This is a genomic window from Amycolatopsis pittospori (genome assembly GCF_013870525.1).
Taxonomy (GTDB): Bacteria; Actinomycetota; Actinomycetes; order Mycobacteriales; family Pseudonocardiaceae; genus Amycolatopsis; species Amycolatopsis pittospori.
The window spans coordinates 1-113,002 of sequence record NZ_JACBXD010000005.1 but is presented as its reverse complement, the minus strand read 5'-3'; the positions used below and the strand labels follow the sequence as shown (position 1 = coordinate 113,002).

109 protein-coding genes, 1 tRNA gene and 1 pseudogene (1 of these 111 cut by a window edge) are annotated in these 113,002 nt (G+C 69.3%); 43 read left to right on the top strand and 68 right to left on the bottom strand.

What is annotated here, in order from left to right; all coding sequences use genetic code 11:
- A protein-coding gene (locus H5J31_RS04425; RefSeq protein WP_181771141.1) for a hypothetical protein crosses the window boundary here: on the top strand, positions 1-177 show its 3' portion. Its footprint begins 339 nt before the window's first position; 177 of the gene's 516 nt are visible here — the last part of the coding sequence; its start codon lies beyond the left edge, outside the window; it ends in the stop codon at positions 175-177.
- Here the strand turns inward: H5J31_RS04425 and H5J31_RS04420 are convergent, their stop codons facing one another.
- The 13 genes from H5J31_RS04420 to H5J31_RS04360 all read right to left on the bottom strand — a co-directional run bounded on the left by H5J31_RS04420 (position 178) and on the right by H5J31_RS04360 (position 12,150).
- A complete protein-coding gene (locus H5J31_RS04420; RefSeq protein WP_181771140.1) occupies positions 178-672 on the bottom strand; it encodes a hypothetical protein in 495 nt (164 codons plus the stop codon).
- Entirely contained in the window at positions 669-1,157 is a 489-nt protein-coding gene (locus H5J31_RS04415) for a hypothetical protein (RefSeq protein WP_181771139.1), read from the bottom strand. The genes H5J31_RS04420 and H5J31_RS04415 overlap by 4 nt, the downstream gene beginning before the upstream one ends.
- Entirely contained in the window at positions 1,157-2,392 is a 1,236-nt protein-coding gene (locus H5J31_RS04410; RefSeq protein WP_181771138.1) for an MCE family protein, read from the bottom strand. Before H5J31_RS04410 ends, H5J31_RS04415 begins: the two co-directional genes overlap by 1 nt.
- Positions 2,389-3,606: an MCE family protein gene (locus H5J31_RS04405; protein ID WP_181771137.1), complete on the bottom strand. Its 1,218-nt coding sequence runs from the start codon at positions 3,604-3,606 to the stop codon at positions 2,389-2,391. Before H5J31_RS04405 ends, H5J31_RS04410 begins: the two co-directional genes overlap by 4 nt.
- Positions 3,603-4,793 carry an MCE family protein gene (locus tag H5J31_RS04400; protein ID WP_181771136.1) on the bottom strand — a complete coding sequence of 397 codons (1,191 nt, stop codon included), beginning with the start codon at positions 4,791-4,793 and terminating at the stop codon, positions 3,603-3,605. The genes H5J31_RS04405 and H5J31_RS04400 overlap by 4 nt, the downstream gene beginning before the upstream one ends.
- On the bottom strand, positions 4,790-5,821 hold the full coding sequence (locus tag H5J31_RS04395; RefSeq protein WP_181771135.1) for an MCE family protein: 1,032 nt from the start codon (positions 5,819-5,821) through the stop codon (positions 4,790-4,792). The genes H5J31_RS04400 and H5J31_RS04395 overlap by 4 nt, the downstream gene beginning before the upstream one ends.
- Positions 5,818-6,855, bottom strand: coding sequence for an MCE family protein (locus tag H5J31_RS04390; protein WP_181771134.1), 1,038 nt, complete (start codon positions 6,853-6,855; stop codon positions 5,818-5,820). Before H5J31_RS04390 ends, H5J31_RS04395 begins: the two co-directional genes overlap by 4 nt.
- A gap of 259 nt (positions 6,856-7,114) precedes the next feature.
- Positions 7,115-8,449: an MCE family protein gene (locus H5J31_RS04385; RefSeq protein ID WP_181771133.1), complete on the bottom strand. Its 1,335-nt coding sequence runs from the start codon at positions 8,447-8,449 to the stop codon at positions 7,115-7,117.
- Positions 8,446-9,294, bottom strand: a complete 849-nt coding sequence (locus H5J31_RS04380) for an MlaE family ABC transporter permease (RefSeq protein WP_181771132.1) — start codon at positions 9,292-9,294, stop codon at positions 8,446-8,448. Before H5J31_RS04380 ends, H5J31_RS04385 begins: the two co-directional genes overlap by 4 nt.
- 1 nt (position 9,295) lies before the next feature.
- Positions 9,296-10,081 (bottom strand): MlaE family ABC transporter permease, encoded by a 786-nt coding sequence (locus H5J31_RS04375; RefSeq protein WP_181771131.1) that lies wholly within the window; start codon positions 10,079-10,081, stop codon positions 9,296-9,298.
- Between the two features lie 144 nt (positions 10,082-10,225).
- Entirely contained in the window at positions 10,226-10,987 is a 762-nt protein-coding gene (locus tag H5J31_RS04370; protein ID WP_181771130.1) for a glucose 1-dehydrogenase, read from the bottom strand.
- Positions 10,988-11,003: 16 nt separating this feature from the next.
- Entirely contained in the window at positions 11,004-11,888 is an 885-nt protein-coding gene (locus H5J31_RS04365) for a 3-oxoacyl-ACP reductase (protein ID WP_181771129.1), read from the bottom strand.
- A 70-nt stretch (positions 11,889-11,958) separates the two neighbouring features.
- Entirely contained in the window at positions 11,959-12,150 is a 192-nt protein-coding gene (locus H5J31_RS04360; protein WP_181771128.1) for a ferredoxin, read from the bottom strand.
- 103 nt (positions 12,151-12,253) lie between these two features.
- Between H5J31_RS04360 and H5J31_RS04355 the strand changes: the two genes are divergently transcribed.
- The 4 genes from H5J31_RS04355 to H5J31_RS04340 all read left to right on the top strand — a co-directional run bounded on the left by H5J31_RS04355 (position 12,254) and on the right by H5J31_RS04340 (position 17,297).
- Positions 12,254-13,435 (top strand): acyl-CoA dehydrogenase family protein, encoded by a 1,182-nt coding sequence (locus H5J31_RS04355; protein ID WP_181771127.1) that lies wholly within the window; start codon positions 12,254-12,256, stop codon positions 13,433-13,435.
- A 9-nt stretch (positions 13,436-13,444) separates the two neighbouring features.
- The gene (locus tag H5J31_RS04350) at positions 13,445-14,518 is read left to right on the top strand and encodes an acyl-CoA dehydrogenase family protein (RefSeq protein WP_181771126.1); all 1,074 of its coding nucleotides are present in this window, start codon (positions 13,445-13,447) and stop codon (positions 14,516-14,518) included.
- A complete protein-coding gene (locus H5J31_RS04345; protein ID WP_181771125.1) occupies positions 14,515-16,020 on the top strand; it encodes a long-chain-fatty-acid--CoA ligase in 1,506 nt (501 codons plus the stop codon). The genes H5J31_RS04350 and H5J31_RS04345 overlap by 4 nt, the downstream gene beginning before the upstream one ends.
- 164 nt (positions 16,021-16,184) lie before the next feature.
- Complete coding sequence (locus tag H5J31_RS04340; RefSeq protein ID WP_181771124.1) at positions 16,185-17,297, top strand: alpha/beta hydrolase family protein; 1,113 nt, start codon at positions 16,185-16,187, stop codon at positions 17,295-17,297.
- Here the strand turns inward: H5J31_RS04340 and H5J31_RS04335 are convergent.
- Positions 17,249-17,854, bottom strand: coding sequence for a TetR/AcrR family transcriptional regulator (locus H5J31_RS04335; RefSeq protein WP_181771123.1), 606 nt, complete (start codon positions 17,852-17,854; stop codon positions 17,249-17,251). The two genes, H5J31_RS04340 and H5J31_RS04335, sit on opposite strands and share 49 nt — an antisense overlap.
- Positions 17,855-17,920: 66 nt before the next feature.
- Between H5J31_RS04335 and H5J31_RS04330 the strand changes: the two genes are divergently transcribed.
- Both H5J31_RS04330 and H5J31_RS04325 read left to right on the top strand, forming a co-directional pair.
- Positions 17,921-18,346, top strand: a complete 426-nt coding sequence (locus tag H5J31_RS04330) for an SgcJ/EcaC family oxidoreductase (protein ID WP_181771122.1) — start codon at positions 17,921-17,923, stop codon at positions 18,344-18,346.
- A 28-nt stretch (positions 18,347-18,374) separates the two neighbouring features.
- Positions 18,375-19,292, top strand: a complete 918-nt coding sequence (locus tag H5J31_RS04325) for a hypothetical protein (RefSeq protein WP_181771121.1) — start codon at positions 18,375-18,377, stop codon at positions 19,290-19,292.
- On the opposite strand, the gene H5J31_RS04320 is transcribed toward H5J31_RS04325, so the two are convergent.
- The 3 genes from H5J31_RS04320 to H5J31_RS04310 are packed head-to-tail and all read right to left on the bottom strand — an operon-like array spanning position 19,285 to position 24,060.
- The gene (locus H5J31_RS04320; protein WP_181771120.1) at positions 19,285-21,981 is read right to left on the bottom strand and encodes a bifunctional acetate--CoA ligase family protein/GNAT family N-acetyltransferase; all 2,697 of its coding nucleotides are present in this window, start codon (positions 21,979-21,981) and stop codon (positions 19,285-19,287) included. The genes H5J31_RS04325 and H5J31_RS04320 overlap by 8 nt on opposite strands.
- Before the next feature lies 1 nt (position 21,982).
- Complete coding sequence (locus H5J31_RS04315; RefSeq protein ID WP_181771119.1) at positions 21,983-23,155, bottom strand: acetoin utilization protein AcuC; 1,173 nt, start codon at positions 23,153-23,155, stop codon at positions 21,983-21,985.
- 56 nt (positions 23,156-23,211) lie between these two features.
- Positions 23,212-24,060 (bottom strand): sulfurtransferase, encoded by an 849-nt coding sequence (locus H5J31_RS04310; RefSeq protein ID WP_181771118.1) that lies wholly within the window; start codon positions 24,058-24,060, stop codon positions 23,212-23,214.
- 108 nt (positions 24,061-24,168) lie between these two features.
- On the opposite strand from H5J31_RS04310, the gene H5J31_RS04305 reads away from it, so the two are divergent.
- The 3 genes from H5J31_RS04305 (at position 24,169) to galE (ending at position 27,194) form a co-directional block, all read left to right on the top strand.
- Entirely contained in the window at positions 24,169-24,888 is a 720-nt protein-coding gene (locus tag H5J31_RS04305) for a metal-dependent transcriptional regulator (RefSeq protein ID WP_207897405.1), read from the top strand.
- On the top strand, positions 24,885-26,066 hold the full coding sequence (galK, locus tag H5J31_RS04300; protein ID WP_181771116.1) for a galactokinase: 1,182 nt from the start codon (positions 24,885-24,887) through the stop codon (positions 26,064-26,066). Before H5J31_RS04305 ends, galK begins: the two co-directional genes overlap by 4 nt.
- 168 nt (positions 26,067-26,234) lie before the next feature.
- Positions 26,235-27,194, top strand: coding sequence for a UDP-glucose 4-epimerase GalE (gene galE, locus H5J31_RS04295; protein WP_207897426.1), 960 nt, complete (start codon positions 26,235-26,237; stop codon positions 27,192-27,194).
- Here galE and H5J31_RS04290 read toward each other — a convergent pair.
- Positions 27,163-28,227 (bottom strand): DUF4192 domain-containing protein, encoded by a 1,065-nt coding sequence (locus H5J31_RS04290; RefSeq protein ID WP_181771114.1) that lies wholly within the window; start codon positions 28,225-28,227, stop codon positions 27,163-27,165. The genes galE and H5J31_RS04290 overlap by 32 nt on opposite strands.
- Positions 28,228-28,377: 150 nt before the next feature.
- Positions 28,378-29,232: a M23 family metallopeptidase gene (locus H5J31_RS04285; RefSeq protein ID WP_181771113.1), complete on the bottom strand. Its 855-nt coding sequence runs from the start codon at positions 29,230-29,232 to the stop codon at positions 28,378-28,380.
- Between the two features lie 297 nt (positions 29,233-29,529).
- Here H5J31_RS04285 and H5J31_RS04280 point away from each other — a divergent pair, with 297 nt between their 5' ends.
- Positions 29,530-30,213, top strand: a complete 684-nt coding sequence (locus tag H5J31_RS04280) for an RNA ligase family protein (RefSeq protein ID WP_181771112.1) — start codon at positions 29,530-29,532, stop codon at positions 30,211-30,213.
- Positions 30,214-30,441: 228 nt separating this feature from the next.
- Here H5J31_RS04280 and H5J31_RS04275 read toward each other — a convergent pair whose 3' ends face one another.
- A complete protein-coding gene (locus tag H5J31_RS04275) occupies positions 30,442-32,253 on the bottom strand; it encodes a Xaa-Pro dipeptidyl-peptidase (RefSeq protein WP_181771111.1) in 1,812 nt (603 codons plus the stop codon).
- 83 nt (positions 32,254-32,336) lie between these two features.
- Here H5J31_RS04275 and H5J31_RS04270 point away from each other — a divergent pair, with 83 nt between their 5' ends.
- Entirely contained in the window at positions 32,337-33,911 is a 1,575-nt protein-coding gene (locus H5J31_RS04270; protein WP_181771110.1) for a DUF4139 domain-containing protein, read from the top strand.
- Between the two features lie 36 nt (positions 33,912-33,947).
- Here H5J31_RS04270 and H5J31_RS04265 read toward each other — a convergent pair whose 3' ends face one another.
- Together H5J31_RS04265 and H5J31_RS04260 are read right to left on the bottom strand one after the other, a co-directional pair.
- On the bottom strand, positions 33,948-36,593 hold the full coding sequence (locus H5J31_RS04265) for a LuxR C-terminal-related transcriptional regulator (RefSeq protein ID WP_181771109.1): 2,646 nt from the start codon (positions 36,591-36,593) through the stop codon (positions 33,948-33,950).
- Positions 36,578-36,790 (bottom strand): hypothetical protein, encoded by a 213-nt coding sequence (locus H5J31_RS04260; RefSeq protein ID WP_181771108.1) that lies wholly within the window; start codon positions 36,788-36,790, stop codon positions 36,578-36,580. The genes H5J31_RS04265 and H5J31_RS04260 overlap by 16 nt, the downstream gene beginning before the upstream one ends.
- Before the next feature lie 352 nt (positions 36,791-37,142).
- Here H5J31_RS04260 and H5J31_RS04255 point away from each other — a divergent pair.
- A pseudogene (locus tag H5J31_RS04255) lies at positions 37,143-37,706 on the top strand (GAP family protein); the annotation flags it as partial.
- On the opposite strand, the gene H5J31_RS39770 reads toward H5J31_RS04255, so the two are convergent.
- From H5J31_RS39770 to H5J31_RS04245, 3 genes are read right to left on the bottom strand one after another with little or no spacing between them, the layout of a single operon-like run.
- Complete coding sequence (locus H5J31_RS39770; protein ID WP_328701374.1) at positions 37,649-38,827, bottom strand: AI-2E family transporter; 1,179 nt, start codon at positions 38,825-38,827, stop codon at positions 37,649-37,651. The pseudogene H5J31_RS04255 and the gene H5J31_RS39770 overlap by 58 nt on opposite strands.
- Positions 38,821-39,261, bottom strand: a complete 441-nt coding sequence (locus tag H5J31_RS04250; RefSeq protein ID WP_181771106.1) for a DUF7144 family membrane protein — start codon at positions 39,259-39,261, stop codon at positions 38,821-38,823. Before H5J31_RS04250 ends, H5J31_RS39770 begins: the two co-directional genes overlap by 7 nt.
- Entirely contained in the window at positions 39,258-39,791 is a 534-nt protein-coding gene (locus H5J31_RS04245) for a DUF1269 domain-containing protein (RefSeq protein WP_181771105.1), read from the bottom strand. Before H5J31_RS04245 ends, H5J31_RS04250 begins: the two co-directional genes overlap by 4 nt.
- A gap of 196 nt (positions 39,792-39,987) precedes the next feature.
- Here H5J31_RS04245 and H5J31_RS04240 point away from each other — a divergent pair, with 196 nt between their 5' ends.
- Positions 39,988-41,793 carry a glycoside hydrolase family 15 protein gene (locus H5J31_RS04240; RefSeq protein ID WP_181771104.1) on the top strand — a complete coding sequence of 602 codons (1,806 nt, stop codon included), beginning with the start codon at positions 39,988-39,990 and terminating at the stop codon, positions 41,791-41,793.
- Positions 41,794-41,857: 64 nt separating this feature from the next.
- On the opposite strand, the gene H5J31_RS04235 is transcribed toward H5J31_RS04240, so the two are convergent.
- The 3 genes from H5J31_RS04235 to H5J31_RS04225 are packed head-to-tail and all read right to left on the bottom strand — an operon-like array spanning position 41,858 to position 43,748.
- A complete protein-coding gene (locus H5J31_RS04235; RefSeq protein ID WP_181771103.1) occupies positions 41,858-42,289 on the bottom strand; it encodes a CBS domain-containing protein in 432 nt (143 codons plus the stop codon).
- A 29-nt stretch (positions 42,290-42,318) separates the two neighbouring features.
- Complete coding sequence (locus H5J31_RS04230; protein WP_181771102.1) at positions 42,319-42,819, bottom strand: hypothetical protein; 501 nt, start codon at positions 42,817-42,819, stop codon at positions 42,319-42,321.
- On the bottom strand, positions 42,816-43,748 hold the full coding sequence (locus H5J31_RS04225; RefSeq protein WP_181771101.1) for a neutral zinc metallopeptidase: 933 nt from the start codon (positions 43,746-43,748) through the stop codon (positions 42,816-42,818). The genes H5J31_RS04230 and H5J31_RS04225 overlap by 4 nt, the downstream gene beginning before the upstream one ends.
- A gap of 117 nt (positions 43,749-43,865) precedes the next feature.
- Between H5J31_RS04225 and H5J31_RS04220 the strand changes: the two genes are divergently transcribed.
- Positions 43,866-45,875, top strand: coding sequence for a prolyl oligopeptidase family serine peptidase (locus H5J31_RS04220; RefSeq protein ID WP_181771100.1), 2,010 nt, complete (start codon positions 43,866-43,868; stop codon positions 45,873-45,875).
- Between the two features lie 73 nt (positions 45,876-45,948).
- Here the strand turns inward: H5J31_RS04220 and H5J31_RS04215 are convergent, their stop codons facing one another.
- Positions 45,949-46,263 (bottom strand): DMT family transporter, encoded by a 315-nt coding sequence (locus H5J31_RS04215; RefSeq protein ID WP_181771099.1) that lies wholly within the window; start codon positions 46,261-46,263, stop codon positions 45,949-45,951.
- Positions 46,263-46,919 carry an FMN-dependent NADH-azoreductase gene (locus tag H5J31_RS04210; protein ID WP_181771098.1) on the bottom strand — a complete coding sequence of 219 codons (657 nt, stop codon included), beginning with the start codon at positions 46,917-46,919 and terminating at the stop codon, positions 46,263-46,265. The genes H5J31_RS04215 and H5J31_RS04210 overlap by 1 nt, the downstream gene beginning before the upstream one ends.
- Before the next feature lie 92 nt (positions 46,920-47,011).
- Here H5J31_RS04210 and H5J31_RS04205 point away from each other — a divergent pair, with 92 nt between their 5' ends.
- Positions 47,012-47,599, top strand: a complete 588-nt coding sequence (locus H5J31_RS04205) for a TetR/AcrR family transcriptional regulator (RefSeq protein WP_181771097.1) — start codon at positions 47,012-47,014, stop codon at positions 47,597-47,599.
- 15 nt (positions 47,600-47,614) lie between these two features.
- Here the strand turns inward: H5J31_RS04205 and H5J31_RS04200 are convergent, their stop codons facing one another.
- Complete coding sequence (locus H5J31_RS04200) at positions 47,615-48,013, bottom strand: SRPBCC domain-containing protein (RefSeq protein ID WP_181771096.1); 399 nt, start codon at positions 48,011-48,013, stop codon at positions 47,615-47,617.
- 55 nt (positions 48,014-48,068) lie between these two features.
- Here H5J31_RS04200 and H5J31_RS04195 point away from each other — a divergent pair, with 55 nt between their 5' ends.
- The 3 genes from H5J31_RS04195 to H5J31_RS04185 are packed head-to-tail and all read left to right on the top strand — an operon-like array spanning position 48,069 to position 50,137.
- Complete coding sequence (locus H5J31_RS04195) at positions 48,069-48,668, top strand: CGNR zinc finger domain-containing protein (protein ID WP_181771095.1); 600 nt, start codon at positions 48,069-48,071, stop codon at positions 48,666-48,668.
- Between the two features lie 18 nt (positions 48,669-48,686).
- Positions 48,687-49,736, top strand: coding sequence for a DUF2293 domain-containing protein (locus H5J31_RS04190; RefSeq protein WP_181771094.1), 1,050 nt, complete (start codon positions 48,687-48,689; stop codon positions 49,734-49,736).
- 38 nt (positions 49,737-49,774) lie between these two features.
- Positions 49,775-50,137 (top strand): DoxX family protein, encoded by a 363-nt coding sequence (locus H5J31_RS04185; protein WP_181771093.1) that lies wholly within the window; start codon positions 49,775-49,777, stop codon positions 50,135-50,137.
- On the opposite strand, the gene H5J31_RS04180 is transcribed toward H5J31_RS04185, so the two are convergent.
- The 4 genes from H5J31_RS04180 to H5J31_RS39765 all read right to left on the bottom strand — a co-directional run bounded on the left by H5J31_RS04180 (position 50,119) and on the right by H5J31_RS39765 (position 56,070).
- The gene (locus H5J31_RS04180) at positions 50,119-50,787 is read right to left on the bottom strand and encodes a hypothetical protein (RefSeq protein ID WP_181771092.1); all 669 of its coding nucleotides are present in this window, start codon (positions 50,785-50,787) and stop codon (positions 50,119-50,121) included. The genes H5J31_RS04185 and H5J31_RS04180 overlap by 19 nt on opposite strands.
- Before the next feature lie 80 nt (positions 50,788-50,867).
- On the bottom strand, positions 50,868-54,752 hold the full coding sequence (locus tag H5J31_RS04175) for a vitamin B12-dependent ribonucleotide reductase (protein ID WP_181771091.1): 3,885 nt from the start codon (positions 54,750-54,752) through the stop codon (positions 50,868-50,870).
- Between the two features lie 33 nt (positions 54,753-54,785).
- Positions 54,786-55,274 carry a transcriptional regulator NrdR gene (gene nrdR / locus H5J31_RS04170; RefSeq protein ID WP_037304189.1) on the bottom strand — a complete coding sequence of 163 codons (489 nt, stop codon included), beginning with the start codon at positions 55,272-55,274 and terminating at the stop codon, positions 54,786-54,788.
- Between the two features lie 301 nt (positions 55,275-55,575).
- Positions 55,576-56,070 (bottom strand): LysM peptidoglycan-binding domain-containing protein, encoded by a 495-nt coding sequence (locus H5J31_RS39765; RefSeq protein WP_236004679.1) that lies wholly within the window; start codon positions 56,068-56,070, stop codon positions 55,576-55,578.
- A 325-nt stretch (positions 56,071-56,395) separates the two neighbouring features.
- Between H5J31_RS39765 and lexA the strand changes: the two genes are divergently transcribed.
- A complete protein-coding gene (gene lexA, locus H5J31_RS04160; RefSeq protein ID WP_407925038.1) occupies positions 56,396-57,112 on the top strand; it encodes a transcriptional repressor LexA in 717 nt (238 codons plus the stop codon).
- 97 nt (positions 57,113-57,209) lie between these two features.
- Here the strand turns inward: lexA and H5J31_RS04155 are convergent, their stop codons facing one another.
- From H5J31_RS04155 to H5J31_RS04145, 3 genes are all read right to left on the bottom strand, one after another.
- Entirely contained in the window at positions 57,210-58,223 is a 1,014-nt protein-coding gene (locus H5J31_RS04155) for an SdiA-regulated/phytase-like domain-containing protein (RefSeq protein WP_181771090.1), read from the bottom strand.
- 277 nt (positions 58,224-58,500) lie between these two features.
- Entirely contained in the window at positions 58,501-59,949 is a 1,449-nt protein-coding gene (gene hflX, locus H5J31_RS04150) for a GTPase HflX (protein WP_181771089.1), read from the bottom strand.
- Positions 59,950-59,992: 43 nt separating this feature from the next.
- Positions 59,993-60,490, bottom strand: a complete 498-nt coding sequence (locus H5J31_RS04145) for an ArsR/SmtB family transcription factor (protein WP_181771088.1) — start codon at positions 60,488-60,490, stop codon at positions 59,993-59,995.
- 60 nt (positions 60,491-60,550) lie between these two features.
- On the opposite strand from H5J31_RS04145, the gene H5J31_RS04140 reads away from it, so the two are divergent.
- The gene (locus H5J31_RS04140; RefSeq protein WP_181771087.1) at positions 60,551-61,801 is read left to right on the top strand and encodes an MFS transporter; all 1,251 of its coding nucleotides are present in this window, start codon (positions 60,551-60,553) and stop codon (positions 61,799-61,801) included.
- Here H5J31_RS04140 and dapF read toward each other — a convergent pair.
- Genes dapF through H5J31_RS04125 form a run of 3 tightly spaced genes read right to left on the bottom strand, consistent with a single transcriptional unit; the run spans position 61,798 to position 64,233 of the window.
- Positions 61,798-62,634: a diaminopimelate epimerase gene (gene dapF, locus H5J31_RS04135; RefSeq protein ID WP_181771086.1), complete on the bottom strand. Its 837-nt coding sequence runs from the start codon at positions 62,632-62,634 to the stop codon at positions 61,798-61,800. The genes H5J31_RS04140 and dapF overlap by 4 nt on opposite strands.
- Before the next feature lie 10 nt (positions 62,635-62,644).
- Positions 62,645-63,547 (bottom strand): tRNA (adenosine(37)-N6)-dimethylallyltransferase MiaA, encoded by a 903-nt coding sequence (miaA, locus tag H5J31_RS04130; RefSeq protein WP_181771085.1) that lies wholly within the window; start codon positions 63,545-63,547, stop codon positions 62,645-62,647.
- The gene (locus H5J31_RS04125) at positions 63,544-64,233 is read right to left on the bottom strand and encodes a class III extradiol dioxygenase subunit B-like domain-containing protein (RefSeq protein ID WP_181771084.1); all 690 of its coding nucleotides are present in this window, start codon (positions 64,231-64,233) and stop codon (positions 63,544-63,546) included. Before H5J31_RS04125 ends, miaA begins: the two co-directional genes overlap by 4 nt.
- A gap of 236 nt (positions 64,234-64,469) precedes the next feature.
- Here H5J31_RS04125 and H5J31_RS04120 point away from each other — a divergent pair, with 236 nt between their 5' ends.
- Positions 64,470-65,783: a DUF349 domain-containing protein gene (locus H5J31_RS04120; protein WP_181771083.1), complete on the top strand. Its 1,314-nt coding sequence runs from the start codon at positions 64,470-64,472 to the stop codon at positions 65,781-65,783.
- Between the two features lie 184 nt (positions 65,784-65,967).
- Positions 65,968-66,417 (top strand): hypothetical protein, encoded by a 450-nt coding sequence (locus H5J31_RS04115; RefSeq protein ID WP_181771082.1) that lies wholly within the window; start codon positions 65,968-65,970, stop codon positions 66,415-66,417.
- Here H5J31_RS04115 and H5J31_RS04110 read toward each other — a convergent pair.
- Both H5J31_RS04110 and miaB read right to left on the bottom strand, forming a co-directional pair.
- Positions 66,414-66,875, bottom strand: a complete 462-nt coding sequence (locus tag H5J31_RS04110) for an Rv2732c family membrane protein (protein ID WP_181771081.1) — start codon at positions 66,873-66,875, stop codon at positions 66,414-66,416. The two genes, H5J31_RS04115 and H5J31_RS04110, sit on opposite strands and share 4 nt — an antisense overlap.
- The gene (gene miaB / locus H5J31_RS04105; RefSeq protein ID WP_181771196.1) at positions 66,872-68,386 is read right to left on the bottom strand and encodes a tRNA (N6-isopentenyl adenosine(37)-C2)-methylthiotransferase MiaB; all 1,515 of its coding nucleotides are present in this window, start codon (positions 68,384-68,386) and stop codon (positions 66,872-66,874) included. The genes H5J31_RS04110 and miaB overlap by 4 nt, the downstream gene beginning before the upstream one ends.
- A 16-nt stretch (positions 68,387-68,402) precedes the next feature.
- Here miaB and H5J31_RS04100 point away from each other — a divergent pair, with 16 nt between their 5' ends.
- Complete coding sequence (locus H5J31_RS04100) at positions 68,403-69,314, top strand: TAXI family TRAP transporter solute-binding subunit (RefSeq protein ID WP_181771080.1); 912 nt, start codon at positions 68,403-68,405, stop codon at positions 69,312-69,314.
- Positions 69,315-69,368: 54 nt separating this feature from the next.
- Here H5J31_RS04100 and H5J31_RS04095 read toward each other — a convergent pair whose 3' ends face one another.
- On the bottom strand, positions 69,369-70,775 hold the full coding sequence (locus H5J31_RS04095; protein ID WP_181771079.1) for a sensor histidine kinase: 1,407 nt from the start codon (positions 70,773-70,775) through the stop codon (positions 69,369-69,371).
- A 4-nt stretch (positions 70,776-70,779) separates the two neighbouring features.
- A complete protein-coding gene (locus H5J31_RS04090; protein ID WP_181771078.1) occupies positions 70,780-71,469 on the bottom strand; it encodes a response regulator transcription factor in 690 nt (229 codons plus the stop codon).
- Between the two features lie 395 nt (positions 71,470-71,864).
- Between H5J31_RS04090 and H5J31_RS04085 the strand changes: the two genes are divergently transcribed.
- From H5J31_RS04085 to H5J31_RS04065, 5 genes are all read left to right on the top strand, one after another.
- A complete protein-coding gene (locus H5J31_RS04085; protein WP_181771195.1) occupies positions 71,865-72,593 on the top strand; it encodes an amino acid ABC transporter ATP-binding protein in 729 nt (242 codons plus the stop codon).
- Positions 72,594-72,648: 55 nt separating this feature from the next.
- Entirely contained in the window at positions 72,649-73,506 is an 858-nt protein-coding gene (locus tag H5J31_RS04080) for a glutamate ABC transporter substrate-binding protein (protein ID WP_181771077.1), read from the top strand.
- An 85-nt stretch (positions 73,507-73,591) separates the two neighbouring features.
- The gene (locus H5J31_RS04075; RefSeq protein WP_207897401.1) at positions 73,592-74,287 is read left to right on the top strand and encodes an amino acid ABC transporter permease; all 696 of its coding nucleotides are present in this window, start codon (positions 73,592-73,594) and stop codon (positions 74,285-74,287) included.
- Positions 74,284-75,189, top strand: coding sequence for an amino acid ABC transporter permease (locus H5J31_RS04070; protein WP_181771076.1), 906 nt, complete (start codon positions 74,284-74,286; stop codon positions 75,187-75,189). Before H5J31_RS04075 ends, H5J31_RS04070 begins: the two co-directional genes overlap by 4 nt.
- 126 nt (positions 75,190-75,315) lie before the next feature.
- On the top strand, positions 75,316-75,759 hold the full coding sequence (locus H5J31_RS04065) for a class I SAM-dependent methyltransferase (RefSeq protein ID WP_181771075.1): 444 nt from the start codon (positions 75,316-75,318) through the stop codon (positions 75,757-75,759).
- A 146-nt stretch (positions 75,760-75,905) separates the two neighbouring features.
- Here H5J31_RS04065 and H5J31_RS04060 read toward each other — a convergent pair.
- From H5J31_RS04060 to H5J31_RS04040, 5 genes are all read right to left on the bottom strand, one after another.
- A tRNA-Glu gene (locus H5J31_RS04060) sits at positions 75,906-75,977 on the bottom strand.
- Positions 75,978-76,304: 327 nt separating this feature from the next.
- A complete protein-coding gene (locus H5J31_RS04055; protein WP_181771074.1) occupies positions 76,305-77,057 on the bottom strand; it encodes a succinate dehydrogenase/fumarate reductase iron-sulfur subunit in 753 nt (250 codons plus the stop codon).
- Entirely contained in the window at positions 77,054-78,970 is a 1,917-nt protein-coding gene (locus tag H5J31_RS04050) for a fumarate reductase/succinate dehydrogenase flavoprotein subunit (protein ID WP_181771073.1), read from the bottom strand. Before H5J31_RS04050 ends, H5J31_RS04055 begins: the two co-directional genes overlap by 4 nt.
- A gap of 51 nt (positions 78,971-79,021) precedes the next feature.
- Positions 79,022-79,852 carry a hypothetical protein gene (locus H5J31_RS04045; protein WP_181771072.1) on the bottom strand — a complete coding sequence of 277 codons (831 nt, stop codon included), beginning with the start codon at positions 79,850-79,852 and terminating at the stop codon, positions 79,022-79,024.
- Positions 79,849-80,136: a hypothetical protein gene (locus H5J31_RS04040; protein WP_005164726.1), complete on the bottom strand. Its 288-nt coding sequence runs from the start codon at positions 80,134-80,136 to the stop codon at positions 79,849-79,851. Before H5J31_RS04040 ends, H5J31_RS04045 begins: the two co-directional genes overlap by 4 nt.
- Positions 80,137-80,399: 263 nt before the next feature.
- Between H5J31_RS04040 and edd the strand changes: the two genes are divergently transcribed.
- Positions 80,400-82,289 (top strand): phosphogluconate dehydratase, encoded by a 1,890-nt coding sequence (gene edd, locus H5J31_RS04035; RefSeq protein WP_181771071.1) that lies wholly within the window; start codon positions 80,400-80,402, stop codon positions 82,287-82,289.
- Positions 82,286-82,906: a bifunctional 4-hydroxy-2-oxoglutarate aldolase/2-dehydro-3-deoxy-phosphogluconate aldolase gene (gene eda / locus H5J31_RS04030; protein ID WP_181771070.1), complete on the top strand. Its 621-nt coding sequence runs from the start codon at positions 82,286-82,288 to the stop codon at positions 82,904-82,906. The genes edd and eda overlap by 4 nt, the downstream gene beginning before the upstream one ends.
- Positions 82,907-82,952: 46 nt before the next feature.
- On the opposite strand, the gene H5J31_RS04025 is transcribed toward eda, so the two are convergent.
- From H5J31_RS04025 to H5J31_RS03995, 7 genes are all read right to left on the bottom strand, one after another.
- Positions 82,953-83,390, bottom strand: coding sequence for a GNAT family N-acetyltransferase (locus tag H5J31_RS04025; RefSeq protein ID WP_181771069.1), 438 nt, complete (start codon positions 83,388-83,390; stop codon positions 82,953-82,955).
- A gap of 235 nt (positions 83,391-83,625) precedes the next feature.
- Positions 83,626-84,069: an iron chaperone gene (locus H5J31_RS04020; protein ID WP_181771068.1), complete on the bottom strand. Its 444-nt coding sequence runs from the start codon at positions 84,067-84,069 to the stop codon at positions 83,626-83,628.
- A 50-nt stretch (positions 84,070-84,119) separates the two neighbouring features.
- Positions 84,120-84,746 carry a VOC family protein gene (locus H5J31_RS04015; RefSeq protein ID WP_181771067.1) on the bottom strand — a complete coding sequence of 209 codons (627 nt, stop codon included), beginning with the start codon at positions 84,744-84,746 and terminating at the stop codon, positions 84,120-84,122.
- A gap of 182 nt (positions 84,747-84,928) precedes the next feature.
- The gene (locus H5J31_RS04010) at positions 84,929-85,456 is read right to left on the bottom strand and encodes a regulatory protein RecX (protein WP_181771193.1); all 528 of its coding nucleotides are present in this window, start codon (positions 85,454-85,456) and stop codon (positions 84,929-84,931) included.
- A gap of 26 nt (positions 85,457-85,482) precedes the next feature.
- On the bottom strand, positions 85,483-86,523 hold the full coding sequence (gene recA, locus H5J31_RS04005; RefSeq protein WP_181771066.1) for a recombinase RecA: 1,041 nt from the start codon (positions 86,521-86,523) through the stop codon (positions 85,483-85,485).
- 206 nt (positions 86,524-86,729) lie between these two features.
- Entirely contained in the window at positions 86,730-86,924 is a 195-nt protein-coding gene (locus H5J31_RS04000) for a DUF3046 domain-containing protein (RefSeq protein ID WP_181771065.1), read from the bottom strand.
- A 129-nt stretch (positions 86,925-87,053) separates the two neighbouring features.
- Complete coding sequence (locus tag H5J31_RS03995; protein WP_181771064.1) at positions 87,054-88,967, bottom strand: Hsp70 family protein; 1,914 nt, start codon at positions 88,965-88,967, stop codon at positions 87,054-87,056.
- A gap of 178 nt (positions 88,968-89,145) precedes the next feature.
- Between H5J31_RS03995 and H5J31_RS03990 the strand changes: the two genes are divergently transcribed.
- A complete protein-coding gene (locus H5J31_RS03990) occupies positions 89,146-93,768 on the top strand; it encodes an ATP-dependent helicase (protein ID WP_181771063.1) in 4,623 nt (1,540 codons plus the stop codon).
- Positions 93,769-93,805: 37 nt separating this feature from the next.
- On the top strand, positions 93,806-94,306 hold the full coding sequence (gene def / locus H5J31_RS03985; RefSeq protein WP_181771062.1) for a peptide deformylase: 501 nt from the start codon (positions 93,806-93,808) through the stop codon (positions 94,304-94,306).
- A gap of 74 nt (positions 94,307-94,380) precedes the next feature.
- On the opposite strand, the gene H5J31_RS03980 is transcribed toward def, so the two are convergent.
- The 4 genes from H5J31_RS03980 to H5J31_RS03965 form a co-directional block, all read right to left on the bottom strand.
- Entirely contained in the window at positions 94,381-95,466 is a 1,086-nt protein-coding gene (locus H5J31_RS03980) for a GNAT family N-acetyltransferase (protein ID WP_181771061.1), read from the bottom strand.
- A 95-nt stretch (positions 95,467-95,561) separates the two neighbouring features.
- Entirely contained in the window at positions 95,562-96,230 is a 669-nt protein-coding gene (locus H5J31_RS03975; protein WP_181771060.1) for a VOC family protein, read from the bottom strand.
- A 53-nt stretch (positions 96,231-96,283) separates the two neighbouring features.
- Positions 96,284-97,048, bottom strand: coding sequence for a maleylpyruvate isomerase family mycothiol-dependent enzyme (locus H5J31_RS03970; RefSeq protein ID WP_181771059.1), 765 nt, complete (start codon positions 97,046-97,048; stop codon positions 96,284-96,286).
- A gap of 24 nt (positions 97,049-97,072) precedes the next feature.
- Positions 97,073-97,555, bottom strand: a complete 483-nt coding sequence (locus tag H5J31_RS03965; RefSeq protein ID WP_181771058.1) for an SAV_6107 family HEPN domain-containing protein — start codon at positions 97,553-97,555, stop codon at positions 97,073-97,075.
- A 237-nt stretch (positions 97,556-97,792) separates the two neighbouring features.
- Between H5J31_RS03965 and H5J31_RS03960 the strand changes: the two genes are divergently transcribed.
- Both H5J31_RS03960 and H5J31_RS03955 read left to right on the top strand, forming a co-directional pair.
- On the top strand, positions 97,793-98,323 hold the full coding sequence (locus H5J31_RS03960) for a YbaK/EbsC family protein (protein ID WP_181771057.1): 531 nt from the start codon (positions 97,793-97,795) through the stop codon (positions 98,321-98,323).
- Positions 98,320-98,883 carry a GNAT family N-acetyltransferase gene (locus H5J31_RS03955; RefSeq protein WP_181771056.1) on the top strand — a complete coding sequence of 188 codons (564 nt, stop codon included), beginning with the start codon at positions 98,320-98,322 and terminating at the stop codon, positions 98,881-98,883. The genes H5J31_RS03960 and H5J31_RS03955 overlap by 4 nt, the downstream gene beginning before the upstream one ends.
- Here H5J31_RS03955 and H5J31_RS03950 read toward each other — a convergent pair.
- The 3 genes from H5J31_RS03950 to metF form a co-directional block, all read right to left on the bottom strand.
- Positions 98,880-99,779, bottom strand: a complete 900-nt coding sequence (locus H5J31_RS03950) for a DMT family transporter (protein WP_181771055.1) — start codon at positions 99,777-99,779, stop codon at positions 98,880-98,882. The genes H5J31_RS03955 and H5J31_RS03950 overlap by 4 nt on opposite strands.
- A 309-nt stretch (positions 99,780-100,088) precedes the next feature.
- Positions 100,089-101,774: a DUF885 domain-containing protein gene (locus H5J31_RS03945; protein WP_181771054.1), complete on the bottom strand. Its 1,686-nt coding sequence runs from the start codon at positions 101,772-101,774 to the stop codon at positions 100,089-100,091.
- Between the two features lie 42 nt (positions 101,775-101,816).
- Entirely contained in the window at positions 101,817-102,701 is an 885-nt protein-coding gene (gene metF, locus H5J31_RS03940; RefSeq protein ID WP_181771053.1) for a methylenetetrahydrofolate reductase [NAD(P)H], read from the bottom strand.
- 151 nt (positions 102,702-102,852) lie between these two features.
- Between metF and merB the strand changes: the two genes are divergently transcribed.
- Positions 102,853-103,530: an organomercurial lyase gene (gene merB, locus H5J31_RS03935; RefSeq protein WP_181771052.1), complete on the top strand. Its 678-nt coding sequence runs from the start codon at positions 102,853-102,855 to the stop codon at positions 103,528-103,530.
- Between the two features lie 161 nt (positions 103,531-103,691).
- Here merB and H5J31_RS03930 read toward each other — a convergent pair whose 3' ends face one another.
- The gene (locus tag H5J31_RS03930; RefSeq protein WP_181771051.1) at positions 103,692-104,012 is read right to left on the bottom strand and encodes an AzlD domain-containing protein; all 321 of its coding nucleotides are present in this window, start codon (positions 104,010-104,012) and stop codon (positions 103,692-103,694) included.
- On the bottom strand, positions 104,009-104,677 hold the full coding sequence (locus tag H5J31_RS03925) for an AzlC family ABC transporter permease (protein ID WP_181771050.1): 669 nt from the start codon (positions 104,675-104,677) through the stop codon (positions 104,009-104,011). Before H5J31_RS03925 ends, H5J31_RS03930 begins: the two co-directional genes overlap by 4 nt.
- 48 nt (positions 104,678-104,725) lie before the next feature.
- On the opposite strand from H5J31_RS03925, the gene H5J31_RS03920 reads away from it, so the two are divergent.
- The 5 genes from H5J31_RS03920 (at position 104,726) to H5J31_RS03900 (ending at position 109,699) form a co-directional block, all read left to right on the top strand.
- The gene (locus tag H5J31_RS03920; RefSeq protein ID WP_181771049.1) at positions 104,726-105,274 is read left to right on the top strand and encodes a CGNR zinc finger domain-containing protein; all 549 of its coding nucleotides are present in this window, start codon (positions 104,726-104,728) and stop codon (positions 105,272-105,274) included.
- Between the two features lie 150 nt (positions 105,275-105,424).
- On the top strand, positions 105,425-106,516 hold the full coding sequence (locus H5J31_RS03915; protein ID WP_181771048.1) for a polyprenyl synthetase family protein: 1,092 nt from the start codon (positions 105,425-105,427) through the stop codon (positions 106,514-106,516).
- Positions 106,516-107,991, top strand: coding sequence for a phytoene desaturase family protein (gene crtI / locus H5J31_RS03910; RefSeq protein ID WP_181771047.1), 1,476 nt, complete (start codon positions 106,516-106,518; stop codon positions 107,989-107,991). Before H5J31_RS03915 ends, crtI begins: the two co-directional genes overlap by 1 nt.
- Positions 107,988-108,917, top strand: coding sequence for a phytoene/squalene synthase family protein (locus tag H5J31_RS03905; protein ID WP_181771046.1), 930 nt, complete (start codon positions 107,988-107,990; stop codon positions 108,915-108,917). The genes crtI and H5J31_RS03905 overlap by 4 nt, the downstream gene beginning before the upstream one ends.
- Positions 108,914-109,699, top strand: coding sequence for an LLM class F420-dependent oxidoreductase (locus H5J31_RS03900; protein WP_181771045.1), 786 nt, complete (start codon positions 108,914-108,916; stop codon positions 109,697-109,699). The genes H5J31_RS03905 and H5J31_RS03900 overlap by 4 nt, the downstream gene beginning before the upstream one ends.
- An 87-nt stretch (positions 109,700-109,786) precedes the next feature.
- Here the strand turns inward: H5J31_RS03900 and H5J31_RS03895 are convergent, their stop codons facing one another.
- Entirely contained in the window at positions 109,787-110,329 is a 543-nt protein-coding gene (locus tag H5J31_RS03895; RefSeq protein WP_181771044.1) for a CGNR zinc finger domain-containing protein, read from the bottom strand.
- A 23-nt stretch (positions 110,330-110,352) separates the two neighbouring features.
- Between H5J31_RS03895 and H5J31_RS03890 the strand changes: the two genes are divergently transcribed.
- Positions 110,353-111,531, top strand: a complete 1,179-nt coding sequence (locus tag H5J31_RS03890; RefSeq protein ID WP_181771043.1) for an MFS transporter — start codon at positions 110,353-110,355, stop codon at positions 111,529-111,531.
- Here the strand turns inward: H5J31_RS03890 and H5J31_RS03885 are convergent.
- On the bottom strand, positions 111,500-111,868 hold the full coding sequence (locus tag H5J31_RS03885; RefSeq protein WP_181771042.1) for a helix-turn-helix domain-containing protein: 369 nt from the start codon (positions 111,866-111,868) through the stop codon (positions 111,500-111,502). The genes H5J31_RS03890 and H5J31_RS03885 overlap by 32 nt on opposite strands.
- Before the next feature lie 206 nt (positions 111,869-112,074).
- Between H5J31_RS03885 and H5J31_RS03880 the strand changes: the two genes are divergently transcribed.
- Positions 112,075-113,002 (top strand): protein kinase domain-containing protein (locus H5J31_RS03880; RefSeq protein WP_181771041.1); only part of this gene is annotated, 928 nt, incomplete at its 3' end.

Below are 113,002 nucleotides of genomic sequence, written 5' to 3'. Positions count from 1 at the left end.
GCCAAGGGATACGCGACGACTTCCTGGGTCGCTCTCACCGTGACGAGCGTGAGAGGGAACACGGTGTACGTCGATCTTTCGGCCCGGCAGACCGATGGTTCGCTGCGCACTTTCTCCGGCTCCTACACCGTTTCCGGCGGGGCCATCAGCTCGGCGAACATGAAACGGCTCTCGTGATCACAAGGCGGTGAGTCGCGAGATCTTCCAGCGGCCGTCGATTCGCTGCGCGGTGACCGAAAGCTGGGAGACCGACGACTGCGGCGCGCCGCCGCCCGCGGTGAGCGTCTGCTGGTCGAGGAACAACAGCACCTCGGCCTGTTCCCCGCGCAACGACCGGACGCCGAGCGAGCGGACGGTCGTCGTGCGGACCAGTTTCTGCTCCTCGGCCCGCTTCCGCGCCGAAGCGAACTGATCCCGGTACTGCCCGGTGGCCTCGCCGACGAGGACGTCGGCCGCGGCCCGTTCGGTCCGCGCGAGGTTGCTGTAGTCGTAGGAGAAGACCGCCTTCACCCCGGCGCCGACCTGGTCGGCGACCTCGGCGGTGGCGGACTGGTCCACCATGGCCGCGTTGCCGTCCGAACCCAGCGACGCCGCCTCCAGCCCGAACCACACCGCGCAGCCGACGGCCAGGACGATGATCGCGGTCAGGATCCGCGGTGTCCGCGCGTTCACGAGCCCGCCGCCTGCACCGCGCTGACCTTCCAGCCGTCCTCGACGCGCTGGTAGTCCACGGTCAGCCTGCTCACCTTGGGCGTAGCCGACCCGCCGCCGGTGCTGACCTTCACGTCCAGCACCGCCATCAGCCGTGCTGTCCCGGCGACGGCGTCGAGTTCGGTGACGGCGGCCTGCTTCAGCTTCGCCGTCGCGACCGTCTTGCTCGTGTTCGCCCGGTCGATCTGGACCTTCCGGTCGCCGGCGAGGTCCTTGCCGAGCCTTCCGGTGGTGACGCCGAGCCAGCGGTCGACGTCCTGGGCGCCGCTGCGGTAGTCGATCGTGTTGAGCATTTCGAGCTGCCCGGACGCGGCCGCGAGGACGGCTTCCCGCTCACGGCCGCGGGCCAGGCCGTCGTCCCCCGCGGCACTCCACCACGACCAGCCGGACCAGGCGGCCGCGAGGACCGCCACGGCGGCGAAAACAGCGAGAGCACGGGTGAGCACTACTTGCCGCCCAGCAACGCGCCCAGTCCACCAGGCCCGGATCCGGTGAGCAGGCTCAGTACCCCGGGCAGCTGCGCGGATTCCGCCGCCTGCGGGGTCTGCTTCGGCCGCTCCGGGACCGTCGGCGGCTTCCCGGCGTACGGGGCGTTCTGGGAGCCTCGCACGCCTGTGGGGCTTCCTGGCGGCTCGGCGCAGTACGCCTGCATGTTCACCGGCGCTTCGGTGAGGTCGTTCGCGGGACGCTGTTTCGTGCCCTCGTAGCCCTTGGTGCACGAGACCGGGTCGAAGAAGTTGAACACGACGCCGAGGTGGCCCGTGCCGTCCGGCGACGTCGACCGCGAGAACGCCGAGATGATCGGGTACGCGACGAGCAGTTCCTCGATCGCGTCCGTCCGGGCCGAAGTGATCTGGGCGGTGGTGAGCGTGTTCGCGAACAGCACACCGAGGTCGGTCCCCGACACCGCGAGCACGTCGCTGATCTGGCGGCTCAGCTTCGGCGCCTCGTCGATCACGCGCCGCAGATCCGGATCGGACGTCTTCAGCTGCGCGGCGATCGTCTTGAGCCCGCTGGAGAACCTGGTGATGTTGTCCGCCTGCCGCTGCTGCGTGTCCAGCACCGTCCGCGAACTGGCCAGCAGTCCTTGGGTGTCGGGCAGGTACTGCGTCGCCGTCGCGGTGAGGGAACCGGTGCTGTCGAGCAGTTGCCGCAGATCCGGGCCGGCGTTCGCGAAGGCCTCGTAGGTCTCGTCGACGACGGTCTTCAGCGACTCCGGCCGCACACTCGACACCAGGGAGTCCAGATTGGACAGGACGGTGTCCGGCGCGAGCGGGATCGAGGTCTTGTCGCGTTCGATGACCGACCCCTCCGCCAGGTACGGCCCGTTTTCGTGCATGGGCAGCAGATCGACGTACTGCTCCCCCACCGCCGACCGGTTCGCGACCGCGGCCTTGGTGTCCGCCGGGATCTTCGGCGCGCCCGAATCGATGTCCAGGCCGAGGTCGACGCCCTGGTCGGTGAGCGTCATCGACTTGACCTTGCCGACCGCGACCCCGCGATAGGACACCTCGGCGTTGACGAAGATCCCGCCCGAGTCCACGAGTTGGGCGGTGACGAGGTAGCCACGGGTGCCGAAAAGGCGGTCCAGCCCGGCGTATTTGCCGCCCGCGTAGACGACCGACACCACCGCGATGACGAGGAACACCGCCATCTGGATCTTGGTCTTGCGCGTGATCACCGGCCACCTCCCAGGATCGGCCCGAGGATCCCGCCGAGCACGCCACCGAGGACGTCGCCGCTCTGCCCCTGCGGGGCCTGGGGTGCCTGCGGGAGATCACCGGTGGGCAGCGGCAGCACCGGCGGCGCGGCGCCGCCGGAGAACGGGATCGCGCCCGGCGCGCCGGTCCCGTTCGCGCCGGGCAGCTGGATGATCGGCTGCGAGGAGTTGTTCATGTTCTCCAGGAGCGTGTCCAGGTTCAGGTCGATCTTGGCTTCCACGTTGGCGTAGTCACCCTTGATCACGTTGCCCGCGTAGTCCGGGAAGGGGTACGTGAGCAGGATCCGCAGCGCCGTCGGCAGGTCCTGGCCCGCCTCGGTCAGCTTCTTCAGCGTCGGCTGCAGCGCGCGGAGGTTCGCGACCAGGCTTTCCCGGCTGGCGTCGATGGTGTCGGTCGCGACCCCGGACAGCGTGTTCAGCGCCTGCAGCATGCCGACGAGCTGATCCCGTTGTTCGGTCACGACCTTGAGCCCCGGCGAGAGGTGGTCGAGCGCGTTCGTCAGGTTCTGCGTCTGCCCGACCAGGGTTTTGGACAGCTTGTCGAGACCGTCGATGGCCCGCAGGATCTCACCCTTGTGCCCGTCGAGTTCGGTGGCGAGCTTGTCCACATTGGACAACAGGGCACGGACCTCGGTCTCGTTGCCGGTGAGCGCGTCGTTGAGTTCGTGGCTGATCTTCTGGATCTGCTCGACGCCGCCACCGTTGAGCAGCAGGGAAAGCGCGCCGAGGACCTCTTCGACCTCGGGATTGCGGTTCGTCCGGTCCAGCGGGATCTTCGCCCCCTCGGCGAGGGTCCCTTCGGGCTTGCCGTCGGACGGCGCGTGCAGGTCGACGAACTTCTCCCCCAGCAGGCTCGACTGGCGTAGTTCGGCGCGCGCGTTCGCGGGGAGCGCGATGTCGCCGTTGACGACCATGGCGACCCATGCGGAGCGCGTGTCCGAAGCGAGGTCGATCTTCTCGACCCGGCCGACCGGGACGTCGTTGACCTTCACACTCGCCTGCGGCACGAGGTCGAGGACGTCGGAGAACTGCGCCGTGAGCCGGAACGGGTGATCACCGAGACCCGCTCCACCCGGCAGCGGGGTGTTGTACAGCCCGGAAAACCCGCCGTCACTGCACCCGGCCAGCACGAGGACGCCCGCCATCACTCCCGCGATCTTCTGCCGCTGCCTCATTTCGGGACTCCCTTGGTGAGGACGTCGACCAGCGGGAGCGGCAGCGGCGGCAGTTCGCCGCTCTGCAGTGAGGCCAGCACCTGCGGTATCGACGGCAGCTTCAGCGTGCCGTCGAGGACGGGCGCGAGTTTCTTGCAGATGCCGCCCAGCGTGTCCGGGATCGGCTTCGGCGTGCCCGCGCTGATCAGCCGGCAGACGGTCAGGATCGGCGGATGGGTCAGCTCGTTCAGGTTGTCCCGTACCGCGATCGTGCCGGACGCCGCGTCGTAGGAGTTGATGAAGTTCGTCGCCCCGGTCGGCGCGATGTCGATCACCTCGGCGAGCGAGGCGCGCTGGTCCACGAGCACCTTGGTCAGCCCGGCCAGCTTGTCCACATTGGACGAGAGCAGGTCCTTGTTCTCCGCGACGAACTTCTCGACGTCGCCCATCGCCGTCGCGAGTGAACTCAGCGCGGCGCCGACGTCGGCGGAATCGGCGGCCAGGAACCCGCTGACGTCGGCGGCCCGCCGGTAGAACTCGTTGAGCTGCTTGTCGCTGTCGGCCAGCGCGGAGGTGAAGGAGTTCAGGTTCTGCACCGTGCTGAACAGATCGTCCTTGGAGCCGTCCAGCGTCTTGGCCAGTTCGGACAGCCGGGTCACGGTGGTGTTGAGGTTCTTCCCGTTCCCGTCGAGGTTCGCCGCGGCCGTGTCGAGTACGTCGGACAGTGCGCCGTTCTTGTTGGCGCCGTTGGGTCCTAGGCTCGTCGAGAGCTTGTCGAGACTCGTGTAGAGATCGTCGAGTTCGGCCGGGGTCGCCGTCTTCTCCTTGGCGATCACCGCGTCCGTGGCCATCTCGGGACCACTCTCGTAGGCCGGGGTCAGCTGCACATACCGGTCACTGACCAGGCTCGGCGAGACGACGACGGCGCCCGCGTCCGCCGGGATCGGCGTGTCGTCGTCGATCCGCATGTCGACCCGGACCGCCTCACCCTGCGGCGTGACGCCGGTGATCTCGCCGACCTTCACCCCGAGCACCCGCACCGAGGAGCCGGCGTAGAGCCCGACGGTCTTGCCGAAGTACGCGCTGATCCGCGTCCCGCCGGGTTCTTTGAACACCAGCCAGAGGCCCGCGGTCAGGATCAGCACGAGGACGCAGGCGAACGCGACCCACGTGTAGACCGTGCGGCCGGTGCGTGTGTGGATGGTCATCGTCCCCCCACTCCCTGGTTCGGCGCGGCGATCGGCGGCGTGCAGCCCTCCGGGTTGACCTGGAAGGCGCCCGCGATGATCGTCGGCGGCAGCAGCCCGCACAGGTAACCCTCGAACCAGCGCCCGTTCCCGGTCGCGTTCGCGCCGACCCGGGCGAACGGCGCCATCAGCTGAAGGCTGCGGCTGAGGTTGTCCTGGTTGCGCTGCAGCACATCGGTGACCTTGCCGAGCTTCTCCAGCGTCGGTTTCATCGTCTGCCGGTTGTCGGCGACCAGTCCGGACAACTGCGCCGAAACCTGCTGGGTGCCCTTGAGCAAGGCGCTGATCGCGTCCTTCCGGTTCTGCAGTTCGGCGAGCAGCAGATTGCCGTCGTCGAGGATCCGTTTCAGCTGGGCGTTGCGGTCGGACAGCGTCTTGGACACCTTGCTCGTGTTGGACAGCAACGTCTTCAGGTCGCCGTCACGCGAGGAAACCGTCTTGGACAAGGAAGAAAGGCCGCTGAGCGCGTCCTTCAGGTACTGCGGGCTGTCCTTGAGCGCGTCGGACAGCACGGTGAAACTCGTCGCCAGCTGCGCGGTGTCGATGTCGCCGACCGTCCCGGACAGCTGCTGGAAGGCGTCCTGCAGTTCGAACGGCGTCCGCGTGCGGTCCAGCCCGATGGTGGCGTTCGGGTCCTGGCTCGCCTTGCCTTTCGGCGTCAGCGCCAGGAACTTCTCCCCCAGCAGCGTCTTGATCTCGATCGACGCCGCGGTGGCGTCGCCGACCCGGACGTCCTTCACCCGGAACTTCACCAGTACCTTCTTGCCCGCCAGCTCGACCGAGCTGACCTGGCCGACCTTGACCCCGGCGATCTGGACCTCGTTGTCCGGAGCCAAGCCGGCCGATTCGCCGAAGTACGCCGAGTACGTCGTCCCGCTGCCGAAGAGCGGGATCTTGTCGGAGAAGTACGTCGTCGCCGTGATCAGGACGATGAGGATGAGCGTCACCCCGCCCACCGCGGCCTGGTTGCGTTGCTTGAGCGGCTTCACGGCCCGCACCTCTCCGGTCGCTGCGTGCCGGGCAGCGGCGTGATCGGCAGTTCGATGTTGAGCGATTTGATGCCGATGCTGCCGGAGATCCCGCACAGGTAGTAGTTGAACCAGCTGCCGTAGCTCAGGGTTCTGGTGAACTTCTGCAGGTTGCCCGGCAGCACCTGCAGGAGATGGTCGATCAGCTGTTCCGAATCGCCGAGGTTCTGCGACAGCGCGCCGAGCTGCACGACGTCGTCCTTGAGCGCGGGCCGCGCGTCCGCGAGCAGCCCCGTCGTGGCGACCGTGAGATCGCCCAGCGCCTGGACCGCCTCCCCGATCGGCCGCCGCTGCTCGGACAACCCGGTGACCAGCCGCTGGGTCTGGTCGATCAGCTCGCCCAGCTGCGGCGAACGCTTCTCGACCGTGCCGAGCACGGTGTTGAGGTTCGCGATGACGTCGCCGATGATCTTGTCCTTGCCCGCGATCGCCGACGTGACCGACGCGGTGTGCGCGAGCAGGCTGGTGATCGTGCCGCCCTCGCCCTGGAACACCTGGATGATCTCGTAGGACAGTTTGTTGACGTCCTCGGGATTCAGCGCGCGGAACAGCGGTTTGAAACCGTTGAAGAGCACCGTCAGGTTCAGCGCCGGTTTGGTGCGCTCCGGGGGGATGATCCCGCCCTGCGGCAACGACTTCTCGTCACCGATGTCCGTGCCGAGCGAGAGATACCGTTGCCCGACCAGGTTGCGGTACTTGATGGTCGCGGTCACCGACGCCGGCAGCCGGTGCGTGGTCTGGACGTCGAAGTGGACCTGGGCGAAGTTCCGTTCGCCCTCCTCGACCTCGATCCGGCCGACCTGCCCGACCTTCACGCCGACGATGCGGACGTCATCGCCCTCCTTGAGCCCGGACGCGTCGGTGAACTTGGCGACGTAGCCGGACGTCTCGCCGAAGTTCGTGTTCGCGATGGTGGCGCCCAGGACCGCCGTCAGGAGGACGGTGACGACGGCGAAGATGAGGATCTTGACCAGATCCGGGACGAAGGACCTCACCTGAGCCCCACCTCGCTCGCCGATCCAGCGACTCCGGCTGCTCCAGCGCCGAGCCGAGCGTGTTGCGAAAGCCACTTTCGCAACGTTGAAGGTTGCGAAAGTGGCTTTCGCAACGTCGGCCCCGCGGTCGAGCGGCCTGAGGCGTCGGTACAGGGGGTCGTGAGTGGCGATTCGGGTTCTAACCCGAATCGCCACTCACGACCAACCCGACCCACACGTGTCCGCAGGTTCGCCGCCCGCCGCACTTTCCGCTCCCAGCTCATCGGAGTTCCACCTCCGCGCCGCGGTACAGCGGCCCGACCAGCAGGCTGCCCCAGTTCGGCACCTGGTCCGGGGTCGTGCCCAGGGCCGGCGACACGAGCAGGTCGATCAGCCGCTGTTCGTCCGGCGTGTTCACCACCGAGCCGCCCGCACTCCCGCCCGAGGGCACGGTCCCCTTCGAAGGCAGCGTGCCGTCGGGATCACGCGGCGGCGCGGGTTTCGAAGAGCCGTCGTCGATCGCGCCGTCGGGCGGGTATTGCGGCCAGCGGCCGGGTGGCGGCACCTCGGGGTAACACCGGGGGCCGCGTTTGTCGTTGTACTTCGGCTCATCGACGCCGGGGAGGTACTTGCCGCGGCTCGGCGTGAACTCGATCGTCACACGGCTGACCTCGGGATGCGCGGTGCCCTTTCCGAACGCGAGTTCCGCGCGCGGCACCGAACCGGCCAGTTGCTTGAGCAGGCACGGGTACTCGGGCGCGTACTTCGCCAGCACGTCGAGCGTGGGCCGCAGGTTGGTGGTGAGGCGGATCAGGTTGTCCTGATTCACCTTCAGGAAACTCGTCAGGTCGATCGAGGCCGCGGTCACCGTCGAGTAGACGTCGGCGAGACCGCGCTGGCTCTCCACCAGTGTCCTGCTCGTGGTGGTCAGATCCGACAACGCCGCCAGCAGATCCGGCGCGGCCTTGTCGTAGATCGCGGCGGCGTTCGCCACCCCGGAGATGTCGGCCTTGAGGTCGGGCAGTGACGGGTTCACTTTCCCCAGATAGTCCGAAAGCCCCGCCAGTGTCGAGCCGAGTTCCTTGCCCTGACCATCCAAAGCGGACGCGACCGCGTTCAGGGTGCTCGCCATCTTCTCCGGCTGCACGGCCTGCAGCAGCGGCATCACGTTGCCGAGCACGGTTTCCAGCTCGATCGCGCTGCTGCTGCGGTCCTGCGGGATGACGTCGCCTTCACCGATGTGCCGCTCCGGCTTCTCCGGGATCTGCAAAGCGACATAGCGTTCGCCGAACAACGTCTTCGGCAGCAGCCGCGCGGACACGTTGGACGGGATGACCTTGGTCTTGTCCGGCTGCAGCGCGAGTTCCATCGTCGCGTGGTCGCCGTGGGCCTGGATTCCCCGTACCTCGCCGACGACCATCCCGCGCACCTTGACGTCCGCGCCCTCGCGCATCTGGTTGCCGATGCGGTCGGTCTCCAGCTTCACCAGGGTCACCGAGGTGAACACCTTCTCGTAGAAGGCGATCGTGGTGACGAAGAACAGCACGACGACCACGAGGAAGATCAGGCCCAGCACCTGGTGCCGGAGCCGCTGCAGCAGTATCCCCCTGTTCAACCGGAAATCCTCACCGTCGTCGTGGCGCCCCAGATCGCGAGGCTCAGGAAGAAGTCGAGCACCGAGATGAGCACGATCGCCGTCCGCACGGCACGGCCGACGGCGACGCCGACCCCGGCGGGCCCGCCGCTGGCGGTGTAGCCGTAATAGCAATGGGAAAGGATGACGAGCACGCTGAAGATGATCACCTTGAGGAACGACCACAGCACGTCTTCGGGCGGCAGGAACAGCGTGAAGTAATGGTCGTAGGTGCCGGCGGACTGGCCGTAGAGCCAGATGGTGATCTGCCGTGAGGCCAGGTAGGACGAGAGCAGGCCGACGGCGTAGAGCGGGATGACCGCGGTGACGCCGGCGATCACCCGCGTCGTCACGAGGTACGGCATGCTCGGCACGCCCATCACTTCGAGCGCGTCGATCTCCTCCGAGATCCGCATGGCGCCCAGTTGCGCGGTGAACCCGCAGCCGACGGTGGCCGAGAGCGCGAGCCCGGCCGAAAGCGGCGCGACCTCGCGGGTGTTGAAGTAGGCGGAGATGAACCCGGTCAGCGCGGCGGTGCCGAGCTGGTTGAGCGCGGAATAGCCCTGCAGGCCGACGATGAGCCCGGTGAACAGCGTCATCCCGATCATCACGCCGAGCGTCCCGCCGATCACCGCGAGCGCGCCGGTGCCGAAGCTGACTTCGGTCAGCAGGCGGAAGACCTCCCGGCCGTAGCGCCGGATCGTGCGCGGAGTCCAGGCCAGCGCCCGGAAGTAGAAGGACAGCTGCCGCCCGAATCCCTCCAGCATCGCGCCGGGGCGCGCGATGATCTCGAGAGTCCGGTCCGTGACAGCGGGTTCGGCGGCCATTTCACATCGCCTTCGGTGGCACGATCCGCAGGTAGATCGCGGTCAGCACGACGTTGATCAGGAACAGCAGCAGGAACGTGATGACCACGGCCTGGTTCACCGCGTCGCCGACGCCCTTCGGCCCGCCCGCCGGGTTCAGCCCGCGGAACGCCGCGACCACCCCGGCGACGAAGCCGTAGAGGAGCGCCTTGATCTCGCTGATCCACAGGTCCGGCACCTGCGCGAGCGCGTTGAAGCTGGCGAGGTACGCGCCCGGGGTCCCGCCCTGCATGACGACGTTGAAGAAGTAGCCGCCGAGCACACCGACGACGCTGACCAAACCGTTCAGCAGCACCGAAACCACGATCGCGGCGAGTACGCGGGGCACGATCAGGCGCTGGATCGGGTTGACCCCGAGCACCTCCATCGCGTCGATCTCTTCGCGGATCTTGCGGGCGCCGATGTCGGCGCAGACCGCGCTGCCGCCCGCGCCCGCCACCAGCAACGCGGTGATCAGCGGGCTCGCCTGCTGCACGATCGCGAGCGCGCTGGCCGCGCCGGTGAACGACTGCGCGCCGATCTGCTGGGTCAGCGAACCCAGTTGCAGTGCGATGACCGCGCCGAACGGGATCGCGACCAATGCCGTCGGCAGGATGGTGACGCTGGCGAAGAACCAGCACTGCTGGATCCATTCGCGGAATTGGAACGGACGCTTGAAGATCGCGCGCAGGACCTCCCACGACAAGGTCGCGAGCCTGCCGACCTGTGTGAGCGCACCGATTCCCGGGGCAGACGCCGTCGCTCCCACAGAACCTCCCAGTCCTTTGCCCCGAGTCTTACTCCACCCGCCGACGCCCCATTGCGTTAGCGGTGTTCACTCTGCTCTCGGCACCTCCGCCTCAATCCATCCATGCCCCCGCCGCCACCCTCAACGGAGGCGCTTCGCGCCCGATCAAAACTTGAGTGCGTGCGTCGCGGTGGCGCCGCCGTCGGCGACGAACTCCGCGCCCGTGCAGTACGAACTCTCGTCACTGGCCAGGAACAACACGAGTTTGGCGATGTCCTCCGGCTGCCCGACCCGGCCCAGGGCGACCTTCTTGCCGACCCACGACATGTCGACTTTCTGCCCGCCCGCCGCGGCGGCGACCATCGGCGTGTCGATCGCGCCGGGATGGACCGAATTGACCCGGATGTTCTTCGCGCCGAGTTCGAGCGCCGCGACCTTGGTCATGCCGCGGATCGCGAACTTGCTCGCGGTGTAGGCGACGAGGAAAGGCATCCCGGCGAGTCCTTCCACAGAGGACACGTTCACGACCGAGCCGCCTCCGGCCCCGGTCATCGGTTCAACGACCGAACGCATCCCGAGAAACGTCCCGATCTGATTGACCCGGATGACGCGTTCGTAGTCGGCCAGCGTCGTCTTGCCCAGTTCCGAGAAATGCAGGATGCCGGCGTTGTTGACCAGCACGGTCGGCGGTCCGAACTCGCTCTGGGCGCGTTCGATCGCGGCATCCCATTCGGCCTCGTCACCGACGTCGAGATGCTGGTAGACGGCCGATTCGCCGAGGTCGGCGGCGAGTTTCTTGCCGTCGAGGTCGTTGATGTCGGCGATCACCACACGCGCGCCCTCGGCGACGAACAGCCGAGCGGCCGCCTCACCCTGACCCCGGGCACCGCCGGTGATCAGGGCGACCTTGCCATCGAGCCTGCCCACTACATCATCTCCTCGGTCATGGCAGCGACATGATTTCGGACGCGGAGAACATGCGTTCCGGGTCGCGGTCGGCGAAGTAGCCGCCCACGCATCCGACGAGTTCGTCGGTGGTCCAGGTGCCGTTGACGGTGTCGAACCGCTGTTCCACCGACGGCGGCCGCATGAGCGCGACCATCCCGCCGTAGACGAGGAACACCTGGCCGTTGATCCGGTCGGACTCGGGTCCGCAGAGGAAGGACACGAACGGCGCGACATGGTCGACCGAGAGCGGGTCGAGCCCCTCCGGTGCGTCGGCTCCGAAGACGGCCTCGGTCATCGCGGTGCGGGCGCGTGGGCAGATCGCGTTGGCGCGGACGCCGTAGCGGGAAAGGCCGCGCGCGGTGGAGACGGTCAGCGCGGCGATCCCGGCCTTGGCCGCACCGTAGTTCGGCTGACCGGGGGCGCCGAGCAGGAACGACTCCGACGCGGTGTTGACCACGCGGCCGTACACCGGCACGCCGTCTACTTTGGACTTGTCGCGCCAGTACGCCCCGGCGTTGCGGGAAAGCAGGAAATGCCCGCGCAGGTGGACGCCGAGCACGGTGTCCCAGTCGTCGTCGGACATCGAGAACAGCATCCGGTCGCGCAGGACGCCCGCGTTGTTGACCACGATGTGCAGGCCGCCGAAATGGTCGACGGCGGCGGTGAGCAGCGCGTCCGCCGTCGCGGATTCCGACACGTCACCGGTGACCGCGAAGGCCTTGCCACCTTCGGCCTCGATCTCGTCGGCCACGGTCCGAGCCGCGGCCGAGACGTCGTTGACCACCACCGAGGCACCCGCCGCGGCCAGCGCCAGCGCCTCCGCCCGGCCGAGTCCCGCCCCGGCTCCGGTCACGATGGCCGTCTTGCCGTCCAAACTCACTCCGGGCCTCCTTGCCTCTCGGACACACTAGAATCTGTTCTCGCTACACGCAAGGCCCAGATGAACACCGCTAACCACGTATGAGCAGCGCATTCTTCGGGCAACTCGCGACAGCTTGAGAAACACGTTCTACTTGATTCTGAGGAACCTCGGCCGACGCGAGGACCAGCTCTTCCTCGTCGTCGAGATCGAAGACCTCGGGCGCGAAGCCGACACAGATCGCGTTCGCCTCGCAGAGCGAGCGGTCGACGTCGATCTCCATATTCCCTCCTCGCCGCCACACCTGGTACAACTAGAACAGGTTCTACCCTACCGCCGCGAGCGGCTATGGCACCAGTAACGAGCACCGACGGCAGAGGTGACGGATGCGGATCGACTACACGCCGGAGCAGCGCGCACTGGCCGGGGAACTGCGGGAGTACTTCGCCGGGCTGATGACCCCCGAACGCCGCGAGGCCCTCGCCGGAGACGGCGGCGAGTACGGCGACGGCCTGGTGTACAAGGAAATCGTCCGCGACCTCGGCAGCTCGGGCTGGCTCGCGCTCGGCTGGCCGCGCGAGTACGGCGGACAGGACCGGCCGATGCTCGACCAGCTCATCTTCACCGACGAGGCGGCCGCGGCCGGGGTGCCCGTCCCGTTCCTCACGGTGAACACCGTCGGCCCGACGATCATGCGCTACGGCACCGAAGAACAGAAGGCGTTCTACTTACCGAAGATCGCCGCCGGCGAACTGCACTTCGCGATCGGCTACTCCGAGCCGGGCGCGGGGACCGACCTGGCGTCGCTGCGCACCCGCGCGGTCCGCGACGGCGACGACTACGTGATCAACGGCCAGAAGATGTGGACGAGCCTGATCGAGTACGCCGACTACATCTGGCTGGCCGCCCGCACCGACCCCGAGGCCCGCAAGCACAAGGGCCTCAGCATGATCATCGTGCCGACGTCGGCACCCGGGTTCTCCTGGACCAAGGTGCGCACGGTCGCCGGCCCGGGGACGAGCGCGACCTACTACGACGACGTCCGGGTGCCGGTGACCTCCCGGGTCGCCGGGGAGAACGAGGGCTGGCCGCTCATCACCAACCAGCTCAACCACGAGCGTGTCGCGCTGACCTCCGCCGCGCCGATCCAGACGTCGCTGCGGGATGTGCGGACCTGGGCGCAGACGACCAAGCTGCCCGACGGCTCCCGGGTCATCGATCAGCCGTGGGTACGGCTGCACCTGGCACGGATCCACACCCACGCCGAGTACCTGAAGCTGCGGAACTGGCGGATCGCCTGGGCGGCCGCGAGCAGCGAACTGGGCCCGGCGGAGGCTTCGGCGACCAAGGTGTTCGGTACCGAGTTCGCCACCGAGGCGTACCGGCTGATGATGGAGATCCTCGGTGCGGGCGCCGTGGTCCGCGAAGGCTCCCCCGGCGCGCTGCTGCGCGGCCGGATCGAACGGCTGCACCGGTCTTCGCTGATCCTCACCTTCGGCGGCGGCACCAACGAGATCCAGCGGGACATGATCGCCGCGACCGCCCTCGGCCTGCCCGTCACGCGCTAGGAGGCATTGATGGACTTCACGCTCACCGAAGCGCAGACGGACCTCGCGTCGCTGACGCGGCGGATCCTGACGGACAAGGTCACCCCGGACGTCCTGGGGCCGCACGGTTCCGGCGGCTACGACGCCCCGCTGTGGAAGGCGCTGGCGCAGGCCGGGGTCGTCGACGCCGCGCTGCCGCAGACCGTCGGTGGCGGTGGTTTCGGGTTGCTGGAGCAGTGCTCCGTGCTGGCCGAGATCGGCCGCGCGGTCGCCCCCGTTCCCTATCTGACGTCGGTCGTCCAAGGCGCGGCGGCGGTCGCCGAGTTCGGCGACGGACGGCTGGCCGAGCGCTGGATCGTCCCGGTCTTCCGCGGCGAGCAGGTGCTCGCGGTGGCGCTGCCGGACTTCGGCGTGCCCTGCGGGTTCACCGCCGAAGCCGACGGCGACGGCTGGCGGCTGACCGGCGCGCAGACCGCGGTGGCCTCGGGCGCGTTCGCCCACGGGTTCCTCGTCGAAGCGGCCATCGACGGCGGACACCAGGTGTTCCTGCTCGACCGGGACGCCGTGACCGTCTCGCCGCAGCGAACGGTCGACCACGCCGACGCGGCGCTCGTCGAACTGACCGGTGCGAAATCCGCGGTTTCCCTGGGCGACATCGGCGAATGGCTGCGGCTGCGCGGCACGATCGGTGTGTGCGCCCAGCAGCTCGGCGTCGTCGAGCGCGCACTGGAACTGACCGCGGCGTACGCGCGTGAACGGAAGCAGTTCGACCATCTCATCGGGAGCTTCCAGGCGGTGCGGCAACGGCTCGCCGACGCGTATGTCGACGTCGAGGCCGTGCGGTTGACGTTGTGGCAGGCCGCCTGGCGGCTGAGCGAGGGACTTCCGGCGGCGGAGGAGGTCGCGACGGCGAAGTTCTGGGCGGCCGAGGCCGGGCACCGGGTCGCGCACACCGCGGTCCATGTCCACGGCGGCGTCGGGATCGACGTCGACCACACGCTGCACCGTTATTTCGTGGCGGCGAAACGGCTCGAGTTCACCCTGGGCGGCGCGACCGCGCAACTGCGCGGACTCGGCGACCTGCTGGCCGCGGATCCGGCATGACCGCCACGGTCACGGAACTCCTGCTCGCGCGGGCGGAGGACCCGTCGACCGGGCTGTTGTTCGAGGACCGGCGCTGGTCCTGGGCGGACCACGTCCAAGCCTGCACCGGGTACGCCGCCGCGCTCGCCGGGATCCTGCGTCCCGGCGGGCATTTCGGGCTGCTGGCGGACAACGTGCCCGAGTTCTCGTTCCTGCTCGGCGGAGCCGCGCTCTCGGGGCATGTCCTGGTCGGTCTGAACCCGACGCGCCGGGGCGCGGCGCTGGCCCGCGACGTCGCGCTGGCCGACTGCGAGATCGTGTTCGCCGAGGACCACCACCTGCCGCTTCTCGCCGAGGTCGGCGTCCCGGTGCTGCGGCTGGACGACCTCGAACCGTTGCGGCAGGCCGTGGTGCCGGTGACGGCGAAGCCCGAAGACCTGCTGATGCTGATCTTCACCTCCGGCACCAGCGGTGATCCGAAGGCCGTCCGCTGCACGCACGCCAAGGTCGCCTTCCCCGGTGAGATGCTGGCCGCCCGGTTCGGTTTGTCCACCGAGGACACCGTGTACGTGTCGATGCCGATGTTCCACTCCAACGCCATCATGGCGGGCTGGTCGGTCGGGCTCGCCGCGGGCGCCGGCATCGCGGTGCGGCGGCGGTTCTCGGCCTCCGGTTTCCTTCCGGACGTCAGGAAGTTCGGCGCGACCTACGCGAACTACGTCGGCAAGCCACTGTCCTATGTGCTCGCCACACCCGAGCGGGACGACGACGCCGACAACCCACTGAAACTGGTCTACGGCAACGAAGGCGCGGAGGCCGACCTCGCCCGCTTCGGCAGGCGGTTCGGTTGTCACGTCGTCGACGCGTTCGGCTCGACCGAAGGCGGTGTGAACTTCGGCCGGGACGCCACCACTCCCCCAGGCTCGCTCGGGCGTCTGCTCGACGGCGTCGCGGTGCTCGACCCGGAAACCGGGAAGCCTTGTCCCCCGGCGGAATTCGACTCCGGCGGGAAGCTGCTCAACGCCGCCGAGGCGGTCGGCGAACTGGTCAACACCGGCGGCGCGGGCTTCTTCGCGGGCTACTACGGCGATCCCGAGGCCGAGGCCGAGCGGATGCGCGACGGGATGTACCACACCGGCGACCTGGCCTACCTCGACGCGGACGGCTACTGCCACTTCGCCGGGCGGCTCGGCGACTGGCTGCGCGTCGACGGCGAGAACCTCGGCACCGCCCCGATCGAACGCGCGCTCGTCCGGCATCCCGCCGTCAGCGAGGCGGCCGTGTACGGCGTCCCGGACCCGCGCGTGGGCGACCAGGTGATGGCCGCACTGGTCTGCCGGACGCCGGTCGACGCGGCCGAGATCGCCGCTTTCGTTGCGGCACAAGGTGATCTCGGCCCGAAGCAACGCCCCCGGTTCGTGCGGGTGGTCGAGGAGCTGCCACGGACCGCGACACACAAGGTACTCAAACGGGAGCTGGCCGCCGAGGGTGTCGGGGATGCCTGGGAACTGCGATACCCCTGATCCCCGCGTTTAGTCCTCTGAATGCGGTACTTGCGCGTGCAACTACCGCATCCAGAGGACTAAACGCGGGCGAGGGTGAGGGCGTCACCCGCAGGTGATCCCAGGGTCGGGACGGGTGATCTTCCCGATGTCCCGGCACCCGCTCGGTCCCTACGTTCGTTGCCATGAAACGAACTCTGCGCCGGGCCGGCGTATTCGCCACCGCTCTCGCCTTGCCCGCCGCCCTCGTCACGCCGTCCGCGTCGGCGGCCCCCGTCCGCCTCGGCCTGCCCGCGCCCACCGGCCCGTACCTGGTCGGCAGCACCGACCTCCACCTGATCGATCACTCCCGCCGGGATCCCTGGGTTCCGGGTGTCACGCGGGAACTGATGCTCACCGTGCGGTATCCGGCGCTGCCGAGCGTGAAGCCGAAGGCGCCGTACATGGCGCCAGGTGTCGCGAAAGCGGTGGCCGAAGGTGACGCCGTCAAGCTGGGCATCGACGCGGATCGGCTCGATTACCGGTTCCCCACCAACGCCCGCGTCGGTGCGCCCCCGATCGGCGGCAAACGGCCCGTCGTGCTCTATTCGCCTGGCGGCACCTTGTCGCGGTCGCACGGCACCACGCAGATGGAACAGCTCGCGAGCGAGGGTTACGTCGTGGTCGCCATCGACCACACGCACGAGGCCGAGGCTGTCGAGTTCCCCGGCGGCCGCGTCGCGAAGAAGGCCTTGCCGCCTTCGAGCATCGAGGTGTCGAAGCGGCTCATGGAGACGCGTGTCCAGGACACGCGGTTCGTCCTCGACTCGCTGGCCGGGAAAGGCGTCGACCTGTCCCGGGTCGGCATGTTCGGCCATTCCGCCGGTGGGTTCACGGCGGGCGAGACGATGGTGTCCGACCGGCGCGTCGACGCCGGGGCGAACCTTGACGGCAGCATGGCCTACTCGCAGTCGCAGCGGCTCTTCGGGCGCGTCGTGAACGAAGGGCTGGACCGGCCGTTCCTGCTGATGAGCGCGGGCGACCACAGTGCCGCGTCGGACACGTCGTGGCAGGAGTTCCAGAAGAACCAGCGCGGCTGGACCCGGGAAACCCGTCTACCGGACGGTGAACACTTCAGCTACACCGACTACCAGACCCTGTTGCCGCAGTTGGGCAACGCTCCGGCCGCGTTCATCGGCACCGTCGACCCGGCGCGGAGCGTCGCCACCCAGCGCGCCCACCTCTCGGCGTTCTTCGACAAGACCTTGCGTCACCGAAGCAGCGACGTGACCAAGGTGTCCTTGAGCCAGGTTTCGTAGTCGTCGTGGCTCCAGCCGGCCTCGGTGACGAGGTCGGCGTGGACGCCCGCGCCCATCAGGGCGACGGCGATGTCGGCCGCCCGGGGTACCACCTCGCGGCCGCCCTTCCGGACGCGGTCGATCACCATCTCGATCCCGAGACGGTTGCGCCGCGCGCCCTCGACCTGCGTCGCGGCGATGTCCGGATCGACGGCCGCACCGGAGCCCAGCATCGTGACGATGTCACCGCAGCGTTCCCGGACCTGGCGGGCGACCGTGGCCAGCAGGCCGAGCAGCGCGACCGGATCGTCGGTCCGCCGCGCCTCGGCGACGAGGTCGTGGATCCCGGCCTCGTCGTCGAGGAGGTCGACGAGCCCGCCGAGGACCCCGGCCTTCGAACCGAAATGGGCGTAGACCGTCTGCGTCGACACGCCCGCTTCCTGCGCGATGAGGCGGATCGGCGTCCGCGCGTACCCGCGTTCGGCGAAGAGCCCGCGGGCCGCGGTCAGGATCGTGCGCAACGTCAGCGCCTCGCGCCGGTCGCGCAACCGGACGATGCCGGGGAGGTCCGCTGGCATGTATGCTCCTCGAAACTTAGAACGTTGTTCTAGCTACTTGATCGATGTTCCATGGAGAGGATAGCGATGACCACGGAAGAGATCATCACCGCGCTGGAGCGCGCCTGGAACACCGGCGACGGCGAGGCGTGGGCCGCCCGGTTCGCCGAGGACGCGGAATTCGTCGACGTCGTCGGCCGCATCCAGCGCGGCCGCGCGACGATCGCCCGCGAGAGCCAGAACATCTTCGACACCATCTATCGGGGAAGCACACTGGAGATCCGCCAGGTGTCGAGCCGTCCGCTCGGCGGCGGGATCGACCTCGTGCATACCGCGACCGTGCTGACCATCCCGGCCGGCCCCCTCGCCGGGGAAGCACGAGCGGTACAGACGAAGCTCATCCGCGACGGTGAGATCGTCGCCTTCCACAACACGATCAGGACCGATATCGCGGCGTTCGCCGGCCACGACGCGGACCTCGCCGCCCGCTCGCCCCAGGAGTGGGATTCCTGAACCGTGCCGTTCGCGGCAGACTGACGTCGTGACGCGCTTGAGGAACCACTGGCTCTGGCCACTCGTCGTCAGCGTGCTCGCGCTCGGCGCCTTCGCCGGTCTCGGCCTGCTGACCCGTACTGTGCTCGCCTCACGAGGCAACCGGGCGCTGGCGGATTCCGGCGAGTTCGTGGTGTGGTCGCTCTTGATTGCGGCGTCCGCGGTGCTCTTCGCCTTCCTGTTCGCGCACTCGGTCCCCCTGACGGCCTGGCTCCGGCTGGCCGGGGTCGCCGTCTGGAAACCGGCGCTGGCGTACGTCGTCTTCGCCGCGATCCTCTTCGCGTTCCAATGGAAGATCGGTTCACCGATCGGCGATCTCAAACCCACCACGGCCATCGGGGTGTCGCGGACCCTGCTCGCCCTCGGCCTGGTCGCGGCGGCACCGGCCGTCCTGGGACTCTGGCTCAACCACACCCGGCTGCGCCGGATCTCCCGCGTGCTCGACGGCGAGACCACCGAACGGGAACGCGCGGTCGACGTGCTGGGCGAACTCCTCGAATGCAAACGCGCCAACGGAAGCTGCCTCATGGTGCTGGCGCTCATCGTGTCGACGGCGGTCATCGACGCCGGTGCCCAGCGCCGCGCGTTCCTCGCCACCGGCACCCCGAAGGAAGCCTTTCCGCCGGAAGGAGTGCTGCTCTACGGCGCACTGTTCACCGCGATCTCACTGCTGCTCTACGTGCCGGTGTTCCTGGCCTGGAAGGCGCGCTGCCTGCGGGTGGTCGACGAAATCTATCCGCTGCCCGCCGACGCCCGCCCCACCGAGGACTGGCAGGCCGGACGCGCCAGGTTGACGCACCTGATGGGCACGGACAACACCGTGGGCAAGACCGTCACGGCGGCGTTCGGGATCCTCGCGCCGCTGCTGACGGGCGTGCTCAGCGTCGTACTCCCAGGGCTCAAATAGCGGCGTTGATCGGCCGCAGCCGCCGCGGCCCGGTGTCGGGGCGGGTCGGCGGCGGGCCGAGCACCATCCGGGCGTTGGCGACGAACGCGCCGTCCGGTGAGGCGAGGATCGGGTCCAGGGTCATCGAGCGGACCTCGGGGTTGTCCTCGGCGAGCGCCGCGACGCGCAGCACGATGTCCTGCAGCGCGGCCAGATCCGCCGGTTCGTCGCCGCGGTAGCCGGTCAGCAGCGGCGACGTCCGCGGTTCCCGCAGCAGGGTCGCCGCGTCGACGTCGGTGAGCGGGACGGCGCGGTAGGCCCGGTCCCCCAGCAGCGTGCTGACCAGCCCGGAGAGCCCGAACGAAACGAGCGTGCCGAAGGACGGGTCGTCCTGGAGTCCGATCACGCACGAGATGCCCTTGGGCGCCATCCGCTGGACGTAGACCTCGTCGTCGCCGGAGATCTCCCGCAGATCGGCGTACGCGCGCCGCACACTGTCCACAGAGGACAGGTCGAGTCGCACCCCGGCGAGGTCCGGCCTGCCGCGAAGCCGCTCGTCGACGGCCTTGAGGGTGACCGGGAAACCCAGGTCCTCGGCCGTCTTCACCGCCTCGTCCGCGGAGGTCACGACACGGAACGGGACGACGTCGACGCCGTAGCAGGCCAAGAGCCGGACCACGTCGTCGTCCGACAGCAGCGTCGTCTTGCCGTCCTCCGCGGACAGCAGTTCGGTGACGATCGACTGTGCCTGCTCGGTGTGCACTCCCGCGGGCCGCACCAGGTTGCCCTGCGGCCGCTGCCGCCAGGCGGCGTAGCGCACGACCCGCGCGAGCGCGTTCACCGCGCGTTCGGGGCTCGGATACGAAGGGACCGAACCCCGCGTCGGCACGCCGTCCTCGGACAGCACGGCCAGTTCGTCCGGCACCCCCTCGACGGCGAGGAAGGTCGACACGATCGGCTTGTCCTTGTCCATCTCGACGACCGCTTCCCGCAAAGCGCGGGCGTAGGCGGTGCCGGGGATCGCGAGCGGCGGTACGAACACCACGACCAGGGCGTCGGTTTCCGGCGAATTGAGCGCCTCCCGCACGGCGGTGGCGAACTCCTCCGGACCCGCCTGCGGTCCGACGTCGACCGGATCGGAGGCCAGCCGCAGGCCCTGGGCGCGCGCGGTGTCGGCGGCCAGCAGACCGATGGCGCTGGAGTTGCCCACGATGGCGATCCGCGGGCCGGCGGGCAGCGGCTGATGGGCGAAGACCAACGCTGTGTCGAAGAGTTGCGCGAGCGTGTCGACGCGGACGACGCCCGCCTGCTCGAACAGGGCCTGCACGCTGGACTCGTCGACCTCGGCCGACGTCGCGGCCAGCTGCGGGCGCACCGCGTGCCTGCCGGATTTCACCGCCACCACCGGTTTCGTCCGCGCCAGCCGCCGGGCCAGCCGCGCGAACTTGCGCGGGTTGCCGAACGATTCCAGGTACAGCAGCACGAGGTCGGTCGCCGGATCGGTTTCCCAGTACTGCAACAGATCGTTGCCCGAGACGTCGGCGCGGTTACCCGCCGAGACGAACGTCGAAAGCCCGAGGCCGCGCGCTTCGGCGTCGGCGAGGATCGCGGTGCCGAGCGCGCCGGACTGGCAGAAGAACCCGGTGCGGCCACGGGCGGGCAGGCGTGGCGCGAGGGTGGCGTTGAGCCGAACGGAGGCGTCGGTGTTGAGCACACCCAGCGCGTTCGGGCCGACCACGCGCATTCCGTGCGCCCTGGCCTCCCCCACCAGCCGCAGCTCGGCGTGCAGGCCGTGCGGACCGGCTTCGGCGAACCCGCCCGAGACGATCAGGAGGGTTTTGACCCCCTTGGCCAGCGCACCGTCCAAAACGGACTCGACGGCTTCCGCGGGCACGGCGACCAGCGCGAGATCGACGACGTCGGGAATGTCCACGACGGACGGATAGGCGCGGACACCGCGGACGGACTTGTGCTCCGGGTTGACCGGGTAGACGGTCCCCGCGAAGTCGGCGCTCAGCAGGTTGGTGAGAACGACGTAGCCGATCTTCGTCGGATCGGTGGAGGCGCCGATCACCGCGACCGACCGGGGATGTAGCAGGTTGTGCACGCTGCGCGCCTCGGCGGCCTGCTCGCGGGCCCGGGCGACCGCGAGGGACTCCTCGGTCGGGTCGATGTCGAACTCCAGATGCAGCACGCCTTCTTCGATCTCGCGGCTGACCTGGTAGCCCGCGTCGCGGAACACCCGGACCATCCCCGCGTTCTCGGCGAGCACTTCGGCGACGAAGCGGCGCAACCCGGATTCCGAAGCCGCGGCGGCGAGATGCTCCAGCAGGATCGACCCCAGCCCACGGCCCTGATGGGCGTCGTCGACGACGAACGCGACCTCGGCCGACGGCCCGTGGTCGAGCCGTTCGTAGCGGCCGACCGCCACGATGTCGTCGCCCAGCAACGCGACGAAGGCGACCCTGTCGTGGTGATCGACGACGGAGAACCGTTCGAGGTCCCGCTGCGGGATCCGCGGATACGCGCCGAAGTACCGGAAGTACCGGGTGCGCTCGGACAGCCGCCCGTGGAAGGCGACGAGACCGTCGGCGTCGCTGGGGATCACCGGCCGCAGGTGGACCGTGCCACCGTCGGAGAGCAGGACGTCGGCCTCCCACTCGCGCGGGTAGTCGAACGGATCCCTGAGCCCGGTGTTCTCGGTGGTCATGTCAGTCCCTCGGATCGTCCGGATCGAGACCGTGCAGCGGGAAGATCGCGCGACGGGTGTCGCGGATGGCGATGTCGACCGGCTCGTCCGCCCCGTCTCCCCACGGGACGAACGCGGTGTCGCGGTCGTCGGACATCCGGGGCGGGATCTCGGCGTTCGGCGCCGCCCTGGAGATCGACGCGACCCAGTTCGGCGGCAGCGCCGTCGACGGGTCGACGTCGCGGTCGAGCACCGTGGCGAGCAGATGCGTCCACGAGCGCGGCACCACGCGGATCAGCTGATAGCCCCCGCCGCCCACGGCCAGCCAGCGGCCGTCCGCATACGCCTCGGACAGCTCACGCAGCCGCCGGTAGATCGCGCGATGGCCGTCGACCGAGAGCGAAAGGTCGGCCAGCGGGTCTTCCTCGTGCGAGTCGACCCCGCACTGCGTGACGAGGATCTGCGGCCGGAACTGCTCCAGCATCGACGGCACGACGGCGTCGAAAGCACGCAGCCAGCCGCCGTCGCGGGTACCGGGCGGCAACGGGAGGTTGATCGCGGTGCCCTCGGCGCCGCCCTTGCCGGTCTCCGCCGAATAACCGGTGCCGGGCCACAGCGTGAACGGGTGCTGGTGCAGGGAAACGGTCAGCACGCGGGGATCGTCGTAGAACGCGGCCTGCACCCCGTCGCCGTGGTGCACGTCGGTGTCGACGTAGGCGATGCGGTCGAAACCGTGGTCCAGCAGCCACGAGATCGCGACCGAGCAGTCGTTGTAGACACAGAACCCCGACGCCCTGTCCGGCATCGCGTGGTGCAGCCCGCCGGCGATGTTCACCGCACGGGTCGCCTCGCCGTCGGCGATCTTGCGCGCGGCCAGCAGCGTCGAGCCGACGACCAGCGCCGAAGCCTCGTGCATGCCGGTGAACACCGGGTTGTCCTCGGTGCCGAGCCCGTGCGCGAAATCCGCGCCGGTCATCGGCGCCTGCCGGACCGCCTCGATGTACTCGCCGATGTGGACACGGCGGAGTTCGTCGTCCCCGGCGGGACCGGGGACGAGCAGTTCGACCCCGTCGAGCACGCCGAGTTCGGTGGCGAGCCGGATGGTCAGTTCGAGCCGCACCGGGTTGAACGGATGCTCGCCGCCGAGGTCGTAACCCAGCAGCGAGGAGTCCCATACGACGGCCGGTGCTCGCATGGTCCGAACTCTAGTGCCCGGAAGCGGCTCGTGCCCCGTCCCGGACCGCCCGCGGGTCAGCCGGGCAGGTCGCCGGTGGCCACCGGACGCTCCGGATCGCGAGACCAGTGCGACCACGAACCCGCGTACAGCGCGGCGGGCTCGGGATGGCCGGCGACCTCCAGCGCGAGGACGACGGAGGAAGCGGTGACGCCCGATCCACAGTAGACACCGACCGCGGTCTCCGGCGTCACGCCGAATCCTTCGAACCGCTCGGCCAGTTCGGAGGCGTCGCGCCAGCGGCCGTCCTCGGCGAGATGCCCCGAGTAGGGCGCGTTGACCGCGCCCGGGATGTGCCCGGCGCGCGGATCGATCGGCTCGTTCTCCCCCGCGTACCTCGGCTTGGCCCTGGCGTCGAAGAGCAGTCCCTCCCTGGCGAGCGCGGCGGCCTCGGCCGCCTCCAGCACCGGCATTCCGCCGGGTTTCACGACGATGTCGCCCTCCTCGGGCGAGGGGACCTCGTCCGTGAGCGGGCGTTCCTCGTCGGCCCAGGCGGCGAATCCGCCGTCGAGTACGGCGACCTCGGCGTGCCCGGCCCAGCGCAGGAGCCACCAGGCGCGCGCCGCGACCGACCCGTCGGAGTCGTCGTAGACCACGACCGGGTGACCGGCGCGGACCCCCGCCGCCCGCAGATGCCGCTGCAGCGTTTCCGGCTCCGGCAGCGGGTGACGGCCGCCGTCACCCGGCTCGGCGGCGAGCGCGGTGTCGAGGTCGACGTACACCGCGCCGGGGAGATGTGCCTCACGATAGGAATCGGCACCGGGCGGTCCGGCGAGCCGCCAACGGACGTCGAGGACTACGGAGCGTGCCGATTCCGGGCCGGAGAGCCGCGCGGCGAGCTCGCTGGTGGTGATCATGGGGCGCATGGGCCCATCTTCCCGTGCCTTCCTGCTCGCCGCCCAGCTTGGGGGACTTTTCCGGGCAGAGGGCTTGTTATCCCCACGCCTGCGTCGCTGTCGGTGCCAGCGACTACGATGAGCAACGCGGACGAAGGGGACAGCGTGAACGATCTCATCGACACCACAGAGATGTACTTGCGTACGATCTACGAGCTCGAAGAAGAGGGTGTCGTCCCGCTGCGGGCCCGGATCGCGGAACGGCTGCAGCAGAGCGGGCCGACCGTGAGCCAGACCGTCGCCAGGATGGAGCGCGACGGACTGGTCGTCGTCGCGGACGACAGGCACCTGCAGCTGACCGACCACGGTCGCGAACTCGCGATCGCCGTGATGCGCAAGCACCGGCTGGCCGAGCGCCTCCTGGTCGACGTGATCGGCCTGGAATGGGAGCACGTCCACAACGAGGCGTGCCGCTGGGAACACGTGATGAGCGAGGCCGTCGAGCGCAAGCTCGTCAAGCTCCTCGACCACCCCACCACCTCGCCCTACGGCAACCCGATCCCCGGGCTGGACAAGCTCGGCGACGGCGATCCCGCGCCCCCGGCCGAGTCCGATCTGGTGCGCCTCGACGAGTTCGCCCGCACGGGCGGCGGCGAGGTCGAGATCCGGCGTATCGCCGAACACGTTCAGCTGGACGAGACGCTGATGACCGAGCTCAAATCGGTCGGCATCGTGCCCGGCAGCCGGGTCAAGGTCGGCAAGGCGGCACCCGGCGGGACCATCGAGGTCACCGGCGGCAACAACACGGCCCAGGTACCCGTTTCGGCGCTGCACGCCGTGCTGGCGCAGGCGCGGTGAGCGCCGCGTCGGACGCTGAGGCGACCTTCCGGGAGCTCCACGGCCGGGCTCCGGCCGGGGTCTGGTCCGCTCCCGGCCGGGTGAACCTGATCGGCGAGCACACCGACTACAACGACGGGTTCGTGCTGCCGTTCGCGCTGCCGCACCGGCTCGCCGCCGCGGCGACGCCGCGCGAGGACGGCGTGCTGACCGTGGCCACCCTCGGTTCGGACGGCCGGGTCCAGGAATCGGGCCCGCTCACCATCGCCGATTTGAAGCCCGGCGCCGTCGAGGGGTGGGCCGCGTACCCGGCGGGAGTCGCCTGGGTACTGCGAGACCAGGGTCTCGACAAGGGCGCGGACCTGGTGATCGCGGGGGACGTGCCCTCGGGGGCGGGCCTGTCCTCCTCTCACGCGCTCGAATGCGCCGTCGCGCTCGCGCTGCTGGGGCTCGCGGGCATCACCCCGGGCACCGGCGGCGGCTCGCCGACCCTGCACGAGGTCGCGCGCTGGGTGCAGCGATCGGAGAACGACTTCGTCGGCGCGCCGACCGGGCTGCTCGACCAGACCGCGTCCCTGTGCTGCACGGAATCGAACGTCCTGTTCCTCGACGTCCGCTCGGGCGAACTGGAGCAGGTGCCGTTCCCCCTGGAGGAATCGGGCGTCCGGATCCTGATCATCGACACCCGCACGAAGCACTCGCACGCCGAGGGCGGCTACGGCGAACGCCGCCGGGGCTGCGAACGCGCCGCCGAACTGCTCGAAGTGAAGGCGCTGCGGGACATCGACGTCGACGGGCTCGACGCCGCCCTGGCCAAGCTGCCCGGCGAACTGGTGCCGCTGGTGCGGCATGTGGTGACGGAGAACCAGCGGGTGCTCGACACCGTGGAACTCCTGCGCGCCGGACGGATCACCGAGATCGGCCCGCAGCTCGACGCCTCGCACGTCAGCATGCGCGACGACTACCGGATCTCCACCAAGGAACTCGACCTCGCCGTCGCTTCGGCCCGCGAGGCCGGCGCGCTCGGCGCGCGGATGACCGGTGGCGGCTTCGGCGGTTCGGCGATCGCGCTGGTCCGTGAGTCCGATGTGGACACCGTCGGGCGGGCGGTGAAGGCCGCGTACGAGGCGGCGGATCTGCGCCACCCCAGGCTGTTCACCGCTGTGCCTTCGCGCGGCGCGGGCCGCGACGAGCTCTAAGGCGCGTTTCACAAGTCTGTTCGATCGCGAACCCGGCTTGGGAAACAAGCCCTGCACTCCGACCCCCGGGCGCGCGTCGGTGTCCGGGGCGAGGAGACTGGGCCGCGACCGCATCCGCAGCAGAAAGGCGCGAACGTGACCGACGAACCGACCAAGACCCTGAAGCTGATGGTGACGGGCGGAGCCGGTTATGTGGGCAGTGTCTGCGCCGCCCGGCTCGTCGAGGCCGGGCACGACGTGACCGTGGTCGACGACCTCTCCACCGGGCACGCCGACGCGGTGCACCCGGACGCCACCTTCGTCGAGGGTGACGCCGCCGAAGTCGCGCGCCGCCTGCTCGGCGACGGTTTCGACGGTGTCCTCCACTTCGCCGCCAAGTCCCTGGTCGGCGAGTCGATGACGGATCCGGCGAAGTACTGGGAAGGCAACGTCCTGACGTCGCTGCGTCTGCTGGAAGCGATGCGCGACCACGGCACGAAGCGGCTGGTGTTCTCCTCCACCGCGGCCACCTACGGCGAGCCCGAGTCCTCCCCCATCCCGGAGACCGCCCCGACGCAGCCGACGAACACCTACGGCGCGACGAAGCTGGCCATCGACCACGCGATCACGTCGTTCTCGCGTGCCCACGGCATCGCCGCCGTCAGCCTGCGCTACTTCAACGTCGCCGGCGCCTACGGCGTCTTCGGCGAGCGGCACACCACCGAAACCCATTTGATCCCCCTCGTCCTCCAGGTCGCCACCGGGGACCGCGAGCGGATCCAGATCTTCGGTGACGACTACCCGACTTCGGACGGCACCGCCATCCGCGACTACATCCACGTGGTCGACCTCGCCGACGCGCATCTGCTGGCGCTGCGCCACGCCGTCGACGGCGAACACCGCATCTACAACCTGGGCAGCGGCACCGGTTTCTCGGTCCTCGAAGTGATCGAGGCGTGCCGCCGCACCACCGGTCACGAGATCCCCGCCGCGGTCGCGCCGCGACGCGCGGGCGACCCGTCGGTGCTGGTGGCCTCCAGCGAGCGCGCGGGCGACGAACTCGGCTGGAAGCCCGAGCGCACCGACCTCGACGGCATCGTGTCCGACGCGTGGGAGTTCACGCGGTCCCGCCAGGCCGCTCGAGGCTGATCTCGGGCGTTCCCTCGGCCCGTTGCCGCACGACCACCTCGGACACCTTGGACGGCGGGATCATCGCGTTCAGGGCCTTGGCCAGCAGGTCCGTCAGCCCGTGTTCGGGATCGGCTTCGCGTGCCCTCTCCAAGGCCATCCCGGTGATCGCCAGATCCCCGCGGATGTACGAGGCGTGCGCCTTCAGGGCCAGTGCCTCGGCGCGCTCCGGCTCGGGAAGCTCCCTGGCCAGGATGAGCCAGAGGTCTTCCGCGGTCCGCGCGAGCGGCGAGTCCGCGGGGGCGGCGGTCAGCATGCACGCACCCCGGACCTCGACCAGTGAGATGGCCCAGGCCAGCCGGACGGCCTGGGCGTCGGTGACCGCCAGGTCGCCGGACGCGGCACGGGCGAGGGCGGCGTTCACCTCGGCGATCCCCGCCCCGACGACGTCCGCGTCCGCCCACGGCGGCTCGGACATTTCGGTGAGGAGACCGGCGCGCCGGGCGAGGGTCTCCGGTGGGCCGGGATCGAAGAGGCGCTCGACCTCTTCCCGGCTTTTGCGGGTGATGTGGCCTTCGCCGGTGACGATCGCGGCGACCACCGAGTCGCGAGGATCGGGCAGGACGCCGCGGCACGTCTTTTCGCGGTAGCAGCCCCACCGTACGTCCGCGGCGATACGCGGCGCCCACAGCGAGTGCAGCAGCGGGATGCCGAATTCGGCCAGCGAGGCCTCCAGACGGCGGATGAAGCGACGGCGCGGTGGCCGCCCCGCCGGGTTCGGGGAGCCGCCGCCGACGACCGCGACGGTGGCGCCGGTATGCCCGGTCAGGGCCAGCCGCCCCGCGAGGTCGCGTGCCTGATCGAGCTCCAGGCCGGGCGGTGGAAGGTCCACGCGCAGGACGATGCCCTGCTGTCTGCGGTCCGGCCCGCGCTGGCCGAGCACGACGAGGGAGTCCTCGGGATGGAAGCCGAGGAGGTACGGGATCGCGGTGAGCAGGTCCGCCGGATCCGTCAGATTGACCTTGGGCCTGCCGGTCGGGGTGGATGTGGTCATGCCCCCACCCTGCGGCGGGAATGGGGCCGCTGGGTGGGGGCGGGACACATCTGTGGACAGCCGGGACCGTTGTGGACAACCTCGCCGGGCCCCGGCCGCGGAGGCCGGATCCTGTCGGTGGGGTGGTCTACAGTGCGCGGCCCCTCGGGGTCAGTCGCAGTGTTCGAACGGGCTCTCGTAGGTGTTCGAGCCGACCGAACCGCCCCACTTGACACAGGTCGAGGCGGCGGTCTTCTTCACCGGGCCGGCGTAGTACGTGAAGCTGCCCGAGTCGGTCGTACGGGCCGAACCCTGGACTTCGAGGAACGCCGACACCGGCGACGCGGTGCCGAGCGAAACCGCCTTCAGCGTGGTGACGCAGTTGGCCTTGGTCGAGGCGTTGTAGAGCAGGTACGCCGTGCCCGAACCGCCGGCGAGCCCCTGCGAGTCGACCACCGAGAACCCGCTGCCGCACACCTCGGTGGCCTCGTACGGGTTGCCACCACAGGAGTTCTTGCTCGTGAAGCTGGTGTGGGCGTAGTACGGCACCGCGACGCCGTTCAGCTTCGCCTTCTGCACCACACCGTTGAGCCGCTCTTCGAAGTGCAGGTGCGGACCGGACACCCCGCCGGTCGCCCCGGCCGTGCCGATCTGCTTGCCCAGGCTGACGGCCTGGCCGACCGAGACGGACTGCGTCGAAAGGTGGGCGTAGCGGGTTCGCCAGCCGCCACCGTGGTCGATCTCGACCCAGCGTCCGTAGCTGGTGCTGCCTTCGTTGGCGACCCGGGTGATGGTGCCGCCGGCCGAGGCCAGCACCGGCATCCCGGTGATCCCCGACTTCTGGAAGTCGACCGAGTTCGCCGGGCTGTGCCCGCTGAACGTCGCGGCCGTCACCGTCACGCCGCATTTGAACGGGACCTGGAAGTTCGGGGCGGCCGAAGCCTGGGTCGTTCCGGCCATCGTCAGGCCTAGCGCGGGAATGACGGTGGCCGCGGCGAGCACTGCGAAACGGCGCAACCTGGACATGGAGACCTCCATCAGGTGGGGAAGCCGGACGCGTCGAAGCCAAGCCGGAGGAAATACATTTTCCATACAAGCCCGAGGTCGGGTCGGCGTTTTCCGGCCGAAACGCCGACGCCGATTTTCTGTTATGCCAATTGACACAGTTGTTCGCGACTGGCTACGGTTCCTGCCGTGGAGCAAGCACGAGGACGGGGCAGGCCGCGTAAGGACCCTGCGACCCTCGCTCGATGGACCCCTCCCGAGGGATGGTCACGACTGGTCGCCTGGATCTCTCCGGAAGAGAAAAAGGCACTGAAGCACGTGGCGGTCGAAGCCGACGTCCCGGTCGCGGAGCTGATACGGGCGCTGGCCGGCGGACTGGCCGCCGGCGCCATCACAGCCGAGGAACTCATCGGGCAAGTCGCGAAAGGGAAACACGTCATGGAGAAGATCCCCACGCTCTTCGAACGCGACGAGCACTTCCACGTCATCGACCGGCCCCGTGCCGAATGCGCGTGGGTCTTCGACGGCGCCGGGGTGGGCACCGAGAAGCTCGACGGCACCAACGTCCGGCTGACCGTGCGCTCGGGCCGGCTGGTCCGGGTCGAGAAACGACGCAACCCGAGCAAGACGCAGAAGCAGCAGGGCATTGTGGACGGCTGGTACGTGGACACCGTCGGCGGATCCGCCGACGACAAGTGGATCCTCGCCGCCGCGGAGAACACCGACGTGTCCGGATGGTCGGACGGGGAGCACCCCTGCGAGGCACTCGGCCCCCGCATTCAAGGCAACCCCCTGGGGCTGGAGGACCACCGGTGCGTCCCCTTCGACCTCCAGGCGCCGACCCTGGCCGAGGTGCCGCGCGACTACCACGAACTCCGGGATTTCCTCGCCACACTGGACAGCCGGTTCTCGCCCGGGCACCTCGCCGAAGGCGTCGTCTTCCACCATCCGGACGGACGGCGCGCGAAGATCAAGCGCAAGGACTTCCCCAGCGCGGCTTGACGACTCAGGCGGGGCAGGCGGCGGTGGATGGTCGGCCGGGTTGGCCGTGAGTAGCGACTCAGGTCAGAGCCACGAGTACGTCGTGAGTGGCGATTCGGGTTAGAACCCGAATCGCCACTCACGACCCACCCAACCCACGCCTCACCGCCACGGTCCCGACTCACCGCCCCCGGGAACGCCGAATGCCACGCCCGGAACGGACGTGGCATTCGGGTGGAGACGGAGCACTCAGCCGAAGGCGGCGCGCAGCGCGGGTTTCCCGCCCGCCACCGGCAGCACCAGCGACGTCCGGTTCAGTTCGACCGAGAGCCCGGCGCCCGGCTTGGGCCGGAGCGTGTAGTCGTGGTCGCTGGAGGCGACCAGGAACTCGATCTTGTGCCCGGCCGCGAGCAGGTAGTCCTTCGCGACGAGTTCGACCTCGACCTGGTAGTTCTCACCGGGGGTGATCGGGTCGGTGCGGGCCGGGTCGCGACGGTTCTGCGGGTCGGTCCAGCCGCGGGTGATCACCTTCGCGGTGCCGTCCGGGGCGCGGTCGACGAGGACCGCCGTCACGTTCGCGGCGGGCTTGTCGAAGGACACCGACAGATTCGTCTTGGCGGTACCGGAAAGCCGGACGGCCTGCTTCGCCGCCGTGGTGGAGTAGAGCAGGCGGTTGCCCGACGAGGCCGCGTTGGCGAGCTGTTCGACGGTCTTGCTCGCGTCGTCGGCCAGCTTCTCGACCGCCGGCTTGCCCGGGACGGCGTTCCGCGTGTCCAGCTTGCCCTTCGAAGAACCGCCAGGCCACGGGTAGAGCTTGACGTCCTGGGTGCCGGGCAGCGGCCACTCGGGCTCGTCCACCCACGACATGTCCTCGCGCTGGATGGTGGCCTTCGGCTCGCGCTCGATGCCGTTGTCGATGTCGTAGAGGTAGTGCGACATCCACTTGTTCAGCGTGGCGAGCCAGACGTCGCGGCGAAGGCTGTACGGGTCGGCGTGGCCGGCCTGGTGCAGCCAGATCTTGTGCTCGACGCCGTGCTGCTTCAGCGCTTCGTACCAGCGGGTGCCCTGGTCGGTCTTCACGTTCCAGTCGCCGAGGCCGTGCACCACGAGCACCGAGGCACGCACCTTGCGCACGTCGTTGCGGTAGTTCCGCACGTCCCAGAAGGGGCTGTAGTCACCGGTCACCCGGTCCTGGTCGACGGCGATGCCGTCGATCAGCGGGCGGCAGACGGCGCGGTCCTGGCGCGTGTAGACGTAGTCCGCGAGCACGTCCGCGTCCTCGCCCTGGAAACCGCCGGCCGCGACGACGGCGCCGTCGTTGCGGTAGTAGTCGTACCAGCTGGAGATCGCCGCGATCGGGACGATCGTCTCCAGTCCTTCGACACCGGTGCTGGCCACGGCGTTGGGCAGCGTCCCGTTGTAGGAGACGCCGGTCATGCCGGTCTTGCCGGTGCTCCAGTCGGCGACGGCGGCCTTGCCCGCCGCGTCGCGCGCCGTCGCCCGGCCGTTCAGCCAGTCCACAATGGACTTCGCGCCGATGGTCTCGTTGACGTCGCCGGTGCTCGGGCAGCCGGTGGACTGGCCGCTGCCGAGCGATTCGCCGTACACCACCGCGAACCCGCGGGCGGTGAAGTAGTCCTGGTAGCGCCAGCTGATCGGCGCGGCGTTCGGGCCGACGGTCTTGGTCGCGATCCGCGGGCCCGCCGGGGCGCGCTTCGCGCCGGGTACGTACAGCTCGACGTCGACGTTGTGGTTCGCGACGTCGTTGCCGCCCGCGTAGTACGGGCTGGCCTGGTAGACGACCGGGACCTTCATGCCCTGCTGCGTCGCGCGGGGCCGCACGACCTCGGCGTGCACGAGGTCGTCCTTGCCGTCGCCGTCGCTGTCGACCGGCGCGGTGACCCAGACGTTCTCACGGATGACGTCGGCCGGGTTGAACACCGGTTGCGCCTGACCGTCCTTGAAGACCGGTGTCGGCGGCGCGTCGGCCTGCGCGAGCGAAGCCGTCGCGGGAAGGACCAGGACGGCGGTGAACAGAGCGGCGAGTCTGGCGACTCTCACAGGACCCCCAAGGGCGGGCGGGCGAAGACCCAGCTGAGGTTTCCGGCCACCCGAACACGTGTCAAGAGACTAACGTCGGAGGCATGCCGAGCACCGTGGAAGCACCGATCGTCGCCGTCACCGTCTACCCGCACCATGCCCGCGTCACGAGGCGGGCTTCGACGCGCTTGAACGGCGAAACGCGCTTCGCCTTCGCCGGCCTGCCGTGGAACCTGGATTCCGATTCGGTCCGGGTCACCGGTTCCGGGCCGGCGATCATCGCCGGGGTCGACGTCGCCGTCGAGCGCCATCCGGTGCCCGCCGACGCTTCCCTGCGCGCGCTGTCCGAGCAGCGGCGAGCCGACCAGGCCGTGATCGACGAGGTCGCGGACGCCGTCGCCGCGGAGACCGCGAAGGTCGATCTGCTGACCGGGGTGGCGAAGCGCAGTGGCGGCAGCTTCGCGAAGGCGCTCGCGGCGGGCACCGCGGAACCGCCCCGGGTCGCGGAGGTCACCGACGCGCTCGGCACGCAGCTGGCCGAAGCGCTGGGGAAACGGCGTGAGCTCGGCATCCGCCTCGCCCGGCTCCGCGACGACCTCAAGGCGCTGGACCGGGAGATCCAGTCCAGGCAAGGGACGTCCGAAGTGGACAGCGCCACGGTCACGGTCGAGCTGGAAAGCCAGGAGGACGGCGCCGAGATCGGGCTCGAACTGTCCTATGTGGTCACGAACGCGAGCTGGGAGCCGGGCTACGACGTCCGCGTCCGCGGCGAGGACGTCAGCGTGACCTGGTACGGGCGGATCACCCAGCACACCGGCGAGGACTGGCCCGAATGCGAGCTGTCCCTCTCCACCGCGCGGCCGGCGAACACCGTGACGGTGCCGGAACTCGAACCGTGGTTCCTCGACCGCGTCCAGCCGCCCCCGCCCGTGATGGCGCGTGCCGCGTACGGCGGGGCGTCACCGGCGGGCGGCGGCATCCCGGAGTCCGTGGGCTTCCAGAACCTGGCGGCACCCGCCGGGGCTCCGATGGCGGCGCGGACGGCCACCGCCGAAGAAGGCACCACCGCCGTCACCTACCGGCCGGGACGTCCGGTCGCGGTGCCTTCCGGCGCGCAGGGCCACCGGACGACGCTGGCGCAGCTCGACCTGACGGCGAAACTGGGCTACATCACCGCTCCGGCGCGTTCACCGGAAGCGTTCCTGCGCGCGACCGTGGTCAACACGTCGGACCACACCCTGCGGCCGGGGAAGGCGTCGGTGTTCCACGAGACCGAGTTCGTCGGCACCACCCGGCTCGACGTCTGGGCGCCCGGCGAGGAACTCGAACTCGCCCTCGGCGTGGACGACCGGATCCGGGTCGACCGCGAACTCGCGCACCGCACGGCGAGCAAGGCGACGCTCTCCGGCGTGCGCAAGCGCGAGGCCTCCTACGACACGACGATCAGCAACCACAGCCCGCGTGAAGCCGTCGTGACCGTGCTGGACCAGGCTCCGGTCTCCCGCGACGAAGCGATCACGATCCGCGATGTCCGCGCCGTGCCGGACCCGGTGGAGCGGACGGAGCTGGGCGAGTACACCTGGCGGCTGACGCTCGCTCCGGGCTCGAAGACCGTCGTGACGCTCGGGTATCGCGTGGACGTCGCGAAGGGTGTCGAGCTCGCGGGGTGGCGGGAGTAGCCGAGCCGTCCCGACGACGCTGTCGGGCGACGGGGGCTACAAGAGGCCGCGCCTTCGTGCGGCGACGACGGCGTCGCGGCGGTGGTTGACGCCGAGCTTCCGGTAGATGCCGCGGAGATGCGTCTTGACCGTGTTCACCGAGACGTACAGCGAATCGGCGATCTGCTCCGTGGTCCGCATGGACGGCAGCTCGGTGAGGAGTTCCAGCTCGCGTGAGGTGAGCGGGTCGACCGGGGCCGAGGGCCGGGCCGGGAGGGCCTGAAGCACGGCGCTCGCGAACTCCTCGGTGCGCCCGAACCGCCCGGCGCCGCGCACCAGGAGCTCCCGGACGTCCTGTCCGGCGTCGTGGAACGGCCGGAGCGCCTGCTGAGGCGCCGCGAGGTCGAGCGCGCGGCCGACGGCGTCGTGCGCCCGGTTCTGTTCGCCGGCGTGATCGGCGAGAACGGCTTCGAGGAGCCAGCTCTCGATCAGGGTCTGCGCCACCAGCGGCCTGGTCTGCCGCTCGATGACCGGCCGCAGGCGACGGCGGGCCGCTCCTGTCCTCCCGCGGTGCAGGTGCACGAGCGTCGTGAGCAGCGCGTGCTCCGCGTAGGGCGCCAGCAGATGCCGGTGCCGTTCGGTCACGTCCGCCGCCCAGGTGGGTTCCCCGACGCGCAGCGCCAGCCGTTGCTCGATCGGCGCCGTACACGCGACGAGCCAGGGTGCGATCGGTGCGGCCGCGAGCCGTTTCCGGTGGTTCCGCAGCGTTTCGACGACGGCGTGCGGATCGGCGGCGAGACCGAATTCGACGGCGGCGCTCAGCGTCACCGTCAGCATTTCCACGGCGGGGTCCACGACCGGCGGTGAGAGCCGGGTCGCCAGCGCGGAGAACCGGCGGGCGGTCTCCTCGTCCAGACGCTGGTACGCCGCCATCCCGAGAACGGCGTACAGGAACGCCGTCCGCGAAGTCTCGCCCCAGCCCCGGGAACGCGCCAGGTCGAGGGCGGTGCCGGTGTGCACCGCCAGCTCCGCGAGGTCACCCTGGACGCGGGCGATTCCCGCGAGGTGGATCGCGCACTGCAGCTGGACGGCGTCGCGCCGTTCCAGGGTGGCCGTCCGCAGCGCGCGCTCCAGATCGAGTTTGGCGTTCGGGACGTCGCCCAGCCACAGGGCGGCGATCCCTTCCAGGACGAGGGCGAGCAGGTCGAGGTCGACGTCGCCGGTGTCCCCCGCGCTCGTGGCGCGGAGTTCGGCGAGCGCCTTGTCGAGATGCCCGCCGTACCTCGCCCGGTAGAGGACGGCCACCGCGTTCAACGCCCGCAACCGCCCGGAACGCAGCGGCTGGGCCGAATTGTCGACCCTGCCGAGATGGCGGTCCGCGGCGACGAGGTCCTGTGCGTCGAGTGAGGCGATCGCCGCGACGAGCGCCACCTGTGGCCGGGACAGGAGGTGCTCCGGCAGCGCGCCGAGCAGCGCGTGCAACCGCGCACCGTGTCCTTTGAGGACGGTCTGGAGCCCGAACCGCTGGATGTACCGGGTGATCAGTTCTTCGTCCTGTGCGGCGATGCTGTGCTCCAGCGCGGCGAGCACGTCACCCGATTCCGTGCACCATTCCGCCGCCAGCCGGTGCAGCCTGCGATGGCCGCGCGGATGCCGTCTGCCCAGTTCGGCGCGCAGATAGCCGCGCAGCAGCGGATGACAACGATAGCGAGGGCCCTGCCGGGTCACGAGCGCGTTGGTACGGGTGAGCGTGTACAGGATCTGCCCGGAGTTCTCCTGCCCGGTCAGCCGGGTGGCCAGTTCCTCGGTGATGTCCTGGCACACCGAGGTGCTCAGCAGGAACTCGCGAATCGGCGCGGGCTGTGGGCCGACGATCTCCGCGGACAGGTACTCGGCCAGCAGGCGGTCGTCGCCGGTGAAGGTCCGGATCGTCCCGTCGGCGGCCAGCGCGAGGGTGAGGAACCGCAGACCGGCCGCCCAGCCCTGGGTCCGGTCGACGATCTCGTCCAGATCCGCCTTCGTCAGCGCGAGGTTCTGCCCGGCGAGCAGTTCCCCGGTTTCCTCCTCGGTGAAGTTCAGCTGGTGCGCCGTGATCTCCCGCAACCGGCCTTCGAGCCGGATCCGGGGCAGGATCAGCGGCGGCGGGAACCGCGTCGCGATGACGACCCGCACCCCGAACGGCAGATAACGCAGGAGCAGGTTCACGTTCTTGACCGCGTCCGGCGCGACCAGTTCGTGCGCGTTGTCCAGCACCAGGATCACCGGGCGCCGGAGGCTGTTACACGCGTCGACGAAGGCACCGACCCATTCTTGGGCGGAAGCGTCCCGCGGCAGTGCCGGCCCGGGGATCGACCCCGGTCCGGACAGCGACCGCAGGATCGACGACCACAGCGAGAACACCTTGTTGTCGTTGACGTCCAAGGAGACCCAGGCCAGATGTTCACCGAGGGCCTGACCACGTGCCCGTCGCCGGAACCAGCTGCCGAGCAGAACGGTCTTACCGGATCCCGCCGGTGCGTTGAGCAGGGTGACGCTGGGGATCTCGCCCACGGTGGCCTCGTCGAGGACGTCCAGCAACCGGTCCCGCTCCAGGACGTCGGAGGCGGGCGGTGGCGGGGCCAGTTTCGGTGACGGAACCACGATCGGCTCTTCGTCGTGCTTACCCGATGTCGTGCCTTCGACGCGGGTCACCGGCCGGCGCATGACATCGCCGCGCTGGAAAGGACATGCCAGGCGAAGGCGAAAACGCGGGAGGTCCCGCCGACGGCGACGCCGAACGCGGAAAGGACGGCGTCCGCCGAGGCCCGGCCGGTTCCCGGTTGTGCCGAAAGGACCAGTACGAAGGTCAGTGCGGTCAGGACGAATTTGGCTCTGGACCGACGACGCGGCTCAGTGCTCACAGATTGTCTCCTTTCGATTCCCCAGGACGAGTGAGGGAACCGATCTTGCTCACCCTGTGCGGCCGTCACCTCCTCCCTGGCGGGTGAGTCGGGGTGATTCCCGTAGCGAAGAGTGGTTAAAGGAAGGGATTTCTCGCGTTGGGTGACGATTACGGGAACTCGCTTTCACCCGCCACGAAGGAAGAGCTCCGCGCGCCATCGGCGCATTCTGGAGGTCGCGGATCGAGAAGCCCGAAATCTGCCCAGGGCTCCGGCGGTTTGACCGCCGCGCGAGCGTTGCCCGTCGCCGTCGGGGACAACCGGTGGCGGGCAACGCGATTCGTTGTCCCCAAGGCCTCGGACGGGAAATGAAATGACGGATTCGCTCAAGGTGCTGCCGCTCGCGATCACCATGATGGCGGGGCCACAGTTCGTGTCCTCGCTGATCCTGATCACGACGGCGCGCGCGGTGCCGACATCGCTCGCGTTCGTGGCGGGTGTCGCCACGGCCGTCACGGCGGGGACCGCGCTCACGACGTGGCTGGCGGGACTCCTGCCGCCCGATCCCCTCGTCTCCGGTTCGGGCGGTTCCCTCTCCACGCTGATCCAGTACGGGCTCGTCGCGCTCCTGCTGGGCTACGCGATCTGGAACTGGACCCACCGCAAGACCGCGGAACCGCCGAAATGGCTCGGATCGCTCATGTCGGCGGGTCCGCGGCAAGGATTCCGTACCGGATTCCTGCTCATCGCGTTCTTTCCGTCGGACGTCGTCGTGATGTGCGTCGTCGGTCTCGGCCTCGGCCGCGGCGGGGCGGGATTCGGCGCGGCGGTCCCGTTCCTCCTGGCCACCACGCTGATCGCCGCCCTGCCGCTCCTGGCCTACCTCCTCTTCCGGCGCCGCGCGGCCCGGGTCATGCCCGCCATCCGCGACTGGACGAACGACCACGGCTGGCTGCTGAACATCGTCGTGTGCCTCTTCTTCATGGTGCTCATCCTGTTCTGACCGGTGTCCGGTTCCCGCCGCGGCGAACCCACCAGCGCGGTGACCCAGCTGCGGCCCGGGTCGTCGACGAGGACGGCCAGCGCCAGCACCGTCGCGGGCACCGAAAGCAGCGTCCCGAGCGGGCCGAGCACCCAGGCCCAGAACACCAGCGCGACGAACGTCGCCGTCGCGGACAATCCGACGGCGTTGCCGACGTACCGCGGCTGGATCAGCGACTGCAGCACGAAATTGACGACGATGTAGATCACCACGACCGCCACCATGGTCTGCCAGCCGCCGTCGAGGAGGGCGAGAGTGGCGGGTGGAGCGAGCCCGAGCAGGAAGCCGATCGTCGGGATGTAGTTGGTGACGAAGGAAAGCAGGCCCCACAGGAGCGCGAGCGGAACGCCGAGCAGCACCAGCGCGACGACGTCCAGCACCGCGACGACGAGCCCGAAGACCGTGGTCACCACCAGATACACCCGGACGCGACGGCCGAAGTCACGCAACGCTTCGGCCGTTCGCGCCCGTTCTCCCGCTATCCCGGCGATCCGCCCGTCGATGTCCGCCGTTTCGGCGCTGAGGAACAGCAACAGCCCCAGCAGGAAGACCAGGCTCGTGGTGACACCGGTCAGATCGGCGAGCAAGGAGCCGGCGTACGAGACGAGCTTGCCGGGGTCGAGCGACAGGAAGAGATCGCGCAAAGGGGCGGGCCCGGCACCGAATTTCGCCAGCACGCCGGCGATTTCCGTGTACAGCGCGGTGATCCGGTCGGCGTACCGCGGCAAGAGCGCCGCGAGCTGGGCGACCGACACGATCATCGCGACGCAGAAGGCGAGCAGAACCCCGTAGACGAAAACCACGAGCGCCGCCGTCGCGGCCCAGCGCGGGAAGCCGAGGCGTCGCAGCCGGCCGTGCGCGGGACTGAGCGTGATCACGATGACGAGCGCCAGCAACATCGGCGCCGCGAGCCACGCGACCGCTCTGATCCCCGCGATGCCGACCACGATCGCGGCCGCGCCGAGCAGGACGACGAGCGCTCGTGGTATTCGGGGTACGGGACCTTCGGTCACCATGACCCGCGGTTCGCCAGTTCGTCACCGTGGACGAGGACCGCCCAGATGACCGTCACGCACAGGCCGATCACGACCATCGACCACAGCGGATGCGCCGACAGGAACACCAGATGGGTCACCGCGTTCCCGGCGGCGAACAGCACCGCGACCACCCGGGCCCAGATGGAACCCGTGAGCAGGAAACCGCCGGCGATCACCACCAGCGCGCCGCCGATCACATGCGCCCAGGCCCAGCCGGTCACGTCCAGGACGAGCGAGTACTCCGGACCCGAGATGTAGTAGTCGCCCCGCGCCAGCGCCACTATCCCGGCGATGACGTCGAAAGCGCCGAGCATGAGCATCATGACGCTGGCGAAGACGATCCACCCGGCCCAGACCGGCCGGATACCGGAGCGCTCGACGACGTCGGGATCGGCCGTCCACTGCCTGCTCATTTCCGCCCCGCCCCCGACGCCTCGACGTCCTGCGATTCCTGTTCCACCACAAAGCTTTCGCGCAACGCGGTCTCCTGTTCGGCCGTCAGGTTCGTGAAGATCAGCTCCGGCGATTCCTTACCGGCGAAGGCATCCCGCACCTTGTCGATGACGGCACCCGAACTGAGCAGGAACAAGGCGGACGTGCCTTCGGTGACCTCTCCCCTGATCTGTTTGATCAGGTCGTCGTCGATGCCGTAGTCCGACGCCAGACCGCCGAACGCCCCCGCCGCGGCGCCGAGTGCCGCGCCGAGCAACGGCACCAGGAAGATCAGGCCGAAGAGCAGTCCCCAGAACGCGCCGCTCAGCGCGCCCCGGCCGGCCAGATTGCGCAACTGGCGCAGTTTCGGCTTGGAGGCTCCTTCCGGCCACGACACCGTCGCGGCGTCGTGCACCGAGATGAGCTGGTTCTTGGCCAGGCCCTTCACCGTCTCCGCCGCGCGATCCGCTCCTTCGGCCGAGCGGAACATCCAGATGGTCAACGTGTCCACGGCTCACCGTCCCTTCTCGAAAAGTGGGTGTTTCGACGGTGGCCATCGCACAGCCGCGCCGGGGGTGCGCACATCACCTGTGGCGGATGAGCGCCGGTGCGGCGGCGAACTCATCCGGCGGAGGTGATGCCCGCTGCCCGGAGCCGGATCAGTCTTGTCGAAAGGTCGAAAACCCCCAGCTGGCAAGGAGTCGCCCGTGGAAAACCACACTTCGATCGCCGACCACGGGTTGATCGGGGACCTGAGAACCGCCGCGCTGGTGAGCACCGACGGCGCGATCGACTGGTTCTGCTGTCCCCGGTTCGATTCGCCGAGTGTGTTCGCCTCGCTCCTGGATCCGGACGGCGGCCACTGCCGTGTCCGTCCCGTCCGGGAGCCGTACACGTCGCGGCAGTTCTACTTTCCCGGCACCGCGGTCCTGATCACCAGGTTCACCACCCGGCTGGGCACCGGTGAGGTCATCGACTTCCTGCGCCCGGTCCCCGGGCCGGGCGCCGCCACCGGACACCGCCTGATCCGGATGATCCGTTGCGTGCGCGGGCGTATCGAGTTCTCCGTGGACGTCGTACCGCGCTTCGACTACGCGCGCCGTCCGCACCTCACCACGGTCACCGAAAACGGCGTGCTGTTCGACAGCGGGAGGGCCGCGTTGACCCTGAACGCGGTCCGCGAACCCGGGGACGCGCAACTGGCCCACGTCCACGTCATCGAAGGCGGCGTCTACGGCTCCGTCACCCTGGAAACCGGGCAGATGCGCGGTTTCACACTCGAATGGAACGGCGGGGAGCCACGGGCGATCCGGGTCGCCGAGATCGAGCAGGCCTTCCAGGAGACGGTCGGGTTCTGGCGTGACTGGCTGAGCCGGTCGACCTACCGGGGGCGCTGGCGCGAGATGGTCGACCGATCGGCGATCACCCTCAAACTGCTGACCTACGCGCCGACCGGGGCGATGGTCGCCGCGCCGACGACGAGCCTGCCGGAACAGGTCGGCGGCGAACGGAACTGGGACTACCGCTACTCCTGGGTGCGGGACGCGTCCTTGTCGGTCTCTTCGTTGCTGGCACTGGGTTTCACCGACGAGGCGGTCGCCTTCGCCCGTTGGCTGCGGGATCGGCATCTGCGCGGCGACGGCCGGCTCAAGATCATGTACCGCGTCGACGGGTCTTCGGATCTCCTGGAGGAATCCCTCGCGCACTGGTCCGGCTACCGCGGTTCGGTGCCGGTGCGGATCGGCAACTCCGCGTCCGATCAGCTCCAGCTCGACGTCTACGGCGAACTGCTCGACACGGTGTACCAGGCCGACCGGCGGGGCGCCGAGGTCGGGCACGAAGGCTGGAAGGCGCTGGAGGGTCTGCTCGATTGGCTCGCGGCGAACTGGGATCAGCCGGAGGAGGGGATCTGGGAGACCCGGGAAGGGAAGGCCGATTTCACCTACGGCAGGCTCATGAGCTGGGTCGCCTTCGACCGCGGCATCCGGCTCGCGACGGCGCACGGCAGCCCCGGCGCGCTCGACTCCTGGCGGCGCGAACGCGACCGCGTCCACGACCAGATCTGGGAGCACGGCTGGAATCCGCTCAAACAGGCCTTCGTCCAGCGCTACGGTTCGACCTCGCTCGACGCGTCACTGCTGCGCATGGCCGACGTCGGTTTCATCACCCCGCGCGACCCCAGCTGGCAAGCGACCCTGGACGGCATCGAGAACGAGCTCGTCACCGACAGCCTCGTCTACCGCTACGACCCGAGCGCCTCTCCCGACGGCCTGCGAGGCAACGAGGGCACCTTTTCGCTCTGTACGTTCGGCTACGTCACGGCGCTCGCCCGCGCCGGTCATCCGGAGAAGGCACGGCTGGTGTTCGAGAAGATGCTGACCTACGCCAACCACGTCGGCCTCTACGCCGAGGAGATCGGCCCGACCGGTGAGCAGCTCGGCAACTTCCCGCAGGCGTTCACCCATCTCGGACTCATCGACGCGGCGCTCACACTGGACGAAGCCATCGGCTGAACCCGCCGCGCGAAAAGGGCCGTTCCCGGGCGACTGTCCCGGGAACGGCCCTTTCGTCGGCGGCTCAGCCCTGTGAGATGTAGGCCTCGAGCTGTTCCTGGCTCTTTTCGAGCTCTTCCATCCGCGTCTTCACGACGTCTCCGATGCTCACGATCCCGGCGAGCCTGCCGTCCACCACGACCGGCACATGCCGGATGCGGCGTTCGGTCATCAGCACCGACAGCTGGTCCACCGAGTCCTCGGGGGTACAGCTGGCGACCATCTTCGTCATGATCGCGGACACCGATCCGTCGAGCAGCTGGGGTCCGCGCTCGTTGAGTCGGCGCACCACGTCCCGTTCGGAGACGATCCCGACGATCCCGCCTTCGTCGTCGACGACCACCAGGGCACCGACGTTGTGCTTCGCGAGTCTCTCGAGCAGTTCACTGACGTTCGTCTCCGGCGAGACGGTCGCGACGGCCGCCCCCTTGTTCCGCAACAGATCGGAAATCCGCATACGCGCTCCTCCCGGATGGGTGACCTGAGTCACTCCAGGTTATGGCCTGATCGCCTCGGGCGAAAGTCCGGAGAGTCCGTTTCGATGTCCAGCCTGGTCGCGAGCGCGTTGTAGGCCTCGATGATCCCGGCGCCGTACGCGTCGTCACCGAGCGCGCCGAGCGTCCCCCGTCCGAGCGCCCACTGGGCCTTGGCGGCCTCGTGATCACCGAGTTTGCGGTAATCCTCGGCGAGGTTCAGGTGCAGCGACGGATAGAAACCGCGCACCGCCAGGGTCGCGTGGTACTCCTGGGCGCGTTCGTCGGTGAGCGAATCCGCCGCCGCGAGCGCGCGGAGATCCCAGGCGAGCTCGTCGGCAGGGTCGTCGCAGACGTCGGCCATGTAGTGCGCGAGCGCGCACCGGTGCAGCCGATCGCCGTCCTCGCCGATCCGTTCCCACAGCGCGGCGAACTTCTCGCGCGCACCGGCCCGGTCGCCGGAGATGTGCAGCTGGAGTCCGGTGTCGATCTCGGCCATCACGTCGTCGGTCATTTCACCTCCGACGCCGGAGCGGCCCAGGTGTTGCACGACGACGTCGCCTTGCCGGAGAACCCCGCCTTCGCCCATTTCAGCTGGTTGCGGCGGCTGCCGTGGGTGTCGCTGTCGTCGGTGCGGCCGTAGTCGGCGAGGGCGGCGTTGGCCAGCGAGTTGCTGATCGAACCGCGGCCCGCCGCGGCGGCGATGGCGAGCGCGCCGAAGCAGTTGGCCTGCAGTTCGATGCGGCGGACCAGTTCCTTGTCGGCCGGACTGTCCTCGTCCGGCGAGGACATCTTCTCCGCGGCCGCCGACAGGATCCCGCTGGAACGCTGGACGTGGTGCCCGTACTCGTGGGCCATCGTCGCGAGGTGACGAGACCGTTCGAGGCCCGCGTCGCTCAGCATCCACTCCGTAGGCGCGTAGATCGTGGTGTCGCCGCCGCAGTAGTAGGCGACGGCTTCGTTCTCGCTCGGCGCCTTCCCGCAGGCGCTGGTCTCGGGCAGGGTCACCTGCACGGTCGCCGTCAAGGCCGGCTCGTTCGCCTGCTCCAGCGCCGGTTTCCAGGCGTCGGCGAGACACGCGGCGAAGGTCTTGTAGTACGCCTCCAGCTTCGCCGGGTCGCGGCTGATCGGCGGCAGACGGCAGGTCACCGCGCCCAGCGCGACGCCCTCGGCCAGCAACGGGTTCGTCTCCAGTTCCCGCACCTCCTTGGGCGCGGGTTTCGCCTTCCCGGCCGGCGCCTTGGCGCCTTCGGAGGTCAGCGCGCCGGGCACCGCGAGGGCCTGGCCGTCGACCGTCCGCGGTCCGCCCGCCATCGCCATCCCCGCGGCGGTCAAGGCGGCGACGAGGAGCAGGCCGACCACGGCGGCACCGGTGTTGCGTGGCCGTTCGGGGCGAGGGGGAAACGGCGTGAACGGTCTGGGTACCTCGTCGGTGCCGGTCATGGTCTCCCCCAAGCGTGCGAGTCATCAGCATACGGAGGTGAGCAGGTCAGGCGAAGACACGCGCCGAAAACGGACGTCTGGTGGCGCCGGGGCGGGCACCCCGGCGAGACTGTGGACATGAGTGACGAGGACCCGTACCTGTGGCTGGAAGACGTGACCGGCGCCGAAGCGCTGGACTGGGTGCGAGCCCGCAACGCCGAGGCTCTGGCGGAGCTGTCCACCGGTGACCGATTCGCCGGGATCCGTGACGAGGTCCGCGAGGTCCTCGACGCCGACGACCGGATCCCGTACGTCCGGCGCCGCGGCGAGTATCTGTACAACTTCTGGCAGGACTCGGCGAACCCCCGCGGCCTGTGGCGCCGCACCACGCTGGAGCAGTACCGGCTCGACGCGCCGGAGTGGGAGCTCCTGCTCGACGTCGACGCGCTGGCCGAGACCGACGGCGAGAACTGGGTGTGGCAGGGGGCGGCGGTGCTGCGGCCGGGCTATCACCTGGCGCTGGTCGAACTGTCGCGCGGCGGCGCCGACGCGACCGTCGTCCGCGAATTCGACCTCGACGAACGCCGCTTCGTCGACGACGGCTTCTTCGTGCCCGAGGCCAAGACCCGGATCGGCTGGATCGACCGCGACCGCGTCTACATCGGCACCGATTTCGGGACCGGGACGCTGACGAACTCGGGCTACCCGCGGCTGGCCAAGGAATGGCGCCGCGGCACCCCGCTCGAAGAGGCGACGGTGGTCTTCGAGGGCAAACCCGACGACGTCTCGGTGTCGGCCCACCATGACCCGACCGAGGGATACGAGCGCGACTTCGTCTACCGGTCGATAGATTTCTACCGGACCGAGCGCTACCTCCGGACGTCCGGCGGACTCGAACGGATCGAGGTCCCCGAAGACGCGCAGACGTCCTCGCACCGCGAGTGGTTGCTGATCCGCCTCCGTTCGGACTGGACGGTGGACGGCACCACCTACCCGACGGGCACCCTGCTCGCCTCCGGCTTCGACGCGTTCATGGCCGGCGAGCGCACCTTCACGACGCTGTTCACCCCGGACGCGCACACGTCGCTGGAGTACTGGGCGTGGACGCACAACCACCTGCTGCTCTCGACGCTGTCCGACGTCCGGACCGAACTGCGCGTGCTCACCCCGGAGGACGGCTGGAGCTCGCAGCCGCTCGCCGGCGCCCCCGAACTGGGCACGGCGGAGATCACCGGCACCGACCCCGACGTCAGCGACGAGTACCTGCTCGACTCCAGCGGCTACACCCAGCCGTCGACGCTGAGCTACGGGCACGTCGGCGGCGACGTCGAAGTGCTCAAGCGGGCTCCAGCGTTCTTCGACAGCGAAGGCATGACGGTCTCGCAGTACTTCGCGACGTCGGAGGACGGCACGAAGATCCCGTACTTCGTCGTACGCCCCTCGGGCGCTGAAGGCGGCCCGACGCTGCTGACCGGGTACGGCGGCTTCGAGGTCTCGCTGACCCCCGGCTACAGCGGCGTGATCGGCCGAGGCTGGCTCTCGCGCGGCGGCACGTACGTCGTCGCGAACATCCGCGGCGGCGGCGAGTACGGGCCGAGCTGGCACACCTCGGTCACCAAGGCCAAGCGGTACAAGGTCTACGAGGACTTCTCGGCGGTCGCCGCCGATCTCCTCGAACGCGGTATCGCCCAGCCGGGCCGCCTCGGCATCCAGGGCGGCAGCAACGGCGGGCTGCTGATGGGCGTCATGCTCACGCGGTACCCGCACCTGTTCGGCGCGATCGTGAGCCAGGTGCCACTGCTGGACATGAAGCGGTACCACAAACTCCTCGCCGGAGCGTCGTGGATGGCCGAGTACGGCGACCCCGACGACCCGGCGGAATGGGACTTCATCGGGAAGTACTCGCCGTACCAGAACGTCCGAAGTGGAGCGGACTACCCGCCGGTCCTGTTCGTCACGTCCACCCGGGACGACCGGGTGCATCCCGCGCACGCGCGCAAAATGGTCGCGCGGATGCTGGAGCAGGGCCACGACGTCCGCTACCACGAGAACATCGAGGGCGGGCACGGCGCCGCGGCCGACAACGAGCAGCTGGCCTTCAAATGGGCGCTGATGCTCGAATTCCTGTGGGAGAAGCTCACCGCCTGAGCGCCGCCGCTGCGTCAGGAAAGGGTCTTTCAGGACAAGAGATGTCTTGAAAGACCCTTTCCTGTCACCCGGTTCAGGCGGTCACGCGTGCCAGCACCACCCCTCCCACGATCAGCGCCATCGCGGCGAACCGCCCGAAACTCATCGGATCCTTGTGGACCACGACGCCGAACACGATCGCGCCCACCGCGCCGATCCCGGTGAACACGGCGTACGCGGTGCCCACCGGGAGCGAGTCCATCGCCTTGGAAAGCAGGTAGACCGCGGCCACGCCGAGCACGAAACAGAGCACCGTCGGCCAGAGCCGGGTGAAGTTCTCCGTCGGTTTGATGCTCTGCGACCAGGCCACTTCGACGATGCCCGCGAAGATCAGGACTCCCCAGCCCATCAGGCCACCGTTCCGGTCGAGGCCAGCGTTTCCGCGACCAGCAGCGCCTTTTCCCGCGACGCGGCCCTGTCGGCGTCGCGCGGGCTCAGCCGCGGGTCGACGAGCGCGTTCGTGAGTTCGGCGTGCAGGAACGTGACGTCGTGGACGTCGTAATGCCCGGCGAAGAAGTCCCGCAGGTAGCGCTCGTGGTGGTCGACCGGCTCGCGCGGCGTTCCCGGCAGGTAGGTGCCGCCTCGCGCCCCGGCGACCACGAAAGCCTTGCCCGCCAACGACATCTTCGGGAACGTCACCTGGTCGATCCACAGTTTGAGGCTCGCCGGGATCGAGAAGTTGTACATCGGCGCGCCGATCAGCACCACGTCGGCGGCGAGGAGTTCGGCCAGCAGCGGTTCGATGACGGCCCAGGCCTCACGCTGCTCGGGCGTCTTCACCACCGACGCGTATCCGGCGGGATCGGTGATCTCGCCGGCGAGGAGGGCGTCGCAGATCTCGGTCCACGCCTGCCCGATCGGCGGCACCGGCTCGGCCGCCACGTCCCGGTAGGTGTAGCCCGCGCCGGGGTGCGCGGCACGCCAGACGCCGGCGAACCGAGCGCTCAGCTCGCGGGAGAAGGACGCGCTGCGGGCGCTGGAGTCGAGGTGGAGAAGGTGGCTCATCGGGCCTCCCGGACCAGGAAGTGGACACGGCGTCCACTTGCTTCGCCGGGTACAAGTGGACGTCGCGTCCGGATATTCCCTAGGCTGCGGACATGCCTTCGGAAGATCTGCTCGCGAACGGTCCGGGACGGGAACGGTCGGACGCCGCCCGCAACCGCGCGAAGATCCTGGAAGCCGCCGAAGGACTCTTCGCGGCGCGTCCGGCGGCCGACGTCACCATGGAGGACATCGCCAAGGCGGCCGGGGTCGGCCGGGCCACCCTGTACCGCCGCTACCCGGATCGCTCGGCGATCGCCGTCGCCCTGCTGAACGAACACGAGCGGGAGCTGCAGGAGCGGCTGCTCGCCGGCCCTCCCCCGCTGGGCCCCGGCGCGCCACCCGCCGAGCGGCTGGCCGCGTTCTACGCGGCGATGACCGGCCTGCTCACCCGGCACGTACATCTGGTGCTCGGTACCGAAGTCGGGCACTCGCGGTTCACCACCGGGCCGTACCGGCTGTGGCGTACCCACGTCCGCCATCTCGCCGAGCAGGCCGGCGCGAAGGATCCGGACGCGCTCGCCGACATCCTGCTGGCGCCCCTCGCGCCCGAGGTCTTCCTCTTCCAGACCGGCGAACTCGGCCTGAGTCCCGAACGGATCACCGACGCGCTGAGCGAGCAGGCGCGGCGGGCCCTGTCCTGATGAGCGCCGTCCTGATCAGCCGGCGAGGCCGTCGACGACGACCTTCATCACGGCCCGCCAGTGCTCGCGCTGCGCGGCGCGCTCCTCCGGCCCGGTGAGCCTTTCCTGATGGAAGACCACGACCGTCTTGCCCGGCCCGGCCGGACGGAGTCCCACCTGGACCGTGCTCTCGTGGTCCCAGCCCTTCGGCCGCCAGGTCAGGCGGATCTTCTCGCGCTCGCGATAGCCGCGGACCTCGCCGACGGTGCCCTCGGCCGTCTCGTACGGCGCGCCCTTCTCCGGCTCCAGCCGCACGTCGCCCAGCCAGGCCGCGAGGCCCGGACCCGAGAGGTACTCCCAAACGTGCTCCAGCGGGTACGACACCGTCTTGGACACGCCGATCTCCCAGCCCGCGTCCTTCGTCTTCCCGATCATGCCGCCTCCGCCGTAACCGTCTTACCTGGTTTCTGAAACCGACTATAGTGGTTACATGACTCCGGGAACAAGACTGCTCGTGAACGCCCAGGGCGAGCGGTACCGGTTCGATCCGGGCAGCCTCAGCCTCGAACTCCTGCTGACCGGTGGCCCCGGCCCGTACGAGCGGTACGAGATCGCGCACACCCCGGCCGACCTCGCCGAATGGTTCACCGGCTCCCGGCTGGCGTTGACGGCTCCGCTGACCGACGTCCAGATCCGGCCCGCCGAACTCGCCGCGCTCAAGGAACTCCGGGGAGCCCTCTACCGCGTCGCCCCCGCCCTCGCGCACGGCGAAGCGCAGTCGTCCGACGACGTCGTCCTCCTGAACGACGCGACGGCCGCGACCCCGCGCCCGATCCTCGCCCCGGAGACGCGGCGGCTCGCCTGGGCGCCGCCCGTCACCGGGAAACAACTCCTCGGCGCGGTCGCCCGCGACGCGATCGGCCTCATCGCGGGCGAACGCTCCGGCCGCGTCCGCGAGTGTTCGGCGAGCGACTGCTACCTGCTCTTCTTCGACACCTCCCGCTCGGGCAACCGCCGCTGGTGCTCGATGGAACGCTGCGGCAACCGGGCCAAGATCCGCGCCTACCGGGCGCGCACCGAAACCGTCTGATCGCTAGGATTCGCGGCGATGCAAGGCGAGGCGAAACTGGAACAGCGCGTCGTGGAGACGGCGGAGAAGCTGTTGTCCACGCGAAAATCGGTGACCGCGCTCGACATCCTGAGCGGAATCGGCTGGTTGCCGGAGAACGTCCTCAAGGCCTGGCAGCAGCGCAGGATCCCCGTCCTGGCCGCGGCGCTGCCGGTGAGTACGGAGAAGCTGAGCTTCGCGCTGAGCACGCTTCAGCGCTGGGTCGAGGAAAAAGGACTCGAAGGCTCCGAGATCGAACTCGTCGGGGCGACCCGCGACCGTGCCCCGCTGCGGGTGACGTCAGGCGAGTCGGCCGGTCTCGAACCGCTGTTCCGGACGCACTGGATCATGCCCGGGCTGTCCGAGGCCAAACGAGCGCAAGTAGAGGCCCGCCAACGGAAAGCCCCGGATCTCGTCGTCTGGGTGGCGCTCAAGGACTGGGCCTGCGCCGATTGCGGTGACACCGGCGACCTCCTGTTCATGGAGAACGAGATACCGCACTGCCTCGAGTGCGCCGACCTCGGACATCTGGTGTTCCTGCCGTCGGGCGACGCGACGCTGACCCGGCGGGCGAAGAAGGCGAGCCGCCTTTCCGCCGTGGTCACCCGGTTCAACCGGTCGCGGAAACGTCACGAGCGGCAAGGGATCCTGATCGAAGAGGCGGCACTGCGCAGTGCCGAGGAACAGTGCCTCGCCGACGAGGACATCCGCGAACGCCGCCGTGGCCGTGATCGAGAGCGCCGCGCCCAGGAAGACGTCGAGTTCACCGCCCGGTTCTTCGAGGCCATCACCGAGATGTTCCCCGGCTGCCCGCCCGACCGGGCGCGGGCCATCGCCGAACACGCCGGCCTGCGCGGCAGCGGCCGGGTCGGCCGGTCCGCCGCCGGACGGGCACTGGCCGAGCAGGCGGTGTTCCTCGCCGTCGTGGCCTCGATCCGGCATCTGGACACCGACTACGACGACCTCCTCATGGCGGGCGTGGAACGGCAGACCGCCCGCGACCGCATCCGCTCCGCCATCGACGAAGTCCTCGAACGCTGGCGAAGCTGACCCTGTCACGTTTCGGGCGCGGCTCTCGTCCAGGAGGGATGTTCTCCGCCTATGTCACCGTGGCCATCGTGACGATCGTGGTCAACGCCGCGATCGCCGCCGCCGACTTCGCCCACGTCCCGTTCGTCCTGAAGAACTCCGCCGAGGTCCACGTCCCACGGTCCTGGATCCCGCCGCTGGCTTCACTGAAAGCGGCCGGGGCGGCGGGACTGCTGATCGGCCTGCTCTGGCTGCCTCCGCTCGGCACCGCGGCGGCGATCGGGCTCGTGCTGTTCTACATCGGCGCCGTCATCACCCACGTACGCGCCCGCGTGCTCTACAACATCGCCTTCCCCGCTACGTTCCTCGCGCTGGCGGTGGCGACGCTCGTCCTCGACCTGGCTCAGGCCGGCGGCAGGTAGGGAGCGAAATGTTCGGCGACGACATCCGCGACGGCCTCGGCGTCGTCCGTGCCGTCGATCTCCAGCACCCGGATGCCGAGACTCCTCGCCGTGCGCACGGCGTCCTCGGCGACCAGGCGATCCCGCGCGAAGCGGTTCCGTAGCGCGGGATCGGGATCGCTGATCCGGCGCCCCACCGCGGCGGCACGGGGCAGCACCCGGATCTGGTGCTCACGGAAGTCGTCCGTGGGCACCATGACGATCATCCGCCTCGGCGAATCGAGCAGCGGCGCGACGAGGTCCGGCCGCAGCCCCCAGCCCTCGGCGAGGATCGGGCGGCCGGAAACCAGGGCGCGCAGATCGTCCAGCACCCACTCGAACCGCACCGGGAAACCGGCGATCGTGTCGGCCGCCATCCGCTCGGGGGTGGGGTCGACCCATACCGAATCCGGATCGGGATCCGTGGTGGGCAAACCGTTCCGGACGCGGTGGGCCACGCGGCGATCCTGGTGGGCGCGGGCGTCGTGGACGTCGTAGTGGTAGACGGTGATGCCGTGGCGGTGCGCCAGCAGCCGGGAGACGGTGGACTTCCCCGCCCACTGTCCACCGCAGATCCACAGCGCCTGCTTGATCGTGCCGAACGGATCGACGATTCCGTCGTCGGTGGTCACGCACTCGCCTCCGATGTCATGGAAGGGTCTTTCAGGACATCAATCGCCCTGAAAGACCCTTCCATGACACTTCTCGGAGATCAGCTGCAGCCGGAGGTCGCTCCGCACCCTTCACAGGCGTAACAGGAACCGGCGGGCCGCATCTTGGTGCCGCAGGTCATGCAGAGCGGCGCGTCGGAGGCGGTGCCGAGGTTCAGCTCCACCAGTTCCGCCGTCGAGTGCGCCTGCTTGGCGGGAGCGCCCGTCGAGGAGTCCACAGTGGACCGAAGTGCGTCGATGTCGACGTTCTCGGGTTCCGCGGTGGAGGTTCCGCCGCCGTAGTTCGCCTCGACCTGCGCCGAGCGCTCGTCGGCGGTGAAGATGCCGAGCTGCGCGCGCTTTTCGTACGGCAGGTAGTCCAGCGCCAGCCTGCGGAACAGGTAGTCCATCACACTGGTGGCGATCCGGATGTCCGGGTCGTCGGTCATCCCGGCGGGCTCGAAACGCAGGTTGGAGAACTTCGAAACGTAGAACTCCAGCGGGATCCCGTGCTGCAGGCCGACCGAGATCGACATCGAGAACGCGTCCATCACGCCGGAGAGGGTCGACCCCTGCTTGCCGAGCTTCACGAAGATCTCGCCGAGGCCGTCGTCCGGGTAGGAGCCGGCGTGCAGGTAGCCCTCGGCGCCGCCGACGGTGAACGACACCGTCTGGCTCGGGCGCTTCTTCGGCAGGCGCTTGCGGACCGGCCGGTACTCGACGACCTTTTCGGCTTCGGGTTCGGCCTTCTCCTTCTTGCCGGTGGACAGCGGCTGGCCGACCTTGCAGTTGTCGCGGTAGATCGCGAGTGCCTTGAGGCCGTACTTCCAGCCCTGGAAGTAGATCTCCTCGACCTCCTCGACGGTCGCCGACTCCGGCATGTTGACCGTCTTGGAGATCGCGCCGGACAGGAACGGCTGCACCGCGGCCATCATCCGGACGTGTCCCATCGGCGCGATGGACCGCTCCCCCACCGCGCAGTCGAATACCTCGTAGTGCTCCGGGCGCAGGCCGGGCGCGTCGACGACGTGGCCGTGCTGGGCGATGTACTCGACGATCGCCTCGACCTGCTCGTCCTGGTAGCCCAGCGCGGTCAGCGCACGCGGCACGGTCTGGTTGACGATCTGCATCGAGCCGCCGCCGACCAGCTTCTTGAACTTGACCAGCGAAAAGTCCGGCTCGATCCCGGTCGTGTCGCAGTCCATCATGAATCCGATGGTTCCGGTGGGCGCCAACACACTCGCCTGTGCGTTGCGCCAGCCGCTCACCTCGCCCACCTCGATGCCGCGCTTCCACTCCTGGGTGGCGAGCGCGCGGACCGCGGCGTCGTTCGCGTGGTACGTCCGCACGAGTTCGTTGGCCGCGGCGTGCTTGCGCATGACCCGCTGGTGCGCCTCGGCGTTGCGCGCGTAACCCTCGTACGGTCCGACGACAGCGGCGAGTTCGGCGGAACGCCGGTAGGAGACGCCGGTCATCAGCGACGTGATCGCGGCGGCGAGCGCGCGGCCGCCGTCGGAGTCGTACGCGTGCCCGAGCGCCATCAGCAGCGCGCCCAGGTTCGCGTAGCCGATGCCCAGCTGACGGAACTTGCGGGTGGTGTCGCCGATCGCCTCGGTCGGGAAGTCCGCGAAGCAGATCGAGATGTCCATCGCGGTGATGACCAGCTCGACGGCCTTCGCGAACAGCGGCGCGTCGAACCCGCCGTCCGCGGTGGCGAACTTGAGCAGGTTCAGCGAGGCGAGGTTGCAGCTGGAGTTGTCCAGGTGCATGTACTCCGAGCACGGGTTGGACGCGGTGATCCGGCCCGATTCGGGGCAGGTGTGCCAGTCGTTGATCGTGCCGTCGTACTGGAGGCCGGGGTCCGCGCACTCCCAGGCGGCCTGCGCGATGGTGCGGAACAGCTTCTTGGCGTCGACGCGCTCGAGGACCTCGCCGGTCATCCGGCCCCGCAGGCCGAACTCGCCCTCGGTCTCGACCGCCTGCATGAACTCGTCCGAGACGCGCACCGAGTTGTTCGCGTTCTGGTACTGGACGGAGGTGATGTCCGAACCGGAGAGGTCCATGTCGAACCCGGCGTCGCGGAGGACTTTGATCTTCTCCTCTTCGCGCGCCTTGGTCTGCACGAACTCCTCGACGTCCGGGTGGTCGACGTCGAGCACGACCATCTTCGCCGCGCGCCGGGTGGCGCCGCCGGACTTGATGGTGCCCGCGGACGCGTCGGCGCCGCGCATGAACGACACCGGGCCGGACGCGGTGCCGCCGGAGGACAGCAGCTCACGCGAGGAACGGATGCGGGAGAGGTTCAGGCCGGCGCCGGAGCCGCCCTTGAAGATCAGGCCTTCCTCGCGGTACCAGTTGAGGATCGACTCCATGGTGTCGTCGACCGAAAGGATGAAACAGTTGTGGACGCGGAGGTTACCGGACAGGTACTCGCCGGATTCCGTCTGGATGTCGTAGACCGGCATCTCGCCACGGCTCTCGATGGCCGCGATCTGCAGACGTTCGGTCTCCAGCGCGGGACGTCCTGGCTTCTCGAACGATGCTTCGAGCTTCGCGGCCTTGACCGGGTCGAGGAAACCGATGGCGTCGGCGAAAATCCGGCGGTCACCCGCGTTCTGGATCCGAATGCCCCACAGGTCGTGCCGGTTGTCCCGCTTCTCCGCCTTGCCGACCCGCGCGAAAATGCCGAACCTCGAAAGAAGGTGCTGGATTCCGCGGATCAGCTCTTCACTGATCATGTCGAGCCCGACCAACGTCGACCGCTCACGTTCGGACACGTAACCCTCGGCTTGGAAAATGCTCCGGAGGTACGCGGTGACGACGGGTAGAGGTGCGGTGTTCAAGTTCTCGGGAACGGTCATGTCGAGGCCGCGAGCACGTAGGTTCCAAGCACTCACGAACGATTCCAGTCCGGTCCCGTAAAGACGAGTGCGACGGCAGTCCAGCGACTGATCCTGCGCCTCGACCTTCCGCTCATGACGGTGGACATCGGGGAAGACACGGTCGAGAGCGCGATGCACCCACGCCAGTTCGGCATCGGTGACCGTCATGGCCTCGATGGTCAGCGACCGGTTGGTCCCCTCGTACTGTCCGACGAAGCCATCCGATTGCAACCAGCCCGCGAGCGCGGCCTCGGCCACGTCCAGTTCGTTGATTTCGGCCTCACCGAAGGCATCGCGCCGATGCCATTCGAGAGTGTCTCCGGGGCGGAGTTCTCCGGCGGGCACAAAGGATCCGCCGCTCCCTGTCGAGCGCCAGACGAGATGATCGGCGGTCACGTCGAGACGGTGGCCGGACTTGGTCGTGAGGCGAAGGACCTCCTTGATCCCGTTTGCCTTCGTGGCGACGACCTGGGTAAGGCCGTGCGCGTCATAGACTTTGGCACCTACCGCGTTCAGCTCGACGATGCGCCCGATGGGAACCGCGCCGCCGGGAGTGTTGACCAGCGCGTCATAGGGCTGACACGCCGAGACTTGCTGCTTCGAGGTGGTGCCGACGTTGAACCACACCGGCGAGTTGAAGCTGAACACCTGGTGCAGCAGCATCCAGGTCAGTTCGTGCTCGAAGACCTCGGCGTCGGCGGGACTCGCGAAGTAGCCGTGCTCACGGCCGGCGCCGACATAGGAACGCACGACACGGTCGATCAGCTGCTTGAGGCTCTGCTCGCGCTGCGGCGAACCGACGGCGCCCCGAAAGTATTTGCTGGTGACGATGTTCGTCGCGTTGACCGACCAGGATTCGGGGAACTCGACGCCCCGCTGCTCGAAGTTGACCGTGCCGTCGCGCCAGTTCGTCATCACGACGTCCCGCTGCTCCCAGGTGACCTGGTCGTAGGGATGGACGCCCTCGGTGGTGAAGACGCGCCGCACGGTGAGCCCGCCCGGCTGCTTCTTCTTCCCATTCGTCCGCGTTGTGGCCGGGTTACCTGTTCCCACGGTCTCGGTCATGGGTCTTCCCTCACTCCCACGCGGGAGGCGGCATCAGCCGTCTTTCGCGTCTTGATCGCTCTCGTCCGGTGCGGCAGCCATGGCCTCACGGAGGTCCGAGATCTCCTTCTCGAAGTCCTCGACCGAGGAGAAGGAGCGGTAGACACTCGCGAACCGGAGATAGGCGACGCCGTCGAGTTCACGCAACGGACCCAGGATCGCCAGGCCGACCTCGTGACTCGGGATCTCCGCCAGCCCCGCCGACCGGATCGATTCCTCGACCCGCTGCGCGAGCTGCTGCAGCGCGTCGTCGTCGACCGGCCTGCCCTGGCAGGCGCGGCGCACCCCCCGGACGACCTTGTCCCGGCTGAACTGCTCGGTGACCCCGGATCGCTTGACGACGGCGAGCACCATCGTCTCCGAAGTGGTGAAGCGCCGGCCGCAAGCGGCGCACGAGCGCCTCCGCCGGATCGCCTGACCCTCATCCACCTCTCGGGAGTCGACGACCCGAGAGTCCGCATGCCGGCAGAACGGGCACCTCATCCGCCGATCACCTTCCCCTCCGCGCCGGCCGGTCCCGAGTGGACATCCGTTCCCTGCCGCCACGCAACGATGGGAAAGATCGACATGTGGATCGATCTGTGGACATCCGGTGGGTGAACACCGGCCAGCTGTGGACAACTGGTACCGAGTCTACCCCAAGCTATGGACCAACTACAGCCATGTAACTACTACATATAGCGGTGGAGACTAGATCGCAGGTGGGGCGCACGCAAGCGCTACCGGCGGGTCGATCAGACACGAAAGGGGACTTCACCCGCAGTGGGTGAGCAGGCCTTTCCGGTCACCTCCCACCCTCGGCGACTTCGGCCGCGACCGGGACCGTGAGCGGCAGTCCGGGCACGAGAACGGCGCCTTCCAGGGAATTGAGCTCCTTGATCTTGGCGACGACCGCGCCGGTGTCGCTCCCTGGCGCGAATCGCGCCGCGAGATCGGCCAGCGTCTCCCCGGCGGAAACGGACACCGTGGTGGTCCGTTCGGGCACCGCGGCGCCGGGAACGCCCGCCAAGAACAGACCCAATCCGGTGACGACGCCGGCGACCAGCAAGGCCATCGCGGCGAGCGACGGCCACCGGAGCGGGAGCCGCCGGGGCGCCGGGCACCCCGGGGAGGCGGTGGCGACGCCGGGACGACGCCCTGCCACGACCCGCGCCCTGGTCGGCGGCCGCAGCGGCTCGGCCCGCCTGCCCCGCACGACCCGTACGGGCCGGGTCACTCCTGCCGGAACGGGCCCGGGGGAACTGGGTCGCGCCAGTCCTCGATCGGCCAGAATCGACATCGGAACCTCCTCGCAGTCCTGCATCACTCAGGTCCAGCGCCAGGACCAGGCCCTGGCGATCAAGATCGAACAAGCGTTCTATCGAACGCCCGTGCGAATGTGTACCACCTCCCACCGACAAAAATCGAGCGACACGGCGTGTCCATCGAACAGATGTTTGAAATCGGGGTCCCGGCGGGCTAACGTCGTTGACCAGGGCGTCTGCTGGGCGGACGCCGCCGGTGCCGTGGGCGGGAAGATCGTCCGCCACCGGCGAAGACACGCGAAGTCGGTCCGGGAGACCGGACGTACTGGGAGGCGACGCAGGAGATGAAGGAGCGAGAAGGTGGCTAAGGAGAGCAAGGCGGGTAGCGCGCCTAGGGGCTCGGGCAAGGTGCGCGCCTTGCCCGAGGTCTACGAGGTGGACGAGACCCTGACCGTGCGGCAGCAGCAGGTGCTCGACGTGATCAAGCTGTGGGTGAGCCGGTTCGGCTACCCGCCGAGCGTGCGTGAGATCGGCGAGGCGGTCGGGCTGACCTCCACCTCTTCGGTGTCGCACCAGTTGCAGGCCCTGCAGCGCAAGGGATATCTGCGACGCGACCCGAACCGCCCGCGTGCGGTGGGGGTGCTGGCCACGACCGACGACAACCCGATGGGTGTCGACATCGAGCAGCAACAGGCGATGCCGAAGGCCGCGTACGTGCCGCTCGTCGGCCGGATCGCCGCCGGTGGGCCGGTGCTGGCCGAGCAGGCGATCGAGGACGTCTTCCCGCTGCCGCGGGAGATCGTCGGTGAAGGTGAGCTGTTCCTGCTCAGCGTCACCGGTGACTCGATGGTCGACGCCGCCATCACCGACGGCGACTGGGTCGTGGTGCGCCAGCAGCCGACCGCCGACCCCGGCGAGATCGTCGCGGCGATGATCGACGGCGAGGCCACGGTCAAGACGTTCAAGCGCAAGGACGGCCACATCTGGCTGATGCCGCACAACGAGGCGTACGAACCCATCCCGGGTGACGACGCCACGATCCTCGGCAAGGTCGTCGCCGTTCTGCGCAGGCTGTAGTCGAAGCCGGTAGTCCGGAGTCGAAGTAGTCCAGAGCCGGAGCACGCCGGGATCCCGGGGTCGTCCGAGACCGCGGGTCAGACCCGGCAAGCTTCGGTCAGGCGCGCCGTTTACGGAGTCTGCCGACCAGCAGGAATCCGCCGATCAGGACGATGGCGGCGATACCGATCTGCACGTACGGGAAGTCGGAACCCTGGCCCTGGCCACCGGCCGAGGGCGTCCCTCCCGACGTGCCGCCCTCGGATTTCGCCGCCTCCACGGCGAGCCCGGCCGCGCCCTTCACCGCGCGGATCTGCTCTCCGACCCCTTCCCCACCGGAGAGCAGCGTCCCGTCCGGGTCGAAGGCGAGTGCCTCCCCCTGCTTCTCGTTCGGCAAAGGCACGCGCACGGGTTCGCGCTGAAGCGCACCCGCCAGGTCTCCGTCGGTGACGGCGTAGAGATAGGCGTCGGTATAGGTGCGCAACGCGACCACCGACCCGTCGGCCATCGACGCCGCCCCGGTCACCGTCATCGAGCCGATCGACCCGACCGGTCCGCCCGGTGTCTTGGTCTCCTTGAACTGCAGCGACCCCACACTCTCCAGCGGAGTCGGGCCGGGACTGGTGAGCGCGCCCTTCGGCCGGTACACCTTCGAGTCGCCGAACATGTCCTTGGTGATCAGGTACGGCGTGCCCGAACGGTCCATGATCAGCGCTTCGACGTCGTGCTGCCCGTCGGGATAGGTGAGCCGGTGTACCGCCGCCTTGCCCTGCGGGGTCAGCGAGATCAGCGCGACCGTGTCCCGCTGCTTGCGGTTGTCACCGGTGTCGGAAAGCCAGAAGGTGCCGTCCGGGGTGCGCGCGAGATCCTCGGCGTCATACGGATCCGTCGCCGCCGAGATGACCTTCTGCACCTTGCAATCGCGGCCGAGCACGAAGACCTGTGTCTTGGTGCCGCCGTCGTTGAGGGCGTACAGGCGCTCGCCGTCCGACACCAGGCCGGACAACTCGCTGAGCCGGGAATCGCGGTTCGTGCACACCGGCTGTGGCGCCGGGACCTCCTGCGCCACAGCGGGAACGGCCCCGCCGACGAACGTCCCCAGCACGACCGCCGCCGCGATAAGCCCCCGCACATCCACCTCCGTACCGTGGAACCCCTGAAGCCCCACACTACGGAGACGTCCGGGAGCGCGCGCAGTTCGGTGCGGACGCCGAGAAGCGGCGGAATGTCGCGTAGGCCACGTCCGACCGGACGCACCCGCCAGACGTCCGTGAAGGCCTCCTTGAGGGACTCTGGGTCCCTCAAGGAGGCCTTCACGGACTTGCGTCAACGAGCCAGACCCGAAATGTCGCGACGCCCCGTCCGGCGGATCCCGCATTTAGTCCTCTAAATGCGGGAGCCCGAGTCGTCTACAGCGCCGAGCCGTCCGTCTGGAATTCGCCCAGGGCGGCGGCCAGATCGGGCCGGGCCCGGACGAGCAGCCGGGTACCGGTCTCGACGTGCTCCTCTTCCAGCACCTCGCCGTCGGCGTGGGCGCGGGAGACGAGCTCGCCTCGCGAGTACGGGATCAAGGCCTCGACCACGACCTCCGGCCTCGGCAACCGCTCCGCGATCACTTCGGCCAGCTCGGTGATGCCGGTGCCCGTCCGCGCCGACACCTGCACCGAACCGGCCATCTGGTGCCGCAACCGGGCCAGCGACACCTCGTCGGCGGCGTCGGCCTTGTTGATCACCAGCAGCTCCGGCGGGAGCGGTTCGGTACGGCGCTTCGTTATCTCGGCGAGCACTTCGCGGACCGCGTTGACCTGCTCTTCCGGCGTCGGGTCGGACCCGTCGACGACGTGCACGAGCAGGTCGGCACCGGCCGCCTCCTCCAGCGTCGACCGGAACGCGTCCACCAGCTGGTGCGGCAGGTGCCGGACGAAGCCGACGGTGTCGGTCAGCGTGTAGGTACGGCCGTCGGTGGTCTGCGCCCGCCGGGTCGTCGGGTCCAGCGTGGCGAACAGCGCGTCCTCGACCAGCACACCGGCGCCGGTCAGGGCGTTGAGCAGGCTCGACTTGCCGGCGTTGGTGTAGCCGACGATCGCGACGCTCGGCACCTCGTTGGCCACCCGGCGACCGCGTTTGGTCTCGCGGATGGTGTCCATCGCGGCGATCTCGCGACGCAGCTTCGCCACGCGCTTGTTGATCCGCCGCCGGTCGGTTTCGAGCTTCGTCTCACCGGGACCACGCAGACCCACACCACCGTTGGCGCCACCCGCGCGGCCACCGGCCTGCCGGGACAGTGCGGCACCCCACCCGCGAAGCCGCGGGATCAGGTACTGCAGCTGAGCCAGCTCGACCTGTGCCTTGCCCTCCTTGGAGCGGGCGTGCTGCGCGAAGATGTCGAGGATCAGGGCGGTGCGGTCGATGACCTTCACCTTGACCTTCTCCTCCAGCTGGCGCAGCTGGCCGGGCGAGAGTTCACCGTCGCAGATCACCGTGTCCGCCCCGGTGGCCGTCACGATGTCGCGCAGTTCCTTGACCTTGCCCGAGCCGATGTAGGTGGCGGGATCCGGGCGGATCCGCCGCTGCACCAGGCCTTCCAGTACCTCGGAGCCGGCCGTTTCGGCCAGCCGGGCGAGTTCGGCGAGCGAGGCCTCGGACTGGAGGGCGCTGCCCTCGGTCCACACACCGACCAGAACGACGCGCTCCAGGCGCAGCTGCCGGTATTCGACCTCGGTGACGTCCGCGAGTTCGGTGGACAGGCCCGCTACCCGGCGGAGCGAGGCGCGGTCCTCGAGCTCCAGTTCGCCGGTCGAAGGGTCCATGTCGTTCAGGTCCCGGTTTTCCAAATCACTGTGTGTCAGTTCCGTCATCGTGCCTCCATGGTCCCACGTTTCGGCGTCGGGACCGAATTCATTACCTGCTGGGATACCTCGACAGATAGATCGCCGCCCGCTTCGCTTTCGTATCCACCGGCCGGGCGAGGAACTCCTCGAACAGCTCGTTGATCCTCTGCTCGAGCTCGACGATCTGCTCGTCCGGCAGCTGGAGGACCAGCCTCGTCTGATGCACGTCGTCGAATCCGGCGTCGGCGATCTCTTCCAGGTAAGCCTCGAAAATCGCCTGATCGATCCCCTTGTCGCGGGAATCAAGATGCCAGGACAACCCGGTCGAGCGATACGGAATTTCTTTCGCGCCACGCGCGCCACGCCTCGGAGGGAGCGCTTCGAGGAAGCCCGTGTCAACGAGACGGCGCACGTGGTGCAGTGTCGTCGCCGGGTCGCGGTCGAGCCGGTCCGCGAGTTCCTTGTTGGTGAGCGCCTCCGAGTACGTCAACCGGATGATGCGCAGCCTTATTCCGGAGGCCATGGCGGCGACTTCGGCCTCGGTGGCGGCACGTCGTGATTCGGACACCGCGCAAGCTTAGGCGAAAAGTGATTGACACTTTCCAATCACTCGCGGAAGGGTGGCCCGGTGCGCAGAGACTCACTCTTCTTCCATGCCGACTTCCGGCGGCTCTGGGCGGGGGACACGGCCAGTCAGGTCGGCGCGTTCGCCGGGCACACCGTGATCCCGCTGCTCGCGGCCACCGTGCTGGCCGCCACGCCGTTCCAGATGGGGCTGCTGACCGCGGCCGAAACCATCGCGTTCCTGGTCATCGGACTGCCCGCGGGGGTGTGGGTGGACCGGATGCGCCGCCGCACGCTGATGCTGCGGGCGGACTTCGTCCGCGCCGCGCTCCTGCTCAGCATCCCGGTGGCCTGGTGGGCCGGGATGCTGTCGTTGACCCAGCTGATCGTGGTCGCCACGCTCGTCGGCACGGCGACGGTGTTCTTCGACATCGCCTACCAGTCGTATCTGCCGACGCTGGTCGGCCGCGAGCATCTTCTCGAAGGCAACGCGAAGCTCCAGGCCAGCCAATCCGTGGCCTTCCTGGCCGGTCCGGGTATCGGCGGCGGACTGGTCCAGCTGATCGGCGCGGCGAACGCCGTGCTCACGACCGGGCTCGGCTTCCTCACCTCGGCGCTGTTCCTGCTGCGGATCCGCACCGTCGAACCGGAGCCCGAGCGGCACGAAGACGCGAAGCTGCTCCCTCAGATAGCCGAGGGACTGCGGTTCGTCTTCACCGACACCACATTGCGTTCGATCGTCGCCTGCACGGCGACGGCCAACCTGTTCAACGGCGCCTTCACCGCGGTACAGATCCTGTTCTTGAACCGGGATCTGGGCCTGTCGCCCGCGACGGTCGGCGTCGTGCTCGCCATCGGCGGCATCGGCGGGATCACGGGTGCGATCTTCGCCAACGCCATCACCCGGCGGATCGGGCAGGCCCGGTCGATCTGGCTCGTTCCGCTGCTGACCTGGCCGTTCTACCTGCTGCTCCCGCTGGCCGCGCCGGGCTGGCGAGTCCTCCTGTTCCCGGTGGCCACGATGATCGCCGGATTCGGGATCATCGTCTACAACGTCGCGCAGGTCTCCTACCGGCAGGCCGTCTGCCCGGACCGGTTGCTCGGCCGGATGAACGCGAGTGTGCGGTTCGTCGTCTGGGGGATGCTGCCGCTGGGCGGGCTGCTCGGCGGTGTCCTGGGCGAGGCGATCGGGATCAGGGGCACGCTGTGGGTCGCCGTGGCCGGCGAGACCGCGGCTCTCCTGTGGGTGGTCTTCTCCCCGCTTCGGAAGCTTCGCGACCTGCCGAGCGAACCGATCGCCCAGCCCGTGGGCTAGGCCCCGAGACCCGCCCACCAGTCCTCGTCGAGTTCGCCGCGCGCGACGATCTCGGCGGGGCCGGTCAGGGTGGACGCGCCGCGGCGCACCTCAACGATCACCCGGCCGCCGGGGATGTCGACGGTCGCCTCGCCGGTGTCGGTGCCCGCGAGGTGCAGGGCGGCCGCGACGGCGGCGACCGTGCCGGTGCCGCAGGACCGCGTCTCGCCCACGCCGCGTTCGTGGACGCGCATCTTCAGCGCGTTGTCCCCCAAGAGATTGATGAACTCGAGGTTCACGCCGTCCGGGAACACGTCCTCGTCGAAGTCGGGCTGGTCGCGCAGGTCCAGTTCGTCGACGTCGTCCTCGACGACCGACACCAGATGCGGGTTGCCGACGTTCACCGCGACCCCGGAGAACGGCTTCCCGGCGACGACGGTCACGGAGGTCCCGGTGATCGTCGCCGGTCCCATCTGCACGGTCACCGAACCGTCCGCGTGCATCTGCACGGGCCGGTCGCCGGCGCGGGTGCCGATGACGAAGTCGCGCTCGGTCACGAGCCCGGAATCGACCAGATAGCGCACGAAGACCCGCACGCCGTTGCCGCACATCTCCGCGATCGAGCCGTCGGCGTTGCGGTAGTCCATGAACCACTCGCCCGCCGACTCTTCGGCCTCGGCGCCGAGTGCGTCCGAACGGACGACGCGCAGCACACCGTCGGCTCCGAGACCGCGCTGGCGGTCGCACAGCGCCGCCACCCGGGCCTCGGTCAGCTCAAGGCGGCCGGCGGGGTCGGGAAGCAGCACGAAATCGTTCTGTGTGCCGTGTCCCTTAAGGAATTCGATGCCGCCCATGGGCTTCAGGTTACTGGGCCGCCACGTCGAGGACGCGCTCGGCCAGCCGCTCCGAGCCACCGTCGAACCACTCGATCCGCTTGTCGCGCCGGAACCAGGAACGTTGCCGCCGCACGAACCTCCGGGTGGCCTGAGCGGTGGCCTCGGCGGCGGCCGCGAAGTCGTCTTCGCCGTCCAGCGCGGCGATCACCTGTTGGTAGCCCAGCGCCCTCGAAGCGGTGAGCCCGTCGCGGAGTCCTTGTCGCAGCAGCATCTGGACTTCGGCGACGAGACCGGCTTCGAACATGATCTCCACACGGCGGTCGACGCGGGCGTCGAGTTCGGCGGGATCGCGGTCGATGCCGATCAGGACCGTGTCGAAGCGCGCGGGACCGGGTTTCGGCAGGTTCGCCGAGAACGGTTCGCCGGTGATCTCGATGACCTCGAGCGCCCGCACGATGCGGCGGGTGTTGGTCGGCAGGATGGCCGTGGCGGCGATCGGGTCCAGTTCGCCGAGCCGGGCGTGCAGGGCGGCAGTGCCGATCTCGTCGGCCTCGGCGGTGAGCCTGGCGCGCACGGCGGGATCCGTTCCCGGGAACTTGAGGTCGTCGAGCACGGCCTGGATGTAGAGCCCGGAACCGCCGGTGAGGATCGGCACCTTCCCGGCGTCGAGGAGCTCTTCGATCCGTACGCGGGCGTCGCGCTGGTACGCGGCTACGGACGCCGTCTCGGTGACGTCGAGGACGTCCAGGAGGTGATGCGGCACGCCTCGCCGCTCCTCGACGGTCGCCTTCGCCGTCCCGATGTCCATCCCCCGGTACAGCTGCAGCGCGTCGGCGTTGACCACCTCACCCCCGAGGGTGAGGGCGAGTTCCACCGCGAGAGCGGTCTTCCCGGTCGCCGTGGGGCCGACGACCGCCACCGGCCTGATCACGCGTGCTCCCAGACGGCGACGTGGTACCCGACGCCGAACGGCGCGGCCGAGTAAAGGACTTCGGCGGCCCAGTCCTCGTCGGTCGCGAAGCCGGCGAGGACCTGCCAGGGCGCGCGGCCGCCGACGCCGAGTTCGGTGGCGAGGACGGGGTCGAGGGCGGCCAGCGCGCCGACGTCGGCCTTGGCCAGAGCGTCGCGGATCCCGGTGTCGAAGCCCTCCGCGCGCTCGTCTTCGCCCCCTGGGGAACGCGAGCCGTGCCGGCTCGAACCGTCACCGAGGACGAGTACCGCGGCGGCCTCCCTCAGCTCATCGCCGAGCTGTTCGCACTGGCCGGACGGTGTCGCGGGATCGACGAGGCGAACTCGGACGGAGGACGCGCCCGCCCGCTCGCGGAGCCAGCCCGCCACGAGCGCGGGCAGCGGGAGTTCGGTTTCGGGCGCTGTCACCCGGCTGAGTGAGACACCGATGTCGACGCCGAACCCGCGAAAGGAGCCACTCGCGTGTTCGGGCACCTCCGGCGCGCCCGGCACCGCTCCGATGACGAGCCAGTCCACGGAAGCGCTGGTCAGCCGTTGTGCGGCTCGGAGGCAGGCTTCGCGCAGCTCGGCGCACTCGTCGGCCGCTCCGGCGGCCAATTCGGGGATGAGCAGCGGGGGTTGCGGGAGCACGGCGACACGGCGGATCACGGCCGCCGACGTTACCTTCCCGCCCCCGAACGACCGGCAACCCACCGACACGAAGCGTCCACCGGAAGTAGGATCACGGCTCTCTGGTGATTCATCCGGTTCCACGGTGGACGCTGAGCTGCTTGAATGCCGCAAGGGGGTTGATACCCCGGAAGCAAGACGGCAACGCATTACCCGGCCCCGCCGCTAGGCGGGGCGCCCGCACCAGCGGGCGTACAGGCGATAAGGAGCCTGCGATGGCCCAGGAGAACACGTCCACCGGTACCCCGGCTCCGCACCCGGTGCCGCACGCGCTCGGTGGCGGGCACGCCGCACCCCCCGTGCCGCCCGCCGAGCCCAGCCCGTCCGCTTGGGGCAGGGTCGACGAAGAAGGAACGGTCTACGTCGTCACGCCCGACGGCGAACGCGCGGTCGGCGTCTGGCAGGCGGGGAGCCCGGACGAGGGTCTGCTCCACTACGCGCGCCGGTTCGACGACCTGCGCACCGAGGTCGAGCTGCTGGAGACACGCCTGGAGTCCGGCGCGGGCGATCCGAAACACGCGCTCGCGACCGCCACCCAGCTGCGGGACGGCCTCGCCGAAGCCGCCGTCGTCGGCGACCTCGCCGCGCTGAGCGGACGTATCGAGCAGGTCATCGCGCACGCCGAGAAGTCGCTGGCCTCGGCCAAGCAGGAGCGCGAGGAGGCTCGCGCGGCCGCCGTCGTCCGCAAGCAGGCCCTCGCCGACGAGGCCGAGAAGCTCGCCGCCGAGTCGACCCAGTGGAAGGCCGCCGGCGACCGGTTGCGCGCGATCCTGGACGAGTGGAAGACCGTCAAGGGCGTCGACCGCAAGACCGACGACGAACTGTGGAAGCGGTTCTCCAAGGCCCGCGAGGCGTTCAACCGTCGTCGCGGCTCGCATTTCGCCGAGCTGGACAAGCAGCGGGCGGGCGCCAAGAACCGCAAGGAAGAGCTGATCGCCGAGGCCGAGTCGCTGTCCGAGTCCTCCGATTGGGGCGACACCGCGGGCCGCTACAAGGACCTGATGACCGAGTGGAAGGCCGCCGGTCGCGCGCCCAAGGACAGCGACGAAGCGCTCTGGCAGCGCTTCCGCGCGGCGCAGGACAAGTTCTTCGCCCGGCGGTCGGAGGTGTTCTCCGAGCGGGACGCCGAATTCGCGGCCAACGCGCAGCAGAAGGAACAGCTGCTCGTCGAAGCCGAGAAGATCGACCCGGCCGCGAACCTCGAAGCGGCGAAGAACCACCTGCGCCGCATCCAGGAGCAGTGGGACGAGATCGGCAAGGTCCCGCGCGAGCGCATCCGCGAACTGGACGGCCGTCTGAAGACCGTGCAGGACGCGATCAAGTCGGCCGAGGACAGCAAGTGGCGGCGGACCGACCCGGAGGCACAGGCCAGGGCTGCCCAGTTCCGCGAGCGGGTCGAGCAGTTCGAGTCGCAGGCGGCGAAGGCCCGTGCGGCGGGCGACGAGCGTCGCGCGAAGAAGGCGGACGAGCAGGCCGCGCAGTGGCGCGAGTGGCTCGAAGCGGCTGAAGCGGCCATCGCGGACCGGTAGGCTCTCGCGCTTCTTTCGTGCCATGAATGGCCCGTTACTTGCAAATTTTGCAAGTAACGGGCCATTCATGGCATTTGAGGGGGCGAAGCGGCGAGCCGGTCGCGTAACTCCACTATGGAGCGAAGCTTCGCCTCTTAGTGCGTATTCGGGCGCTCTCCGCGCTCAACCGTGCTCCACTTCGATCATGAACCACACACTGATTTCCCCAGTGCGCCGGGCGTTCACCGCCCTGGCGATCAGTTGCGCCCTGGTGGCCGGGCTCGCCCCGGCCGCGTCGGCGATCGGTTCCCCGGTCCCGGCCGCTCCCGAAATCAGCAAGAAGAAGGTCAAACTCGACGCCTCGCTCAGCAAGAAGCAGGCGAAGGTCAACGAAAAGGTCACCCTCAAGGGCGCCTTGCGTGAAGAAGGCGCCAGGGCCGACGGGACCGAAAGCCTGGAAGCCATCATCGTGCAGCAGCTTCAGGGCAGTGTCTGGGTGAACATCGCCGACACCACGTGCCGGCCCAACTCGACGTTCTCCCTGAAGCTGAGTTTCTCCCTCAGCGCGGTGATCACGTTGCGGGCCTACCACCCCGAGACGACGCTGTACGCGAGCGCGTACACGTCCAGCAACCTGACGCTGCGGGTCGGCTAGCTCCGCGAGAAGGCGGCACGCATCCAGTAAATGGCGAGCGACACGGTGGCGATCCAGGCGATGATCAGTCCGAAGCCCGGGCCGCCACCGGCCGCGCCGGTCGCGTGCGAGGACTGCTGGGACCAGATCGCGAGCATGCCGTCGACCGAGGCGAACCAGCCGCCCGCGGCGCAGACCCACGCGAGCCACCAGCGCCGGGTCACCAGCGCGACCGCCGAAGCGAACACGCCGATACCGGTGGAGGTCGCGGCGAACAGCTGCGGGATCCCGCCGCCGCGGCCGAGCAGCACCTCCCAGCCGGCGTGTTCGCCGACCCACGGCAGCAGCTGCGCGATCAGCAGCACGAACACGAGCACGGAGATGGTGAACCCGCGCCTGCCCAGCTCGATCGTCTTGGCCGCGCGTGCACCGACCTCGTCGATCTCGGCGGCGAGTTCGTCGATCTTCGGTTCGGTCACAGCGCACACCCGCTCACCGGTTCCGGTGTGACGGCCGGGGCACCGAAGCCCGGCAGGCCCAGCGTCACGCCGTTGGTCTTCGGCCGGAGCCCGGCCTCGGAGTTGTCGCCCGCCTTGGTGCGGCGGTGCGAAAGCAGGTCGCCGTCGGCGACGAGGTGGTGCGGGGCGCCGTAGGTCACCACGGTCTCGACGACGTCGCCCGGCCGCACCGAGCCGTCGACCAGCGGCCCGCTCGGCGTGAAGTGGACGAGCCTGCCGTCGCGGGCGCGGCCGCTCATGCGGTGCGTCTCGGAGTCCTTGCGGCCCTCACCGGAGGCGACCAGCAGCTCGACGCGGCGGCCGACGATCTTCTTGTTCTCGTCCCAGGAGATATCGTTCTGCAGCCGCACGAGCCGTTCGTAGCGCTCCTGAACGACCTCCTTCGGCAGCTGTCCGTCCATCTCGGCGGCGGGTGTGCCCGGCCGGATCGAGTACTGGAAGGTGAACGCGCTGGAGAACCGCGCCTGCGCGACGACGTCCAGCGTGGCCTGGAAGTCCTCCTCTGTCTCGCCGGGGAAGCCGACGATGATGTCGGTGGTGATCGCGGCGTCCGGCATCGATTCGCGCACGCGGTCGAGGATCTTCAGGTACCTCGCCGAGCGGTACGAGCGCTTCATCTCGCGCAGCACCCGGTCCGAGCCGGACTGCAGCGGCATGTGCAGCTGGTGGCACACGTTCGGCGTCTCGGCCATCGCGTCGATGACGTCTTCGGTGAACGCCGCGGGATGCGGCGAGGTGAACCGGACTCGCTCCAGGCCGTCCACCGCGCCGCAGGCGCGCAGCAGCTTGCCGAAGGCAAGCCTGTCGCCGAATTCGACGCCGTAGGAGTTCACGTTCTGGCCGAGCAGGGTCACTTCGAGCACGCCCTCGGCCACCAGGGCCTCGACCTCGGCCAGGATCTCGCCGGGACGGCGGTCGCGTTCCTTGCCGCGCAGCGCGGGCACGATGCAGAAGGTGCAGGTGTTGTTGCAGCCCACCGAAATCGACACCCAGCCCGCGTACGCCGAGTCGCGCTTCGCCGGCAGCGTCGAGGGGAAGGTTTCGAGGGATTCGAGGATCTCGACCTCGGCCTCGGCGTTGTGCCGCGCGCGTTCCAGCAGCGTCGGCAACGCGCCGATGTTGTGCGTACCGAACACGACGTCGACCCACGGCGCGCGTTTGACGATCTCGCCGCGGTCCTTCTGCGCGAGGCAGCCCCCGACGGCGATCTGCATGCCCGGCTTCTCGGTCTTCTGCGGCCGGATATGCCCCAGGGTGCCGTACAGCTTGTTGTCCGCGTTCTCCCGCACCGCGCAGGTGTTGAACACGATCAGGTCGGGTGTGGCCTCGCCGTCACCCGGAACGTAGCCGGCGTCCTCGAGCTGCCCGGCAAGACGTTCGGAGTCATGCACGTTCATCTGGCAGCCGAAGGTGCGGATCTGGTAAGTACGCGCGCTCATCTCGCCTTCGAGGGTACGCGGGCGGGGTTCCATGGCACGATCGACCCTCATGAGGAGACGGGGCGCACTGGCGGTGGGGCTGGTCGTGGTCTGTGCCCTGGTCACCGGGTGCGGGCCCGATCTGTCCGGCTCGCGTGTGCGCATCGCGGCGGGGCTCGACGGCGGCGTCTACGACAAGCTCGCCGAGCCGCTGGCCGACGCCTGGGCCGCGGAGCTGGATTCCGCGCGCCCCGAGGTCCAGGAGACCCAGGGCTCGCCGGACAACATCGGCCGGGTGCGCGCGGGGAAGGCCGACGTCGCGTTCGTGGCCGCCGACGTCGCCACGGAGCACACCGCCGGGCTGGCCGCGCTCGCCCGCGTCCACGACGACTACCTGCACGTCATCGTCCGCGCCGACTCCCCGATCACCTCGTTCGCCCAGCTGCGCGGACGCAAGGTCGCGATCGGTTCGCCGGACTCGGGCGTCGAGTTCCTGTCGAAGCAGCTGCTGAAGGTGTCCGGGCTGACCGGCGCGATCGACCGGCGCAACCTCGGTCTCACCGAGGCGCTGCCGGCGCTGGAGAACCGGCAGATCGACGCCGTCATCTGGTCGGGTGGCGTACCGACGCCGTCGATCACGGAGCGGGTGCGGACGGTGGGTCTCCGGCTGCTCGACATCACCGACCTGGCTGACGCGCTCCGGGCGACCAGTCCGGTCTACCGCACGGCGACCATCCCGGTGACGGCCTACAACCTCAAGGCGCCGGTGACCACGCTCGTACTGCCGAATTTCCTGGTCGTGCCCGCTTCGATGTCAGACGACCTCGCGGAAGCCCTGGTGCGGGGCCTGTTCGACGCACGCGGCGCGCTGGCTAAGGCGGCCGGCGCGGCGCTGTCGATCGACATCCACCCCGCCATCGAAACGGCCCCGCTGCCGTTGCATCCGGGTGCGCTGCGCTATTTCCGTTCGCTCAAGGACTAGGGCTGATCGACGACCGGGAGGGTCGGGCCTCCGTCGCCCACCGGGCAGCGCCCGCTAGGACGGAGTGACGACCGGCAGCGTCACGGTGACCTCGAGGCCGCCGCCCTCGGGCGCGCCGAGCCGGAGCGAACCGTCCGAGCGGGTCATGATCTCGGTGACGATCGCCAGGCCCAGCCCGGATCCGGGCACGTTCTGATGCGCGGTGCTGCGCCAGAACCGGTCCGCCGCCCGTTCGAGTTCCTCCTCGCGCAGGCCCGGCCCGTGGTCGCGGACGGCGATGTCCACCTTTCCGTCCGCGACGGTGACGGCGACCCGCACCTCGGTGCCCGGTCCGCTGAACTTCAGCGCGTTGTCCAGAAGAGCGTCGAGGACGACTTCGAGCCCGCGCGCCGGCGTCAGCACTCTCAGACCGCCGCCGAGCCCGGACGAGACCAGCGCGATCTCTCGTGTCTCGCCGACCACCGTCCAGTCGGCGATCCGGGCGCCGACGACCTCGTCGAGGTCGACGGGCACGAGCTCGCCGCCGGAAGCCTCGGCCCTGGCCAGCGACAGGAGTTCGTCGAGGATCTGGTTGAGCCGCCGCGCGTCCACGACGGCGGCTTCGAGGTCGGCCGCGGCCAGGTCGTCGTCGACGTGCCCGTCGAGGTTGCCGAGCCGGATCTTCAACGCGGTCAACGGGTTCCGCAGCTGATGGGAGGCGTCGGCGACGAAGGCGCGCTGTGCCGACAGGGCTTCGTCGACGCTCGCGGCCATCCGGTCGAAGGACCGTTCGAGCTGCCGCAGTTCCGGCGGCCCGCCCGTCTCCCCCACCCGCTGGACCTCCCGGCCGCTGACCACGGCGGCGACCAGTTCCCCGGTCGCGTCGTCGAGTCGCCGCACCGGGCGCAGGATCCACCGCACCACCGGCACCGCGACCAGCAGCGCCAGGCTGAACGCGAGCACCGCCCCCGCCGCGATGAGCAGCCACCACCACAGCAACGCGGCGCGGGCCTTCTCGGTCGAGGAGGAGGTGATCACCGCGCCCCGCACCTCGCCGTCGATCAGGATCGGCTCCGCGATCACCAGGCGCTCGGAGTTCCACGGCATCAGGATCGCCCCCGGCTCCGACCGCCTTCCGGCCAGCGCGGCCTGGACGTGCGAGGCGATCACGGCGTCTTTCAGATCGATGCGAAGGGCCGGTTCGATGACCGCCTTCGCGACGATCTCGCCGTCCTGGTCGACGACCACCACCGGCACGTCGTAGACCTCGGTGTAGCGGTTGAGTTCGTCCTCGATCAGGCCTGGCCGGTTCTCCACCAGCGGCCGTTGGGCGAGCGAAGCGAACCGGGAGGTGTCGGTGAGCCGGTCGAGGAAGAGGTCGAGCTGCACACTGGCCGCCACGCTGAGCGCGAGCGGGACGCCGAGGCCGAACACGAGGGCCGCGACCAGTGTCAGCACGATCGCCTGCAGCCGGACCCGCACCGGGTCAGCCCTCTTCGGCCGGGCCGTAGGCGCCGCCGAGGCGGTACCCGACGCCGCGGACGGTCTCGATCAGCGCGGGCCTGCCCAGTTTGGTCCGCAGGGTGGCGACGTGAACGTCGAGCGAGCGGCTCTCGGCGGGACCGCGATGGCCCCAGACCTCGTTCAGCACGTGATCGCGCGCGCAGACCGCGCCGCGGGCGGTGACCACCAGCGCGAGCACCTGGAACTCCTTGCGGGACAACGAAACCGGCTGCCCGTCGACGTGGACCTCATGCCGCCCGATATCGACGGAGACATCACCCGCCTGAATGACTCCGGCGGCCTCGGGCGCGGCCGGGCGCTCTCCGCGCCGTCGCCGTACGGCCTCGACGCGGGCGACGAGTTCGTCGACGTCGTAGGGCTTCACCAGGTAGTCGTCGGCGCCGGACCGCAGGCCCTGGATCCGGTCGTCGACCTCGCCCCGCGCCGAAACGACGATCACCGCGACATCGCTGACCGCGCGGATCCGGCGGCACAGGACGATCCCGTCGATGTCGGGAAGCCCCAGGTCGAGCAGCACGACGTCGACCTCGTGCACCGCGTCGAGCACCCCGGCTCCCGAAGCGAGGCGTTTGATCGTCAGGCCACGCCGGGTCAGCGCGGGCGTCAGGGCACCCGCGACCCGGTCGTCGTCCTCCACCAGCAGTACCCGCACCCGTGTTGTCCCTTTCACGCCGTCCCTGCGCCGCAACGACTGAAGAACGACTCTATGGGGTGAGTCACCCTTCGCGCTGCCCGCACCGCTCGTCCGTTCGGAGCAGTGAGCCCGCCACCGCATGCGGCATTGGTCACGATGCGTCACAGATCTTGTGTGACCCCGGTTACGGGAGACCCTCACCTTGTCTAGGCTGATCAGCGCCGGACGGGCGTGGATCGAGGCCGTCCGGTGGCTTGAGAACGATACGGACTTGAAACCCTAAGTATTGGTCAAGCCGCCTTTACAACCGGTCCGACGGGAGTAGGTTTCCGCCATCGCGTGGTGCCTGACCCCGCAGTCCCCTGCAAACGAACGCTCCTGGAGGCCAGATGACCGCGGAGGTGGCGGCGCCGATGATCAAGGCGGCCGCCGTGAACAAGTACTTCGGCGACCTGCACGTGCTCAAGGAGATCAACCTCGAGGTGCCGCGTGGGCAGGTCGTGGTCGTGCTCGGGCCGTCCGGATCTGGCAAGTCGACGCTGTGCCGGGCGATCAACCGCCTGGAGCCCATCAACTCCGGTGAGATCGCGGTGGACGGCGTTCCGCTGCCCGCCGAAGGAAAGGCGCTGGCCGCGCTGCGCGCCGACGTCGGCATGGTGTTCCAGTCGTTCAACCTGTTCGCGCACAAGACGATCGTCGAGAACGTGATGCTCGCGCCGATCAAGGTCCGCAAGGTCGGCTCGGGCGAGGCCCGCAAGACCGCGATGGACCTGCTGGAGCGCGTCGGCATCGCCAACCAGGCCGACAAGTACCCGGCACAGCTTTCCGGCGGGCAGCAGCAGCGGGTGGCGATCGCCCGCGCGCTGGCCATGCGCCCCAAGGTGATGCTGTTCGACGAGCCGACCTCGGCACTGGACCCGGAGATGGTCCAGGAGGTCCTCGACGTGATGACCACGCTCGCGAAGGACGGGATGACGATGCTCGTCGTCACCCACGAGATGGGCTTCGCCCGGCGCGCGGCGAACCGGGTGGTGTTCATGTCCGACGGCGAGATCGTCGAGGACTCCACCCCGGACGAGTTCTTCACGAAGCCGAAGACGGACCGCGCCAAGGATTTCCTCGGCAAGATCCTGACCCACTAAGGACTTCCCCGCCGGCCGGTCAGGCTGGACAAGATTCGGAAGGAAACTGAGAAGAATGCGGTTGAACCGAGTTCTGCGAATGAGCGCGGCCGTCGTGGCGGCCGGCCTCGCCCTCACCGCCTGTGGTGGCGGCGGGTCGGACGCCGGCAGCGGCTCCAGCGGCGCCAAGAACCTGGTGGCGAAGGCCAAGAACGACAAGAAGCTGACCATCGGCATCAAGTTCGACCAGCCGGGTCTGGGCCAGAAGCAGGCCGACGGCACCTACGCCGGTTTCGACGTCGACGTGGCGAAGTACATCGCCAAGGAGCTCGGCGTCGAAGAGTCGGCGATCACCTGGAAGGAAGCGCAGTCCGCGCAGCGCGAGGACCTGATCAAGAAGGGTGAGGTCGACTTCATCGTCGCCACCTACTCGATCACCGACAAGCGCAAGAACGAGGTCTCGTTCGCGGGCCCGTACTTCATCGCCCACCAGGACCTGCTGGTCCAGGCGGACAACACCGACATCACCGGCCCCGAGTCGCTGACCGGCAACAAGAAGCTCTGCTCGGTCAAGGGTTCGACCCCGGCGCAGAACGTCAAGGACAAGTACGCCAAGGAAGTTCAGCTGCAGGAAGTCGGCAAGTACACCGACTGCGTCACCTCGCTGCTCAACAAGACCGTCGACGCGATGACCACCGACGACGTGATCCTCGCCGGCTACGCCGCGCAGCAGCCCGGCAAGCTGAAGCTGGTCGGCAAGGGCTTCACCGACGAGAAGTACGGCGTCGGCCTGAAGAAGGACGACACCGAGAGCGTCACCGCGATCAACAACGCGATCAAGAAGATGCAGCAGGACGGCGCGTGGAAGGCCGCTCTGGAGAAGAACGTCGGCCCGTCGGGCTACAAGATCCCCGAGCCCCCGGCCATCTCCTGAAACCCGGCTCGCTGAGCCGCTGAACTAAAAGGAATCGAACGGTGCGCCGTGTACCGCGGCGCACCGTTCCCATACCGAGGCTGGGTTGAGCACCTTGTTCGATTTCCTCGACAATCCCGATTACGACTTGCTCGGCGCCTTCTGGATGACGATCAAGCTCACCTTCTTCTCCGCGATCGGTTCCCTGATCTGGGGGACGATCCTGGTGGGGATGCGGGTGAGTCCCGTTCCGATCATGCGGGCGTTCGGCACCGCCTACGTCAACATCTTCCGGAACACCCCGCTGACGGTGATCATCGTCTTCACGTCGCTGGGCTTGTCCTCCACCCTGGGGCTCAACCTGGCTTCGAAGGATTCGACGACGTCGTTGGAGGACAACTTCTTCCGGCTCGCGATCCTCGGTTTCGTCGCCTACACCGCGACGTTCGTCTGTGAATCGCTGCGGTCGGGGATCAACACCGTCCCCGTCGGCCAGGCGGAGGCGGCCCGTGCGCTGGGTCTCGGCTTCTTCCAGGTGCTGACGCTGATCGTGCTGCCGCAGGCGTTCCGATCGGTGATCGCGCCGCTGACCAACGTGATGATCGCCCTGTTGAAGAACACCACGGTCGCGTCGGTCATCGGTGTGGCCGAAGCGGCGCTGCTGATGTCGGCGATGGTGGAGAACGAGTCCGACGCGCTTCTGACGGTCTTCTTCGTCTTCGCCGCCGGGTTCGTCATCCTGGTCCTCCCCCTCGGCCTCCTGCTGGGCTGGGTCGCCAAGAAGGTCGAGGTCAAGCGATGAGCACACAGGCTGTCCTTTACGACGCCCCCGGCCCGAAGGCACGGGCCCGGAACTGGCTCTACAGCGTTCTTTTCGTGCTCGTCCTGGCACTGGTCGTCTACTACGTCTACGTGGGCTTCGACGAGAAGGGCCAGTGGGCCGGAGCGCTCTGGAAGCCTTTTATCGAGGGTTCGACGTGGACCCAGTTCCTGCTTCCGGGTCTGCTCAACACCCTGAAGGCGGCCGGGCTGTCGATCGTGATCGCCCTGCCGATCGGGGCGCTGCTGGGCATCGGCCGGCTTTCGGACCACAAGTGGATCCGGGTCCCGGTCGCCGCCATCGTCGAGTTCTTCCGGGCGATCCCGGTGCTCCTGCTGATGGTGTTCGCGGCAGCGTTCTACTCCTTCTACACCGACATCGACGCGGAGATCCGTCCGCTGTTCGCCGCGGTCACCGGTCTGGTGCTCTACAACGGTTCGGTTCTGGCCGAGGTGTTCCGCGCGGGCATCCTGGCGCTCCCGAAGGGCCAGGCCGAGGCATCGTCCGCGCTGGGCCTGCGCAAGACCCAGACGATGATCAACGTCCTGCTGCCGCAGGCGGTCACCCTGATGCTGCCCGCGCTGGTGAGCCAGCTGGTCGTCATCCTCAAGGACACCGCGCTGGCCGGTCAGCTGACGATCAACTTCGACGAGCTGATCCGCGCTTCGGGACCGCTCACCGGTCTCTACGGCAACACGATCCCGTCGCTGATCGTGGTCGCGATCATCTTCATCGTGCTGAACCTGCTCCTGACGCAGCTCGCGAGCTGGTTGGAGAACAAGCTGGCACGGCGGAAGAAGGCCCCCAAGGGCGCCAAGCCGTTGCACGACGCGCCGGCGTCGGTCGTCGACGCGACCGACTTCAACACCGGTCGCGCAACGTAGCTCTCTGCAAGTACAGGAAGGCCCCCTTCCTTGCGTCAGACGCAAGGAAGGGGGCCTTCCTGTACTTCAGGGATAGGGCCTCTTGGTCCTGTCGGGAGGGTGACACCGTCGGCTAGCGTCGGCGTTATGGCGGACCAGGCCGCGACGCTGCTCGAAGCGCTGCCGGACCTGGCGGGCAGGTCGGTCCTGGTCGTCGGGTGCGGTGATGGCCGCTATCCGCGGCTGTTCCGCGGCAAGGGCGCGCGCCGCGTGGTCGGGGTCGACGCGGACCAGGTGCTGATCGCGGTCGCGCAACGCGAAGAGGAACGGGATCCGATCGGGATCTCCTACGAGGTCCATCAGCCGGCCCGGTTGCCGGTGATGGGGTCCTTCGACATCGTCGTCGCGTTCGTGGACGCTCCCGACCATCTAGGCCGGATCGCCGCCAGCCTCACTACCGGCGGACTGCTCGTGGTGGTCGCCACGAACGGTCTTTCCCTGGAAGAAGGCCTGCGGGACAAGGGTTTCCAGGACATCGTGCTGCATCGCGACGAGCACGGCGACGTGCACAGCGCGCGTAAGACGTCCTGAGTCGCGCACCCTGGTGTCGAGCCAGGCTGGCCGGGGCTATGAATCCCGGCCGGTCGCCGGACCGTGCGCGTCTGGCGGTGTGGACCACACGGACCCCACACCGCCGCACCGGACGACGGAACAGGTTTCCCCGCCGTGCCGGGGCGTAGCGCGTATGGGAGTCGAACCCATGCCACCGGGGTGAAAACCCGGTATCCGTACCGCTGGACCAACGCGCCTTGGCCTGGAACACGGTCCGGCACACACTGCGCACCGGACCGCTTCGTTCCAGAAGTAAAGGGTTCACCGAGAAGAGCGCATAACGAAAAAGCCGCCCGGTTCGGTTTCCCGAAGGGCGGCTCCACCTATGCGGCGTCGTGTCAGGACGACGGCGGGGAGCCGTGCTTCTCTTCCATACCAAGGGGCATGGCGTAACAGTGTCGCGTCATGTGTCCTCCCTCGGTGGTGTGCGGTAAGTGTGCAACGGGTAGACGAGTGGGCGCAAACGGTTTAAAGCCTCGTGAGTGGTAAGGACGGTTAGAACCGCCCTTACCACTCACGAGGCTCTACTTGTCCCGCTTGAACAGCTTGTTCCCCAGCCACACGATGGGGTCGTACTTCCGGTCCGCGACGCGTTCCTTCATCGGGATCAGTGCGTTGTCGGTGATGTGGATGCCCTCCGGGCATACGTCCGAGCAGCACTTGGTGATGTTGCAGTAGCCGAGCCCGTGCTCCTCCTGCGCCTCGTCCCGCCGGTCGGCGACGTCGAGGGGGTGCATTTCGAGTTCGGCGATGCGCATCAGATACCGGGGCCCGGCGAAGGACTCCTTGTTCTCCTCGTGGTCACGCACCACGTGGCAGGTGTTCTGGCACAGGAAGCACTCGATGCACTTCCGGAACTCCTGCGAGCGCTCGACGTCGACCTGCTGCATCCGGTACTCCCCCGGCTTCAGGTCCGGGGGCGGGGTGAACGACGGGATCTCGCGTGCCTTGGTGTAGTTGAACGACACGTCGGTCACCAGGTCGCGGATCACCGGGAACGTCCGCATGGGCGTCACGGTGATGACCTCGTCCTCGGTGAAGGTCGACATCCGCGTCATGCACAGCAGCCGCGGTTTGCCGTTGATCTCCGCCGAACACGAGCCGCATTTGCCCGCCTTGCAGTTCCACCGCACCGCGAGATCCGAGGCCTGCGTGGCCTGCAGACGATGGATGATGTCGAGGACGACCTCACCCTCGTTGACCTCGATGGTGTAGTCCTTCAGCTCACCGGAGTCCGCGTCGCCGCGCCAGACCCGGAAACTCGCCTTGTAGCTCATGCCTGACTCCCGGGGTGCGACGTCAGTTCTTCGTCGGTGTAGTACTTCCCCAGTTCGGACAGCTCGAACAGTTCCAGCAGGTCCTGCCGCAACGGAGTCTGAGCCTTGACCTCGATGCCGATCTCCGGCACCACCGGGTTGTCGCCGGCGGCGGCCGAGCAGACCAGGAGTTTGTTACGCCACTGGGCGTCCATGCCCGGGTGGTCGTCGCGCGTGTGCCCGCCCCGGCTCTCGGTCCGCAGCAGCGCGGCCCGCGCCACGCATTCGCTGACCATCAGCATGTTCCGCAGGTCGACGGCGAGGTGCCAGCCGGGGTTGAACTGCCGGTGCCCTTCGACGGTCACGCGCAGGATCCGCTCCCGGAGTTCGCCGAGCTTCACCAGTGCCTTCTCGATCTCCTCCGATTTGCGGATGATGCCGACGAGGTCGTTCATCGACTGCTGCAGTTCGGTGTGCAGGCTGTACGGGTTCTCCTCGACACCGTTCTCCGGCGGGTCGAACGGCGCGAGCGCCATCTTCGCGGCAGCGTCCACATCGGACTGACTGACCTTGGGGCGGTCCTGCAGTTCCGACACGTAGGACGCGGCGCCGAGCCCCGCCCGGCGGCCGAAGACGAGCAGATCCGAAAGCGAGTTCCCGCCGAGCCGGTTCGAACCGTGCATCCCGCCCGAGCATTCACCGGCGGCGAACAGCCCCGGCACGCTCGACGACGCGGTGTCCGGATCGACCTCGATCCCGCCCATCACGTAGTGACAGGTCGGGCCGACCTCCATCGGCTCCTTGGTGATGTCGACGTCGGCGAGTTCCTTGAACTGGTGGTACATCGACGGCAGCCGTTTGCGGATCTCCTCCGCGGGCAGCCTGCTGGCGATGTCGAGGAAGACTCCGCCGTGCGGCGATCCCCGGCCAGCCTTGACCTCGGAGTTGATCGCGCGCGCGACCTCGTCCCGGGGCAGCAGGTCCGGGGTGCGCCGGTTCTTCTCCTGGTCGGTGTACCAGCGGTCGGCCTCTTCCTCGCTGTCCGCGTACTGCCCCTTGAACACCTCGGGGATGTACTCGAACATGAACCGCTTGTCCTCGGTGTTCTTGAGAACCCCGCCGTCACCGCGAACGCCTTCGGTGACCAGGATCCCCTTCACACTCGGCGGCCAGACCATGCCGGTGGGGTGGAACTGGACGAACTCCATGTTGATGAGGTTCGCCCCGGCCCGCAACGCCAGCGCGTGCCCGTCACCGGTGTACTCCCACGAGTTCGAGGTGACCTTGAAGGACTTCCCGATGCCGCCGGTCGCGAGCACCACCGCGGGCGTCTCGAACAGGATGAACCGGCCGCTCTCACGCCAATAGCCGAAGGCGCCGGAGATCCGGCCGTCCTCGGTGAGCAGTTCGGTGATCGTGCACTCGGCGAAGACCTTGATCCGCGCCTCGTAGTCGCCGGTCTCCTTGAAGTCCTCTTGTTGCAGCGAAACGATTTTCTGCTGCATCGTGCGGATCAGTTCGAGTCCGGTGCGGTCACCGACGTGCGCCAGCCGCGGGTACGTGTGCCCGCCGAAGTTGCGCTGGCTGATCCGGCCGTCCTTCGTGCGGTCGAACAGCGCGCCGTAGGTCTCCAGTTCCCAGACCCGGTCCGGCGCCTCCCTCGCGTGGAGCTCGGCCATGCGCCAGTTGTTGAGGAACTTGCCGCCACGCATGGTGTCGCGGAAGTGGACCTGCCAGTTGTCGTTGGAGTTCGCGTTGCCCATCGACGCCGCGCAGCCGCCTTCGGCCATCACCGTATGCGCCTTGCCGAACAGCGATTTGCACACCACCGCGACGCTGAAGCCGCGTTCGCGCGCCTCGATGACCGCGCGGAGACCGGCACCGCCGGCACCGATCACCACCACGTCGTAGTTGAGCCGTTCGACCTCGGTCATAGAAAGAGCCACCTCGAAGCTTGTCGCCGGGGACGGGAGATTCCCGCGCCGCTAGTTGATGAACCGCAGATCCGAAATCGCGCCGCTGGCCACGAGCATCACGTAGAGGTCGGTCAGCACCAGCGTGCCGAGCGTCGTCCACGCCAGCGCCATATGGCGGGTGTTGAGCTTCGTGATCTGGGTCCAGATCCAGTAGCGGACCGGATGTCGGGAGAAATGCTTGAGCCTGCCGCCGGTCACGTGCCGGCACGAGTGGCACGACAACGTGTAGGCCCACAACAGGACCACGTTGCCGAGCAGCACGATGTTGCCGAGCCCGAAGCCGAAACCGCCGCCCTCGCCGTGGAACGCGGTGATCGCGTCGTAGGTGTTGATCAGCGAGACGACCACGGCCACGTAGAAGAAGTAGCGGTGGACGTTCTGGATGATCAGCGGCAGCCGGGTCTCACCGGTGTACTTCTTGTGCGGTTCGGCCACCGCGCACGCGGGCGGCGAGAACCAGACCGCGCGGTAGTAGGCCTTGCGGTAGTAGTAGCAGGTCAGCCGGAAGCCCAGCAGGAACGGCAGGACGAGGAAGCCGAGCGGGATGAACCCCGGCAGTTCGCCGAACCAGGCCCCGAAATGCCGGGAGCCCTCGACGCAGGATTCCGAGACGCACGGCGAATAGAACGGCGTCAGGTAGTGGTACTCGGGCACCCAGTACGCGGTGCGCACGAAGGCCCTGATCGTCGCGTAGATGATGAAGGTGGAGAGACCGAGGACGGTCAGCAGCGGGGAGAGCCACCACCGGTCGGTGCGCAGCGTTCGTTCGGCGATCCGGGCCCGCGCGGGTGCGTGGACCCCCGTACCCCGTCCGGCCTCGTTGCCGGCGGGGGCGCTCACCGCTGGTCGCGCTTGTAGCCGCCGACGCCTTCGTCATCGGCGCCGTGCCAGAGCGCCGGGTCGTAGGGCGTGTCGGGCACCTGGACGCGATCGGCCGCCTTCGCCTGCGCGGGCACCGCGTTCGGCGTCGTGTCGAGGTCCGTCGCGTCGATGTCGAGCCGCTCGACGTCGTTCGCCAGGCGTCGTACCGCCGAGGCGTCGCCGTATCGGGACCGCAGCGCGCCGACGCACTGCCTCAGCTGACCGATGGCTCGCCGAAGCTCGGCGATCTCTGTGGTGGACATCGGTACCTCCCGATGGTCGGTTCGGTTGGCCGCTTGAGCCTGAGAGGACAAGCGATCCTCGCCGTCTCGACTCTGCCGCGCGTTGTGCAATGTGACAAGTAGCACAGTAGAACCTAGGGGCGTGACGGAGGTCACGCGAGTCGATCTTCTGTATCGATTTTGATTCGCGCTTTCCCCCGAGGTACTGTGGCCACTGTCACGACCCAGCGACGTCAGCGTTGCCGTCCCGCGGACCACCACGACCAGTGATCCGGAGCCGGACAATGAGCACCGCCCCGAACGTCCACCCCATCATCGCCGAAGTCACCGAACGCATCGCCGCCCGCAGCGCCGAGACCCGCACCGCGTACCTCGAGCGCGTGGCCGCCGCCCACGAAGAAGGACCGGTCCGGCGAGGACTCGACTGCAGCAACCTCGCCCACGGATTCGCCGCGATGGACGGTGTCGACAAAGCGGCACTGCGCGCCGCGCGGGCGCCGGGCGTCGCGATCGTCTCGTCCTACAACGACATGCTTTCGGCGCACCAGCCGATGCAGGAGTACCCCGCGATGCTGAAGGGGTCCGTGCGCCAGGCGGGCGGGGTGGCCCAGTTCGCCGGCGGGGTGCCCGCGATGTGCGACGGCGTCACCCAGGGCCGTCCGGGCATGGAGCTCTCGCTGTTCAGCCGCGAGGTCATCGCGATGTCGACCGCGATCGCGCTGTCGCACGACATGTTCGACGCGGCCCTGTTGCTCGGCGTCTGCGACAAGATCGTGCCCGGCCTGCTGATCGGCGCGCTGTCCTTCGGGCATCTCCCGGCGATCCTCGTCCCCGCCGGGCCGATGAACTCGGGTCTGCCGAACAAGGAGAAGGCGCGCGTACGCCAGCTGTACGCCGAAGGCAAGGCGTCCCGCGAGGACCTCCTGGACGCCGAAGCGGCTTCGTACCACTCGGCGGGTACATGCACCTTCTACGGCACGGCCAACTCGAACCAGATGGTCGTCGAGGTGATGGGCCTGCACCTGCCGGGCGCCAGCTTCGTGCAGCCGAACTCACCGCTGCGGAAGGCACTCACCGAAGAGGCCGGACGTCGCGTGGTGACGCTTTCGCGGGGCGAGGAGTACACGCCGGTGTCGCGGGTGATCGACGAGAAGGCGGTCGTCAACGGCGTCATCGCGCTGCTCGCCACGGGCGGCTCGACCAACCACACGATGCACCTCGTCGCGATCGCGGCGGCCGCGGGCATCCAGCTGACCTGGGACGACTTCTCCGACCTGTCGTCGGTGATCCCGCTGCTGGCGCGTGTGTACCCGAACGGAAGCGCGGACATCAACCACTTCCACGCCGCCGGGGGCATCCAGTTCCTGGTCGGCACGCTGCTCGACGCGGGCCTGCTGCACGAAGACGTCCGGACCGTCGCCGGGCCGGGACTGCAGCGGTACCGGCAGGAGCCGATCCTGTCCGAGGGCGAGCTCGTCTGGCGCGACGTCCCGACGCACAGCCTCGACGAGGACGTCCTGCGCCCGGCGTGGCGGCCGTTCGCCGCCGACGGCGGACTGCGGATGGTCGCGGGCAACCTCGGCCGCGCGGTGATCAAGGTGTCCGCGGTGGCGCCCGAACACCGGATCGTCCAGGCCCCCGCGCGGGTGTTCACCGACCAGAAGTCGTTCAAGGACGCCTTCGAGGCAGGCGAACTGGACCGCGACGTCGTCGTGGTCCTCCGCCAGCAGGGTCCGCAGGCCAACGGGATGCCGGAACTGCACGGCCTCACCCCGGCGCTCGGGGTGCTGATGGACCGCGGGCACCAGGTGGCGCTGCTCACGGACGGCCGGATGTCCGGCGCCTCGGGCAAGATCCCCGCGGCGATCCAGGTGACCCCGGAAGCCGCTGTGGGCGGCCCGATAGCGCGTATCGCCGACGGCGACGTCGTCCGCCTCGACGCGAGGGCCGGGACCCTGGACGTCTTCGTGGGTGACGAAGAACTCGCCCGCCGTGAACTGGTGGACTCCCCGCCTTCGGAGGCATCCTGGACCGGCACCGGCCGGGAGCTGTTCGCGGCGCTGCGCCGCGCGGTCGGCCCCGCCGATCAGGGCGCGAGCGTGTTCGGACCGCTCACGCCGGAACACTTCGGCGCTCCGGCGCACACGTTGACCCCTGTGGAGGTAACCCAGTGACCACCGGCGCCGACCTGCTCGGCCTGTCCCCCGTGATGCCCGTCGTCGTGCTCGACGACGTCGCCGACGCGGTCCCCACCGCGCGGGCGCTGCTCGCGGGCGGGATCGGCGTGATCGAGCTGACCCTGCGCACCCCGGCGGCACTCGCCTCGATCGAGCGGATCGCCGCGGAGGTCCCGGAGATCGTCATCGGCGCCGGGACGGTCACCGCACCGGAGCACGCCAAGCAGGCCGCCGACGCCGGGGCGAAGTTCCTGGTGACCCCGGGCTGCACCGACTCGGTCCTCGACGCGGCGTTCGACACCGGGCTCCCGTTCCTGCCGGGCGCGAGCACGGTGTCCGAGGCGATGCGGCTGGCCGAACGCGGACTGACCGCGCTGAAGTTCTTCCCCGCCGAGGCCAGCGGCGGCGTGGCCTACCTGAAGTCGATCGGCGGGCCACTGCCCGGGCTGCGGTTCTGCCCGACCGGCGGCATCACCGTGAAGACCGCGCCGGACTACCTCGCACTGTCCACTGTGGGCTGCATCGGCGGTTCGTGGCTGACGCCGAAGGACGCGTTGGCGGCCAAGGACTTCGGGAAGATCGAGGCGCTGGCAGCCGAGGCCTCGAAACTCTGAAGTCGTACCGTGAAGGCCATCCCGCGCCGGGGTGGCCTTCACGCTTTCAGAGCGGTAACTGGTACTGGATGAACCCCCGGTTGACCGCGACCTGGTCGTACAGGCGGCGCGCGGTCGCGTTGGATTCCTTGGTGTGCCAGTAAACCCGTTCACAGCCACGGGCCCGTGCCCAGTCGGCGACCGCTTCGATCAGCGCTCGCGCGACGCCTTTGCCCCGGGCTTCCGGTGCGGTGAACAGATCCTGCAGATAACAGACGTCGGTGAGCGCGGAAGTGCTGGGGTGTAAGAGAAAGTGCACGATCCCGACCAGCTCGCCGTCCACCCGGGCGCCGAGCGCGTGCATCCGCTCCCCCTCCCGGAATTCACGCCAGGCACGGTCGTAGACCTCTTGGGGCGAAACCCGTTCGTAGAAGGCGATGTAGGCGCGGAACAGGTTTTCCCAGGCTTCGCGGTCTTCTGGTTCGAGTGGGGCGATGGTGATCATGGTGTGTCCCTCCAGTGATCACCCGAGCCTAGGGATTCCTTGCCGCGCTAGGAGTGGCCACTTGCGCGGTAAAGCGCACTACCACTCACGCGCCCCCACCACGGCCGCCTTGATGTCGCGAAGGCAGGTGTTGCGAAAGCCACTTTCGCAACGTTGAATGTTGCGAAAGTGGCTTTCGCAACACCTGCCTTTTGACGTACCGCTGAGCCGAAGGCCAACGGCGGCCGCTCACAGGTCAGCTCACGGCCTGCTTCACCAAAGCGGCGATGCGCGTCTCCACCGCGGTGGTCATCTCGACCAGGGCGAAAGCGGTCGCCGACATCGCACCGTCGTCCAACTTGGCCTCCTCGTTGAAGCCGAGCGTGGCGTATCTCGTCTTGAATTTGGCCGCTGCCTGGAAGAAGCAGACGATCTTGCCATCGAGCGCGTAAGCGGGCTGGCCGTACCAGAGCTTCGGCGCGAGCATCGGGGCGTTGGTCTTCACGATGGCGTGGACACGCTCGGCCAGCACGCGGTCGGCGTCGGACATCTCGGCGATCTTCGTGACCACGTCCTGTTCGGCGGCCGCCGCCTTGTCTGCGCTCGCCCCGCGCCGAGCCGCCTTCTTCATGTCCTGGGCGTGTTCCTTCATCGCGGCCTTCTCTTCGGCCGAGAATCCTTCGTAAGTGGTGGTGCTCATGGCGTTTTCTCCTTGGTAGGCGGCGGGCGGGGGCATCCGGTAGCGGCACATCAGGACTGGGCGGCGAGAGCCGAGGTCTCCCAGGCGAAGCCGTCCGGGTCGGTGAACGGCGCGGCGGGGCCGCTGACCGCGATCCGGTGCGATCCGGTGCCCTCGGGGGCGACGCCGGCGTCCTTGGCCAGGGCCTTGCGCCGGTACAGCGCCAGCTTGACGGGGCTCGTCCCGGATTCGAACTCGACGTACATGCGGCCGAAGCTCTTGCCCACGGTGAGGCCGTGCTCGACGTAGAACTTCTTGCTCGCGGCCACGTCGGCGACGCCCAGCAGGAGCACGATGTCGTCGAACTCGCGGGTGGCCGGGCCGGTGTTCTTCTTCGCCGAGGTGGCGATCTTCCAGAGCGCGCCGTCCGGGGCCTGGACGACACCGCCGTAGCCCCACATGGATTTCGCGACGGGCTTGATCACTGTGGCACCGGCGGCGAGCGCGGCTTCGATCAGGGCGTCGACGTTGGCGGGCTGCGACACCGTGAGGGAAAGGGTGTAGCCGCGGAAGCCGGTGCTCGGCTCCTGAGAGGCCCGCAGGTTCAGCTGGGAGTCGAGGCCGAAGGCGTTGGTGTAGAAGGTTTCGGCGGCCGCGGTGTCGGTGACTTCGAGGGTGATGGCGTCGATGAAGTTCATGCCGGTAACGCTATTTCCCGGCGGGCTCCTGGTGCTTCTTGATTCCTGATCGGTCACATCGGCGCTGGTCAGGAGGCTTTCGCGGACAGCAAAACACCGACCGGCGGGCAGGTGGCCCGCTCGGCCGGTGAGCAGCTCAGATCAAGGAAGCCAGGGTGAAGAACGGCTCGGTGGAGGACGGCTCAGTCGAGACCGGCGTCGTCCGGGAGCACCGATTCGGCGCCGAACTCGCGAAGTTCGTCGCGGATCACGGTGTAGGCCAGCCCCTGGGGATAGCCCTTGCGGGCGAGGACGCCCAGCAGGCGGCGGATCGCCGTCTGCTCGTCGACGTTGCCCAGGGAGCGCATGCGCTTCCGTACCAGCTCACGGGCGCGCTGCTCCTCTGCCTCTCGGTCCACCTCGTCGGCGGCCTGGACGGCGATATCCCCATCTATTCCTTTGCGTTTGAGTTCGGCCACGAGGGCGTTCCGTGACAGACCCATGGTGGCATGACGGGAACGAACCCACATCTCGGCGAACTCGGCGTCGTTGACGAGCCCTGCCTGGTCCAGCTTACCGAGCAGGGTCTCCGTCGTCTCCTCGTCGAAGCCCTTGCGTTTCAGGGCCTGGCGGAGTTCCTCCGCGGAGCGCGGGCGCGCGGCCAGGAGATCGAAGCAGATCTCCTTGGCCTTCTTCCTCCGCTCGTCCGGCGGCAGCTCCGCCGGATCCACCTTGGGCGCTCGCAAACCCGGCCTCCTTAGAAGTCGACGGGCGCCGGGGCGGCTTCGGCGTCGACGACGGCGCCGATACCGAGCTTCTCCTTGATGCGCTTCTCGATCTCGTTGGCGATGTCCGGGTTGTCCAGCAGGAACTTGCGGGCGTTCTCCTTGCCCTGACCCAGCTGGTCGCCCTCGTAGGTGTACCAGGCGCCGGACTTGCGCAGGATGCCCTGGTCGACACCCATGTCGATCAACGAACCCTCGCGGGAGACGCCCTTGCCGTAGAGGATGTCGAACTCGGCCTGCTTGAAGGGCGGCGCGACCTTGTTCTTCACGACCTTGACGCGGGTGCGGTTACCGACGGGCTCGCCGCCGTCCTTCAGCGTCTCGATCCGGCGGACGTCCAGACGGACCGACGCGTAGAACTTCAGCGCCTTACCACCGGTCGTGGTCTCCGGGGAGCCGAACATGACGCCGATCTTCTCGCGCAGCTGGTTGATGAAGATCGCGGTGGTGCCGGAATTGCTCATCGCACCGGTCATCTTCCGCAGCGCCTGGCTCATCAGCCGGGCCTGGAGACCGACGTGGCTGTCGCCCATTTCGCCCTCGATCTCGGCGCGCGGCACGAGCGCGGCGACCGAGTCGATGACCAGGATGTCGAGCGCGCCGGAGCGGATCAGCATGTCCGCGATCTCGAGCGCCTGCTCACCGGTGTCCGGCTGGGAGACCAGCAGCGCGTCGGTGTCGACGCCGAGCTTCTTGGCGTACTCCGGGTCCAGCGCGTGCTCCGCGTCGATGAACGCGGCGATGCCGCCGTTCTTCTGCGCGTTGGCGACCGCGTGCAGCGCGACGGTGGTCTTACCGGAGGACTCCGGACCGTAGATCTCGATGACCCGGCCGCGGGGCAGGCCACCGATCCCGAGCGCGACGTCGAGCGCGATGGCGCCGGTGGGGATGACGGCGATCGGGGCACGGCCCTCTTCGCCGAGGCGCATGACCGAGCCCTTGCCGTACTGCTTGTCGATCTGGGCCAACGCCAGTTCGAGCGCCTTGTCCTTGTCGGGTGCTGCTGGTGCCATGGAGTCCACCTCGTTGGTTGAGCCGGTAGGGCTTGTTTCAGTTCTGAGCTGTCGGGTCCGACGCTACGGGCGACCACCGACAATTCCAGGCCTCGCGCCCAAGCTGTGGATCGCTGACCCCGTTGTGGACAACACCATAGACGAACGTGTGTTCGAGGCCGTGGCCGACACGCCGTTGCGCTAGGATTCTTGCCCTTTCGCCGAGGTCAGCGCCGTTCCGGCGGGATCTCGAAGGCGTCGCAGACGGCCCGCCAGACGTCCTTGGCCGAGGTTCCCGAGTCCAGTGCCTGTTCGACGGTCCGGCCCCCGAGCTCGCCGAAGACGTGATCCCTGGAAAGGGTTTCCGCACGTCCGGGACCGAATTCGTCGGCCATCAGCCGTCGGAAGACCGTGATACGCATCGGGAGAAGTCTAGACCGGGCTCCGGGCCGAAACGCGTGAAGGCCTCCTTCACTACCGTCAGAGTAGGGAAGGAGGCCTTCACGGACCGGACCCGCGATCAGCCGGAGCGCCTCTCACGACCCCGGGACTCACTCGCCCGGCTGGACGCTCTTCTCGAAGTAATCGGCCAGCTCGCCCGGTGTCGGGGTCTGTCCTTCGGCCGGGACCTGGTAGATGAAGCCGACCAGCGGCCGGTCGGTCACGGTGAACACCAGCACCGCCGCGTTCTGCCCGGCGGCCGAGGAGTACTGGCCTTCGAGCGCGTTGCCGACCCACTTGGCCTCGGTGCGGTCGCCGCCGGCGGAGGTGAGCAGGCCGTCGGTGTAGGACTTGAGCTTCTCCGGGGAGTCGCTCTGCAGGTAGGTCACCTGGGTCCCGGCACGGCCGGGCGCGGAGCAGGTCGAGGTCACGCCGAGGCTCTCCGCGGGTTTGGCGGGCCCGTTGCCCATCCCGGGTTTGCAGTCGCCGGTGTCGGCGATCTTCCCGGCGAGCTGGCGGAGGCAGCCGGTGAGGCCCTTGTCGTCGGCCGCGCTCGGCGTCTTGCATTCGTCGGCCGTGTAGGTGGTCGTCGACGACGAGGTCAGGAAGTACACGAGACCGGCGGCGATGAGCACGACGACGGCCGCGATCGCGCCGATGACGAGCGGCTTCTTCTTGCCCGCCTTGGCGTTGTCGCCGGCTTCGCCACCTGCCAGGGAGTACGTCGGAAAGTTCGTCGGCGCGGGCTGCTGCACCTGCTGCGGGCCGCTGTTCGGGTAGCCGGTCTGCGGGAAACCGCCGGACTGACCGGGTCCGGCGCCCTGGTAGCCGGGGATCGACGCCACCTGCTGGGGCGGAGGCGCGTACGGGCCCGAAGCGCCGGGGCCGACCTGGTGCGCGCCGGTACCGGCCGCGACCTGCCCTTCGACACCCTGCGTACGCGAGCTGATGCCGTCGGAGGCGACGTGCTGCGCGCCGAGCGCGACCGCGGTCTCGGGCTGGTCGAGGCTGCCCGGGACGACGCCGAGCTTCTCCGCGATCAGGCTGCCGACCAGCGGGAGCCGGCTCGAACCACCGACGAGGTAGATACCGGCGAGACGGTCCGGGGTCATCCCGGCCGAGCGGACCACTCGCGACATGAGCTCGACACTGCGCAGCATCGACGGCCGCACCAGCGCCTCGAGTTCGCCGCGCGTGACGAGGACGTCTTCGAACGGCTCCGGCATCGGAACCTCGGTTTGCGGGTGCCGCGAAAGGGCCTCCTTCGCCGCCTTCACATCCTCCTGCAGCGCGCGGCGCGTACGCCGGTCCGGAGTGGACTCGGGCCGCAGAACACGCTGCCAGCGCTGAGGATCCTTATGCGAGACCTCGCGGCCGACATGCACCAGGAGCGCCTGGTCGACGTCGAGACCGCCGAGGTCGGGAAGACCGTCTTCGGCGACGACGGTGAAGCCGCCGTTCGGGGTCGCGCCGACGATGGCGACGTCGAAGGTGCCGGCACCGAGGTCGTACACGGCGAGCGCCTGGCCGGGCGCGAGGGTCTTGCCGGGGAACGACGCGAAATGCGCCGCCGCGGCGACCGGCTCGGGCACCAGCACCAGGTTGCCGCCCATCCCGGCGAGGCGGGCGGCGGACAGCAGCACGGTGCGGCGCGTCTGGCCCCACTGCGCGGGGTGGGTGAGCCGGACCTCGTCGGGCAGTTCGCCGCCGAGCTGGCGGGTGGTCTCGTCGAGGACGCGGCGCAGGATCGCGGCCAGCACCTCGGTGACCGGGATGACGTCGGTGCCGAGCAGCAGCGTCTGCTCGTCGATGCGGCGTTTGGGGTTGGGCTCGAAGCGGGTCGGGTCGAGGCGGGCGCGGCGTTCGGCGTCGCGGCCGACCATGATCGTGCCGTCCTCGGTGGCGAACACGGCCGACGGCATGTTGGCCGAACCGTCGACCTCGACCACCCGAGGCGGCCGCCCGTGCGCCGACAACACGGCCACGGTGTTGGACGTCCCGAGGTCCACCGACAGGATCCGCACAGCTCTTCCCCTTCACATGACGACGGCGGCCGCCCCAGTGCCGATCCGGCCGCGCTGGCCGTGATGCTCCCACGAGCGCGGTCACCGTACGTGCGGACCCGCCAAACTCGTCCGATCCGGGTGACGGATACCGCAGGTCACGGACCTCGGGGCGAAACTGTCGGTGGTCCGGCGCACTATGGACGGCGTGGCAGACGTACTCGACCTCTTCTCCCCCGCGACCAGGGACTGGTTCGCCGGGGCCTTCGCCGCGCCCACCCGCGCGCAGGAAGGGGCATGGCGTGCCGCGTACGCGAGGGAGAACGCGCTGGTCGTGGCGCCGACGGGGTCCGGTAAGACACTGTCGGCGTTCCTCTGGGCGCTGGACAGGCTGTCGGTGGAGCCTCCGCCCGCCGAGGCCCGGAAACGCTGCCGTGTCCTCTATGTCTCGCCGCTGAAGGCGCTGGCGGTCGACGTCCAGCGCAACCTGAGGGCTCCCCTGGCCGGGATCTCCCAGGCGTCACGGCGGCTGGGGCTGCCGGTGCCGGACATCGGCGTCGGCATGCGCACCGGCGACACCACGGCCGCCGAGCGGCGCTCCTTCGGCAAGACGCCGCCGGATGTCCTGGTCACGACGCCGGAGTCGCTCTTCCTCATCCTCACCTCTTCCGCACGCGACTCGCTGCGCGGCGTGGAGACGGTGATCATCGACGAGGTCCACGCCGTCGCGGGTGGTAAACGCGGCGCGCACCTCGCGCTGTCGCTCGAACGGCTCGACGCTCTCTTGGAGAAGCCCGCTCAGCGGATCGGGCTGTCGGCAACGGTCCGGCCGATCGACGAGGTCGCGTCGTTCCTGGCGGGTGGCAGGCCGGTCACCATCGTCCAGCCGAAGCTCGCGAAGACGATCGAGGTCCGCGTCGAGGTCCCTGTCGAGGACATGTCCAACCTCGACGGACCTCAGGGGCCGAAGCAGAACGAAGACCTCGACGCCGGCCTCGCGCGACTGCCCGGCTCGCTGGACGAGATCGACGGCGTACCGCGAAGGCCGTCGATCTGGCCCGCCGTAGAGGAACGGGTACTGGAACTGATCCAGGCGCACCGGTCGACGATCGTGTTCGCCAACTCGCGGCGGCTCACCGAACGGATGACGGCGCGGCTCAACGAACTCGTCGCGGAGCAGACCGAACTCGAGCCGGAGCACCACTTCCCGGCCGAGGCGATCGGGCAGTCCGGGCTCACCACGGGCGCGGCGCCGGTGATCGCACGGGCGCACCACGGTTCGATGTCGCGCGAGCAGCGCACCCACGTCGAAGAAGAACTGAAGTCCGGGCGGCTGGCGTGTGTCGTGGCGACGTCGTCGCTGGAACTGGGCATCGACATGGGCGCGGTCGACCTCGTCGTGCAGATCGAAGCACCGCCGACGGTCGCTTCGGGACTGCAGCGGGTCGGCCGGGCCGGGCACCAGGTCGGCGCCGTTTCGAGCGGGGTGATGTTCCCGAAGTTCCGCGGCGACCTCGTCTCGTGCGCGGTGGTCGCGGAGCGGATGGCGTCCGGGGCGATCGAAGCCGTGCGCTACCCGCGCAATCCGCTGGACGTGCTCGCCCAGCAGATCGTGGCGATGGTGGCGCTCGAATCGTGGACGGTCGACGAGGTGGCGGCCCTCGTCCGCCGCGCGGCGCCGTTCGCGTCCCTGCCGGACGACGCGCTGATGGCGGTGCTCGACATGCTCGCCGGCCGGTATCCGAGCGAGGAGTTCGGCGAACTGCGCGCCCGGATCACCTGGGACAGGGTCAGCGGCGAACTGCACGGCCGTCCGGGTTCGCAGCGGCTGGCGGTGACCTCCGGCGGCACGATCCCCGACCGGGGTCTGTTCACCGTGATGACGCCGGGCGCCGACGACAAACCCGGGTCGCGCGTGGGTGAACTCGACGAAGAGATGGTCTACGAGTCCCGCGTCGGCGACACGATCCTGCTCGGCACCTCCTCTTGGCGGGTCACCGACATCACCCACGACCGCGTGATCGTGGTGCCCGCGCCGGGCGAGCCGGCGCGGATGCCGTTCTGGAAGGGCGACGCCCCCGGTCGTCCATTGGAACTGGGGCGGGCGCTGGGCGCGTTCGTCCGCGAACTGTCCACTTCGGACCCCGCGGCGGCGCGGGAACGCGCGGCCGTCGCCGGGCTGGACGCGTACGCGTGCGACAACCTGCTGGGGTATCTGGAAGAGCAGAAGTCGGCCACGCGGCACGTCCCGAACGACAGGACCGTGCTGCTGGAACGGTTCCGCGACGAACTGGGCGATTGGCGGGTCATCCTGCATTCCCCGTTCGGCGCCCAGGTGAACGCGCCGTGGGCGCTCGCGATCGCGGCCCGGCTGCGGGAGAACCGCGGGGTCGACGCGCAGGTGGCGCATTCCGACGACGGCATCGTGCTGCGGCTCCCCGAGGCTCTGGACGCCGAAGGTGCCGAGGTCACCATCGGCGTCGACGACGTGCTGCTCGATCCGGAGGAGGTCGAGCAGCTGATCGTCGCCGAGGTCGGCGGCTCGGCGGTGTTCGCCGCGCGGTTCCGGGAATGCGCGGCACGGTCGCTGCTGCTCCCCCGCCGTGACCCGCGCCGCCGTACGCCGCTGTGGCAGCAACGGCAACGCGCGTCGCAGCTGCTTTCGGTCGCGGCCAAGTACGAGCGGTTCCCTGTCGTGCTGGAGGCGATGCGGGAAGTCCTGCAGGACGTGTACGACGTCGGCGGGCTGCGCGAACTGATGGCCGACGTCCGGTCGCGGAAGGTCAAGCTGGTCGAGGTCGAGACGCCGTCGGCGTCGCCGTTCGCGCGCAGCCTGCTGTTCGGGTACGTCGGGATGTTCCTGTACGAGACCGACGCCCCGCTCGCGGAACGGCGCGCGGCGGCGCTCGCACTGGATTCGACACTGCTGGCCGAACTGCTCGGCACCGAGGCCATCCGGGAACTCCTGGACGCCGAGGTCGTCGCCGAAGTCGAACGCTCGTTGCAGCGGCTCGATCCCGACAGGCATGCCCGCAACGCCGAAGAGGCCGCGGATCTGTTGCGGTTCCTCGGAGATCTCTCGATCGAGGAGGCCGCCGCGCGCGGCATCCAGCGGGAATGGCTGGAGGAACTGGAATCGGCGCGGCGGGTGATCCGGGTCCGTATCGGCGGGGGCGAGCGGTTCATCGCCATCGAGGACGCGGGCCGGGTACGGGACGCGCTGGGCACCGCGCTGCCGGTCGGCGTACCGGAGGCGTTCACCGAACCGGTCGAGGATCCCGTCGGCGACCTGTTGTCCCGCTACTCTCGCAGCCGCGGCCCGTTCAGCGCCCGCCAGGCCGCGGAACGGTTCGGGCTGGGGACGGCCGTCGTCACCGGCGTCTTGGACAGGCTGACCTCGCAGGGACGGCTGGTCCGGGGCGAACTGAGCCCGGTCGGGCATCCGGAAACGCACGGTGTCGGCACCGAGTTCTGCGACGCGTCGGTGCTGCGCAGGCTCCGGCGGGCGTCGCTGGCCCGGCTACGGGCCGAGGTCGAGCCGGTGGAACCGGCGGCACTGGGCCGGTTCCTGCCGTCGTGGCACGGCATCGGCGCGCGCGTGCGGTCGGCGCCGACCGCGGACGACGTGCTGTCCGTGGTCGAGCAACTGGCGGGGGCGCCGCTGCCGGCGAGCGCGGTCGAGTCGCTGATTTTGCCGAGCAGGCTGCCCGGCTACACACCCTCACTGCTGGACGAACTGACCACGGCGGGCGAGGTCACCTGGTGCGGCTGCGGTTCGCTGTCGGGTGGGGACGGCTGGCTGGCGCTGGCACCCACCGACGTCGCCGATCTGCTGCTGCCCGATCTCGACGACGATCTGCCCTCCGGCCCGCTCCACGAGGCCATCCTGTCCACTTTGGAGGGTGGAGCGCAGTTCTTCCGCCAGCTCGTGGACCGGGCTTCGCCGTTGGTCGAGACCCCGCCGAACGACGGCGAAGTCGTTGCCGCGCTGTGGGATCTGGTCTGGGCCGGACTGGTCACCGGGGACACGCTGGGGCCGCTGCGGGCGCAGGTGTCCGGTTCGGGCGCGGCGCACAAACCCCGGCGTCAGGCGCCCCGCGGGCGCTACGCCCGGTTGCGGGCCGGGCGGCCGGCGATGCCGTCGCGGACCGGGCCGCCCACGGTGGCAGGTCGCTGGGCGCTGACTCCGGGGCGCGAAGCGGATCCGACCCGGCGTGCGCTCGCGCGGACCGAGGCGTTCCTGGAACGCCACGGCGTGCTCACGCGGGGAGCGCTCGACACCGAACGCGTGACGGGCGGCTTTTCCGGGATCTACAAGGTTTTGCGCGGGATGGAGGATTCCGGTCAGGTCGTCCGGGGTTACGTCGTCGAGGGGCTCGGCGCCGCACAGTTCGCGGCGAAGGGCGCCGTCGACAGGCTTCGCGCGCAGTCCGGGAACCAGCGCACCACCAAGGAGGGTGCGGTCGTGCTCGCCGCCGCCGACCCGGCGCAGCCCTACGGCGCCGCGCTGCCGTGGCCTGCCGCGACAGGCGACACGAAGCACCGTCCGGCAAGGAAAGCGGGTGCGCTCGCGGTACTCGTCGACGGTGTCCCGGCGATGTACGTCGAACGCGGCGGCCGGTCGCTGCTGAGTTTCACCGACGATCAGGAAGCCTTGCGGTCGGCCGCGCGGGCGCTGTCCACGGCGGTCCGGGAAGGCTGGCTGGGCCAGCTCGCGGTGCAGAAGGCCGACGGTGAGGTGGCGCTCACCTCGGAGCTCTCGGCGGTGCTCCAGGAGGCGGGATTCCGGGCGACCCCGAAGGGCCTGCGGCTGCGGGCCTAGACTTGGGCCCCAGACCTGCGGAGAAGGACGTTCGAACATGGTGATGCGCGACCTGCGCTACTTCGGGGATCCCGTGCTCAAGACCGTATGCGACCCGGTCACGAAATTCGACAAGAAGATCGAGTCGCTGGTGACCGATCTGATGGACGGGGTGAAACCGGCCGGGCGCGCGGGACTCGCGGCGCCGCAGATCGGCGTCGGCCTGCGGGTGTTCAGCTACGACGTCGGCGGCCTGACCGGATACGTGATCAACCCGGAGATCGCCGAACTCTCCGAGGAGACGCACGAGATCGGCGAGGGCTGCCTTTCCGTTCCGGAGCTGTGGTTCCCGGTGGTGCGTGCGAAGCGGGCCGTCGTGCGCGGTGTCGATCTGCGCAACGAACCGGTCGAGGTCGAAGGCGTCGACGTCCTCGCGCAGTGCCTGCAGCACGAGACCGACCACCTCGACGGCAAGCTCTATCTGGACCGGCTCACCGCCGAGCGCAAGAAGCAGGCCCTGGGCGAGGCCCGGGGCAAAGACTGGTTCTGGAAGCGCTGACCCCTTCCCCTCTCTCATCGCATTCAGTCCTCTGGATGCGGTAGTCGGGGGTACGAACTACCGCGTTCAGAGGACTAAACGCGGGGGTTGGGGAGCGCGAAACGCAGGGTGCCGGAATCCCCGGGGACGCGTTCGGGGCGCAGGCCCACCCGGGCCGCGGTCCGGTAGAGGGAATCGTCGCCGGGCAGGCAGACGGCGGCGAGTTCGGTTTCTCCCTTGGCCGTGGCGAGGACGGCGAGCCGGGTCAGCAGGGCCGAGCCGATTCCCTGGCGCTGCCAGGAATCCTCGACCAGGAGCGAGACCTCGGCGGCGCCGCCGTTCGCGGCCGGGATCAGCTGACCGAGCCCGATCACGTCCCGGCCGCAGACCGCCAGCAGGCTCACCCCGCGCGGCGGCATCAGCAGCCGGTGCAGCCAGCGACGCGGCACGGCGCGCATCCCGGTGTGATAGCGATGGAAGAGCGTCGTCATCGAACATCTCTGGTGCAGCGCGGAAACCGCCTCCGCGTCACCGGGAACGCCCTTCCGCAGGACGACCGCGGCGCCGTCGGGCCGGTCGAGCACGATCGGCCCGGTCACGTTGTCGCGTACCGCGGTCATCAGGCCGATCAACGCGACGGCCCGGCTCAGTTCCAGTTCGACGAACGGCGACCACCGGCGGCGCGCGACGAAGGCGGTGCCGTCCCCGGCGGGGAAAACCGCCCGGTGCCCGCCTTCGGTGCGGGCCGGGTTCGCCTCGATCGACGGGACCTTCGTGACGAGGTCGGCCGCGAGGACGCCGCGGAGCACCTCCGCGAGCCCGCCGGGCTCCTCCGCGGCCCGTTTGGCCGACGTGAGCGTCGCGGTGGCCGGGTCGACGAGTTCGGCCAGGTCCGCGTCGATGACGGCGGAGCATTCGCAGCCCTCGTCGCGGATCGCGTCGATGAGCAGTTGCCGCGGCAGCCCGGTGGCCGGCCGCAGGACGATCTCGTCGAGCACGCCGCCGGGAACCGGGAGCACCGACAGCCCGAGGATGTTGCACTCGAGGTCGGCCAGCCGGATCGCGATCCTGGCGAGGGTGCCGGGGCGGTCGTCGACGCGGATCCGGACCCGCCAGGCCGACGCTGTCGTCGTCTCGTCGACGGAATGAACCTGAGTGGTCCTGACTCGAGAGGTCTCCATGCCTTCCACGGTCCCGGCCGGTTGTTGCCTGCCCACGGCGCCGGTGTTTCGCTCAGGTCAGCGTTCGGTGCCGCCGCGCAATCCCGGCGAAACACTCAGCGGGGCTCGATCAGGCGGAACTCGTTGCCTTCCGGGTCCCGCAGGACGTCGTCGTCCAGCACCGTCGCGCCGAGTTCGCGAAGACGCCGGACCTCGGCCGCGCAATCACCGCCGGGTGGTGGCGCGAGGGTGAAACGCAGCCTGTTCTCGTGCTGTTTCTCCTGTTCGGAGGCCAGGAACTCGACCCAGGGCCCCCGGCCGTCCGGTGGCCGCAGACCCACGATCGCCTGCTCCCGGACGCCGATCTCCCAGCCGAGCGCGGCCGCCCAGAACCCCGCGACGCGAGCCGGGTCACGGGCATCGGTGACGACCGAGGCGATCGAGCCGGTGCCCGCGTACTGCTCGCGAGGTTCGAGGACGCAGAACTCGTTGCCCTCGGGATCCGCCAGCACCACCCACGGCACCCTTTTCTCCTCCGGCGGCCCCTGGCCGACGTCGACGTGCCGCGCGCCGAGGGACAGCGCGCGGTCCACGAGTGCGGCCTGGTGCCCCGGCGTCCGGCTCGCCAGATCCAGATGCAGCCGGTTCTTGCCCCGCTTCGCCTCCGCCTCGGGACGGAAGGCCAGGCCGAACGGGGCGTCCCAGCTGATCAGCCCTTTCCAGAAACCCGCCAGATCTCTGGAAAGGGCCGAGTCGAAGACCAGGTTCACCAGGTGTGTTCCCACCTCGGTGACCCTAGACCGACACTTCTGACCGGTTTGGCTTCCCCACCGACCGGTCATCGGGTCGCGAGCCGCAACAGGGCCCAGAGTTGTCCCGCCATGTCCTGGTCTCCGCTGACCGTCACCGCCGTCGGACCCGCCCGGCCCCAGAGCCAGCGGTAGATCTTGTCCGGTTTCCCGGTGATCAGATCGTCCGCCCGCTGCGCCTCTTCGGCCGAGCATCGCCAGGCGACCGTCTCCGAAGGTCCGGCCCTGGCGATCCAGTTGTGGCCCTCGGTGCGGACGCCGACCGATCCCGTCCTGGTCCCGGACAGCCCCAGCAGCGGCAATCGCTGGCCGAACCAGAGCGTCAGCGCCTCGTCGATCCCGTCGAGGGCCACGTCCTCGGAGATCTCCGACGCCTCGCGCCCGGCCGCGCCCTCGGCGTCGATCCGGTGGATCGTCGTCTCGTGCGCCATCCGCCGCCGCCAGAACCCGTAGCTGCGGTCCGCCGGCCACCAGGTCGGCGCCAGTTCGTCCGCGTCGTGCGCGGACAGTTCGGCGACCAGTTCGTCCCGGCCCTCGCGGAAGTACTCCTCCAGCGACTGCCGCGGCCCCGGTTTGCGCTGCCAGTGCTCCGGACGCCGTCCGTCGGTGATCCACCGGCGGGTCACGCGGTACACGCTGCCCACGTGCCGGAGCACCTCACCGAGCGTCCAGCCCGGGCAGGTCGGGACCGGGGCGTCGGCGGACGCCGCGTGAGCCACCTGGGCCATCAGTTCGGTTTCGGCGCCGATCACCTCCAGGAACCGGCTCTGGTCGATCATGGCCTGCCCGGCCATCGGGCACCCCCTCTCCGTGGCGCGCTAGGCCACATGTGCCCCGTCACCCATCGGCAGCCCGTGCACCACCCGGCGCACCAGTTCCAGGAACACCCCGGCCGCCCGGGCCAGGTCGTCCGCCGTTTCGACGGTGACCTTGCCGGTGATCCCGGCCTGCGCGGCGGCCCGCGTCGCGGAGTTGGCCGCGAAGAACACCGCCCACTCCTTCAGTTCCGGCGCGACGGATTCGAGCAGCACCCAGCCGCTCGCCGGGCGGGCCCGGCCCCGGTGCGGACGCCCGCGGGCCTCCAGTACCGCCGCCGCGCCCCGCAGCGCGGCGAGATAAGCCCCGATGAACCGCTCCGCGGGATCGATCTCCCGCTCCGCCTCACCGAGACCGCGCCTGGCCTGTGCGTACAAGGAGACCGCCGCGGGTGGTGCCGGCGGGCGCAACGACATGGGCAGGGCGGGCTGCGCGGAGCCCCCCGGCCTCTCGGCTTCGTCGGGGGACACGACCGAAACGGACATGACGACCCTCCTCCTGTACGTGAGCGCCGGCCGGTGCCCGGTGCCGAGGCGCTTCCCCCGCCCCGGCTCCGGGCACCTACCGGTGCGCGCTCACCGAATGTCGAACGTCTGTTCGAACAAGACCAATGTAACCCTGAAGTGCCCCCTTCTTCAACCCCGGGCGGCCTCGACCCCATAGCGGGGTGATCGCCGCATGTGGTGCGGGACACCGGATCGGCCACGTGATCTCATAGGCCCATGAGCACCATCGACCAGCCCGGCCACCCCTCGGTGGCCAAGGTCGCGGCCGCGCTCGCCGAGGCGGGTCAGCAGACAGCCGCGGACGGGATCCGCATCCTCCCCGCCGAAGTCCGCACGGCCGCTCAAGCCGCCGAAGCGCTCGGCGTCGAGGTCGGCGCGATCGCGAACAGCCTCGTGTTCCGCAGCCGCACCGGCGGCACGGAGACCGCGCTGCTCGCCCTGACCTCCGGCGCGCATCGCGCCGACACCGGACTCCTCGCGTCGCTCGCCGGGGCCGACGAGATCGGCAAGGCGGACGCGGATTTCGTCCGCGAGCACACCGGCCAGCCGATCGGCGGGGTCGCGCCGGTCGGTCACCCGAAGGCGTTGACCACCTTCGTCGACACCGCGTTGGGCGCCCACGAAGTGGTCTGGGCCGCCGCAGGACACCCGAAGTCGGTGTTCCCCACGACGTTCGCTCGTCTCGTCGAACTGACCGGGGGCACTCCCGCGGACGTCGCGGGCGACGGGCAGGATGGGCGTCCGTGACCGCGATGTCCTCGGAATGCACCCGCTACGTCCAGCTGTCCGCGGACGAGTTCCGCGCCCGGCTCCCCGAGGCGCTGACCATCTACGTCGAAGCCATGCGCTACCCCGAAGGCACGGCGGAACAGCGCGCCCCGATGTGGCTCACGCACGCGTTGCGCGAGGGCTGGCGCTGTATGGCCGCGCTCGACGCGGACGGCGTCCTGCTCGGGCTCGCGTACGGCTACAAGGGCCGCGGCGGCCAGTGGTGGCACGAGCAGGTCCGCCACGGCCTGACCCGCCGTGACGGCCAGGCCGCCGCCGAGCACTGGATGTCCGACTACTTCGAGCTCACCGAGATCCACGTCAGCCCCGGCAGCCAGGGGAAGCGGATCGGCGAGGATCTCCTGCGACGGTTGCTCGACGGCGTGCCCAGCGCCCACGTCCTCCTTTCCACGCCGGAGGGCACCAGCCGGGCCTGGAACCTCTACCGGCGCGTCGGATTCGTCGATGTGCTGCGGGACTACCACTTCGCCGGGGATCCGCGGGCGTTCGCGATCCTCGGCCGGACGCTGCCGCTCTAAGGCTTCGTATAGGCGAGGGCGAGCGCGGCGATCAGCACCGCCGCGCCGCACCAGCCGACGGCGCCGAGCCGTTCCCCGAGGACCACCATGGACAGCAGCGCGGCGGTCAGCGGTTCGAGGAGCGCGGACAACGCGGCCGGCACGGGATGCGCGCCTTCGAGACCGCGGAAGTACGCGGCGTACGCCAGCGCGGTCGGCACGACGCCGAAGTAGAGGACGAGCGCGAGCACGTCGGCCTCGACCGGCATCGCCATCCCGGACCACAACGCGGCGGGAGTGAGCGCGGCGCCGCCGATCAGACAGCCGAAAGCCGTGGTGGGCAAGGGATCCAACCCCTCGACGCGAGTCGCGGTGACCAGCGTGAGCGCGGCGAACCCGGCCGCGGCGAGCAGGGCGAACAGCACTCCGGCGAGGTCGGCGCTCTCCCCCGGCGTCCACTGCAGCAGCGCGAGACCCACCAGCGAGCCCACGAGGGACACCAGCGTCCAGGTTCCGGGCAGACTGCGGGTTTTGACGACGGTCGCGACGGCGAGCAGCACGGGCGCGCTGCCGATGGTGGTCATGGTCGCGACGCTCACCGAACTCAGCGAGACGGCGACGAAGTAGCTGGTCTGGAACAACGCGAACAGCCCGCCGACGGCGAGCAGACGACGTCGGGCCGCCGAGGTCCGGAGAACGCCGCGAAGGCCTCCGGTGAGCTTTCCGGTGAGCCAGAGGTAGCCGGTGGCGATCGCGCCACCGATGAGCAGCCGGTATGCGGCGACGCTCAGCGGATGCAGCCCCGCGCGGGACGCGAGCAGGGAACCGGCGAGGCCGCCGGTCCCCCAGAGGACACCGGCGAGGACCAGCGCCGCGGAAGATTTCGCGCGCGTGGGTACGGCAACGGAAACGGACATGGGAAACGCTCCTGCGTCTTGTCGTGTCAAGGGACGGCGACGACGCGGGGTGCTTTCAGCGCATCACTTTTCGGCCGGACGGCTGGAACGCCGCACGGCCGCACACACCCCGCTCAGGAGGCTGGGGGTGGGGTGACGAGAAAGATCCGGTGCACGAGGGGAACGTATCAAGGGGCGGGCGGGGGCCGCACGTGAATTGCGGGAGCACCCACCTTGGGCTGATCCCGAAGTCCGTGAAGGGCTCCTTGCCTACCTTGAAAGTAGGCGAGGAGCCCTTCACGGACTCGGGTGGGTTCGAAGGACCACAGCTCAGTCCAACGCGGCCAGCATCTCCCGCAGCGTGTCCAGTCCCATCCCGCCGAGCGCCAGCGCCCGCGTGTGGAACCGCTTGATGTCGAAGGCGTCGCCCTGACGGGCCCGGGCGTCGTCGCGCGCGGCGAGCCAGAGACGTTCCCCGAGTTTGTACGACGGCGCCTGTCCCGGCCAGCCGAGGTACCGGTCGATCTCGTCGTGCACGTGGGCCGGGTCGGTGATGGTCCGGGTGAGCATGAACTCGAGGCCGAGGTCGGGTGTCCACCGCTCGCCCTCGTGGAATCCGGTGCCCGCCGGGATCTCCAGTTCCAGGTGCATGCCGATGTCGACGATCACGCGGGCGGCGCGGAACAGCTGTTCGGACAGCATGCCGAGGAGTTCGCCGTCGTCGGCGAGGAAGCCGAGGTCCTCCATGAGGCGCTCGGAGTACAGCGCCCAGCCCTCGGCGTGCCCGGAGGTGAACGCCAGCAGGCGCTGGTACTTGTTGAGCGACTCCGACTGGTCGACCGCGGTCGCGATCTGCAGGTGGTGGCCCGGCGCGCCCTCGTGGTAGACGGTGCTGACCTCGCGCCAGGTGGTGAACTCCTCCTTGCCCTGCGGCAGCGACCACCACATGCGGCCGGGGCGCGAGAAGTCCTCGCTGGGCCCGGTGTAGTACGCGCCGACGGTGCCGCCCGGCGGGGCGATCTTGCACTCCAGCTCCATGACCCGGTCGGAGATGTCGAAGTGCTTGCCGCGCAACGACTTCAGCGCGTTGTCGGACAGATTCTGCATCCAGGCCTGGAATTCCGAGCGGCCGCGCACGACGTACTTCGGATCGGCGTCGAGGGCGGCGGCCGCCTCGGCCAGGGTCGCGCCGGGCTTGATGCGGTCGGCGACCTCGCGCATTTCCGCTTCGATGCGGGAGAACTCGGCCCAGCCCCAGGCGTAGGCCTCGTCCAGGTCGAGGGTGGCGCCGGTGAAGACACGGGACCAGAGCTTGTAGACCTCGGCGCCGACGGCGTCCTTGACCGGTGCCTGCGGGGCGAGTTCGGCGCGGAGGAAGCCGGCGAACTCCGCGTACGCCTCCTGCGCGGCGTTCGCGGCCTGGTCGAGTTCGGCGCGGAGCTTCTCGTCGACGTTCTTCGCGCCCGAGGCCAGCGTGCTGAAGAACCCGGCGTCCTCCTTGAGCCCGGCCCAGGTCTCGGCCTGCTCGGCGACCTTGCCGACCTGGCGCAGCGCCGCGACACGACCCGCGCCGGCGGCCGCGAGCAGCGACGCGCGGAGCTGGTCCAGCGCCTCGGGGACCTTGGCCATCCGGGCGGCGATGGTCGCCCAGTCCGACTCGGTGTCGGTGGGCATGAGGTCGAAGACCATCCGCAGGTTCTGCGCGGGACCGTCGATCACGTTCAGCACGGCGAGGTCGAGACCGGCCTCGTGGATCTCCAGCGTCAGCCCGATCCGCTCGGTGAAGACCGCCTTCGCCGCCCTCTCGGCGTCGTCGGCGGGCTCGGCCGCTTCGATGTCGGCCAGCGCGCGGGCGGCGATGGCGGCCCGCGCCGCGTGCCCGGCGGGCGAGTAGTCGGTCAGCTGATCGTCGTATCCGGTGACGCCGAGCATCGTCGCCTCGACCGGGTCCGCCGCCGCGATCTCGTCGACGAACCGGTCACAGATCTGATGCACACCGTGCTCTGTTGAAGCCATGCCCGGCACGCTACCGGGACCACGGGCGACTTCGGTACGGAGTTACGCGCGGGCGGGCACCAGCCCGAGCCTGCTGACCACCTCACGTGTGGCCTTGGACCGGTTGAACGTGTAGAAGTGCAGGTCGGGGACGCCTTCGGCGATGAGCCGCTCGCACAGCTCGGTCACCGTGTCGATACCCGCCGCGCGGAACGCCTTGGGGTCGTCGGCCAGCGGTTCGAGCCGGTCCAGGAGCCGGCTCGGGGCGGGCGCGCCGGACAGCTTGATCGACGTGTGCAGGGTCCGCAGCGTGGTCAGCGGCATGATCCCGGGGATGACCAGCGCCTCGCAGCCGGTGGCGGCCACGCGATCCCGCAGGCGGAGGAAGTCCTCGGGTTCGAAGAACAGCTGCGCGATGGCGAAATCCGCGCCCGCGCGGAGTTTGCGCACGAGGTATTCGGTGTCGGCTTCGAGGTTCGCCGACCTCGGGTGGCCGTACGGGAACGCCGAAACGCCGACGCAGAAGTCACCCAGCGAGCGCACCAGTTCGACGAGTTCTTCGGCGTAGTTGAGGCCGTCCGGATGCGGGACCCAGTCGCCGTAGACGTCGCCGGGCGGGTCGCCGCGCAGCGCGAGGATGTTCCGGACGCCGACGGCGGCGTACCAGCCGATGACGTTGCGCAGCTCCGCGACCGAGTGGTTCACGGCCGTGAGGTGCGCCATCGGCACCAGCGTGGTCTCGGTGGCGACACGGGCGATGCTGCGGATCGTGCCGTCGCGGCTGGAGCCGCCGGCGCCGTAGGTGATCGACATGTACGCCGGGTCCAGTGGCTCGAGTTCCCGGATCGACTTCCACAGCACGGCCTCGTCCGCCGTGTCCCTCGGAGGGAAGAACTCGATGGAGAACACGGGTCCATCACCCTGCAACCGCTCGACCACCGACGTCATACCGCCATGTTAAGGGGGAAAGTCCGCTGGCTGGGAGCCCCCTCTCAGGCAATGGACGTGCGACTTCAGCCACTCGCGAGCCGACCTCCACCAGAGGTTGCCGACCCGTGCCCACCTGGGGAGACTCTTCAGACAAGCACAGGGAGCCGACATGAGCGCCGAAAACGACACCAGCTGGGACGAAGATGTCCGCGTCGCGGTCTACCGGGCCTTCGCCGACCATGGGAGGCCGCCGACGGCACCGGAACTCGCCGACGCCGCTCACGGATCACTCGCGGTGGCGAAACAGGCGCTGCACCGGCTCGCGGAGCAGCGGCACCTGGTGCTCGACGCCCGCGAGCACGTCGCGATGGCCCATCCTTTCGCCGCGATCCCGCTGGGGTTCTCGGTGATGGGTACCAGCACGCTGTGGTGGGGCGGCTGCGCGTGGGACGCGTTCGCGATCCCCCATCTGGTGAAGGCCGAACCCGAGGTGCTGGTGTCCACGCGCTGCCGCGGCTGCGGCGAACCGCAGGCCCTGATGGTGAACGACCAGACGCCTCCGAAGGGTGATCTGGTCGCGCATTTCCTGGTCCCGGCGGCCCGGATGTGGGACGACGTCGTGCACACCTGCGGTAACCAGCGACTGTTCTGTGGCGAGTCCTGTGTGGACGGTTGGCTCGCGGAAACGGGACAGGACAAGGGATACGTCATGGATCTGGCGATCCTGTGGCGGCTCGCGGCCGGCTGGTACACGGGCAGGCTCGACCACGGCTACCGGCGGCGGGAACCGGCTGCCGCGGCCGCGTACTTCACCCAGGCCGGACTGAGCGGCCCGTTCTGGGCCTAGGGCGTGTTTCACAAGTCGGGTTCGCGGTCTTCGCGCCCAGGCGGCCCCTGACGGCACGGCGGATACGCCCGAGTACGACCCCCGGTACGAGGGCGATCCGCCCGCACCGCCAGGAACCACCTGGATCACGAAGCCCATCGAACAGACTTATGAAACACGCCCTAGACCAGGAACCCCTGGACCAGGAACCTCAGCGCGGCCGCGACGACGACCCCGCACAGGATCGCGGCGAGCACCGGGACACGCAGGAGGTAGGTCACCGCGATCGCGGCCAGTCCGGCGCAGAGTGTCCAGTCCACGCCGGTCCAGGCCGGACCGGTGACGTCGGTGAGTACGAGACCGGCCAGCAGCGCGGGCGCCAGCAGGGCGATCACCCCGGCCAGACGCGGCGGCAGTTCCCGGTCGCCGAGCAGGACCGGTCCCGCGGCCTTGAATCCGATGCTGACCAGCGCCACGGCGACGATGGCGATCCAGAGCGTCATCGGCGCACCGCCAGTCCCAGCAACGCGGCGGCGGACGCGCCGATCAGCGCGAGGCCCACCGGGACGAACAGGACCAGGATCCCGGCCAGGCAGGCGGCCAGCGCCGCGGCCTGGACCGCTTCACGCGAACGGCGCATCTCGTCGATGAGCAGGACCAGGAAGAAGCCGGGGAAGACGACGTCGAGCCCGAAGCGCGTGACGACGTCCGGCGGCGGGGCCGCGAGGACGCCGAGCACGGTGCCCAGTACCCAGGCGGGCAGTTGGACGAGCGTGCAACCGATGAGTTTCTCGCGGTCGAAGCGTCCGCCGCCGAGATGGGCGGCCACCCACGAACCGTCGACGACGGCCTGGCCTTCCCACGCGCGGCGCAAGCGCCCGCCGCGCAGATCCCCGGCGACGGAGACCCCCATCGGCAGGAAACGCGCGTTGATCAGGGCGGCCGCGCCGACCGCTACGGCGATGTTGCCGCCGCCTGCCAGCGCGGTGGCCATCGCGAACTGGGCCGAGCCGGAGAAGATGAGGATCGACGCCGCGATCGGAGCGACGATCCCCCAGCCCAGGGTCTGGCTGTAGGCGCCGAAGGTGACACCGAGGACGAAGGTGGCGACACCCAGTCCGAGCCCGACACGGGCACCGGAGAGGTAGCGCTGCCGGAGCGTTGTCATATCCCCGACCCTAACAAGCTAAACTGAGTTTGACCATTAGGAGGATTCGTGAGCGACCCTTGGGACGGCTACGACAGCGTCGGCGGGAGTGTGCCGTTGGACCTGGTCAACACCGTTTCCTGGCGCCGCGACCCGGCCCGGCGGGACGATCGGCTTTCCGATCCGGTGCGGCTGTCCGAGTGGGTCGTCCTGATCGGTCTCGGCGAGGAACGACTGGAGATCTCCGAGGAGGTCCTGGAGGCGGTGAAGGCGTTCCGCGAGACGCTCTATCGCGTGCTCGTGTCGGATCCGCCGGACGCCTCGGCCCTGCGGAAACCGCTGCTCGCGGCGTACCGGCACGCCGAACTCGCGGCGTCCTTGCCGTTGCGATGGACGGTCCCGCTCACCGACGGCGCCGCCCTGCCGCATCGGCTCGCGCTGGCGGCCGAGGAATTGCTGCGGTCCGGGGACCTCGCGCGGATCCGGGAGTGCGAAGGGCCGGGATGCGGCTGGATCTTCACCGACCACACGCGCAACCGTTCGCGGCGCTGGTGCAGTTCGTCGGACTGCGGGAACCGGGCACGGGCGAAGCGGCACTACGACAAGGGCCGCGGCTGACCGCACTACCGCGTTTAGTCCTCTGAATGCGGTAGTTGCACACGCAAGGACCGCATTCAGAGGACGAAATGCGGTGAGGGGGCGTCTGTTTCGCCACATTCCACGACACCCGACTGGGTCACGGAGGGGTCCTTCCCGGAGGATGTGCTCATGGACACGTCCGCCTACGACGCCGATCTGCCCGCCCACGTCGAGCGGGCGCTGGCCGGGTTCCTCGAGCGCGCCGGTGCCGAAATCCGCCGCACCGAGCCGAGCGTCGGGGTGGGGATCGACGCGCTGGCCGGATTCGTGCTCGGCGGCGGCAAACGCCTGCGGCCGACGTTCGCCTGGTGGGGTTGGCGCGGCGCGGGCGGCGATCCGGCCGGGCCGGACGTCGAAGGCGTGCTGCAGGCGGTCGCGAGTCTCGAACTGATCCAGGCCTGCGCGCTGATCCACGACGACCTCATCGACTCCTCCGATTCGCGCCGCGGTTCGCCGACGGTGCACATCGCCGGCGCCAAACTGCACGCCGACAGCGGCTGGCTGGGTTCGCCGAGCACGTTCGGGCTCGCGACCGCCGTCCTGGTCGGCGACCTCGCGCTCGCCTGGGCCGACGACATGTTCGGCGAAGCGCCCCTCCAGCCCGCGGCGTTGGCCGCCGCGCGGCCGGCGTGGCGCGCGATGCGCACCGAGGTGCTCGCCGGGCAGTACCTCGACGTCCGCACCCAGGCCACCGGCGACGCCTCCCCCGAGGCGGCGCTGCACATCTGCAAGCTCAAGACGGCCGCGTACACCGTCCAGCGCCCGCTGCACCTCGGTGCCGCGCTCGGCGGCGCCGACGAAGCCCTGATCGCGACGCTGCGCGAGTTCGGCGACGAGGTCGGCGTGGCGTTCCAGTTGCGGGACGACCTGCTCGGCGTGTTCGGCGACCCGTCGGTCACCGGCAAACCCGCGGGCGACGACCTGCGTGAGGGCAAGCGCACGCTGCTGGTCGCGCTGGGTCTGCGGCGGGCGGCGGAACAGGGCAAGGACGCCGCGGCGCGGGTCATCTCCGACGCCATCGGCGACGCGCACCTGTCCGAGGACGCTGTCGAGAACGTGCGAGAAGCGTTGCGGGACGTCGGCGCCGTCGACGCGGTGGAGAGCCGCATCGACGAGCTCACCGAGTCCGCGATGGCCACCCTGGAACGCGCCCACCTGGCCGAACCGGCCCCCGCCGCGCTGACCGGTCTGGTCGTCAAGGCGACCCAGCGGACGTACTGATGCGGACCGTCACCGGCCCCAGTGACCACGTGGTGGTGATCGGTGCCGGGCTCGCCGGCTTGTCGGCGACGCTGCACCTGCTCGGCGCGGGCCGCCGGGTGACGCTGCTGGAGCAGGACAAGATCCCGGGCGGACGCGCCGGGCAGGCGGACTTCGGCGGCCACACCGTCGACACCGGCGCCAGCGTGCTGACCATGCCGGAACTGCTCGACGAGGCCTTCTCCGCGGTGGGCGAATCCCTGGCGGACAACCTGACGCTGACCCGGCTCGATCCCGCGTATCGCGCGCGGTTCGCCGACGGCAGCACGATCGCCGTGCACACCGAAGCCGCGGCGATGGAGGCCGAGATCCGCGCGGCCGCCGGTCCGGCCGAGGCCGACGGTTACCGCCGTCTGCGGCGTTGGCTGACCGAGCTGTACGCGGTGCAGAAGGACCATTTCATCGGCGCGAACTTCGACTCGCCGCTCGGTCTCGTGCGCCCGGAACTGGCGAAACTGGCCGCGCTGGGCGGTTTCGGACGGCTCGGCCCGAAGATCGGCGGCTTCCTGCGCGACGACCGCGTGCGACGGCTGTTCTCCTTCCAAGCGCTCTACGCGGGGCTCGACCCGGCCCGCGCGATCGGCGCGTACGGCGTCATCTCCTTCATGGACACCGTCGGCGGGGTCTACTACCCGTCGGGCGGAATGGGCGCGATCGCGCGGGCGATGGCGAGCGCCGCCGAACGCGCCGGGGCCGAACTGCGGTTCGGCACCGAAGCCGCTTGGCTGGAAAGGGTTTCTTCGCGGGTGCGCGCGGTACGGACCCGCTCCGGCGAGCGGATCCCTTGCGACACCGTCGTTCTCGCCACCGAACTCGGCACCGCGTACCGGCTGCTCGGCGCCCGTCCGCGGCGGGTGCTGCCGCTGCGGTATTCGCCGTCGGCGGTGGTGCTGCACGGGCACGCGGCGAAATCGTGGCCGGATTTGGGCCACCACACCATCTTCTTCGGCCGCGCCTGGGAAGAGACGTTCTCGGAGATCATCCGCGAAGGCAAGCTGATGAGCGACCCGTCGCTGCTGGTGACCCGCCCGACCGCGACCGAACCGGAGCTCGCCCCCGGCGGCGAGCAGGTCGTCTCGGTGCTCGCCCCGGCGCCGAACCTGCGCCGTGGCAAGATCGACTGGGACCGCGTCGGGCCCGCTTATCGCACGGAACTCCTGCGGACACTGGAAAAGCGCGGCCTCACCGGTTTCGCGGAGGATTTCACCGTCGACGAGATGATCACCCCGGCGGGCTGGGCCGAACGCGGCCTCACCGCGGGCACCCCGTTCTCGCTCGCCCACACCTTCACCCAGACCGGCCCGTTCCGGCCGGGGAATCTCTTGCGGGCGGCGGAAAACGTCGTACTGGCCGGCTGTGGGACGACTCCGGGCGTCGGCATCCCGCCGGTGGTGATCTCCGGCAGGCTCGCGGCGGGAAGGGTCACCGGCCGATGAACGAACTCGACGCGGCGGGCATCACCGAACCGGCGTTGCGGGCCGCGTACACCGCATGCCGCCGCATCAACGCGCACTACGGCCGCACCTTCTTCCTCGCGACCCGGCTGCTGCCGTCGCGAGCGCGGCCGTTCGCGCACGCGCTGTACGGCTTCGCGCGGATGGCGGACGAGCTCGTCGACAATCCCGCGCCGGGCACCGATCCGGCGCTCGCGCTCGACGAGGTCGCCGGACTGGTCGGTCAGGTCTTCGAAGGCGGCACGCCCGCCGATCCCGTGCTGGCCGCGCTCGCCGACACCGTGCGGCGGCACGACCTTCACCGCGACCTGTTCGACGCGTTCCTCCGGTCGATGGCGATGGATCTCAAGGTCACCGAGTACGCGACCTACGCCGATCTCAAGGAGTACGTCCACGGTTCGGCCGAGGTGATCGGCCTGCAGATGCTGCCCGTTTTCGGCACCGTCGTCCCGGTCGCCGAAGCGGAGCCCGGCGCGGCGGCGCTGGGTGAGGCGTTCCAGCTGACGAACTTCCTGCGCGACATCGGCGAGGACCTCGACCGGGGGCGGCTCTATCTGCCCACCGGGGAGCTGGCCGCGTTCGGCGTCGACCGCGACCTGCTCGAATGGTCGCGTGCCCGCGGGCTCCCGGACCGGCGGATCCGCCGCGCGCTCGCGGTGGCGGTGGCGCGCAACCGGGCGGTGTACCGGCGGGCCGAAGCGGGAATCCCTTTGCTGCGTGAGGAAGCCCGCCCCTGTGTGCGGACGGCGCTCGTCCTCTACGAAGGCATTCTCGACGAGATCGTGGCGCTCGGTTACGACGTGCTGAACACCCGCGCAGTCGTGCCTCGCCGTCGTCGCGCGGCCGTCGCCCTCCCGAGGCTACTGGCGAGCGCGTGGAGCAACTCCAGGCTTAAGGTGCGGACATGACCACTGCTTCGAACAGGAAGATCCGGATCGGCGTCCAGCTGCAGCCGCAGCACGCCGAGTACAAGGCGATCCGCCGGGCGGCTTCGGAGGCCGAAGACCTCGGTGTGGACATCGTGTTCAACTGGGACCACTTCTATCCGCTGTACGGCGAGCCCGAGGGCCTGCACTACGAGTGCTGGACCATGCTGGGCGCCTGGGCGGAATCCACGTCGCGGGTCGAGATCGGCGCGCTGGTGACGTGCAACAGCTACCGCAACCCCGAACTGCTGGCCGACATGGCCCGCACCGTCGACAACATCTCCGACGGACGGCTCATCCTCGGCATCGGCTCCGGCTGGTTCGAGAAGGACTACGACGAGTACGGCTACGAGTTCGGCACCGCCGGCGGCCGGCTCGACAACCTCGCCGAGGCGCTGCCGCGGATCGAGTCCAGGCTCGGGAAGCTGAACCCGCAGCCGGTCCGCGACATCCCGGTGCTGATCGGCGGTGGCGGCGAGAAGAAGACGCTGCGCCTGGTCGCGAAGCACGCCGACATCTGGCACGGCTTCGGAGACCCGGAGGTCGTCGAGCGCAAGGTCAAGATCCTCGACCAGCACTGCGCCGACGTCGGCCGCGACCCGAAGGAGATCGAGCGGTCCGTCGCCGTGCAGGAGAAGCCCGAGGAGCTGGGGCCGAAGCTGCTGGAGCAGGGCGTCTCGCTGTTCACCGTGGCGACCGGTGGCCCGGACTACAACTTCGACCTGCTGCGCTCCTGGATCGCTTGGCGGGACAAGCAGGGCTGACCGTCCCTTTCCCGCACCCGAGGCGTGCTATGAACGGCCCGTTCCTTGCAAATTTTGCAAGGAACGGGCCGTTCATAGCGTCGGCGACTACTTCCGGCGGTGAGCCGCGACCCGCTCCCGAGTAGCGCATCGCGTCGAGCAGTACCGACGCGGACTTCCCCCACCTAAGTGCGCGAAGGGCTTCCCACAACCCGAAGCGGCACACAGCCCGCCCGGCGCCGCCTGACGGTCCGCCAGCAGCACCGCCAGCGCCAGCGCGGACGACGTCACCAGCCACGCACCCCACGGCCCGTCGTCGTCGGCGTCCACATGCAGGTGCCAGCCGAAGCCGGCGTCGTGATCGGTCAGCCGCGGCGGATGCGCGTAGCGGGCCAGCAGGCGGTTGAGTACTTCGGCCGCCTCCGCGGTATCGCGCGCCGCGAAGACCTCCCGCAGTTCGAGGGCCGCTTCACGCAGCGAAGCCACATCTGACGACGTCAGGCGAACGTCGGTTTCGCCATGAGCTTCCAGGACGATCTGGACGTCCGGAACCGAAGGTTCCCCGAGCAGGACCTCCAGCAGATCCACCGCACGCTGTGCCGCCGCGCGCGCCGACCGGCCGGGGAGAAAGTCCCGCTTTGCTGAAGTCATACCCCCACTGTAACGTCTTCCTCATGATAAGACGTTACAGGCTCGCCGTCTATCTCACCGGTGCGACGGTGGCCCGCACCGGCGACGAGTTGTCCGGACCGGCGTTGCTCCTGCTCGGCCTGAGTATCGAGGGCTCGGCCGCGATCGGTTCCGCCCTGTTCGCGGGCCTGACGATCTCCGCCGCGGCGGGTGGGCCGCTGCTCGGCGCCCTGCTCGACCGCAGCCCCCGCCCAGGGCGGCTGCTCGCGTGGGCGCTCCTCGCCTACGCGGGCGGGCTCGGCGCGGTACTCGCGCTCGTCGAAATCCCGGCGTCGATCGGGGTGGCCATCGTCGTGGGACTGCTCAATCCGGCGCTGGCCGGAGGCTGGACGGCCCAGCTGCCGAACGTCACCGGGCCGACACGGTTGGGGAGGGCGAGCACGCTGGACGCGATGACGTTCACCGCCGCGAGTCTCGCCGGGCCCGGGCTCGCCGGGCTCGTGGCCGCCTACGCGGGTGCCCCCGCCTCGGTGGCCGTGGCGATCGTCCTGGTCGCGGCGGCTTTTCCCGCGGCGTGGTCACTGCCCCCCGCCGAAGCCAAACCCACCAAACCGATCCGGCGGCAGCTCGCGGACGGCTTCCGTGTCCTGTTCCGCAACCGCGCGCTGCTCCGGGCCACCGCGACGTCCACGGTGTCCTTCGTCGGTATCGGGATCGCGGTGGTCTGCTATCCGCTGCTCGGCGCCCAACGGCTGGGGAATCCGGGTTTCGGCGCGCTCATGCTGACCGTGCTGGCGGCGGCGTCCCTGATCGCGAACGCCGTACTGGCCCGCAGGCCGCCTGCTCCGGATCGCACCGTGTTCGCCAGCACCGTCCTGCTCGCCGCGAGCTTCGTACTCGCGGCGGCCGGACACGACATGGTAACCCTGCTGGCCGCGGCGGTCCTCGCCGGATTCGCCGAAGGGCCCCAGCTTTCGGCGCTTTTCGCCATCCGGCATCGCGAAGCGCCCGCGGAAGTCCGGGCTCAGGTCTTCACGACGGCGGCGAGCGTGAAGATCACCGGACTGGCGACGGGCGCCGCGGGCGCCGGGCCGCTGAGCGCACTCTCCGTAACCGCCGGAATGATCGGCGCGGCGAGCTGCCAGGTCCTCGCGGCTGCGACGTATGTCCTGTTCGGAACGTCCGGGCGGACTAGAAGGCCATCGCCTGTGCGCGTCGCTTGACCTCGGTGCCGTGGCTGGTCCGGAGCGCGTTGACCGGCGTGGTGCCCGGCAGCGTGTCGTCCTCGGCGAAGAGCCAGCGCAGCATCTCCGTCCGGCTGAAACCGGAGTCCGCGAGCACGGTGATGGTGCCCGCCAGGCCCTTGACCACGCCGTCCTTCACCAGGAACGCGGCCGGGACGTACAGCTCGCCCTTGCGCCGCACGGCGATCAGGTGGCCGTCGCGCAGCATCTGGCGGACCTTGTTGGCCGAAACGTTCAGCGCGGTCGCGACCTCCGGAAGCGGGAGAACGGACACATCTGCTTCGAGAACGTCGTCGGCGACGGGGATACCACTCACAGGTGACACTGTGCCACATTCCGTCTCCCGCTCCTTTAGTGCGCATGGGTGACGGCGTGGCCTTGACCGGTCACGGCGTACGTCGTGACGGAAAGTGCCCACGCGGTGACGCATACCGCCGATTCGACGAAATGACGGAAATCGTGATCCCCGCCGGGCCAGGTCCCGTACACCAGAACATGGGCACTTCCGTACGATCCATAGCCGTGACACGCACGGACCCCACTCCGGTGGGCACTCTGCTCGAGGGCCGCTACCGGGTGGACAAGCTGCTCGCACGCGGTGGGATGTCGTCGGTGTACCGGGGCGTCGACACCCGCCTGGACCGCCAGGTCGCCATCAAGATCATGGACCCGAGATTCGCCGACGACCGGTCGTTCGTCGAGCGTTTCGAACGGGAGGCCCGCTCGGCGGCCCGACTGCACCACCCGCACGTCGTGGCGGTGCACGACCAGGGCTTCGACACCCCGGACGGGGAGGAATCCGGTCGCGCGTTCCTGGTCATGGAACTCGTCGACGGCGGAACCCTGCGCGAACTGCTCGCCGAACGCGGCCCGCTGGACGTCGCGCTCGCGCTGAGCATCACCGAATCGGTGCTGTCCGCGCTGGCCGCGGCGCACGCCGCCGGGCTGGTGCACCGCGACGTCAAACCGGAGAACGTGCTCATCGGCCGCGGCGGCACGGCGCTTTCGGGCGGTGTGGTCAAGGTCGGCGACTTCGGCCTGGTCCGCGCGATCGCGAGCGCGGGCACCACGAGTTCGAGCGTCATCCTCGGCACCGTCGCCTACGTCTCGCCCGAGCAGGTCGCCACCGGCGCGACCACGTCCAGCGGCGACGTCTACTCCGCCGGGATCCTGCTGTACGAAATGCTCACCGGCCGCACGCCGTATGTCGGCGACACCGCGCTTTCGGTGGCGTACCGGCACGTCAACGACGACGTCCCGCGCCCGAGCGAACTGCGGCAGGGGATCCCGCCCGCGCTGGACGAACTGCTCCTGCGCGCCACGCGTCGTGATCCGTCGCAGCGCCCGGCCGACGCCGCGGTCTTCCTGGCCGAGCTGAACCACCTGCGCACCGCCCTCGGTATCCCCTCGGTCCCGGTCCCCGTGCCGCTGCCCGCGGACGCCGACCGGG

Bases quoted from the DNA above. Each gene is read 5' to 3' on its own strand.
- H5J31_RS04205 (WP_181771097.1), top strand. From the start codon at position 47,012: ATGCCTTCGGAAGATCTGCTCGCGAACGGTCCGGGACGGGAACGGTCG.
- H5J31_RS03890 (WP_181771043.1), top strand. From the start codon at position 110,353: ATGATAAGACGTTACAGGCTCGCCGTCTATCTCACCGGTGCGACGGTG.
- H5J31_RS04175 (WP_181771091.1), bottom strand. From the start codon at position 54,752: ATGACCGAGACCGTGGGAACAGGTAACCCGGCCACAACGCGGACGAAT.
- H5J31_RS04270 (WP_181771110.1), top strand. From the start codon at position 32,337: ATGCCGAGCACCGTGGAAGCACCGATCGTCGCCGTCACCGTCTACCCG.
- H5J31_RS04115 (WP_181771082.1), top strand. From the start codon at position 65,968: ATGAACCACACACTGATTTCCCCAGTGCGCCGGGCGTTCACCGCCCTG.
- H5J31_RS03970 (WP_181771059.1), bottom strand. From the start codon at position 97,048: ATGGCCGGGCAGGCCATGATCGACCAGAGCCGGTTCCTGGAGGTGATC.
- H5J31_RS03905 (WP_181771046.1), top strand. From the start codon at position 107,988: ATGAACGAACTCGACGCGGCGGGCATCACCGAACCGGCGTTGCGGGCC.
- H5J31_RS04050 (WP_181771073.1), bottom strand. From the start codon at position 78,970: ATGACCGAGGTCGAACGGCTCAACTACGACGTGGTGGTGATCGGTGCC.
- H5J31_RS04025 (WP_181771069.1), bottom strand. From the start codon at position 83,390: ATGATCACCATCGCCCCACTCGAACCAGAAGACCGCGAAGCCTGGGAA.
- H5J31_RS03925 (WP_181771050.1), bottom strand. From the start codon at position 104,677: ATGACAACGCTCCGGCAGCGCTACCTCTCCGGTGCCCGTGTCGGGCTC.
- H5J31_RS04380 (WP_181771132.1), bottom strand. From the start codon at position 9,294: ATGGCCGCCGAACCCGCTGTCACGGACCGGACTCTCGAGATCATCGCG.
- H5J31_RS04310 (WP_181771118.1), bottom strand. From the start codon at position 24,060: ATGCGCCCCATGATCACCACCAGCGAGCTCGCCGCGCGGCTCTCCGGC.
- H5J31_RS04215 (WP_181771099.1), bottom strand. From the start codon at position 46,263: ATGGGCTGGGGAGTCCTGATCTTCGCGGGCATCGTCGAAGTGGCCTGG.
- H5J31_RS03900 (WP_181771045.1), top strand. From the start codon at position 108,914: ATGACCACTGCTTCGAACAGGAAGATCCGGATCGGCGTCCAGCTGCAG.
- H5J31_RS04290 (WP_181771114.1), bottom strand. From the start codon at position 28,227: ATGACCACATCCACCCCGACCGGCAGGCCCAAGGTCAATCTGACGGAT.
- H5J31_RS04100 (WP_181771080.1), top strand. From the start codon at position 68,403: ATGAGGAGACGGGGCGCACTGGCGGTGGGGCTGGTCGTGGTCTGTGCC.
- H5J31_RS04190 (WP_181771094.1), top strand. From the start codon at position 48,687: ATGCAAGGCGAGGCGAAACTGGAACAGCGCGTCGTGGAGACGGCGGAG.
- H5J31_RS04250 (WP_181771106.1), bottom strand. From the start codon at position 39,261: ATGAGCAGGCAGTGGACGGCCGATCCCGACGTCGTCGAGCGCTCCGGT.
- H5J31_RS04285 (WP_181771113.1), bottom strand. From the start codon at position 29,232: ATGTCCAGGTTGCGCCGTTTCGCAGTGCTCGCCGCGGCCACCGTCATT.
- H5J31_RS04000 (WP_181771065.1), bottom strand. From the start codon at position 86,924: ATGCGTATCACGGTCTTCCGACGGCTGATGGCCGACGAATTCGGTCCC.
- H5J31_RS04065 (WP_181771075.1), top strand. From the start codon at position 75,316: ATGGCGGACCAGGCCGCGACGCTGCTCGAAGCGCTGCCGGACCTGGCG.
- H5J31_RS39765 (WP_236004679.1), bottom strand. From the start codon at position 56,070: ATGTCGATTCTGGCCGATCGAGGACTGGCGCGACCCAGTTCCCCCGGG.
- H5J31_RS04355 (WP_181771127.1), top strand. From the start codon at position 12,254: ATGCGGATCGACTACACGCCGGAGCAGCGCGCACTGGCCGGGGAACTG.
- H5J31_RS03945 (WP_181771054.1), bottom strand. From the start codon at position 101,774: ATGGCTTCAACAGAGCACGGTGTGCATCAGATCTGTGACCGGTTCGTC.
- H5J31_RS03960 (WP_181771057.1), top strand. From the start codon at position 97,793: ATGAGCACCATCGACCAGCCCGGCCACCCCTCGGTGGCCAAGGTCGCG.
- H5J31_RS04080 (WP_181771077.1), top strand. From the start codon at position 72,649: ATGCGGTTGAACCGAGTTCTGCGAATGAGCGCGGCCGTCGTGGCGGCC.
- H5J31_RS04185 (WP_181771093.1), top strand. From the start codon at position 49,775: ATGTTCTCCGCCTATGTCACCGTGGCCATCGTGACGATCGTGGTCAAC.
- H5J31_RS04235 (WP_181771103.1), bottom strand. From the start codon at position 42,289: ATGCGGATTTCCGATCTGTTGCGGAACAAGGGGGCGGCCGTCGCGACC.
- H5J31_RS03965 (WP_181771058.1), bottom strand. From the start codon at position 97,555: ATGTCCGTTTCGGTCGTGTCCCCCGACGAAGCCGAGAGGCCGGGGGGC.
- edd (WP_181771071.1), top strand. From the start codon at position 80,400: ATGAGCACCGCCCCGAACGTCCACCCCATCATCGCCGAAGTCACCGAA.
- miaB (WP_181771196.1), bottom strand. From the start codon at position 68,386: ATGGAACCCCGCCCGCGTACCCTCGAAGGCGAGATGAGCGCGCGTACT.
- H5J31_RS04210 (WP_181771098.1), bottom strand. From the start codon at position 46,919: ATGAGCCACCTTCTCCACCTCGACTCCAGCGCCCGCAGCGCGTCCTTC.
- H5J31_RS04230 (WP_181771102.1), bottom strand. From the start codon at position 42,819: ATGACCGACGACGTGATGGCCGAGATCGACACCGGACTCCAGCTGCAC.
- H5J31_RS03895 (WP_181771044.1), bottom strand. From the start codon at position 110,329: ATGACTTCAGCAAAGCGGGACTTTCTCCCCGGCCGGTCGGCGCGCGCG.
- H5J31_RS04350 (WP_181771126.1), top strand. From the start codon at position 13,445: ATGGACTTCACGCTCACCGAAGCGCAGACGGACCTCGCGTCGCTGACG.
- H5J31_RS04085 (WP_181771195.1), top strand. From the start codon at position 71,865: ATGATCAAGGCGGCCGCCGTGAACAAGTACTTCGGCGACCTGCACGTG.
- H5J31_RS04015 (WP_181771067.1), bottom strand. From the start codon at position 84,746: ATGAACTTCATCGACGCCATCACCCTCGAAGTCACCGACACCGCGGCC.
- H5J31_RS04335 (WP_181771123.1), bottom strand. From the start codon at position 17,854: ATGCCAGCGGACCTCCCCGGCATCGTCCGGTTGCGCGACCGGCGCGAG.
- galE (WP_207897426.1), top strand. From the start codon at position 26,235: ATGGTGACGGGCGGAGCCGGTTATGTGGGCAGTGTCTGCGCCGCCCGG.
- H5J31_RS04055 (WP_181771074.1), bottom strand. From the start codon at position 77,057: ATGAGCTACAAGGCGAGTTTCCGGGTCTGGCGCGGCGACGCGGACTCC.
- H5J31_RS04345 (WP_181771125.1), top strand. From the start codon at position 14,515: ATGACCGCCACGGTCACGGAACTCCTGCTCGCGCGGGCGGAGGACCCG.
- H5J31_RS04220 (WP_181771100.1), top strand. From the start codon at position 43,866: ATGAGTGACGAGGACCCGTACCTGTGGCTGGAAGACGTGACCGGCGCC.
- H5J31_RS04315 (WP_181771119.1), bottom strand. From the start codon at position 23,155: ATGCGAGCACCGGCCGTCGTATGGGACTCCTCGCTGCTGGGTTACGAC.
- dapF (WP_181771086.1), bottom strand. From the start codon at position 62,634: ATGGGCGGCATCGAATTCCTTAAGGGACACGGCACACAGAACGATTTC.
- merB (WP_181771052.1), top strand. From the start codon at position 102,853: ATGAGCGCCGAAAACGACACCAGCTGGGACGAAGATGTCCGCGTCGCG.
- H5J31_RS04305 (WP_207897405.1), top strand. From the start codon at position 24,169: ATGAGCAACGCGGACGAAGGGGACAGCGTGAACGATCTCATCGACACC.
- def (WP_181771062.1), top strand. From the start codon at position 93,806: ATGGTGATGCGCGACCTGCGCTACTTCGGGGATCCCGTGCTCAAGACC.
- H5J31_RS04330 (WP_181771122.1), top strand. From the start codon at position 17,921: ATGACCACGGAAGAGATCATCACCGCGCTGGAGCGCGCCTGGAACACC.
- H5J31_RS04225 (WP_181771101.1), bottom strand. From the start codon at position 43,748: ATGACCGGCACCGACGAGGTACCCAGACCGTTCACGCCGTTTCCCCCT.
- H5J31_RS03990 (WP_181771063.1), top strand. From the start codon at position 89,146: ATGGACGGCGTGGCAGACGTACTCGACCTCTTCTCCCCCGCGACCAGG.
- H5J31_RS03980 (WP_181771061.1), bottom strand. From the start codon at position 95,466: ATGGAGACCTCTCGAGTCAGGACCACTCAGGTTCATTCCGTCGACGAG.
- H5J31_RS04070 (WP_181771076.1), top strand. From the start codon at position 74,284: ATGAGCACACAGGCTGTCCTTTACGACGCCCCCGGCCCGAAGGCACGG.
- H5J31_RS04340 (WP_181771124.1), top strand. From the start codon at position 16,185: ATGAAACGAACTCTGCGCCGGGCCGGCGTATTCGCCACCGCTCTCGCC.
- crtI (WP_181771047.1), top strand. From the start codon at position 106,516: ATGCGGACCGTCACCGGCCCCAGTGACCACGTGGTGGTGATCGGTGCC.
- nrdR (WP_037304189.1), bottom strand. From the start codon at position 55,274: ATGAGGTGCCCGTTCTGCCGGCATGCGGACTCTCGGGTCGTCGACTCC.
- H5J31_RS04360 (WP_181771128.1), bottom strand. From the start codon at position 12,150: ATGGAGATCGACGTCGACCGCTCGCTCTGCGAGGCGAACGCGATCTGT.
- H5J31_RS04120 (WP_181771083.1), top strand. From the start codon at position 64,470: ATGGCCCAGGAGAACACGTCCACCGGTACCCCGGCTCCGCACCCGGTG.
- H5J31_RS39770 (WP_328701374.1), bottom strand. From the start codon at position 38,827: ATGGTGACCGAAGGTCCCGTACCCCGAATACCACGAGCGCTCGTCGTC.
- H5J31_RS04195 (WP_181771095.1), top strand. From the start codon at position 48,069: ATGACTCCGGGAACAAGACTGCTCGTGAACGCCCAGGGCGAGCGGTAC.
- H5J31_RS03950 (WP_181771055.1), bottom strand. From the start codon at position 99,779: ATGTCCGTTTCCGTTGCCGTACCCACGCGCGCGAAATCTTCCGCGGCG.
- H5J31_RS03915 (WP_181771048.1), top strand. From the start codon at position 105,425: ATGGACACGTCCGCCTACGACGCCGATCTGCCCGCCCACGTCGAGCGG.
- H5J31_RS03930 (WP_181771051.1), bottom strand. From the start codon at position 104,012: ATGACGCTCTGGATCGCCATCGTCGCCGTGGCGCTGGTCAGCATCGGA.
- recA (WP_181771066.1), bottom strand. From the start codon at position 86,523: ATGGCACCAGCAGCACCCGACAAGGACAAGGCGCTCGAACTGGCGTTG.
- hflX (WP_181771089.1), bottom strand. From the start codon at position 59,949: ATGACGGAACTGACACACAGTGATTTGGAAAACCGGGACCTGAACGAC.
- metF (WP_181771053.1), bottom strand. From the start codon at position 102,701: ATGACGTCGGTGGTCGAGCGGTTGCAGGGTGATGGACCCGTGTTCTCC.
- H5J31_RS04405 (WP_181771137.1), bottom strand. From the start codon at position 3,606: ATGAGGCAGCGGCAGAAGATCGCGGGAGTGATGGCGGGCGTCCTCGTG.
- H5J31_RS04040 (WP_005164726.1), bottom strand. From the start codon at position 80,136: ATGTCCACCACAGAGATCGCCGAGCTTCGGCGAGCCATCGGTCAGCTG.
- H5J31_RS04265 (WP_181771109.1), bottom strand. From the start codon at position 36,593: ATGCGCCGGCCGGTGACCCGCGTCGAAGGCACGACATCGGGTAAGCAC.
- H5J31_RS04020 (WP_181771068.1), bottom strand. From the start codon at position 84,069: ATGAGCACCACCACTTACGAAGGATTCTCGGCCGAAGAGAAGGCCGCG.
- H5J31_RS04200 (WP_181771096.1), bottom strand. From the start codon at position 48,013: ATGATCGGGAAGACGAAGGACGCGGGCTGGGAGATCGGCGTGTCCAAG.
- H5J31_RS04400 (WP_181771136.1), bottom strand. From the start codon at position 4,793: ATGACCATCCACACACGCACCGGCCGCACGGTCTACACGTGGGTCGCG.
- H5J31_RS04320 (WP_181771120.1), bottom strand. From the start codon at position 21,981: ATGACCACCGAGAACACCGGGCTCAGGGATCCGTTCGACTACCCGCGC.